Annotated in this window: 100 protein-coding genes and 2 pseudogenes (1 of these 102 running past the window's edge); 51 read left to right on the top strand and 51 right to left on the bottom strand. The window is 64.4% G+C overall.

Going from position 1 to position 115,343, the window contains the following annotated elements; genetic code table 11:
• The 5 genes from AC3EC3_RS15585 to AC3EC3_RS15565 all read left to right on the top strand — a co-directional run.
• Positions 1-180 carry the end of an FMN-binding negative transcriptional regulator gene (locus tag AC3EC3_RS15585; protein WP_488490514.1) on the top strand. The gene continues 450 nt to the left of window position 1, outside the view, so only the last 180 of its 630 coding nucleotides appear in the window; the start codon falls outside the window, past its left edge; its stop codon occupies positions 178-180.
• 21 nt (positions 181-201) lie between these two features.
• Positions 202-1,671: a MocR-like pyridoxine biosynthesis transcription factor PdxR gene (pdxR, locus tag AC3EC3_RS15580; protein ID WP_488490513.1), complete on the top strand. Its 1,470-nt coding sequence runs from the start codon at positions 202-204 to the stop codon at positions 1,669-1,671.
• 243 nt (positions 1,672-1,914) lie between these two features.
• Positions 1,915-4,188, top strand: a complete 2,274-nt coding sequence (locus tag AC3EC3_RS15575) for a TonB-dependent receptor (protein ID WP_488490512.1) — start codon at positions 1,915-1,917, stop codon at positions 4,186-4,188.
• A 114-nt stretch (positions 4,189-4,302) separates the two neighbouring features.
• Positions 4,303-6,408, top strand: coding sequence for a S9 family peptidase (locus tag AC3EC3_RS15570; protein ID WP_488490511.1), 2,106 nt, complete (start codon positions 4,303-4,305; stop codon positions 6,406-6,408).
• Entirely contained in the window at positions 6,405-7,361 is a 957-nt protein-coding gene (locus tag AC3EC3_RS15565) for an alpha/beta hydrolase (RefSeq protein WP_488490510.1), read from the top strand. The genes AC3EC3_RS15570 and AC3EC3_RS15565 overlap by 4 nt, the downstream gene beginning before the upstream one ends.
• Before the next feature lie 47 nt (positions 7,362-7,408).
• Here AC3EC3_RS15565 and AC3EC3_RS15560 read toward each other — a convergent pair whose 3' ends face one another.
• Together AC3EC3_RS15560 and AC3EC3_RS15555 are read right to left on the bottom strand one after the other, a co-directional pair.
• Positions 7,409-8,785, bottom strand: a complete 1,377-nt coding sequence (locus AC3EC3_RS15560; protein ID WP_488490509.1) for an amidohydrolase family protein — start codon at positions 8,783-8,785, stop codon at positions 7,409-7,411.
• Positions 8,786-8,833: 48 nt separating this feature from the next.
• The gene (locus AC3EC3_RS15555; protein WP_488490508.1) at positions 8,834-9,685 is read right to left on the bottom strand and encodes a TauD/TfdA dioxygenase family protein; all 852 of its coding nucleotides are present in this window, start codon (positions 9,683-9,685) and stop codon (positions 8,834-8,836) included.
• Between the two features lie 109 nt (positions 9,686-9,794).
• Here AC3EC3_RS15555 and AC3EC3_RS15550 point away from each other — a divergent pair, with 109 nt between their 5' ends.
• On the top strand, positions 9,795-10,976 hold the full coding sequence (locus AC3EC3_RS15550; protein ID WP_488490507.1) for an aromatic ring-hydroxylating oxygenase subunit alpha: 1,182 nt from the start codon (positions 9,795-9,797) through the stop codon (positions 10,974-10,976).
• A 174-nt stretch (positions 10,977-11,150) separates the two neighbouring features.
• On the opposite strand, the gene AC3EC3_RS15545 is transcribed toward AC3EC3_RS15550, so the two are convergent.
• From AC3EC3_RS15545 to AC3EC3_RS15530, 4 genes are read right to left on the bottom strand one after another with little or no spacing between them, the layout of a single operon-like run.
• Positions 11,151-11,900: a ribokinase gene (locus AC3EC3_RS15545; RefSeq protein ID WP_488490506.1), complete on the bottom strand. Its 750-nt coding sequence runs from the start codon at positions 11,898-11,900 to the stop codon at positions 11,151-11,153.
• 16 nt (positions 11,901-11,916) lie between these two features.
• The gene (locus AC3EC3_RS15540; protein ID WP_488490505.1) at positions 11,917-12,765 is read right to left on the bottom strand and encodes a TauD/TfdA dioxygenase family protein; all 849 of its coding nucleotides are present in this window, start codon (positions 12,763-12,765) and stop codon (positions 11,917-11,919) included.
• A complete protein-coding gene (locus AC3EC3_RS15535) occupies positions 12,765-13,574 on the bottom strand; it encodes a nuclear transport factor 2 family protein (protein ID WP_488490504.1) in 810 nt (269 codons plus the stop codon). The genes AC3EC3_RS15540 and AC3EC3_RS15535 overlap by 1 nt, the downstream gene beginning before the upstream one ends.
• A gap of 7 nt (positions 13,575-13,581) precedes the next feature.
• Positions 13,582-14,817 carry an aromatic ring-hydroxylating oxygenase subunit alpha gene (locus tag AC3EC3_RS15530; protein WP_488490503.1) on the bottom strand — a complete coding sequence of 412 codons (1,236 nt, stop codon included), beginning with the start codon at positions 14,815-14,817 and terminating at the stop codon, positions 13,582-13,584.
• 104 nt (positions 14,818-14,921) lie between these two features.
• On the opposite strand from AC3EC3_RS15530, the gene AC3EC3_RS15525 reads away from it, so the two are divergent.
• Positions 14,922-15,230, top strand: coding sequence for a non-heme iron oxygenase ferredoxin subunit (locus AC3EC3_RS15525; protein ID WP_488490502.1), 309 nt, complete (start codon positions 14,922-14,924; stop codon positions 15,228-15,230).
• On the opposite strand, the gene AC3EC3_RS15520 is transcribed toward AC3EC3_RS15525, so the two are convergent.
• The 6 genes from AC3EC3_RS15520 to AC3EC3_RS15495 all read right to left on the bottom strand — a co-directional run bounded on the left by AC3EC3_RS15520 (position 15,209) and on the right by AC3EC3_RS15495 (position 23,178).
• On the bottom strand, positions 15,209-16,483 hold the full coding sequence (locus AC3EC3_RS15520; RefSeq protein WP_488490501.1) for an MFS transporter: 1,275 nt from the start codon (positions 16,481-16,483) through the stop codon (positions 15,209-15,211). The genes AC3EC3_RS15525 and AC3EC3_RS15520 overlap by 22 nt on opposite strands.
• The gene (locus tag AC3EC3_RS15515) at positions 16,476-17,132 is read right to left on the bottom strand and encodes a cysteine hydrolase family protein (protein ID WP_488490500.1); all 657 of its coding nucleotides are present in this window, start codon (positions 17,130-17,132) and stop codon (positions 16,476-16,478) included. The genes AC3EC3_RS15520 and AC3EC3_RS15515 overlap by 8 nt, the downstream gene beginning before the upstream one ends.
• Before the next feature lie 132 nt (positions 17,133-17,264).
• Positions 17,265-19,649 (bottom strand): TonB-dependent receptor, encoded by a 2,385-nt coding sequence (locus AC3EC3_RS15510; protein WP_488490499.1) that lies wholly within the window; start codon positions 19,647-19,649, stop codon positions 17,265-17,267.
• Between the two features lie 414 nt (positions 19,650-20,063).
• Positions 20,064-21,554: an amidase gene (locus AC3EC3_RS15505; RefSeq protein WP_488490564.1), complete on the bottom strand. Its 1,491-nt coding sequence runs from the start codon at positions 21,552-21,554 to the stop codon at positions 20,064-20,066.
• Positions 21,555-21,757: 203 nt separating this feature from the next.
• On the bottom strand, positions 21,758-22,435 hold the full coding sequence (locus AC3EC3_RS15500; RefSeq protein ID WP_488490498.1) for a winged helix DNA-binding protein: 678 nt from the start codon (positions 22,433-22,435) through the stop codon (positions 21,758-21,760).
• A gap of 77 nt (positions 22,436-22,512) precedes the next feature.
• The gene (locus tag AC3EC3_RS15495) at positions 22,513-23,178 is read right to left on the bottom strand and encodes a hypothetical protein (RefSeq protein ID WP_488490497.1); all 666 of its coding nucleotides are present in this window, start codon (positions 23,176-23,178) and stop codon (positions 22,513-22,515) included.
• Between the two features lie 259 nt (positions 23,179-23,437).
• On the opposite strand from AC3EC3_RS15495, the gene AC3EC3_RS15490 reads away from it, so the two are divergent.
• Positions 23,438-25,387: a hypothetical protein gene (locus tag AC3EC3_RS15490; protein WP_488490496.1), complete on the top strand. Its 1,950-nt coding sequence runs from the start codon at positions 23,438-23,440 to the stop codon at positions 25,385-25,387.
• A gap of 22 nt (positions 25,388-25,409) precedes the next feature.
• Here the strand turns inward: AC3EC3_RS15490 and AC3EC3_RS15485 are convergent, their stop codons facing one another.
• Positions 25,410-26,273 (bottom strand): CDP-diacylglycerol diphosphatase, encoded by an 864-nt coding sequence (locus AC3EC3_RS15485; RefSeq protein WP_488490495.1) that lies wholly within the window; start codon positions 26,271-26,273, stop codon positions 25,410-25,412.
• A 421-nt stretch (positions 26,274-26,694) separates the two neighbouring features.
• On the opposite strand from AC3EC3_RS15485, the gene AC3EC3_RS15480 reads away from it, so the two are divergent.
• From AC3EC3_RS15480 to AC3EC3_RS15430, 11 genes are all read left to right on the top strand, one after another.
• Positions 26,695-27,216: a hypothetical protein gene (locus AC3EC3_RS15480; protein ID WP_488490563.1), complete on the top strand. Its 522-nt coding sequence runs from the start codon at positions 26,695-26,697 to the stop codon at positions 27,214-27,216.
• Positions 27,217-27,290: 74 nt separating this feature from the next.
• A complete protein-coding gene (rlmN, locus tag AC3EC3_RS15475) occupies positions 27,291-28,634 on the top strand; it encodes a 23S rRNA (adenine(2503)-C(2))-methyltransferase RlmN (RefSeq protein ID WP_488490494.1) in 1,344 nt (447 codons plus the stop codon).
• A gap of 366 nt (positions 28,635-29,000) precedes the next feature.
• Positions 29,001-29,576 (top strand): hypothetical protein, encoded by a 576-nt coding sequence (locus tag AC3EC3_RS15470; protein ID WP_488490493.1) that lies wholly within the window; start codon positions 29,001-29,003, stop codon positions 29,574-29,576.
• Positions 29,573-31,102 carry a PepSY-associated TM helix domain-containing protein gene (locus tag AC3EC3_RS15465; protein WP_488490492.1) on the top strand — a complete coding sequence of 510 codons (1,530 nt, stop codon included), beginning with the start codon at positions 29,573-29,575 and terminating at the stop codon, positions 31,100-31,102. The genes AC3EC3_RS15470 and AC3EC3_RS15465 overlap by 4 nt, the downstream gene beginning before the upstream one ends.
• A 281-nt stretch (positions 31,103-31,383) precedes the next feature.
• Positions 31,384-32,211, top strand: a complete 828-nt coding sequence (locus AC3EC3_RS15460; RefSeq protein ID WP_488490491.1) for an energy transducer TonB — start codon at positions 31,384-31,386, stop codon at positions 32,209-32,211.
• 28 nt (positions 32,212-32,239) lie between these two features.
• A complete protein-coding gene (locus AC3EC3_RS15455; protein WP_488490490.1) occupies positions 32,240-32,995 on the top strand; it encodes a PepSY-associated TM helix domain-containing protein in 756 nt (251 codons plus the stop codon).
• A 27-nt stretch (positions 32,996-33,022) separates the two neighbouring features.
• Complete coding sequence (locus AC3EC3_RS15450; RefSeq protein ID WP_488490489.1) at positions 33,023-33,532, top strand: DUF2271 domain-containing protein; 510 nt, start codon at positions 33,023-33,025, stop codon at positions 33,530-33,532.
• Positions 33,533-33,543: 11 nt separating this feature from the next.
• Complete coding sequence (locus tag AC3EC3_RS15445) at positions 33,544-34,368, top strand: DUF4198 domain-containing protein (protein WP_488490488.1); 825 nt, start codon at positions 33,544-33,546, stop codon at positions 34,366-34,368.
• 27 nt (positions 34,369-34,395) lie between these two features.
• A complete protein-coding gene (locus tag AC3EC3_RS15440) occupies positions 34,396-35,385 on the top strand; it encodes an FAD:protein FMN transferase (RefSeq protein ID WP_488490487.1) in 990 nt (329 codons plus the stop codon).
• A gap of 55 nt (positions 35,386-35,440) precedes the next feature.
• A complete protein-coding gene (locus AC3EC3_RS15435; RefSeq protein WP_488490486.1) occupies positions 35,441-37,636 on the top strand; it encodes a penicillin acylase family protein in 2,196 nt (731 codons plus the stop codon).
• Positions 37,637-37,693: 57 nt separating this feature from the next.
• A complete protein-coding gene (locus AC3EC3_RS15430) occupies positions 37,694-38,245 on the top strand; it encodes a GreA/GreB family elongation factor (RefSeq protein WP_488490485.1) in 552 nt (183 codons plus the stop codon).
• Between the two features lie 8 nt (positions 38,246-38,253).
• Here the strand turns inward: AC3EC3_RS15430 and AC3EC3_RS15425 are convergent, their stop codons facing one another.
• Positions 38,254-39,954: an FUSC family protein gene (locus tag AC3EC3_RS15425; RefSeq protein WP_488490484.1), complete on the bottom strand. Its 1,701-nt coding sequence runs from the start codon at positions 39,952-39,954 to the stop codon at positions 38,254-38,256.
• A 322-nt stretch (positions 39,955-40,276) separates the two neighbouring features.
• Here AC3EC3_RS15425 and AC3EC3_RS15420 point away from each other — a divergent pair, with 322 nt between their 5' ends.
• Positions 40,277-40,915, top strand: a complete 639-nt coding sequence (locus tag AC3EC3_RS15420; protein WP_488490483.1) for a hypothetical protein — start codon at positions 40,277-40,279, stop codon at positions 40,913-40,915.
• Here the strand turns inward: AC3EC3_RS15420 and AC3EC3_RS15415 are convergent.
• From AC3EC3_RS15415 to AC3EC3_RS15405, 3 genes are all read right to left on the bottom strand, one after another.
• Complete coding sequence (locus AC3EC3_RS15415) at positions 40,912-41,496, bottom strand: DedA family protein (RefSeq protein ID WP_488490482.1); 585 nt, start codon at positions 41,494-41,496, stop codon at positions 40,912-40,914. The genes AC3EC3_RS15420 and AC3EC3_RS15415 overlap by 4 nt on opposite strands.
• A gap of 68 nt (positions 41,497-41,564) precedes the next feature.
• Positions 41,565-43,046 carry a DUF4403 family protein gene (locus AC3EC3_RS15410; protein WP_488490481.1) on the bottom strand — a complete coding sequence of 494 codons (1,482 nt, stop codon included), beginning with the start codon at positions 43,044-43,046 and terminating at the stop codon, positions 41,565-41,567.
• 389 nt (positions 43,047-43,435) lie between these two features.
• On the bottom strand, positions 43,436-43,645 hold the full coding sequence (locus AC3EC3_RS15405; protein WP_488490480.1) for a hypothetical protein: 210 nt from the start codon (positions 43,643-43,645) through the stop codon (positions 43,436-43,438).
• Between the two features lie 149 nt (positions 43,646-43,794).
• On the opposite strand from AC3EC3_RS15405, the gene AC3EC3_RS15400 reads away from it, so the two are divergent.
• A complete protein-coding gene (locus AC3EC3_RS15400; RefSeq protein ID WP_488490479.1) occupies positions 43,795-44,460 on the top strand; it encodes a DUF1345 domain-containing protein in 666 nt (221 codons plus the stop codon).
• Between the two features lie 45 nt (positions 44,461-44,505).
• On the opposite strand, the gene AC3EC3_RS15395 is transcribed toward AC3EC3_RS15400, so the two are convergent.
• Both AC3EC3_RS15395 and AC3EC3_RS15390 read right to left on the bottom strand, forming a co-directional pair.
• Positions 44,506-44,847, bottom strand: a complete 342-nt coding sequence (locus tag AC3EC3_RS15395) for a DUF2322 family protein (protein ID WP_488490478.1) — start codon at positions 44,845-44,847, stop codon at positions 44,506-44,508.
• A gap of 79 nt (positions 44,848-44,926) precedes the next feature.
• Positions 44,927-47,320 (bottom strand): bifunctional diguanylate cyclase/phosphodiesterase, encoded by a 2,394-nt coding sequence (locus tag AC3EC3_RS15390; protein ID WP_488490477.1) that lies wholly within the window; start codon positions 47,318-47,320, stop codon positions 44,927-44,929.
• 144 nt (positions 47,321-47,464) lie between these two features.
• Between AC3EC3_RS15390 and AC3EC3_RS15385 the strand changes: the two genes are divergently transcribed.
• Positions 47,465-48,874 carry a M1 family aminopeptidase gene (locus AC3EC3_RS15385; protein WP_488490476.1) on the top strand — a complete coding sequence of 470 codons (1,410 nt, stop codon included), beginning with the start codon at positions 47,465-47,467 and terminating at the stop codon, positions 48,872-48,874.
• 87 nt (positions 48,875-48,961) lie between these two features.
• A complete protein-coding gene (locus AC3EC3_RS15380) occupies positions 48,962-49,819 on the top strand; it encodes a class I SAM-dependent methyltransferase (RefSeq protein WP_488490475.1) in 858 nt (285 codons plus the stop codon).
• Positions 49,820-49,847: 28 nt separating this feature from the next.
• Here AC3EC3_RS15380 and AC3EC3_RS15375 read toward each other — a convergent pair whose 3' ends face one another.
• Positions 49,848-50,426: a TetR/AcrR family transcriptional regulator gene (locus tag AC3EC3_RS15375; protein WP_488490474.1), complete on the bottom strand. Its 579-nt coding sequence runs from the start codon at positions 50,424-50,426 to the stop codon at positions 49,848-49,850.
• Between the two features lie 97 nt (positions 50,427-50,523).
• Between AC3EC3_RS15375 and AC3EC3_RS15370 the strand changes: the two genes are divergently transcribed.
• The 4 genes from AC3EC3_RS15370 (at position 50,524) to AC3EC3_RS15355 (ending at position 57,806) form a co-directional block, all read left to right on the top strand.
• Entirely contained in the window at positions 50,524-51,729 is a 1,206-nt protein-coding gene (locus AC3EC3_RS15370) for an efflux RND transporter periplasmic adaptor subunit (protein ID WP_488490473.1), read from the top strand.
• 7 nt (positions 51,730-51,736) lie between these two features.
• Positions 51,737-54,913: an efflux RND transporter permease subunit gene (locus AC3EC3_RS15365; protein ID WP_488490562.1), complete on the top strand. Its 3,177-nt coding sequence runs from the start codon at positions 51,737-51,739 to the stop codon at positions 54,911-54,913.
• 1 nt (position 54,914) lies between these two features.
• Entirely contained in the window at positions 54,915-56,369 is a 1,455-nt protein-coding gene (locus tag AC3EC3_RS15360) for an efflux transporter outer membrane subunit (RefSeq protein WP_488490472.1), read from the top strand.
• A gap of 117 nt (positions 56,370-56,486) precedes the next feature.
• Positions 56,487-57,806, top strand: a complete 1,320-nt coding sequence (locus AC3EC3_RS15355) for an Hsp70 family protein (RefSeq protein ID WP_488490471.1) — start codon at positions 56,487-56,489, stop codon at positions 57,804-57,806.
• 20 nt (positions 57,807-57,826) lie between these two features.
• On the opposite strand, the gene AC3EC3_RS15350 is transcribed toward AC3EC3_RS15355, so the two are convergent.
• The 8 genes from AC3EC3_RS15350 to AC3EC3_RS15315 all read right to left on the bottom strand — a co-directional run bounded on the left by AC3EC3_RS15350 (position 57,827) and on the right by AC3EC3_RS15315 (position 68,259).
• Positions 57,827-58,717, bottom strand: a complete 891-nt coding sequence (locus tag AC3EC3_RS15350; protein WP_488490470.1) for a pirin family protein — start codon at positions 58,715-58,717, stop codon at positions 57,827-57,829.
• Positions 58,714-59,418 carry an OmpA family protein gene (locus AC3EC3_RS15345; RefSeq protein WP_488490469.1) on the bottom strand — a complete coding sequence of 235 codons (705 nt, stop codon included), beginning with the start codon at positions 59,416-59,418 and terminating at the stop codon, positions 58,714-58,716. Before AC3EC3_RS15345 ends, AC3EC3_RS15350 begins: the two co-directional genes overlap by 4 nt.
• Complete coding sequence (locus AC3EC3_RS15340; RefSeq protein ID WP_260929702.1) at positions 59,415-61,253, bottom strand: cation:proton antiporter; 1,839 nt, start codon at positions 61,251-61,253, stop codon at positions 59,415-59,417. The genes AC3EC3_RS15345 and AC3EC3_RS15340 overlap by 4 nt, the downstream gene beginning before the upstream one ends.
• A 110-nt stretch (positions 61,254-61,363) precedes the next feature.
• Entirely contained in the window at positions 61,364-63,133 is a 1,770-nt protein-coding gene (locus AC3EC3_RS15335) for an SLC13 family permease (RefSeq protein ID WP_488490468.1), read from the bottom strand.
• Positions 63,134-63,201: 68 nt separating this feature from the next.
• Positions 63,202-63,768, bottom strand: a complete 567-nt coding sequence (gene pnuC / locus AC3EC3_RS15330; RefSeq protein ID WP_488490467.1) for a nicotinamide riboside transporter PnuC — start codon at positions 63,766-63,768, stop codon at positions 63,202-63,204.
• Positions 63,765-64,928, bottom strand: coding sequence for a phosphotransferase enzyme family protein (locus AC3EC3_RS15325; RefSeq protein WP_488490466.1), 1,164 nt, complete (start codon positions 64,926-64,928; stop codon positions 63,765-63,767). Before AC3EC3_RS15325 ends, pnuC begins: the two co-directional genes overlap by 4 nt.
• A gap of 8 nt (positions 64,929-64,936) precedes the next feature.
• Positions 64,937-67,267 (bottom strand): TonB-dependent receptor, encoded by a 2,331-nt coding sequence (locus tag AC3EC3_RS15320; protein ID WP_488490561.1) that lies wholly within the window; start codon positions 67,265-67,267, stop codon positions 64,937-64,939.
• Positions 67,268-67,380: 113 nt separating this feature from the next.
• Positions 67,381-68,259: a helix-turn-helix domain-containing protein gene (locus tag AC3EC3_RS15315; RefSeq protein ID WP_488490465.1), complete on the bottom strand. Its 879-nt coding sequence runs from the start codon at positions 68,257-68,259 to the stop codon at positions 67,381-67,383.
• Positions 68,260-68,373: 114 nt separating this feature from the next.
• Here AC3EC3_RS15315 and pobA point away from each other — a divergent pair, with 114 nt between their 5' ends.
• A complete protein-coding gene (gene pobA, locus AC3EC3_RS15310) occupies positions 68,374-69,543 on the top strand; it encodes a 4-hydroxybenzoate 3-monooxygenase (protein WP_488490464.1) in 1,170 nt (389 codons plus the stop codon).
• 58 nt (positions 69,544-69,601) lie between these two features.
• Here pobA and AC3EC3_RS15305 read toward each other — a convergent pair whose 3' ends face one another.
• The 6 genes and pseudogenes from AC3EC3_RS15305 to AC3EC3_RS15280 form a co-directional block, all read right to left on the bottom strand.
• The gene (locus tag AC3EC3_RS15305; protein ID WP_488490463.1) at positions 69,602-71,326 is read right to left on the bottom strand and encodes a tannase/feruloyl esterase family alpha/beta hydrolase; all 1,725 of its coding nucleotides are present in this window, start codon (positions 71,324-71,326) and stop codon (positions 69,602-69,604) included.
• Positions 71,327-71,516: 190 nt separating this feature from the next.
• Complete coding sequence (locus AC3EC3_RS15300) at positions 71,517-72,890, bottom strand: class II 3-deoxy-7-phosphoheptulonate synthase (protein ID WP_488490462.1); 1,374 nt, start codon at positions 72,888-72,890, stop codon at positions 71,517-71,519.
• Between the two features lie 200 nt (positions 72,891-73,090).
• A complete protein-coding gene (locus AC3EC3_RS15295; RefSeq protein ID WP_488490461.1) occupies positions 73,091-75,994 on the bottom strand; it encodes a M16 family metallopeptidase in 2,904 nt (967 codons plus the stop codon).
• A gap of 221 nt (positions 75,995-76,215) precedes the next feature.
• Positions 76,216-76,611: pseudogene (locus AC3EC3_RS15290) on the bottom strand (transposase); the annotation flags it as partial.
• Between the two features lie 249 nt (positions 76,612-76,860).
• The gene (locus AC3EC3_RS15285) at positions 76,861-77,631 is read right to left on the bottom strand and encodes an enoyl-CoA hydratase/isomerase family protein (RefSeq protein WP_488490460.1); all 771 of its coding nucleotides are present in this window, start codon (positions 77,629-77,631) and stop codon (positions 76,861-76,863) included.
• A gap of 96 nt (positions 77,632-77,727) precedes the next feature.
• Entirely contained in the window at positions 77,728-78,624 is an 897-nt protein-coding gene (locus AC3EC3_RS15280) for a LysR family transcriptional regulator (RefSeq protein ID WP_488490459.1), read from the bottom strand.
• 54 nt (positions 78,625-78,678) lie between these two features.
• Between AC3EC3_RS15280 and AC3EC3_RS15275 the strand changes: the two genes are divergently transcribed.
• From AC3EC3_RS15275 to AC3EC3_RS15250, 6 genes are all read left to right on the top strand, one after another.
• Positions 78,679-78,912: a hypothetical protein gene (locus AC3EC3_RS15275; protein ID WP_488490458.1), complete on the top strand. Its 234-nt coding sequence runs from the start codon at positions 78,679-78,681 to the stop codon at positions 78,910-78,912.
• Positions 78,909-79,529, top strand: coding sequence for a glutathione S-transferase family protein (locus tag AC3EC3_RS15270; RefSeq protein WP_488490457.1), 621 nt, complete (start codon positions 78,909-78,911; stop codon positions 79,527-79,529). The genes AC3EC3_RS15275 and AC3EC3_RS15270 overlap by 4 nt, the downstream gene beginning before the upstream one ends.
• A 27-nt stretch (positions 79,530-79,556) precedes the next feature.
• Positions 79,557-80,669 (top strand): alkene reductase, encoded by a 1,113-nt coding sequence (locus tag AC3EC3_RS15265; protein WP_488490456.1) that lies wholly within the window; start codon positions 79,557-79,559, stop codon positions 80,667-80,669.
• An 84-nt stretch (positions 80,670-80,753) separates the two neighbouring features.
• Positions 80,754-81,428: a peroxiredoxin-like family protein gene (locus AC3EC3_RS15260; RefSeq protein ID WP_488490455.1), complete on the top strand. Its 675-nt coding sequence runs from the start codon at positions 80,754-80,756 to the stop codon at positions 81,426-81,428.
• Positions 81,429-81,494: 66 nt separating this feature from the next.
• A complete protein-coding gene (locus AC3EC3_RS15255) occupies positions 81,495-82,211 on the top strand; it encodes an SDR family oxidoreductase (RefSeq protein ID WP_488490454.1) in 717 nt (238 codons plus the stop codon).
• A gap of 54 nt (positions 82,212-82,265) precedes the next feature.
• Entirely contained in the window at positions 82,266-83,036 is a 771-nt protein-coding gene (locus AC3EC3_RS15250) for an alpha/beta fold hydrolase (protein ID WP_488490453.1), read from the top strand.
• A gap of 527 nt (positions 83,037-83,563) precedes the next feature.
• Here AC3EC3_RS15250 and AC3EC3_RS15245 read toward each other — a convergent pair.
• The 5 genes from AC3EC3_RS15245 to AC3EC3_RS15225 form a co-directional block, all read right to left on the bottom strand.
• Positions 83,564-85,132, bottom strand: coding sequence for an ArnT family glycosyltransferase (locus tag AC3EC3_RS15245; protein ID WP_488490452.1), 1,569 nt, complete (start codon positions 85,130-85,132; stop codon positions 83,564-83,566).
• Entirely contained in the window at positions 85,125-86,105 is a 981-nt protein-coding gene (locus AC3EC3_RS15240; protein ID WP_488490560.1) for a GlxA family transcriptional regulator, read from the bottom strand. The genes AC3EC3_RS15245 and AC3EC3_RS15240 overlap by 8 nt, the downstream gene beginning before the upstream one ends.
• A 217-nt stretch (positions 86,106-86,322) precedes the next feature.
• On the bottom strand, positions 86,323-86,517 hold the full coding sequence (locus AC3EC3_RS15235) for a hypothetical protein (protein ID WP_488490451.1): 195 nt from the start codon (positions 86,515-86,517) through the stop codon (positions 86,323-86,325).
• Between the two features lie 72 nt (positions 86,518-86,589).
• Positions 86,590-86,958, bottom strand: coding sequence for a tyrosine-type recombinase/integrase (locus AC3EC3_RS15230; RefSeq protein WP_488490450.1), 369 nt, complete (start codon positions 86,956-86,958; stop codon positions 86,590-86,592).
• 558 nt (positions 86,959-87,516) lie between these two features.
• Positions 87,517-88,527, bottom strand: a complete 1,011-nt coding sequence (locus AC3EC3_RS15225) for a zinc-binding alcohol dehydrogenase family protein (protein ID WP_488490449.1) — start codon at positions 88,525-88,527, stop codon at positions 87,517-87,519.
• A gap of 144 nt (positions 88,528-88,671) precedes the next feature.
• On the opposite strand from AC3EC3_RS15225, the pseudogene AC3EC3_RS15220 reads away from it, so the two are divergent.
• Positions 88,672-88,986 (top strand): annotated as a pseudogene (locus AC3EC3_RS15220) (winged helix-turn-helix transcriptional regulator).
• 69 nt (positions 88,987-89,055) lie between these two features.
• Positions 89,056-89,946, top strand: a complete 891-nt coding sequence (locus AC3EC3_RS15215; RefSeq protein ID WP_488490448.1) for a flavin reductase family protein — start codon at positions 89,056-89,058, stop codon at positions 89,944-89,946.
• Positions 89,947-90,020: 74 nt separating this feature from the next.
• Here AC3EC3_RS15215 and alkB read toward each other — a convergent pair whose 3' ends face one another.
• The 4 genes from alkB to AC3EC3_RS15195 all read right to left on the bottom strand — a co-directional run bounded on the left by alkB (position 90,021) and on the right by AC3EC3_RS15195 (position 93,309).
• Positions 90,021-90,680: a DNA oxidative demethylase AlkB gene (gene alkB / locus AC3EC3_RS15210; protein WP_488490447.1), complete on the bottom strand. Its 660-nt coding sequence runs from the start codon at positions 90,678-90,680 to the stop codon at positions 90,021-90,023.
• Complete coding sequence (locus AC3EC3_RS15205) at positions 90,667-91,332, bottom strand: 2OG-Fe(II) oxygenase (protein WP_488490559.1); 666 nt, start codon at positions 91,330-91,332, stop codon at positions 90,667-90,669. The genes alkB and AC3EC3_RS15205 overlap by 14 nt, the downstream gene beginning before the upstream one ends.
• 23 nt (positions 91,333-91,355) lie before the next feature.
• Positions 91,356-92,426, bottom strand: coding sequence for a bifunctional DNA-binding transcriptional regulator/O6-methylguanine-DNA methyltransferase Ada (gene ada / locus AC3EC3_RS15200; RefSeq protein WP_488490446.1), 1,071 nt, complete (start codon positions 92,424-92,426; stop codon positions 91,356-91,358).
• Positions 92,427-92,550: 124 nt separating this feature from the next.
• The gene (locus tag AC3EC3_RS15195; protein ID WP_488490445.1) at positions 92,551-93,309 is read right to left on the bottom strand and encodes a sulfite exporter TauE/SafE family protein; all 759 of its coding nucleotides are present in this window, start codon (positions 93,307-93,309) and stop codon (positions 92,551-92,553) included.
• Between the two features lie 73 nt (positions 93,310-93,382).
• Between AC3EC3_RS15195 and AC3EC3_RS15190 the strand changes: the two genes are divergently transcribed.
• Positions 93,383-94,258 carry a LysR family transcriptional regulator gene (locus AC3EC3_RS15190; protein ID WP_488490444.1) on the top strand — a complete coding sequence of 292 codons (876 nt, stop codon included), beginning with the start codon at positions 93,383-93,385 and terminating at the stop codon, positions 94,256-94,258.
• Positions 94,259-94,322: 64 nt separating this feature from the next.
• Here AC3EC3_RS15190 and AC3EC3_RS15185 read toward each other — a convergent pair whose 3' ends face one another.
• Complete coding sequence (locus AC3EC3_RS15185) at positions 94,323-95,219, bottom strand: LysR family transcriptional regulator (protein ID WP_488490443.1); 897 nt, start codon at positions 95,217-95,219, stop codon at positions 94,323-94,325.
• A gap of 77 nt (positions 95,220-95,296) precedes the next feature.
• On the opposite strand from AC3EC3_RS15185, the gene AC3EC3_RS15180 reads away from it, so the two are divergent.
• From AC3EC3_RS15180 to AC3EC3_RS15170, 3 genes are read left to right on the top strand one after another with little or no spacing between them, the layout of a single operon-like run.
• Positions 95,297-96,484, top strand: a complete 1,188-nt coding sequence (locus AC3EC3_RS15180) for an MFS transporter (RefSeq protein WP_488490442.1) — start codon at positions 95,297-95,299, stop codon at positions 96,482-96,484.
• The gene (locus tag AC3EC3_RS15175; RefSeq protein WP_488490441.1) at positions 96,481-97,644 is read left to right on the top strand and encodes an SGNH/GDSL hydrolase family protein; all 1,164 of its coding nucleotides are present in this window, start codon (positions 96,481-96,483) and stop codon (positions 97,642-97,644) included. The genes AC3EC3_RS15180 and AC3EC3_RS15175 overlap by 4 nt, the downstream gene beginning before the upstream one ends.
• A 13-nt stretch (positions 97,645-97,657) precedes the next feature.
• Positions 97,658-98,695, top strand: a complete 1,038-nt coding sequence (locus AC3EC3_RS15170) for an aldo/keto reductase (RefSeq protein WP_488490440.1) — start codon at positions 97,658-97,660, stop codon at positions 98,693-98,695.
• A gap of 109 nt (positions 98,696-98,804) precedes the next feature.
• Here AC3EC3_RS15170 and AC3EC3_RS15165 read toward each other — a convergent pair whose 3' ends face one another.
• Positions 98,805-99,683 (bottom strand): LysR family transcriptional regulator, encoded by an 879-nt coding sequence (locus AC3EC3_RS15165; protein WP_488490439.1) that lies wholly within the window; start codon positions 99,681-99,683, stop codon positions 98,805-98,807.
• Between the two features lie 96 nt (positions 99,684-99,779).
• On the opposite strand from AC3EC3_RS15165, the gene AC3EC3_RS15160 reads away from it, so the two are divergent.
• Complete coding sequence (locus tag AC3EC3_RS15160) at positions 99,780-100,247, top strand: cupin domain-containing protein (RefSeq protein ID WP_488490438.1); 468 nt, start codon at positions 99,780-99,782, stop codon at positions 100,245-100,247.
• An 82-nt stretch (positions 100,248-100,329) separates the two neighbouring features.
• Here the strand turns inward: AC3EC3_RS15160 and AC3EC3_RS15155 are convergent, their stop codons facing one another.
• Complete coding sequence (locus tag AC3EC3_RS15155) at positions 100,330-101,226, bottom strand: LysR family transcriptional regulator (protein ID WP_488490437.1); 897 nt, start codon at positions 101,224-101,226, stop codon at positions 100,330-100,332.
• Between the two features lie 125 nt (positions 101,227-101,351).
• Between AC3EC3_RS15155 and attM the strand changes: the two genes are divergently transcribed.
• From attM to AC3EC3_RS15135, 4 genes are all read left to right on the top strand, one after another.
• Positions 101,352-102,146, top strand: coding sequence for an AttM family quorum-quenching N-acyl homoserine lactonase (attM, locus tag AC3EC3_RS15150; RefSeq protein WP_488490436.1), 795 nt, complete (start codon positions 101,352-101,354; stop codon positions 102,144-102,146).
• A 445-nt stretch (positions 102,147-102,591) separates the two neighbouring features.
• The gene (locus AC3EC3_RS15145; RefSeq protein WP_488490435.1) at positions 102,592-103,086 is read left to right on the top strand and encodes a hypothetical protein; all 495 of its coding nucleotides are present in this window, start codon (positions 102,592-102,594) and stop codon (positions 103,084-103,086) included.
• The gene (locus AC3EC3_RS15140) at positions 103,083-105,011 is read left to right on the top strand and encodes a hypothetical protein (protein ID WP_488490434.1); all 1,929 of its coding nucleotides are present in this window, start codon (positions 103,083-103,085) and stop codon (positions 105,009-105,011) included. Before AC3EC3_RS15145 ends, AC3EC3_RS15140 begins: the two co-directional genes overlap by 4 nt.
• 22 nt (positions 105,012-105,033) lie before the next feature.
• Positions 105,034-106,941 (top strand): hypothetical protein, encoded by a 1,908-nt coding sequence (locus AC3EC3_RS15135; RefSeq protein ID WP_488490433.1) that lies wholly within the window; start codon positions 105,034-105,036, stop codon positions 106,939-106,941.
• A 123-nt stretch (positions 106,942-107,064) separates the two neighbouring features.
• On the opposite strand, the gene AC3EC3_RS15130 is transcribed toward AC3EC3_RS15135, so the two are convergent.
• Positions 107,065-107,874 (bottom strand): AraC family transcriptional regulator, encoded by an 810-nt coding sequence (locus tag AC3EC3_RS15130; RefSeq protein WP_488490432.1) that lies wholly within the window; start codon positions 107,872-107,874, stop codon positions 107,065-107,067.
• A 76-nt stretch (positions 107,875-107,950) separates the two neighbouring features.
• Between AC3EC3_RS15130 and AC3EC3_RS15125 the strand changes: the two genes are divergently transcribed.
• From AC3EC3_RS15125 to AC3EC3_RS15115, 3 genes are read left to right on the top strand one after another with little or no spacing between them, the layout of a single operon-like run.
• The gene (locus tag AC3EC3_RS15125; protein WP_488490431.1) at positions 107,951-108,718 is read left to right on the top strand and encodes a class I SAM-dependent methyltransferase; all 768 of its coding nucleotides are present in this window, start codon (positions 107,951-107,953) and stop codon (positions 108,716-108,718) included.
• Positions 108,715-109,254 (top strand): GNAT family N-acetyltransferase, encoded by a 540-nt coding sequence (locus tag AC3EC3_RS15120; protein ID WP_488490430.1) that lies wholly within the window; start codon positions 108,715-108,717, stop codon positions 109,252-109,254. The genes AC3EC3_RS15125 and AC3EC3_RS15120 overlap by 4 nt, the downstream gene beginning before the upstream one ends.
• A gap of 26 nt (positions 109,255-109,280) precedes the next feature.
• Positions 109,281-109,730, top strand: coding sequence for a tautomerase family protein (locus tag AC3EC3_RS15115; protein ID WP_488490429.1), 450 nt, complete (start codon positions 109,281-109,283; stop codon positions 109,728-109,730).
• A 129-nt stretch (positions 109,731-109,859) separates the two neighbouring features.
• Here AC3EC3_RS15115 and AC3EC3_RS15110 read toward each other — a convergent pair whose 3' ends face one another.
• Complete coding sequence (locus AC3EC3_RS15110) at positions 109,860-110,375, bottom strand: GNAT family N-acetyltransferase (RefSeq protein WP_488490428.1); 516 nt, start codon at positions 110,373-110,375, stop codon at positions 109,860-109,862.
• Between the two features lie 230 nt (positions 110,376-110,605).
• Here AC3EC3_RS15110 and AC3EC3_RS15105 point away from each other — a divergent pair, with 230 nt between their 5' ends.
• The 3 genes from AC3EC3_RS15105 (at position 110,606) to maiA (ending at position 112,892) form a co-directional block, all read left to right on the top strand.
• Positions 110,606-111,376: a glutathione S-transferase family protein gene (locus tag AC3EC3_RS15105; RefSeq protein ID WP_488490427.1), complete on the top strand. Its 771-nt coding sequence runs from the start codon at positions 110,606-110,608 to the stop codon at positions 111,374-111,376.
• A 197-nt stretch (positions 111,377-111,573) separates the two neighbouring features.
• Entirely contained in the window at positions 111,574-112,176 is a 603-nt protein-coding gene (locus tag AC3EC3_RS15100; RefSeq protein ID WP_488490426.1) for a glutathione binding-like protein, read from the top strand.
• A gap of 47 nt (positions 112,177-112,223) precedes the next feature.
• The gene (gene maiA / locus AC3EC3_RS15095; RefSeq protein ID WP_488490425.1) at positions 112,224-112,892 is read left to right on the top strand and encodes a maleylacetoacetate isomerase; all 669 of its coding nucleotides are present in this window, start codon (positions 112,224-112,226) and stop codon (positions 112,890-112,892) included.
• Positions 112,893-113,163: 271 nt separating this feature from the next.
• Here maiA and AC3EC3_RS15090 read toward each other — a convergent pair.
• The 3 genes from AC3EC3_RS15090 to AC3EC3_RS15080 form a co-directional block, all read right to left on the bottom strand.
• Positions 113,164-114,305, bottom strand: a protein-coding gene (locus AC3EC3_RS15090; RefSeq protein WP_488490424.1) for an IS3 family transposase whose coding sequence is annotated in 2 segments (ribosomal slippage) — positions 113,164-114,062 and positions 114,062-114,305 — 1,143 coding nt in all. Because the reading frame shifts where the segments join, the coding sequence is not laid out codon by codon here.
• Positions 114,306-114,357: 52 nt separating this feature from the next.
• Positions 114,358-114,495: a GFA family protein gene (locus AC3EC3_RS15085; protein WP_488490423.1), complete on the bottom strand. Its 138-nt coding sequence runs from the start codon at positions 114,493-114,495 to the stop codon at positions 114,358-114,360.
• 69 nt (positions 114,496-114,564) lie between these two features.
• Positions 114,565-115,343, bottom strand: a 779-nt coding sequence (locus AC3EC3_RS15080; RefSeq protein WP_488490422.1) for a Rossmann-fold NAD(P)-binding domain-containing protein, incomplete at its 5' end; no start/stop codon positions are given.

The raw sequence follows: 115,343 nt of genomic DNA, 5'->3' as shown, positions 1-115,343 counted from the left end.
CGCGTCACCGGGCTGACCGGCCGCTTCAAGCTGGGGCAGGACGAGGATGATCGGGTTTTCTCCGCGATCCTGCGCAATCACCCGGATACCGCGCTGACCGACTGGATGCGGCGCTTTGCCTCAGGCCGGGAATCAGGCGCCGTGCCGCCGGATGGCACTGGCCCCTTGCCAAGGCCATGACATTGGCCTCAGGGTAGACCAATGCTGCGCCCCTGGAAAATCACGCTGGGCCGGATCGATCCTGCTCGTTCGACCCCGCTCTATCTCCAGATCGCCCATGCGATCGTCCACGAGATCGAGCGCGGCCGCCTTGCTGCGGAAACCTTCCTTCCCAGCAGTCGGCAACTCGCGGATATTCTGGGCGTCAACCGCAAGACCGTGGTCCTCGCTTACGAAGACCTGATCGCGCAAGGGTGGCTGGAATCGCGGGGTACGCGCGGCACGGTAGTCGCCCGCGAGATGGCCGGGCTGCGGCGTCCGGAACAGCCTCCCGTCGCGCAGGCTGGCCCGGTCCGCCCCGACTACTTCGTCCACCAGCCGCCTGCCCGCCCGCTCGCCATGCCGAGCGCGGGCGGCATCAAGATCAACGAAGGCTCGCCGGACGGACGCCTGTTCTCCACCGACGTTCTGGCCCGGGCGCTGCGCAGCGCGGTCCTGCGCGGCACGCGCGACAACGGGTTGCTCTATCGCGACCCGCGCGGATCGCCGCGTCTGCGCGAGGAAATCGCGACGATGCTGCGGGGCGAGCGGGGCCTCAATGTCGAGGCCGAGAACATCTGCATCACGCGCGGCAGCCAGAACGCGATATTCCTTGCCGCGCAGGCGCTGCTTTCACCGGGCGATACGGTGATCGTCGAGGAACTGACCTACGAGCCTGCCGTCGCGGCCTTCACCGCGCTGGGCGCCCGCGTCGTGGGCGTTCCGCTGACCGAGCATGGCATCGACACCCACGCGGTCGAAGCCGCCTGCCGCGCACACCGGGTCCGCGCGATCTTCCTGACGCCCCATCACCAGTTCCCGACGACGATCGCACTGCGCCCAGAAGGTCGCCTGCGCCTGCTGGAACTGGCCCGGCAGTTCCGCTTCGCGGTGATCGAGGACGACTACGACCACGAGTTCCATTTCGAGACCCAGCCGCTGCTGCCGATGGCCAGCTACGCACTGGACCGCGTGATCTATGTCGGATCGCTGTCCAAGCTGCTGCTGCCAGCGCTCCGGGTGGGCTACGTCGCCGCGCCGGCATCGGTCATCGATGCCATCGCCCATGGGGTGTCGCTGACCGACGGCATGGGCAACAGCCTGATCGAGGAAGCGGTCGTCGAACTGATCAGCGACGGTGAACTGCGCCGTCATGCAAGGCGCGCCACGCAGATCTATGCGGAACGCCGCCTCGCCTTTGCCGACCTGCTGCGGTCCGAACTGGGCGGCCATGTCGATTTTCGCGTGCCCGACGGCGGCCTCGCCTTCTGGCTGCGCTTTCCCGATGGCCACCTGCTGGACCGGATCGAGGCCAATGCGGCCATGCACAAGCTGACGCTGGCACCATCGGCATCGTTCATCGCCCGGCCCGGCGCCGAGCGTGGCCTGCGCATTGGCTTCGGCAGTTTCACGCCCCCCGAAGCGCAAGCCGCCGTAGAAGCGCTCGCACGGGCCGGAGGGTTGGGGCACTGAACCGGGCAAGCGGGTCCAGTCATTAGATCAGAACAGCCAATGCTGGACCACTTGGCCCCCTTGGCATTGTCAGACTGGATGTTTTTACCAGACCAACTTCCTAGGAACCTGCCACTACCGAAACTGACGTCGGCAAGACCGGCAGCAGCAGCCCGCAAGAGGCATCAGGGGGAATACAGGGTTCAACATGGGGGGAAGACCGGCGCCCGCGCGTCGGCACCCGCTCGCTATCAGGGGTGGTCAATGATCAGTCGTTATCTCAACAGCACGGGCCTTGCCGGGCATGCCGCGCTCAGCCTCGCGTTTCTGGCAGGCGCGCTTACCGCGACATCGGCCTCGGCGCAGACAGCCAGCGATAATGCGGGGACCAAGGCCGCAGCCGATGCGCAGGATCCCAATGCCATCGTCGTTACCGCTACCAAGCGAAACGAGACGATCCAGTCGGTTCCGCTGGCGATCAGCGCGGTCACGCAGGCACAGTTCCTGAAGTCCGGCGCGCAGAGCCTTTCGGACTACATCACCCGCCTGCCCGGCGTGCAGTTCAACGACTACCAGCCCGGCATCTCCGAAGTGGTGATCCGCGGCATTTCGACCACGACCTACCACGATCAGGGACAGCCGACCGTCGGTTACTACCTGAACCAGATCCCGCTGACCGAGCCCGGCTTCCCGATCGCGCTGCCGGATGTGGATACCTTCGACCTTGAGCGCGTCGAGGTTCTGCGCGGTCCGCAGGGCACGCTGTTCGGCGCCTCGACGCTGGGCGGTCTGGTGAACTACGTCGTCAACACCGCCGATGCGTCCAAGTACGATGCCGCCGCCGAGGGCCTGATCGGCACCACCAAGCATAACAACGGCAACGTGAACTACGCAATCAAGGGCATGATCAACATTCCTGTGATCAAGGACACGCTGGCCGTGCGCCTGATGGCGTTCCAGCGCTACGATTCGGGCTACATCGACAACGTGGACGCGGGCGTGAAGGCCGCCAACGATCTGACCACGCGCGGCTATCGCGGCTCGGTGGTGTTCACCCCGGCGCCCGACACCAAGATCAGCTACCTGATCATGCATCAGGAAACCTCGCTGGCAGACCAGACTTATGCCAATGCCGGATCGCTGTCGAAGACCGGCATCTACACGCTGGAGCCGCAGCACACCAACATCCAGATCCACAGCCTGCGTCTGGATCAGGGGCTGGGCGACTTCGCGGACCTGACCGTGATCGGCGCGCTCGACAAGAAGTCGAACGATTACGTCTATTCTTACGCCGCCGCGCTGCCTCTGGCAGACACGACGCACGCCGTTGGCAATGCCAAGGGCCTCATCCGCTCGATCGAGGCGCGTCTTACCTCAAAGGGTAACGGCCCGCTCAGCTGGATCATCGGCACGTCCTACATGGTCTCCAAGCGCCATACCAACGACTACGAATACCAGGCCGGTGCCGAGGACTTCGTCGATGCGAACCCGGATCTGTACGATGGCATCTCGGGTTCGGTGATCGCACCGGGCGACCAGATCTATGGCTACTACACCACGCAGACGGCCAAGGATTTCGGCATCTTCGGCGAAGTGACCTATGCCTTCCTGCCCAGCCTCAAGCTGACGCTGGGCGGACGCTACTACAACACCAGCATCAACGCCGGTGTCACCAATGCGCCGGGCACAACCTATGCCGATGTCGATGCCGGATATGCGACCTACACCGCAACATCGTCCAGCTTCAGCGTCAACCAGAAGGAAGACGGCTTCACCCCCAAAGTGACGCTGAGCTACCGCCCCGACCAGCACCTCATGGTCTATGCCACCTATTCGCAGGGCTTCCGCGTCGGCGGTGCGAACCCGAACGCGGCGATCCTCACCACGCTGCCGCGCTCCTATGGCAGCGACAAGGTCTACAACTACGAACTGGGTGCGCGCGGGACGCTGCTGGGCGGACGCCTGACCACGGACCTCACCCTGTTCCGGATGGACTGGAAGAACATGCAGGTGCGCGAGTTCTACACCAGCTCGCCCTACTACTCCTATGTGATCAATGCCGGCGGCGCACGCAGTCAGGGTGTCGAGTTCGCCGCCTCGCTGCAGGCATTGCCTCAGCTGGCACTGAGCACCTCGGTTACCTATGACGATGCCAAGGTGACGACTTTCGTGCCTTACGACTTCGCCGCCAACGGCCTTGGCGGCTATGCGGCAGGCACGCGCCTTCCGGGCTCCTCGCCGTGGATGGTGGCGAACACCGTCACGGTCACGCCGATGGGTGTCAAGGGACCGCTGCGGATCGAACTGGCCCACCGATACGAATCGAAAGCGCCGACCACCTTCGACGAACTGTACTATCGCGGCGGCTTCAACCAGTTCGACCTGCGCGCTGCCTACCAGTTCCCGGCAGGCTTCACGTTGACGGCGTTTGCCAATAACATCTTCAACAAATACGCTATTCTCGACGAGCCTTTCGCGCCTTATGCCTCCATCCTGCGCCCGCGCACGATCGGGCTGCGGCTCGACTGGTCGATGTAACCCCGGATGCCGGGTGACGTGTCTTGCGTCCCCCGGCATCAGCGTCATCCGGCGCCCTCGATAGTCGATATCCGGGGCGTTTTACGCCCACCGCGACAGGAAATACCCGACACCATGTTCCCGCGCTCCGTCCTTTCGCTCGCGCTGTGCAGCGCGGCTCTCACGCTGGCGGCTGTTCCGGCACTGGCTGACACCGCACCATCGGATGCCACGGCCAGCCCTGTACCCGTTGCCAGCGGCGGACCGATCATGCCTGCCGACATCATGGACCTGTCCGACATGCGGCAGGTGGCCATGTCGCCCGACGGGCGCACCGTGCTCTTCACCGTCACCCAGCAGATGGCGACATTCAATTCGCCGCACCAGACGATATGGCAGGTGCCGAGCGACGGCAGCGCCAGACCGTCGCGGCTGGCCGTCAGCGCGGGCGTGAACCGCGATCCCAAATGGTCCCCCGATGGTCGCTGGATCGCCTTTGCCTCGAACCGGGCCAACCCGCTGACCGGCAAGAACGACAACCGTTTCACGTTCACGACCAACGTTCCCGGCACCCGCGCTGCCACTGGCGAAGGCGCCGATACGCTGCAGGTCTGGATCATGCCGTCAGGCGGAGGAGAAGCCATTCCGCTCACCGCCATGAAAGCGGGCGTCGGCGATTTCGCCTTCTCTCCCGACGGCAGGAGCCTGGCCTTCATCGCCACCGATCCCGATACGCCTGCGCAGGAAAGCGACCGCGCAGCCGGTCGCGACGAAATCGTACTCGACAAGGACGGGGCCTTCGGGCGCCTGTGGATTCTCGACCTTGCCACCCATGCCGCGCGCCGCGTGTCCCCCGCCGATGCCAATGTTACCGGGTTTGCGTGGTCGCCCAAGGGCGACCGCATCGCGCTTCGGGTGATCGACCATACGGACATCAATACCTATTTCTATCATGGGCACATCGCACTGCTCGATCCGGCCAGCGGCAAACTGGGCCCTGCGCTGATCGAAAATTCGGCAGGACCGATCCTGTGGTCGCCCGATGGCGGCAAGATCCTGTCTGCCATCATTCACCCGCCGCAGTTCATCGGCCTTGGCCTGCGTGTCCACGACCTTGCCACGGGGCAAACCACGGCACTCGCCGAGGACTATCCGGGCCTGTTCGAAAATCTCGTCTGGGCGCCCGACAGCCGCTCGATCCTCGCCAACGTCTTCGTCAACACCCGCTCGCGACTGGTCCGCATCGGGCTGGGCGGCAAGGTCTCCTCGCTGCTCGATCTCGACGGTGAAGCCTTCGACATGGCAGCCGGTCCCGACGGCAAGCGCATCGCGCTGGCCATGACCAGTCCCGATCGTCCCGCCGACGTCTGGAGCGTGGCGGACATCACCGCTACGCACCCCGCAGCGCGCCCGATCAGCGAGGTCAATCCGCAGGTCGCGAACTGGAAGAAGCCACAGGTCCGCGAGATTTCCTGGCCCAGCAGCCGCGATGGCCGGACCATCTACGGCGTGCTCGTCACCCCGCCAGGCTACCACGAAGGCATGCCGCTGCCGACGGTCGTCCAGATCCACGGCGGCCCGGAATGGGCGTGGTGGAGCGGCTGGATGGGCAGTTGGCACGAATGGGCGGCCATGCTGGCCACGCATGGCTACGCCGTGCTTCTGCCCAATATCCGGGGATCGGACGGACAGGGCACGGCCTTTGCGCGCGCGGTCGGCAACGACTGGGGCGGAGCCGACTATCAGGATCTGCTCGACGGGCTCGACATGCTGGAGAAGCAGCACATCGCCGATCCTGCCCGGCTCGGCATCGGTGGCTGGAGCTATGGCGGCTTCATGTCGGCATGGGCCGTCACCCATTCCGACCGCTTCAAGGCCGCAGTGATCGGGGCAGCCCCGGTCGATATGAGCATCATGGCGCGCGCCACCGACACGCCCGATTTCACCACCGGCTACTTCGGCGAACCGCAGGCGAACCTTGCCAGCCTCGATGCGCATTCCTCGCTGCGTCTGCTGGACAAGGTGCACACGCCGGTCCTCATCATGGACGGAGCTGCCGATACCCGCGTGCCGCCCACGATGGCGCTGGCCTTCTACCGGGGCCTGCGCCTGCAGGGGAAGCCCGCCGAGATGGTACTCTATCCGCGTGAACCGCACTGGATGCACGAGCCTGCGCATCAACTCGATGTACAGCAGCGCGTACTGGCCTTCTTCGACGCGCATCTTAGATCAGGCCAGTGAGCGGCTTGCTCGATCCCGAGATCGCCGCTTTCGTCGATCGCCTGCAGGCCGACTGGGCGCGCTTTCCCCCGCTCGAAGAGATGAGCCTCGACGACGCTCGCGCGGCGGCGGAAATCGTACGCGCGCCGCTGCGGCAGGGCGGGCCGGAAATGGCCGAGACGCGCGAGATCAGGCTCGACCTCGCGCCCGGTCCCTTGCGCGTCAGGCTTTACCGCCCCGCCGGGATCGCCGACGAAAACACGCCCGTGCTGGTCTACCTGCACGGCGGCGGTTTCGTCTATTTCAGCATCGACACCCACGACCGGCTGATGCGCGAATATGCCCAAAGCGCAGGCTGCGCGGTGCTGGGCGTCGACTATCCGCTGGCACCCGAGCATCGCTATCCGGTCGCGCTCGACCGGCTCGAAGCGCTGATCGACTGGCTGGGCGATCATGCCGGCGACCTCGGCCTCGATCCCGCGCGGATCGCGCTGGGTGGCGATTCCGCCGGAGCCAATCTCGCGCTGGCCGCACTGCTGCGCCTTCGGGCCCGCAGCCAGGCGCACCGCATCCGCGCGCTCGTCGCCAACTACCCCGCGTTCGGCCCCGAAGTGTCCGACGCGGCCGAGGCGGCATTCGGCGGTCCCGGCGCTGTCCTGAACCGGCAGGAGATGGCCTACTACTTCCAGCAGTACACCGGGACCGGGGCGACGCTTGCCGATCCGGCCGCCTGCCCCTTGCAGGAGACCGAGCTGGCCGGACTTCCGCCAGTCCTGCTGATCGCCGCAGAGTGCGACGTGCTGTGCGAGCAGGCCGAAACCATGGCCGCACGCATGGACGCGGCCGGAACGCCTGCCTCCTTGCGCATCTATCCGGGCACTACCCATAGCTTCCTGGAAGCCATGGCCAGCGCTGCCGTCGCACGATGCGCCATCGCCGATACCGCGATATGGCTGAAAGCGCGATGGGCTTGATCCTGTAGCGCGGCCCCGGGGACGTTCGAACCCGAAACGGTAGCCCGTCAGGGCACCGGCACGACGTGGGATCGAGCAGCACCATGCCGACGGCGAATGTCGTCCGCCAGTGCCTGCCCCTCGTCATAAAGAGACGCCTCGTTCAGCAGCGTGCAGGCGAAGCCGTTCACGACACGACGTCCATCAACCCACACCGAGTGAACACCGCGCCCGTCGGCCGACCAGACCAGCTGGTTGACCGGGTCATTGACCGGCTGCCATTCCGGTCGACGTATATCGTGCGCGACGATATCCGCCTTCATTCCGGGAACCAGCGCGCCCACCTCGCCTGCAAGCCCGGCTGCCTTTGCCCCGCCCAGCGTCGCCATGGCCAGCACATCCTGCGCAGGAAACAGGCTGCGATCCTCTCGGGCATCCTTGAACAGCCCGGCCATCAGCGTCATCACCCGCATCATGTCGTGATTGTCCGCCCCGTCGGTGCCCAGTGCGATGTTCACACCTGCCTTTGCCATCTCGGGAAACAGGCCATGGCGCGTGGTGCCATAGCCGCAGCGGATCGCCGCTCCGGGGCAATGGGTGACGCTGGCACCACTGGCAGCGACCAGCGCGACCTCGTCACTGTCCAGATGAACCATATGCACGAGGTTGACCGCCGGCGACAGGACACCCAGTTGCGCCAGATGCGCGACGGGCCTGCGTCCACTATGCGCGAGATACCAGGCCGCATCGTCGCCAACAGGGCTCATATGTGCGCAGATTCCGGTACGCGTTTTCTGCGCCATGGCCGCTGTAGCCTGCCACAGGGCATCGGTCGCGGTCATGTGACCGATCAGGTTGGGCCAGGCCGCGATACGCCGACCATCGTCGGGATAGCGGGCGAGATCGGCGGCAAGGGCACCGACAGTCGCGTCGGTCAGCGCCGAACCATCTTCACCCGGCTCCCAGACGCGATCCTCGCTCCAGCGCCCCACCCTCGCGCGAATGCCGCTCGGCGCGATCGCCTCCACCACCTCGTCCAGTGCCAGGATCGTTCCGGCCTCCAGAAACGTCGTCGTACCGGTACGCAACATCGCTGCCACCGCCAGCTGTGCGCCAATCGCCTGTTCGCGCGCGGTCATGCTCTTGTAGAGCGGGAGCACCCACTCGCCAAGCTCCTCCTCGAACGCAAGCGCCTCGGGAATCATCCCGCGGATCAGCGTCTCGGTGATATGGACATGGCCATTTACTAAGCCCGGCGTCAGCACGAAACCGCGCCCGTCGATCACCTCTCTGGCGGCGATTCCTGAAAGGTCAGCCAGTGCCCCGACCGCCACGATGCGGCCGCCAGAAAAAGCGATTGCTCCATTGCGGATGACGCGGCGCTCGTCATCCAGCGTGATGATCGTCGCCCCTGCGATCAGGGTATCGGCCTGTCCCGGCATCATCAGGCGATCAGCGCAGCAACAGAAGGCACAGACATGCGGATACCCGCGTTATACAGGCACCTCCCCCTTGACCTGAATGCGAAAGCCCGAACGGACTTGCGGGAAGTAGTCCCAGATCGCCATGTGCTGGCCGCAGCGGTTGTCCCAGATCGCGATGGCATGTGGACTCCAGGTAAAGCGGCACTGGAACATCGGGTTCTGTGCATGGTCGTAGAGAAACGAGAGCAACGCCTCGCTCTCGCGCACGGGCAGACCCTCGATCCGGGTGGTGTAGCCGCGATTGACATAAAGCGCCTTGCGCCCCGTGACCGGATGCGTGCGCGCGATCGGATGCGAGGTGCAAGGCAGTTCCATTTCCCTGGGCACGATACCGCCGAAGGCCTTGGCGCCGTCATGTACGGCGCGAAGGCCGTCGAGCATCGCCTTCATGCGCTCCGACAGCGCATCCCAGGCTGCGTACATGTTCGAGAACACGGTATCGCCGCCCACCGGCGGGATCGTGTGGAGATAGAGCAGCGAGCCCATTGGCGGTGCGGGGTCGCAGCTCATGTCCGAATGCCAGTCTTCGCCTGCGACATATTTGGAAGTCTCGTCGGCGTGCATCTTGGTGATCTCGTCGAAACCGGGCACCCGCCAGGGCTTGGTGCTGGGCGCGACGTGTGCTTCGCCGAAGACGGCGGCAAGGCGACGATGCGCCGCGAAATCGAGCGGCTGATCGCGCAGAAAGATCGCGAGGTGATCGGCCAGTGCCATGCGCAATTCGTCCGCCACGTCTTCCCCGAAAGGCTGGGTCAGATCGACGCCGCCTACATAGGCACCGATGGTGGGGTTGAGCGGCTGTACATCGAGCAGCCGGTACTTGCCGGTAGAATCAGTCCTGTCCTGAACCGCGATTGTCATCGCTGTCTCCTTGTCTGTCTGCCGGATGATTGCACCGAATTTTTGTTGATGCAATTTGTAATGCATATATCATTGCACTTTACATGTAATGTCAGGATCGGAGTGCACCATGACCGCCTCTTTCCCCGAAGCCGCGCTGCGCGCCGCCGATGCCGCGATCCGGAACGACATCGGCGACTCTTTCGGTCTTCCCGGCGCATTCTACGGCCTCGATTTCTTCGCGCTTGAGCGTGAGCGCCTTTTTCCTTCGAGCTGGTGCGCGGTGACCAATGCCAGCCTGCTGCCCGAGCCCGGAGATATGATGCCAGTGGACCTTGCCGGTTGGCCGATCCTGCTGACCCACGGCAAGGACGGCGAGATCCGCGCATTCCACAATATCTGCCGCCATCGCGGGATCAAGCTGGTGCAGGACTGCACCCATGCCGCGCGACTGACCTGCCCCTGGCACGCCTGGACCTATTCGCTGGAGGGCGACCTGCTGGCGATGCCCGAGATCGGCGGCGAGAAGATCAATCAGGCGCCAGGTTTCGACAAGGCAACGCTGGGCCTCAAACCGATCCGCGTGGGTCGTTGGCTCGATCTGGTGTTCGTCAATATCGACGGCACCGCGCCGCCCTTCGCCGAATGGATCGCCCCGCTGGAAGCGCTGCTGACAGACTACGACCTTTCCCGCCTGCGCCATGCGGAGCGGTTGCAGGACACCTATCGGGCGAACTGGAAGATCGCGATGGAAGCGGGGATCGAGGACTATCACCTGCCGTTCGGCCATCCGCAACTGGAAGCGCACCTGTTCCGCAACACCACCGCCTGCGTCCACCGCCCGGTCTATACCGGCGGCTATGTCGACGTGCGCGCCGCCCATACCAAGGATGCCGACGCCCGCGCCTGGACCGCACGCCTGCCCGACCTGAAGACGCATGACGGCAAGCCGCTGCCGCTGCTCTATTCGCTCACCCTGTTCCCCACCGCGACGGTGCTGGTCACTGCCGACCACGTGATGCTGGGCACGCTGCTGCCCGACGGACCAGAGCGCACGCGGATGGACATCAGCCTCTATTACGATGGCGAAGCTGCGAGCGACCCCGCGCTCGCCGAGGCACGACAGGGCAATCTCGACATGTGGCTGGGCGTCATCCCGCAGGACAAGCCGTTCATGGAAGCCGCCCAGGCGACCGTCGCCACCCGCGATCTGGCCGGGATCGCCACGCGGCTGTCCCCCTATTGGGAAGGCGGCGTCCACGGGTTCCAGCAGATGGTCGTCGATGCGGTCGGTCCCGGCGCGCCCGAATGAAGCCTCATCGTAACGACACAACAACCCTGATGATTGCAACCATATAGGTTATTAACAATGGCAATCCGCCTGTCCTGACGCGCAGCCAACATACGGCGCGCTGAACTTCCCCCGGCGTAAGTTCGCACGCACCTGCAGAGGAATCCGATCAACCGCATCCTGCGCACCAGTTCGTCAGCCGACGGGCAAATCTCCAAGCAGCGCCTCGATGGCAGTCCGCTCCGGCATCGGACGCCCCTCGCCCGCCAGCATCGAGATCGCTGCATTGGCAAACCGCAGTGCAGCTTCCGGGCCAATTCCCTGATCGACACAAGCCGCCACCACGCCGCAAAAGCAGGCCGCCGATGGAATTGCAGACTGGCCTTGTGACGCAGCCGCGGCAAAGGCGGCGGACTGCATCCACCTGTCCGCCCAGATAGCAATCGCGCCTTCGGCTTCCAGCATGATCACCGCCGCCTGATTGGGACGGGTCAACACCTCGCGCACGACCAGCAGTTCCTCGACCGAGCGAGGCTCTTGCCCAAGCTCGAAGAAAGCGGCGAAATCGCGGCGTGTGAAGATCAGCATGTCGGACAGGGCAAACAGGGCGGCCGCATCGGCGCGATCCGCTTCCGAAGTCATTGGCCCTGCGTACAGGATCTTGCGCAAGGCCACCGCCTCAGGGCTGGCGAAGAGTGCTGCAATTCGTTCGGCACCGCTGTCCAGCGAGGCCAGCACGACGCGCACCTCGGCCTGCACCTCGTCCGTAGAAATCAACGCGACATCCGCAGCGGCGAGCGCGCTTGCGCCGACCTCCCCCGCCGTTTCTCCGGCGAACAGCGTGGCCGATCCGAAGCGGGCCGAGGCCAGCGCCTGCGCCACGCCATGTCCTGCACCATGTTCCGAAGCGCCCACGCCGCGCGGCCCCAGAACCAGCACGCTCATGTGATCGCCTCCCGCATCAGTAGGGCCGGTCGCCCTTCACCCACATGCGATGCATCTCGCGGATGTAGCGGGTGTCGTCGAACAGGGTGCCGGTGTGCAGCGTACAGCGATTGTCCCACACCAGTACGTCGCCCACCTGCCACTTGTGCCGGTAGACGAAGCGTTCCTGGGTCACCCATTCGATCAGTTCGTCGATCACCGGTTCGCTGTCGGCGGTGGACCAGCCCACGAAGCCCGGCGTCAGGCTGGAAACCCACAGCGCCTTGCGGCCATCGGCGGGGTGGGTGCGGACCAGCGGATGGACGACATCGGGATTGGCGCGCAACACTTCGGGCGGAACCGCCTTGCGCCCTTCAGTGCGGGCATTGACCAGATATTCGAAGCTGTGGATCTGCTTGAGGCGCGACAATTCCTCCTGCCGCTCGGGCGACAGCGCGGCATAGGCCGCCACCTGATCGGCCAGCAGGGTGTCGCTGCCTTCGGGCGGCACGATGATCGCATGCAGCATCGTGCACATCGTCGGCTCGGCGGTGTAATTCAGATCGGTGTGCCAGCCGATACCGTCGTTGTGTGCGCCGACCGGGCGCCCGTCTTCCACCCGGTTCGACAGCACGTAAATGTCGGGGTGATCGGGCAGCGTGAAATCCTGAAGGGTGTGCCCTTCCAAAGGCCCGAAAGCCCTGGCGAAGCGCTCGAAGGCGGCGGGCCCCATCTCCTGCCCGCGCAGCACGATCGCGCCGGTGCGATGAAACTCGGCGACCACCGCCGCCAGCGTCGCGGTATCCGCCGTGGCCAGATCGACGCCGGCGATCTCGCTGCCGAAGCCGGGTTTGAGAGGCGCGGTATGCAGCGTCAGAGTGGTCATCACGCGTCTCCCGGACCGGTCTTGCCCAGCAGCGACCAGTCGTATTTGAGATTGAGGTGCGAACCGTCGCAGAACGGTTTGGTCTTGGAATAACCGCAGCCGCAGATCGCCTGAAGGCCCGGCTCGTCCACCGTGAACGGCGTGACCTTGCGCCCCGCATCCACGGCTTCCGTCCCGGTGACAAGGCCCGAGCCTTCGCGGCCGCCCTGTCGCCACAGATACGTCTCGCCAGGTTTGAGATCGACGAAATAGGGCTGGCTCGCCGTCCCGTCCGGCCAGCGCTTCTTCACCCAGCCTTCGGAGTAGGGGCTGGCCATGTTCAGCTTCAGTTCGATCGCGCTGAACAGCCATTTGCCGCCCTCCTTACGGAAGCGGAAGTCGTATGTGCCGCCGATCCAGTAGGCCTCGGCATCGCCGCTGTGTTCGTTGGGCAATGTCGCCGCTTCCCACAGATAGCAGAACCCAGTCGCTTCCTCGCCCGCCCCATCGCCTGATGCATCAAAGGTGATCTGCACCGAGATCATGTTGTGGAGCGACCACCAGATCTTCTCGCCCGCCACCGCCTTGAGCCCCAGCGCGCAACCATCGCCGCCGCCGTGGAACGTGCCAAAGCCCTTGCAGGTCCATGTCGCATCGTCGGTGAACAGCGGACGCAGCAGCACCGGATCGTTACCGACATCGCACGAACGCGCATAAGTCGTAACCAGATCGGTGATTTCATCCTTGGCGGACAGCCTTGCAACCTCACTGCGCAAAGCCGCGAGTTCTGCTGCCAAATCCGCAAGACCGGGCATGGTATCCGTGCTCATCGCGCGATCACTCCGCCGCTTCGGCATGCGGGACGAGGCTGGCGGCATAGCGCTTGTATCGCTTGACCAGCCAGTTGTTCATCTGCGCCAGCGTCTTCTCGTTGGGCGACCAGCGGGTACGCGGCGCGACGCGGGATTTCAGGCCCTTGTGGGTCTTGATGTTGGCCACCGTGTCCTGCTCGTTGAATACGGCCACGCCATCGATCGTGCCCTTGAGCAGCAGATCGGCGGTGGGGATCGAAAGGTTGTCCCAGCTGGTCAGCACACCCACGCGCAAGGTGATGTCGCCCGCAGCCTGCGGCAGGATGACGTAATAGAACACCACATCCGCCTGCGCCCCCAGGAACAGGTTGGGCATCACCCCTGCGAACACCACGCGGCTGCGTTCCTCCTCGGTCAGGTCGGGCAACGCCGGGAACAGCGCCTTGCCGGCAATGTTGAAGCCACCGTCGATATGGGTGAACTGCACCTCACGGTAGATCGCGGCATCGTCCTGATCGTTCCACTCGGTGAAGCGCACATTGCTGGACGGCGCGAAATCGTGAATGCCGGTATGCAGGTAATGCGTGTGATAGGGCTCCAGCGCGTTCTCCTGCATAAACTTCCAGTTCCACGGATTTCCCGCCCACTCGACCGGTTTGATCGAGGCAAGCTCTTCCATCTTGTGGTTTTCGAGCAGCTTGCTCAGCCCCTGCAGACGCGGCGCCAGTGCCTCGGCCTCGCCATCGAAGTTGACGAAGATGAAGCCGTTCCAGATCGTCGAGCGGAATGTGGGAAGACAGGCGGTGCGCTTGAGATCCTCGAACGGCAAGGTGCCGTCCATCTCGGGCGCAGCGGTCAACGTGCCTTCCAGATCGTAGGACCAGCCATGGAAGGGGCAGGTAAAGCTGCGGGTATTGCCGCTCGCCTCGCCCAACAGATGCCCGCGATGACGACACACCGATGAGAGCACGCGCACTTCGCTATCCTTGCCGCGTACCACCAGCAGCGGCTCGCCGACGATTTCCAGCGTGAAGTAGTCTCCCACATCGGGAATCGCGCCCACATGGCCTACCGCCACCCATTCGCGGTCATAGACGGCGCGCTTCTCGAACTCGAACCAGCTTTCCGAGGTGTAGCATTCGGGCGGCAGGCTCATCGCCTGGGATACGTCGCCCTGGCTGGCATCGAGCTGCTCCAGCAGCGAGATCACTTCGTCATCCAGCACCATATCGGGAAGTGCGGCTCGTTTCACTTGCGCCATGTCCTGTACCCCAAATCCAAGAATGCATTTTTCAATGCATATTGCATTGCTTTCTACACTATCATAGCCACACCGCAATCGACAAAATTGATCGGCCAGCGCACATGATCTTTCTCTGCAAGACTTCCGATGTCCCCACCGGCAAGGCCAAACGCATCGCCCGTGGCCGCAAACCCGCAGTGGCCGTGTTCGAGCTCGACGGCACATTTCATGCCACGGCAGACCAGTGCACCCACGGCACGGCCCTGCTCTCACGTGGGAGAATCGAGAATGGACGGATCATCTGTCCGCTGCACTTCGGCAGCTTCGATCTCATCACCGGCACAGCTGCCAGCCTCCCCTGCGAAGAACCGCTCGCCGTCTACGCGGTCGAGATACAGGGTGACGACATCTATGCCGACGTTCCCGAATAACGCTCCGCGCGCGGGAAAGCAGGCAGTAGCAGCACGATCACCAACGCCAGCGCCATCAGCCCCGCCACGGCGTAAAGCCCCGGCGCATAAAACCCGAAGCGATCATAGGCACCGTTAAGCAAAAGGGGCGAAATCGCGTTGCTCACCATCGCACCGGCATAGGCGATCCCGGCAATCGCCCCCATTTCGCGCAAGCCGAAATAGCGTGCGAGCAGATAAGGCAGCACGCTGAACTCCGTGCCCAGACCGATGCCCGTCAACGCCGCGCCAACGAGCGCGGGAATAACGGAATGGGCGTGGGCCAGAAGGATCAGGCCGCAGATGGCACCGGCATAGAACAACGCCACTCGTCGCGGTCGCCCCGCACCGTCAAGCATATGCCCGGCCAGCGGCTCCAGCCCGACGCATACCAGCGCGAACACGGTGACGATCCCGGTGGCTGCTGTCGCCGATATACCCTGCGTCGTCAGTACCGTCACGGTGTTGGCAAAGGCCCCGGTCAGCGCGCCCCCGCCGATCGGCACGGCGGCAAAGATCGCCCAGAACAACGGACTGCGCATGGCCTCCCCAAAGCGCGCACCGGCAAGGGTTGCAGGTTCCTCGTCCGCACCATTCGCAACGGGCGGCGAGCGCAGGGTCATCGACAGGATCGGCAATCCTGCCAGCAGCATTGTCCCGCCGATGGCGGCGAAACTCAGCCGCCAGCCAAGCTCCACTGCCATCAGTCCCGTGAGACCCGGCATGATCATCCCACCAAGACCATTGCCAATGCCGCCGACCAGCCCCAGCCAGAAACCGCGACGCTCGCGAAACCACTCCGATACGAGTTTTGCCAGAACCATCGTGCTGGCCAGCGTGCCGACAATGCCTGCCAGCGCAAACAGGGCATAGAACATCGGCCCCCAGGCTGGGGCTGCCGACACCGCAAGCAGGGTCAACCCAAGTGCAGCAAAGCCAGTCAGCAAAGTGCGGCGGGTGCCGAAGCGGTCGGCAATCCATCCGGCAATCGGACACATAGCGGCCTGCGCCAGCGAAAGCGTGGTAAAGGCAACCGCCACGGAGGTACGGCTCCAGTGCAAGTCCTGCGCGATCGGCACGAGCAACACTCCCAGCGGGATGGCGACTTGCGACGTGACGCCCAGAAAATTGCCCAGTGTCGCACCGAACAGCAATCCGGTGCGTCCCGCGCCAGAATCGCGGTCCTCGCGTGGGGAGCGCACGGACTGATGATCGACCATGGCAGCGTTAGACATCCACGTTCTCCTCAGAAGCGGCGAGGCAGGCCGCAAAGTTCGCGCTGTCGCTGATCAGCGCGGCATGGCGCCCCAGAGCGGCCAGCGCCGCGTCGTGATCGGCGACACGGCCTGCGGCGCAGGCATCGGCCAGAACGATCACATCGTAATCTCGAAGGAAGGCGGCACGAGCGGTGGAATCGACGCAGCAGTCCGTGCTGACGCCGCAGATCACGACAACCTGTACGCCCTGACGACGAAGCCAGGCATCAAGCGCGGTCTCGAGGAATGCGTCGTAGCGCGTCTTGACGATTTCATGCTCGCCAGGCGACGGCGATACCCCCCAGTAGTCCGCACCATGCGTACCGACGCGGCACAATGCCGCTCCGCCGGACCGCCCCTGCCGATCCAGATGCCGCAACATCGCGGGAGAATCCGTCTCCGGAGAGGTCTCAAGACGCACGAAACATATCGGCATGCCAACGCTGCGCGCCACATGCAGATTGCGCTGCATCGCCGCGATCGCCTGCGGCATGGCAGTGACGTCTGCGCCCGCATTGGCGCAAAATCCATGCGGTGCAACGAAGTCAACCTGCACATCGATCACCAGCAAGGCGCAACGTCGAGGATCCAGCGCGGGCAGCGGAGAAACCGGCGGGTCAGATGTCATATATCAACGCCTCCTGTTGCAGATCCTGATGGAAGCCCCGCAATCGGCAGTCCGCAAAAACAGGAACGGCCGCCGCATTCCTGCGGCGGCCGTTCAGCTTTCCGGTATCGAGAGGCACCCGGAAAACTATTGTCAGAACTTGAAGCCGATTGTCGCGATGAACTGCCGCGGCGCGATGTAGGTATTGAAAGTCTGGTGCGTCACACCGTAAGGATCAGTGAAGCGCGACGAAATACCATTTACGTTGAAGAGGTTGGTCACAGTAGCCGATACCCACAGCCCCGTGTCCTTCAGGGCATAGCGAGCGAACAGGTTGACAGTCTGGTAGCTCGGAGTCTTGATTTCACCGAATACATCGGAGTTGTACTTGCCCCGGTAGGTGTACTGCGCGCGCAGCAGCAATTGTCCTGGCCCGACATCGCCGTTCCATTCGGCCGACCCGCTACCGGTAACAGTCGGCATCGTCGGCACATCGTTGCCCTTGATATCCTGATATGCCCCGAGGCGGGTCAGATAGGCAGCATAGTAGTTACTGTAAAAGCCGGAAGTACCGCCATAGCCCGCAGCGGTCTGCGCAGCGCTGGACGCAATGCCGCTCAACGCCTCGTAGTTGTCCGAGAACGTGCCATGCTCAAGGGCAATGTTGCCATTCAGGGTCAGGTGCGGCGTGACCGCATAGTTCGCCTCGAACTCGGCGCCATAGATATGCGCCATCGGCACATTGCTGATACCATAGGCGAACAGCACCGGATCATCGTTAATGAACTGCATGTTCTTGTAGAGATAGTAGAACGCCGAAGCATTGAGCGTCAGCTTGTTGCCGAAAAAGCGGTTCTTCGAGCCGATTTCGAAGCTGTCGACCACTTCGTCCTTGATCGTACCCTGCACACCGTAGGCATTGCCAAGCGTCACGTAGGAACCATTAACAGCCGCATTGTTGTTGATGCCGCCCGGCTTGTAGCCACGGGTGTAGCTGACGTAGACCATGTTTTCCGGCGTGATCTGGTAATCCAGCGCAGCCTTCCACGTCATCCTTCCGCCACCGTGCGTCACTGTGGGCGCGGGCTGGAGATAGGCACCGGAGGTCTGGTCGGTAGCACCGCCATTAAGGGTGTCGCTCATGCCGCTGTACTTGTCATGGTTGTAGCGCACACCGGCGGTGAACGAGAGCAGGTCCGTCAGCTTGTAAGTACCCTGACCGTAGAAAGCATAAGATTCGCGCGTAACCTGCGAATTCTCGCCATAGTAAACCGTCTGGACGGCAGGATCGTCCCACGCGGTATCGGCTGGCAGCGGCGTTGCCTGCGGATTGTAGACGGCGCTATCCGGATTGCCGCTGAATTCGTTGATGTAGGTCTTGTTGACCGAGTGCAGATAGACACCACCCAGAATCCACTTGAAGGGGCCCTTGGTGTCGGAGGCGATATTGTACTCCTGGGTCCAGGAGGTCGCCTTCTGCTGCCACAAGCCGATATGATCGTAGGTGGCGCCGCCGCTCGCAGCCCCCGCATCCGCGAGATAAAGCTCCTCGTCCAGACCGTCCCCGTCCCACGACTGGTTGGACTTCAGCTTCTGGTAGCTGGTCGTCGACGTGAACGTGACGCCGGGCATGTTGTACTTGATCACGCCGTAATAGAGCTGCGTGCGAACATAATTCCGACCGGGATAGTCCTGCGTCACTTCACGGGCATCGGGATCGGGATCAAGGATGTTCTTCTGTTCCGGCGCGTGATCGTCACCGCGATACTGGATCGTGCTCAGCAGGACGCTGACGTCATTGGTCGGCGTCCACTTGATCGAGGCCTTGCCCGTCAGGTGGTTGGCATTGCTCAGAGAATAGTTTGAGTTGCCCGGCACCTGCGTTGCATGGGCATAACCGTCATGCTTCTCGTAGGACACGGCGCCGCGCACCGCCAGCGTGTCCGTGATCGGCACGTTGAGCATCGCGTCGGACTTGATGTAGTTGTAGTTGCCGTAGCCGACATCGGCTGAACCGGAAACCGCATCCGTCGTCGGCTGGTTCGACACCACGTTAATCGTACCGCCCGTGGACCCCTGACCGTACATCGTACCTTGGGGGCCGCGCAGAACCTCGACCTGGCCAACATCGATGAACGCGGCGTTCGCAGCGATCGAATTGAAAATGTAGACGCCATCGATGTGGTAGGACACGCCGGATTGGGTCTGCGGATTCTCCGGTGTGCCAAGACCGATGCCGCGGATGGCGATATTGCGCTCGCCAGCATTGGAACTCGCCACCACCAGCCCCGGAACCTGGCCGTTCAGGCCACCGATTTCGGTGATATTGTTCTTGGCCAGCGTGTCCGCGCTGACGGCCGTGACCGACAGCGTTGCCTTTTGCAGCGTGGTATGTGTGCGCTCGGCCGAAACGATGATCTCTCCGGCAGGCGCAGAAGATGCGGCGGCACCGGCTGCCGACGTTGCGGCGTCAGTCGTCGTGTCCGCGTCGCTGGCATATGCCGCCACCGGCAGGCCTGCTGCCAGAAGGGCCAGCATGGAAACACCCGTGGATGCCAGAATTCGAGCTCTCGTGATCACATCAATCCCCATCGTTCAGGCACGCTGCTGTGATGCGCGCGCATCCACCACCTTTGCTTCAGCGTCATCCCCGTCAGGCGCGCCGCGCCATACCCAAGTTGCAACGTCTTGTCCCAGAGCCGTAACCGGTCTGACCGCGTGCCTTGCATCAGTCCCTGATCTTTTACTTTTTTCACAATGCGATTCGCATGGTGTTTTCAACTTCAATATGCATTTTCATCGCGTACGGGAAAGCGAAAAACGTCTGCCTCACTTACCTCGCACCACGGAGGTTTCACGATTCAGCGCGGCAGCGCACGCGGTTTCTGCTGACGTGCGTCGTCAATCAAGAAACGGGACTGCCGACGCTAAGAATCCATCGAGAGGTGGCGTTCAGGAATGCTTGAGCACCAGTTCAGGCCATAGATGCGCCCAGGGACGCGCTCGCTCGAAGGCCGCGGAGGCACCTAACACGGCGCCATCTGCAAGATGCCGCCCCACGATCTGCAAACCCACCGGCAGGCCCGCAGCGGTGAAACCTGCCGGTACACTGGCCGCAGGCTGACCGCTCCAGTTGAAGGGGTAGGTAAACGGCGACGCGTTTGCCCGTTCAACAGGCACACCCCCTATAGCATCGGGATTGAAATGCGCCGCATCGAAGGGCGGAGACGATACCGTGGGGGTCAGCAGCAGATCATACTGCTGCATGAAGCTGGCCAACTGGTTGCAAACGCGCTGACGCCCCATCCCCGCATCCGTGAACTCTTCCGCACTCCACTGACGCTCCAGCATCATGACGAGGCCCGGCAGTTGGATCAGACCGGCCTCCAGAAGAGCCCGCATCCCGCGCAGATCACTGTCGCGCATGATGATCGTGAGAAAAAGGTCGAACATATCCTTGAACGGTGGCGTATCTTCCACAAGTTCGGCGCCCAGCTCGCTGGCCAGTGCCTGCGCCGCATCCCGCGTGATCGCGACGACCTCGGGGTCCACCACGGAAAACCCGAAATCGGGAGTATAGGCGATACGCAACTTTCCGAGCGATCGACGCGGCGCTCCAAGCCAGTCGACATCGCCCGCAGGCAGGGAGTGCCAGTCACGTCCATCCGGCCCCGCAATCACCGACATCAGCAATGCCGCATCCTCTACCGTCCGGGTCAGCGGTCCGATATGCTCAACGCTTTCCCAACTGCTGATCCCCGGATGGCGCGGATCGCGACAGCCCGGCCATGCCGGCACCCGGCCGAACGAAGGCTTGAAACCGAATAGCCCGCAATAGCTTGCCGGACCACGGATCGAACCCCCGCCATCGCTGCCGATCGTCAGCGAGCCGATGCCCGCCGCCACGGCCGCTGCGCTTCCTGCACTGGAGCCGCCCGGCGTTTTTGTTATATCCCATGGGTTTACTGTTGTGGGAAATACGGCGTTCTTACCGGCACCGGCATAGCCGAACTCCGGCGTATTCGTCTTGCCGATCACGATAGCCCCCGCTTTGCGCACACGTTCGACGCACACGTCGTCAGCATCCGGTACAAAGCCCGCGTAGGCCCGCGAACCGCTTACCGTCGGCATGTCGGCGGTACAGATCAGATCCTTGATCGAAATCGGCACGCCATGCAGCGCCCCCAGCGGCTCGCCCCGCCGGACAGCGTCCTCGGCAGCCAGCGCCGCTGCACGCGCGCGAGGGATATCGAGATGGCAAAACGCATGCAGTACGGGTTCGAGCGCCTCGGCGCGCACGAGCACCGCCTCCATGACTTCGACCGGCGAGACGGCACGCGTGCGGATCAGGTCCGCCTGACTGGCAGCAGACAGCAACGACAGATCGCCGGAACTGGCCTCGGCGACAGAGAGACGATCGGTCAAGTGCAACTCCTCCAGCATGATCAAGTCGGCAGATCGCATGTCGCTATGCACGACGGATTGCGGCCATGCCGGGCCCTGACGGCATTCTCGGGGGAATATTACGCCTGCGTCAATATGAATTTACTGAAGATTCAAACTTGCATTTTGCACGGCATATTCACACACATCCATGAAGCCCCGACACCCCCCCGGAGGCCCGTGTTCCATACAGACGTAATCACTCACCCCGCCTTGCGAGCCTTGACAGGCCCCGCCTTGCTTGCCGCCCTCGGCTTGCGCATGATCTTGGGAGTTCCGGCCTGCGCGGAAGCACCTTCACGGGAATCGCCGGCGCGGTCGCTCGGGCGATCGCCCTGCAGCACCCGCATGACGGAAATGGATCTCGTTCCCTGCTCGTAGAAACCGCAAATGCGCCACATCGTCTTGATGGCCGCCGCGAGTTCGCCTTCACTCTGGAGGCTCGACCCCAGGGCATCGAGCAGAACCTCTTTACGGACCTTGGCGTACCTGTCGGTAATTTCCATCCCTCGCGCCGTCACCTGATAGGTGGTCTGACGCAGCGGTCCGGCTCCTTTTTCGATCAGGCCTGCCTTTTCGAGCTTCCGCAATCCATAAAGGATATTCGAACTGTCATCGCGATTGAGATAGCGCCCGATGTCGGCCGCGCTCTTGGGCTCTTCGTTCATACGGATCAGTTGCAGCACCGACACATCCGACTGCGCCAGATATTCGCCGCTGACAAACTCGTGGACCGCAGACGACCAACGCGAGAATGCTTCAGAGATATGGTGAAGCGCAAACTCGAACTCATGAAACTCAACGGCAGCCTCATCCGGAGAGAGGTGCGAATGCAGAAGGGCATCGCGCTCACGCGCTTCAAGGTTATCCGCACCTGCCATTTTTCAATCCTTCACCCGCATTGTACCATGCAAATTCAATTTCCAATCAGCAGGACTAGGCGCAAACGCGTGCCAGTTCAATGCTGCGGAGAGTCATCGTGATGACGCGCGCGGCAGGCCCCGCCTATCTGCGCAAGGCGCCTCGCAGCAAGCCATTCGCGCTCGCCCAAAAAGGCGCGGTCTGCGCAAATACGATTGCCGCATCGCCCGGCGGCACTCGACACCGTATTGATGAACTTCTGCAGGTCCACCGCCGGGGCATTCGATACGAAGATGACGTCGTGATCCTGAATGATGATCAACAGCGGTACATCGACCTGGCTGGCCAGACAGGCCTCCAGCAGCCGGCCAATGTTCTTCTTGGGTTCGATCGAGCCCCAGAACAACAGGTAATCCTTGTACCCAAGGTTGGCGCATCCTTCCACCTCACGGGCCACCTGTTCATCAGGCTTGTCACGCAGCGAGGCAGGGATATCGACCGATTGGTAGGTATTGGTGATGCGCTCGGGCGCAATGCCCGCCACCTCCACGAGATTGCGCTTGAAGCATTCCGACACCGTAACGAAATGATCGGCGGTGCGCCTCGGCGAACTGGCCGACAGGCTGGAGAGCGGCGCAGGCGAGGCGCTCACAATCCGGCCTTGCTGATGGCGCTGCTGCCTGAACGATCGGGACGTCAGACGAATATAACCAGACGACACCTGATCGCGCTCCTGCCGATTACGCACCTGCGCGCGCCGCAATCCCGCGCCTCCATCGCGAACGGCCCGGCCCTTTGCCTTCAGGCTATACCCTTGCGAACCGTTTCGGGGTGGCCTTCCCTGCCTCCGTCAAGATGATGGCCTGTCTCCGTCAGGCGTGGGATGTCACAGGCGAGTGAAGGCTGATACGGCGATGCTCCATATCTCCGTTCGCAAGCCCGTTCCTTTCCTCGCGGCCTTTCGTCTCATATTGTCGGCCGATCCGCGCAATGGGCTTCGGACGCGCAACTAGGACTTCGTATTGACCCCTCCCTTCGGCCTCGCTGCCCTGTTCCGCAATATCGGCCTCGGCCTGGGTCTGAGCGCCTTGAGCGGGCTGCCCGCTCAGGCCCAGCAGATCGAAGATGCGCCGATGACGCCGCAGGCACGGGCTTTCCTGCGGGAGGTCGCCGACGGTGCGGGCCCCAGCCACGTCATCGCCATGGGGCAATATATCCTGGTGGTCGATCCCTGGAACCGCGAGATCCGCCGCTATGAAGCCGAGGCGCTCGACCGACCGCCAGCCATCTGCCTCATGCCCGACAGCTTCGAGCCGGGGCGAACCGTCTATACCGCCACTGGCGCCCGCCTGATCGCCGAGCCCTATGGCCCCGACGAAAAAGGCGGATACGATCTGCGCGAGCGACGCGCGATGACGATCACCCGGGCCGACGTCGCCGCGATGCAGATCGTCGGCCCCTGCCGCTTCGCCATGGGGCCCGTGCGCCCTCGCGCGGATACGCCCCCCGCCATCCGGTCCGGCAAGGTCTCCACCCCCGACGCCTTCTGGCCACTGCCCGGCGGACACCGCGCACATGTGCCTGCGCACGATGGGCACGAGGTTTTCGCCGTTCGCTTCGTCGGGCAGCTTGGGCTGGGCCGCACGTTGCTGTGGTGGAGCGAGATCACGCGACCGGGGTCTCAAGGCGAGGCCGTTGCTGCCACGGATGGACGCCTGATGGTTACGCAATACGTCGGGGTATTCGCACCCGATGGCGGCACCCCGACACGGACCGTGCGCATCGATGTCGCCGACGTGCCCGCCCTGCGCCCCGACCGCTCGATCCCGGTCACGACGCTGCTCAAAAAGCCGGGGCTGGACTATATAGCCGGTGCCATCGGCCCGCGCGGCGATGCGATCTGGATCGCCACGGCGGACCATAGCGCACCCGGGCGCGGCCACTTCGAGTTGCAACGCTACGACCTCGCCGACCTGGGGGACGCCAGCCAGGGCCGCATCGCGCTGGTGGATGGCCATCATGCCACCGATCCGCTCGATGTCGATCGCAACGATCCCGCCCCCGGCAACGCCCCCGAAGAGGCCGACGTCGCCGCACCGCACGCCACCCCCGTCGTCGGCTACGACAAGGCCCGCAAGACGCTCGAAGCGCAGATCGCGTTTCGCTGGCACTATCCCGAAGGTGCCGACAGCCGCCCCTGCGAAGGCCGCAGCAAGTGCCGCATCGGCGCCGACGCCAGCGGTGCGCTCGGCACTGGCCCCGATTTCCCGGTCCTTGTGCGCGATGGCCCCAATCCCGATGGCGGGGCGCATTGGGTACGCCCGCGGCAACTGGTCGGCGTCCTGCCCGGCGCACAGGTTCGGTCCGTGCCCTATTCGATCGGCGGGCAGGATCTCGTCGACAGCTTTGCGAAGCGTCTTGCCGGTTATGCCCCGGGCGCAACGGGAACGCCGCCGCCCATCGGCCATATCGGCGAAGGGCTCGAATGGCGGCAGCCGGAAAGCGCCGTCGGCTGGAAGGAGAACACCGCAAACTACCCACTCGGCATAGACTGCTCGGCGCTGGTCGCGCGGGTGTTCAACCTTCGCATCCGCTCGACCGGGGCCATGGTCCGCCCGCGCACGGTGAAGGCACGCGACGGGGGCACCTATGCCGTGCCGACCGGCCCCGATCATGCCTGCCCCAGCCCGGTGCGCACCATCAACGACCTGCGCCCCGGCGACATCCTGCTGCGCGACGGGCATGTGGTGATCTTCAACGGCTTCACCACCGTCGCGCGCGCGACGAACCGCTCACGCGCAATGACGGTGTTCGAGGCGACGTCGCGTTGCGGCGCGGTTTGCGAAAGTACCTACGATCCGACCTATTTCGCCGGGTGGTGGATGCTGCGGCTGGACACCGACGGCACCGGCGCCAACTGCCCCGAGTGGCTGGAAGACCGGATGCCCCGGACCGGGCGCGAGCGTCGATAGAACCTCGCAAGGACGCCCCCGGTCAGTTCGAACCTGCCCTCGCCTCCGCACCCTTCTCATCCGCCCCCTTCTCATCCGCCGCGCCCGCCACACCGCACTGGTGATCGAGCAGGATTTCCGACGCACCCCGGTTGCCGTGGTCAGGCTCCGCCCGCGCGGCGAGCAGCAGGAAACCGGGGCGCCCTGCAAAGTCCGCACCGGTCAGCAACACCGTCCAGGCCTTCATCTCGCCTTGCGGGACATGAAAGCCGGCGCGGACCAGCTCGAAGGGGTTCGCCGCTACGGCCTCATCGCCGCCGACACGCCGGATATAGAAGCTGCGCCCTTCGAGGCTCACCTTCCTGTGCGACCAGCTATCGCCCACGGCAGGGACGAGATCGTGCAGCGCATCGCGCACGTCCCGGCGCATGCAGTCCACATGGAGATGCAGCAAGTCCTGACTGCGGCCATATTGCGAGTTCACCGCGATCCCGATCTCGTCTCGCTGCAACGCCCGCCCCACTCTCGCTTCCACAAGATGGCGCGCCTTCCAGGCAGGCGTGAAATAGTTCGCTGCGCCCGGTCCCGTTACGCGCGGATCCTCGATCCCGGAGATCAGGATCGTCGGCATGACCAGATACTGGGCGATGCCGGCGCGATCCTTCAACACCGCATAACCGCGAGTGCGTCCTTCGGCGAGCGAGACAACCGCACAAGGCGCCGGATCGCCCGCACGAAGCTGCCCCGGAACGCATTTCTGATCGACGATGCGCCACAGGGCCTGCCCGTTGGCATGGACCGGCGGCAGCGGGAGCGACGCGACCGGCCTGACCGGCGCGTTCGTGCAACCCGCCACAAGCACTGCCAGCGCGCCCCAGACCAACTGCCAATTGCCTTGACTGTTCACAGCTTCCCGATCTCCTGACGACAATGCTGCCCCATGCCTCAGACGGGCTTGTGTCGGCAAGGCATGCGCTCCCGAAAGACAAGACGTAGGGGGCGGGCGGCCCGTGTCAGGCGCTACGAAGCGAGGATGCGCAAACAGCAAGCGCTATCGTCCTGTCGTAAGCCGAAGTCACCGGCTGGATGCCCCCTGAACCAAGTCCAAGGCGACGGCAGGCATGGGTGGGATGCGGTCGTTCTCATAATGCCGTCATCCCAGCGAAAGCTGGGATCGCTGGCAAAGTAGCGCCTTGCTCACAACGATCCCAGCCTTCGCTGGGATGACGAGGGGAATTTAACGTCCGTTATGGGGCGTTTGCAGCCATTCGAATTTATCGGCGCCGCCTAGGCAAGCCGCGCCGGGGCCCGCTATAGCCGCGGGTATGATGCCGCCCCGTGCCCTGCCCTGCCTGCACCGCCGCCTGATGCTGCTGCTTGCCGCCGCCCTAACACTCGTTGCGGCGCCCGCACTCGCGCGGGAGAGCCTTGGTCTCTATGCGCAATGGGGCGCCTTTCGCGATCCGGTCGTGCCGCGTTGCTATGCCATCGCCATGGCCCAACCAAGCGAGCGAGCGCGCGACACCCAGCCTTATGCCACCGTGGCGACATGGCCCCGGCGCGGCATTCGCAACGAAGTCCACATCCGCCTTTCGCGCAATATCGCCTCGGGCGCGCCCATCACCCTGCGCCTTGGCGATCAGCGCTTCACCCTGACCGGCGGCGGGGCCGATGCCTGGGCCCCGAGCCCGAGCGACAACGCCGCGATCCTTGCCGCCATGCGTTCGGCCCCGACGATGACCGCCTCCAGCCGCGACACGAAAGGCCTTCCCTTCGCCGACACGTGGCAACTGGCGGGCGGGGCCTCGGCGATGGACGCAGCGCTGCTGGGCTGCGCAGACTTGCGCTAGGGTTCGACCCTGGAACCTCTGCGCTTCCGCCATCTTCCGTTTTGCGCGGGAATCGGCTATGGCCGCGCGCAATCATGACAGACACGACCACTCTCGAAGGGGCCGGCCGGACCGCCGCCCCGCTTTCGGCGCAAATGCCCATTCCCGGCCACATCGATCCGGTTCCGGTGCCGCGCCCCACGCTGGTAGACGGCGTAACCCCGCGCGAGGACGGGCGCATCGACGTGCTCGGCCTGCCCAAGAAGCGCATCGCCGAACTGTTCGAGGCGGCAGGGCTGGACGCCAAGGCGGCCAAGCTGCGCGGCAAGCAGGTCTATCACTGGCTCTACCATCGCGGCGTCACCGATTTCGAGGCGATGACCGACATCGCCAAGACGATGCGCCCCTGGCTGGCCGAGCGCTTCGTGATCGGCCGTCCCGAGATCGTCGAGGCCCAGCACTCGACCGACGGCACCCGCAAGTGGCTGCTGCGCACGGCGGACGGCCACGATTTCGAGATGGTGTTCATCCCCGACGCCGATCGCGGCACGCTGTGCGTGTCCTCGCAGGTCGGCTGCACGCTCAACTGCCGCTTCTGCCACACCGGCACCATGCGCCTCGTGCGCAACCTGACCGTGGGCGAGATCGTCGGACAGGTGATGCTCGCGCGCGATTCGCTGGGCGAATGGCCCCGGACCGCCGCCGAGGCCGCCAGCAAGACGATGGCCGGGCTCGATCAGGACGAGGACGAGAACGGCGAGTATCAGGGCGACTACCACGCCAGCGGGCGCCTGCTCACCAACATCGTGATGATGGGCATGGGCGAGCCGCTCTACAATTTCGACAATGTGCGCGATGCGCTCAAGCTGGTGATGGACGGCGAGGGCCTTGCCCTCTCGCGGCGCCGCATCACGCTCTCCACCTCGGGCGTGATCCCGCAGATGGAGCGTTGCGGGCAGGAGATCGGCGTCAACCTCGCGGTCTCGCTCCACGCCGTGACCAAGGACGTGCGCGACGAGATCGTGCCGATCAACAAGAAGTACGGCATCGAGGACTTGCTCGCCGCCTGTGCCTCGTACCACGGCGCCAGCAATGCCCGCCGCATCACCTTCGAATACGTGATGCTCAAGGACAAGAACGACAGCGACGAGGACGCGCGCGAACTGGTCCGTCTGCTCAAGCACTACAAGCTGCCCGCCAAGGTCAACCTGATCCCCTTCAACCCCTGGCCGGGCGCGGCTTACGAATGCTCGACGCCCGAGCGGATCAGGGCCTTCTCGAACATCGTGTTCGAGGCGGGGATTTCCGCCCCGGTACGCACTCCGCGCGGGCGCGACATCGATGCGGCCTGCGGCCAGCTCAAGACCGCAGCCGAAAAGCGCAGCCGCGCCGAGATGGACCGTCTCTATGCCGAGAAGGATGCCGCCCTGGCGGTATGATCCTCGGTCCGCGACTGGACAGGAATACATAAAAAGGGCGGGGCTTCCGGTGGGAAGGTCCGCCCTTTGCCTGTCCGGGCAATGCCGAGGCGCGGTCGGGGGCGCTCTGTCGGTCTCCCCCCCCTTTAGGTGCGCCTTTCCCCCCTTTAGGCCCCTCTTTGCCCCGGTTTATGTCTGGTTCAATTCTGCTGTGTTCGTGGGCCGGGCATCGCCTTCCCAACCCATTGACTCGCCCCTTCCGCCCCCGTAGATCGCACCCATAATGCAAATCAGTTGCAAGGTTTTCGAGGCTCGATCGCCCTCGGACAATGGGTGCGAAGAGGTTATCGTGGCGTCAAATTCGGCTTTCAAGGCAGAGGCTTGCAGGTGATCGCGCTACCGCTTCTGGCCAGTGCGGCGGGGCCGGTACTACTGCGCTATGGTTGGCAGCGGGAACGCTGGCCGGTACTGCTGGGCTGGCTGATACTGGCTTGCGCAGCAGTCGCCCTTCTCGAAATGGCCGGCGCGCGCGGACTGACGCTCGGCATCACCGCCGCGATGACCAGCGCAGCCGTGATCGTGTGTTGGGCAGGCTGGCAGAGCCCAGCCCCCAAAGTGCGCGCACCCCGGAAAAAGCGCGACCTTGCAGCGCCTTCCGCCCCCCCGCCACCGCCTCCGAAGGCCCCGATGGACTGGCGCAGCCTTGGTCGCCGCATCGCGGTCTTCCTGCTCTGCGGTCCCGTCGCTCTGGCCGCCTGCGCCTTCGCCGCCTGGGCGCTCCAGCGCATGGCATGGCATGGCGGCTGGCGTGAGGCGAACTCCAGCGCGCTGGCGCTGTTCGGCCTGCCGCTGCTGTGGGTCTGCGTGATGAGCTGGCAGATGATCGCTCCCGGATTTAAAGGCAAAATCATACCCTTGGTGGCAACGACCTTAATTGGAGGCGTCCTGTGTCTGGCGGCGTGAAGCATCCTGACTTCAAGGGAATCGATGCCCCCGGAACCGGCTTCGTCCGGCGCGCGCTGGGCGGTCATACCGCGATCGGGCTGGTTGCCTGCGCCTTGCTCTATCTTGTCTGCCTCACCGGCATGCTCGCGGTGTTCGGCGACCGCTGGGAGCGCTGGGAGCAGCCGCAAGCCCCTGAAATGCAGGCGATGTCACCCCAGGCTGTGCAGCGCGCAGTAAACTCGGCCATGCGCAACGAGACTACGCCTCCCGCGTATATCGCCCTGCAAATGCCCAACCCGGCAAACCCGCGCACAACGCTAACCGGAAGCGGTTCGCCGCATTACGTCACCCCGGCAGGTGATCTTGCAGGCGAACAAGCCGATCCGTGGACCAGCTTCATGCTGGATATGCACTATTATCTCAATCTTCCCGGCACCTGGGGCATCATGCTGACCGGCGCATTAGGTGCGATGATGGCTGCCGCATCCCTGACCGGCGTACTCGCCCACCCGCGCATTTTGCGCGACGCTTTCCGTTTCCGTGCAAAAGGACGCGAGGACGGCGCGGCGATGACGCAACTTGCACAGGCCGATCTGCACAACCGCATGGGCACCTGGCTCCTGCCGTTCATCATGGCGCTGGCGATCACCGGTGCAATGCTCGGCCTTGGCCAGATCGTGTTCCAGTCGATCGCAACGGAGCGCTACGGCGGCCAGATCGCCAAAAGCTATGCCTCGCTTTACGGCTCACCAGCCGTGCCCGATGCGACCAAAGCCTCCTGGCCGCGTGTCGATGTGGCAATGGGCTGGCTTGCCCGAAACCGGCCGCAAAACACACTGAACTACATCACCATCGAAGCGCCCGGCACCAAAGGCCAGCGCATCGCGCTGCTGACCTTGAACGACAGAAACCTGTCTTATGGTGACACCTACCGCTTCGACGGAACGGGGCACTATACCGACAATGTGGGTATTTCTGACGGCCCGAAAGGCCAGCAGGCGCTATCCTCGATCTACAAGATCCACTTCGGCACCTTCGGCGGCGTGCCAGTACTGACCGCGTGGTTCCTGTTCGGGCTTGCCCTGTGCGCGATCGTCGTGACAGGCACCAACATCTGGCTGACCAAGCGCGCCCGGCGCGGGCACCCCGTGCCGCGCATCGAGGCCATGTGGGCCATCGTTGCCTGGGGTAGCCCGATCCTGTTGATCGCCACCTATTGGCTGCGCCTTATCGCAGGCGACATCGCCCCGCTGGCGATAGCCTTCTGGTCCGCGCTGGTGTTCGCCATGGTGGTGGCCGCGATCCGCCCGGTTGCCCGGCTTGGTGCCTATCTCCGCACGGCACTCGCCGCAGCGATGATTCCCACTGGACTTGGCCATGCTCTGCTGAGCGGCCAATGGCCGGGCAGTTCGGCAACTATCGACCTTTGCCTGATCGGCGGAGGCCTGATTCTGGCTGTTCCTGCACTTCGCCACTGGGCTAAACGCACAGGCTCTGCATCCCCTGCGCCGCTCGATGCGGCTGGACGCGCGCTGGGCGCGTGAAAGACCGCCACTGTAGCGTGGGCTTGAAGTGGCGCCGCCTTGATGGATAGCGATTCTCGATCTTGCGATTGACGCATTTTGTCATGAATAAACGTCATTCGCGTATCGTATTCGAGCGACGACATCGTGAAATTCATGTAAATTATTGATTTTGAACACTTTAGTTAAGTGTAGCAAACCCCTTACAAACTTTTGTTGCTCTTGCCTCGCAGCACCATTGCTGATACCGGCTAATGCGACTGCCTCGCATTAGAGTCAGGGGCAACAGGAGCACGATCGCAATGGAAGCGAGCCTTTATAACGGGGCTTATGGCGCGCGCGATGACATCGATGCGAGCGGCAAGTCACAGGGTTTGCGCCGGATCATGTTCGAGGATTCAGCGACAGAGCCATCCATGAGCAATGCTGGTCGTGCTGCGGATCTGGCTACAGCGTCCGTGTCCGCCAACACCGGTTATCACGGCGCGACACTCAACTGGCGCGCGCTCGGCATCGCTGCCGCCGTCCATGTCGCGGCCTTCATCGTGCTCGTGACGATCGGCGTGGTCGGGCCAGCCGCGGCCCATCACAAGAAACTGACGACGTTCGACATCACCTCGCCGCCGCCTCCACCGCCGTCGCCCACCAAACAGGTGCCCGACCAGACCGAGCCGCAGCTGATCCAGACACCTGAAGTGAAGACGCAGGTCGTCGCGATCAAGCCGATGATCGAGCTGCCCAGCACGGCGCCCGCGCTTTCCGTTACGCCACCGGCTCCGCCCGCACCGCCGGTCGCCGTCGTGGCGGCCCCACCGGCACCGCCGGCGCCTCCCGCCCCGCCAGCCCCGATCACGCCACCGGACTTCTCCGCTGCCCAGCTGGGCAATGCCGGGCCCAAATACCCTTACGAGGCACGCCACAGCCACCATCAGGGCACTGTGCTGCTCAAGGTTCTGGTGACGGCGGGCGGCAAGGCCGGGCAGGTCAAGATCAGCCATTCGAGCGGCTTCGACGAACTCGATCAGGCCGCAATCAAGGCGGTTTCCGCCTGGCGCTTCGCCCCTGCCAAGCAGGCGGGCAAGCCCGTCGATGCCTGGGTGATCGTGCCCGTCGGCTTCTCGCTCGCCTGACCTGAACCGAACAACCACGATGCATGACATGACCACTTCAGACAGTGCGGGCCGTACCGCGCACCCCATCGCCGCGCCTGCCGCGGCAATTACCAACGCCGCGCCTGCCACTGCAACCTCCAGCGCCGCAGCAACCACCGGCGGCGCCGCGCCGGGCCGCCGCAAGGGAGGCTGGACGCGCGGCTTCTGGCTGCGCCAGCTGCACACTTGGCACTGGGTCAGCTCGGCGCTGTCGCTGATGGCGCTGTTCCTGTTCGTCGCCACCGGCTTCACCCTGAACCACGCGGGCGATATCCTCGCCAAGCCCAAGGTCGTCGACGGCTCCGGCCAGCTCGCCCCCGCGTTCATCGCGCTGCTCGCCAAAGGTCCCGGCGATGGCGCCAAGGTTCCCGTGCCCATCGCCGTGCGCGACGAGCTGGCGCGCCAGAGCAAGATGTCGATCCCGGCGGACACGGCAGCGGAATGGTCTTCGGACGAGGTCTACCTCGCCATGCCGCGCCCCGGCGGCGATGCCTGGATCAGCGTCGAGCGCGGCGACGGCGCGATCAGTTGGGAGACCACCGATCAGGGCTGGATCGCCTACTTCAACGATCTTCACAAGGGCCGCAACGCCGGTTGGGTCTGGCACTGGTTCATCGACGGGTTCGTGATTTCCGCGCTGGTCTTCGTGGGCACCGGCTTTGCCCTGCTGTGGATGCACGGCCGACACCGCCCCTCGACCTGGCCACTGACCGGCCTGGGTCTGCTGATCCCCTTCATCCTCGCCCTGTTCTTCATTCACTGAGTTCGTCATTCACTAGGGAGCACACGCATGCGCAAGACTTCGCTGCTGGTACTGACCGGCGCTGCGACCACTATCGCCGCACCGGCCATGGCCGACACCATCGACCTCACGGTCACTCTCCCGCGCCCGAGCGTGGCCGAGTACCACCGCCCCTACGTGGCGATCTGGCTCGAAGGCGCGACCGGCCAGCCATTCAAGACGCTCGCCGTGTGGTACGACAGCGACAACCGCGAAGGCCATGGCACCAAGTGGCTTTCCGACATGCGCACCTGGTGGCGCAAGGGCGGTCGCAGCGCGCAGATCGACGGCATTTCCGGCGCCACCCGCGCGCCCGGCCCGCAGAAGCTGACCATTCCCGCCGCTGCCCTGCGCGGCCTGCCGGGTGGCCAGTACAAGCTGACGGTCGAGGCCGCGCGCGAATCCGGCGGGCGTGAGAGCGTCACCGTTCCCGTCACGCTGGGCGGCAAGCGCCCTGCCACCGCCTCGGCCAAGGGCGCGACCGAAATCGGCACCGTCACTGCATCCGTGAAGCCCTGAAAGGACACTTTGTGAACACTCGTCTCCGTTCCACCCTGCTCGCGGTCCCCGCGCTTCTTGCCCTTGCCGCGCCCGCCACGGCTTTTGCGCATAGCCAGTGGCTGCTGCCCTCCGAAACCACGTTCTCGGGCGACGAAGCCTGGGTTTCGATTGACGCCGCCGTCTCCAGCGAACTGTTCATCTCGAACTTCCATTCGCTCGATCCGCAGAACTTCACGGCCACCGGTCCCGATGGCCAGAGCGTTCCCATCGAGAACGCCGTCAAGGGTCAGGTCCGCTCGATGTTCGAGGTTCACCTGACCAAGCCCGGCACTTATCGCATCGGTTCGACCAGCACCGGCGTGTTCGGCGGCTACACCCTGAACGGCGAGAAGAAGCGCCTGCCGCGCGGCGTCACGGCCGACAAGATCGCCTCGCTGATCCCGCAGGGTGCAACCGACGTGCAGCTGCGCGAGAACCAGTCCACCAACCAGGTCTTCGTGACGCTGGGCGTGCCCGACAATGCCGTGTTCAAGCCCACCGGCAAGGGTCTTGAGATGGTCCCCGTCACCCATCCTGACGACCTTGTCGCCAACGAGCCGGGCGTGTTCACGTTCCTCGTCGATGGCCAGCCCGCAGCGGGCCTGAAGGTCTCCGTCACCAAGGACGACCGCTGGGCTGCCTCGCCGATCAAGCAGGACATCACCACCGATGCCAAGGGACAGGCCAAGGTCACATGGTCGGGGCCGGGCATGTACTGGATGGAAGCGCGCGCCAGCGACAACAAGGTCTCGATCCCCGGCGCGACCGATCGCGGCCTGAGCTACGTCGCAACGCTCGAAGTGCAGGCGCCGTAAGCCAGCCTTGCATAGAGCCAACCGACGATGACCGACGAAGACGCCCGCCTCGCCATCCCGCCGCTCGATGCGGCACGGATCGCCAGACCCTTGCGCGGCGGCAGGGTCTTCGACTTCGGCGGACGGACCATGGGAACCACATGGTCCGTCCGCATGGTCGCGCTGGATGTCAGCGCGATCCCTTCGCTGCGTTCCGCTGTGCAGGCGGCGCTGGACGCCGTGGTCGCGCAAATGAGCCAGTGGGAGCCCTCCTCCGACCTCTCGCAGTTCAATCGCGCCGGCGCGGGCACGCAGCATCAAGTTCCCCAGGGCTTCGCCTCCGTTCTGACCGAAGCGATCGCCATCGCCGACATGACCGAAGGCGCGTTCGATCCCGCACTGGGCGCCGCCAGCGAGGCGTGGGGCTTCGGCGCCTCGGCGCCCTCGGTGCTGCCGGAGACGGCATTGGCACCGCGCGCCCGGCCATCGATCGACTTCGATCCGGAAACCCGCGTGCTACGGCAGCCCGGCGGGCTTCAGCTCGATTTCAGTGCCATCGCCAAGGGCTTTGGCGTCGATGAGGCCGCGCGCGTGCTCGGCGAGGCGGGTGTGACCTCCTGCCTTGTCGAAGTGGGGGGCGAGTTGCGCGGCACCGGTGTGCGGCCCGACCTGCAACCCTGGTGGGTGGCGCTCGAAGACCCGCCGGGCGGCCTGTTCCTGCCGCTGCATATCGCGCTGCCCGACGGGGCCGTGGCCACCAGCGCGGATTATCGGCGCTATCACGATCTGGGCGAAGTGCGGCTCGGCCACACGCTCGATCCGCAAACCGGCGCGCCGGTTCGGCAGGGCGCGGAATCGGTCAGCGTCCTCGCCCCCACCGCCATGCGCGCCGATGCCCTTGCCACCGCGCTGATGGTGATGGGTGCCGATGCCCCGCTGTTCGCCGCCCATCACGGCATCGCAGCGCGCATCATCCTGCTCGAAGACAATATGCTGCGCGAATACCTCTCCCCTGCGCTGAAGGCGATGCTGAGCTAAGCGTCGGCGTTCCCCGCTTGCCAGCTTCGGCCTTGCCCGATAGCCCTTGCAAACGATGATCGCACGCCGCTTCACCCGCCCGCTCCTGCTCGCCGCCTCCGCGATGGTATGCAGCCTCACCTCTCCCGCCTCCGCCGCATCGGGAGAGCAGGCGCGCTGGCAGGCGCAAGCCGCGCGCGTCACCATCACCCGTGACGACTGGGGCATCGCCCACGTCCATGGGCGCAGCGATGCCGATGCCGTGTTCGGGGCGATCTATGCGCAGGCCGAGGACGACTTCCCCCGGATCGAGGCCAACTATCTCACCGCGCTGGGCCGCACGGCGGAAGCCGAAGGCGAGACGGCGATCTGGCAGGATCTGCGCCAGCGGCTCTATGTCGATCCTGCGCAGTTGCAGGCGCAATACCGTCAGAGCCCGGCGTGGCTGCGCGCGCTGATGGACAGCTGGGCGGACGGGCTCAATTACTACCTCGCGACCCACCCGAACGTGCATCCTCGGGTGCTGACGCATTTCGAGCCCTGGATGGCGCTGTCCTTCACCGAAGGCAGCATCGGCGGCGATATCGAGCGGATCTCGCTCACCCAGCTTCAGAGCTTCTACGAAAAGCGCCCGATCGCGCTGACCGCGCTGGAAACAGGCGCCGTGAAGCGCGAGCCGAGCGGCTCGAACGGCATCGCCATCGCGCCGAAGAACACGGCTGACGGCCACGCGCTGCTGCTCATCAACCCGCACACCAGCTTCTATTTCCGTTCCGAACTGCAGATGACCAGCGATGCCGGGCTGAACGCCTACGGCGCCAGCACCTGGGGCCAGTTCTTCATCTATCAGGGCTTCAACCCGAAGATCGGCTGGATGCACACCTCTTCGGGCATCGACAATATCGACGAGTTCGAGGAGACTATCGAGCACAAGGGCAGCAAGCTGTTCTACCGCTACGGCTCCGAACTGCGCCCGATCGCCCAGAGCACCGTCACGCTGTCCTATCGCAAGGTCGATGGCACGATGGCCCGGCGCACCTTCCCGGTCTATCGCACGCGCCACGGCCCCATCGTCGCCGAGCGGGGCGGCAAGTGGGTGGCCGAGGCCCTGATGTGGAAGCCGATCCCCGCGCTCGAACAGAGCTGGCTGCGCACCCGTGCCGACGATCTGGCAAGCTATCTCAAGATCGCGGACCTCAAGGCTAATTCCTCGAACGACACGATCTTCGCCGATGCCAAGGGCGAGATCGCCTATCTTCACCCCCAGTTCGTACCCGTGCGTGACGACGCGTTCGACTATCGCGATCCGGTGGACGGCGCGAACCCCGCCACCGACTGGAAAGGCCTGACCCCGCTGGACGCGCTGCCCAAGGCCATCGATCCCGCCGTCGGCTGGGTCCACAACACCAACGACTGGCCGTGGGATGCAGCAGGCCCGGACAGCCCGAAGGCGGCGGACTTTCCGCGCTACATGGATCAGGCAGGCGCCAACTATCGCGGCGTCCACGCCGACGAAGTGCTCATGGGCAAGCATGATTTCACACCGCAGCGCCTGATCGCCGCCGCCTTCGACAGCCACCTGCCCGCCTTCGCGATGCTGATGCCGCAACTGATCGCCGACTACGACGCGCTGGCCGCCAGCGACCCGAAGAAAGCCGCGCTGGCCGAGCCCATCGAACGCCTGCGCCGCTGGGATCAGCGATGGGGCTATGCCTCGCAGGAAACCACGCTGGCGGTGTTCTGGGGCGATACGCTGGGCGATGCCTTGCGCGCCAAGGCCCGCGCCGCGCGCATGCAGCTGCCGGACTACATCGCGAAGGAAACGACAGCCGAAGTGCGCCTTGCCGCGCTTCAGGCCACCGTCGAACGGCTCACCAGAGATTTCGGGACATGGAAAGTCGCATGGGGAGGCGTCAACCGCTTCCAGCGGCTCGACGACGCCATCGCGCCGCATTTCGACGATGCGAAACCCAGCCTGCCGGTGCCGTTTGTCTCCTCGGTCTGGGGCTCGCTCGCCTCGTTCGGCGCGAAGACGTACCCGAACACCCGGAAATACTACGGCACCAGCGGCAACAGCTTCGTCGCGGTTGTCGAATTCGGCCCGAAAGTCCGCGCGTGGGCGGTGACGGCAGGCGGCGAGAGCGGCGATCCGGCCTCGCCCCACTTCGACGACGAGGCCCAGCTATACGCCGAAGGCAAGCTGCGGCCTGTCTATTTCTGGCCCGAAGACCTCGCCGGGCATGTCGAAAAGGTCTATCGTCCGGGTCTTTGATCCAAGGCTCTCCATCAAGGCGAGCATTACGAACGAGTACCTGATGAGTATCGCAGCATGAGCGTCGCGTTTCGGCGCGATGGCGATGAGGAGCACCTCGAACCCACGTTCGAGATCCCGATCCCGCCCGGCCCCAACCTTGTCACCGCCTATGGACTGACGCTGATAGAAGCGCGGTTGAATGCGCTTGAAACAGCCTTGAAAGCCCTTGAGAACGAGGCCGGGATCAAGGCCGCGCGTCGCGAGCACCGCTACTGGAGCACGCGGCAGGCCTCGGCCCGCGTCATGCCCCAACCGGACCTGTCCTGCGTCGCCTTCGGCTGCCGGGTGACGTTCGCGCTGAAAGGCCGGACGCGCACCATCGCCATCGTCGGGCATGACGAGGCCGATCCGGCGTCAGGCAGGCTGGCCTTCTCCGCCCCGCTGCCGCGCGCGATGATGGAAGCCGAGATCGGCGAGCGTGTGGACTTCGGCGGTCAGGCGGAGGCGATCGAAATTCTGGAGATCCTGCCGCTTGGAGCGGTTTCCGATCCAGCCGCACTGGATCAACCGCCCCAAGCTTCTGATTTACCGCATGTTCCGAGTCATCAGGTGATTCCACCTGATTAGAAAATGCTCTAACCGGTAACTTTATCATGCCAGCGCGCAGCGGCCTTCCCGGCGAGGCGACGTGCTTCGGCAAGGCCTTGCGCCTCCTGCGTGGAAATCGCGGCGCCGAATATATGCCCCGGCATGTGCGCGGCCATTTCCGCCTCGATGGAGGCGAGCCCTGCCGCGCGACGCGCCGAGGTGACTTTCGCCGGATCTCCGGTCTCGATGGCTTCGAGATAGGCCCGATTCGCCGCCACCGCCTCCGCGATGCGCGATGCCAGCGACGGCCCACCGCGAGGCGAGAACACCAGCACGGAGGCAATCGCCGCGACACTGCCGACCACATTGTCCAGAATGCGCATTCCGGCGAGCCCTTCGGCGGGATGCAGCGTGTGCATGACCAGCACGAAGATCACGCTCAGGAAGGCCACAAAGATCGTGTAGTTCACGCTGCGCAGCGCGATCGTCGCCAGTGTTCCGCCAAGGACCAGCCCGGCCACGACCGCAGGCGCCTCCAGCCACGGAAGCAGCAGCGAGGCGACGGCACCGCCCGCCACCGATCCAAGGATGCGCTCCACCCCGCGCGCCACGCTCATACGGCGGACCGGGTGCAGCACCACGATCACCGCCATCGCCGCCCAATAGGGATAGCCGAGCCCCAGCGCATGCGCCGTTGCCGTGACGATCGCCACGACAGCGGCAATTCGCAGGGCATGAAGGACCGTGCGTTTCAGGCGATGCCCGTCAGCAGCAGGCGTTGGCACTAGCGATTCAGATGCCGTCGCAGCGCCACGCCCCCCGGTCATGGCCTCCAGCGCCGAATCGATGGCACGGAAGGCACCGGCCTCACTTGCCGAGCCATGCTGCACGGTGACGGCTTCCTGCGGCTGGACCGCACCGCCACGCCGCAACTGCCGCGCGATACCGGCGAGACGGCCGCCAATATCCCGGAGCCCCAACCATACCGCTGGATCCCCGGAACGCCGGTGATCCAGCGCCAGCAGGGCATGAAACACTTCATCGGCCGATACCAGCGCCCGCCGCACGATCATCGCCCAGAGGCCCTGCACGTTCGCGACCTGCATTTCCGCGCGCTCGATGGCTGCGCGCACCGCGCGGCGGTGCTGGCTGTACTGTACGGCCTGCTGGTGTGCTTCACCTACCTCGCCAGAGGCGATGTCAAACGCCATGTCGGAAAGCCGGGCGAACACCGCCGAGACCGCCTGCCGTGCCGGACGACTGACATCGCCCCGCCACAAGCCCTCGATCACCACCATCGCCCAGAGGCTTCCGCCGAGGAACATGTCGCCAAGCATTGCCGCGTCGATCGCATGGTGCGGATACCCACCCGCGACCACGGCGACCACCGCCAGCAGTGTCGCCACCAACCCAGCCGCAGGGCGATAGTAGGGCAGCAATCCACAAAGGAAGACGAGCAGCGGCCCCGCCACAATCGCACACACCATTCCCAGCCCCGCAAGCCACGAAGCCAGAAACGCGACGACTGCGCCCGGCAAGGCAAAAAGCGCGGAAAGCCCGATACGGCGCTTCAGCGGCCCGCCGCTGTCGGCAAGACAAGTCCAGAAGGCCGCGAAAATCGCCCAGCCAAGCTCGCTGCGCCCCGTGGCAAGCAGCAGCATCAGAGGCAAAGCCACGACGAAAGCGGCGCGCGCGCCGTCTTCCCAGTTCACCAGTTCAGGTGAAAGCCCGATGGCATGCAGTTCCATCCAGCGCGACAGACCACGCCCTTTATGTGCAAGGCTCGACCCGGAACGATCACCCACGACGAAGATATCTCATAAATAGCGGCACATGCATGGCCCAGGGAACGCGGATGGCAGCCTCACAGCTTTGAGGAGTGCCGACGAGCGGCAGCAAAGAGGCTCTGCCATATCGACAGCCCCTGCCGCAACATGCCGTGACGTTATCTGTTCGTTGTCATGGCACGACACCATTCAGCCCTCGGAAAGCGATCCACGCGCAGGGCGCTGGCGTAGTCCGGCGACATAGGCCATTCTGCCGAGGCTACGCCAAGGAGCGCGCAAGACGATGAGTGCAGGAACCGGCAACGATACGGCGAGCCGTCGCCGCTGGATCACCTTCGGCGAGATCGTCGCGGTGATCGCGCTGGTAATCTCGGGGCTGACCCTGTGGAACAACTGGAGCCAGCGCAGCGACGATGAAGCCGACAAGGCAGCCGTCGCGGAACAGGCCTCCACCCGCGCGGGCACGCTGGTCCTGAGCGCTTCGGGCGCCGGCAGCGATCGGCTGACCCTGCGCCCGGTGTCCGCCGATCAGGCGGTGCAGAGCCAGGAAATCGCCTTCCCCTCCGCGCTCGACCTCACCCCCGCCAGCACCACCGGCGAGCCGCGCATCGAGGCATCGTGGTTCGAAAGCGCGCTCAAGCAGGCGCGTGACAAGGCAGGCCTCCCCGACGACAGCCGCGGCGACGAGCGCCTGCCGGTGGTCATCACCACGCAGTACATGGTCGATGGCAAGCCGTTCGAAAACGTCTCGCTCTATGACGTGGGCTATACGATCACCGGGCGCTGGTTCGCCGGACACAGTCTGAAACTGCGCGGCCTTTCCTTCGTGGGTTCGACCACCACCGCCAAGGCGCTGCCGCGCCTCGATGCTCGCTGGAAGACGATGCTGGCATCGCAGGGCGAGAAAAAGAAGGAGGCTTAGGCTTCCCTGCGTTCACGTCGGCGCTTGCGCCAGCGCATCGCCAGCGTGCCGAGGCCTGCGAGCGCCGCGACGCCGAGCAGGATCGGCACGACCGAGCGCAGCCGCCCGAAGGCCGCCTGTATCGCCTGCCCGAAGCAATAGCCGAGCCCCACGAAGATCGCGCCCCACACCAGCGCGGCAATCAGGTTCACCAGCAGGAACGTGCGCGCGCGGATCTTGGTCGTGCCGATCGCTAGCGGACTGACCGTGCGCAGACCAGTGAGGAAACGAAAGCCGAACACGAAGCGCAAGGGGTAACGCTCGAACACCGAGAGCGCCTTGGCGAAGACCGCCTTCTCCTGCATGCGCTGCACGAACGGGTGGTGGCGAAAGCAGCGGCCGAGCAGGAAGAAGCCCTGATCGACCACGAACGATCCCAGCGAAGCCGCCAGCAGCGCGGGGCCGAGCGAGAGCGTGCCCCGGTGGGCCAGAATGCCGCCCATCACCGCTGCCGTTTCACCCTCGATACCGGACCCGAGGAACACGGCGGGCAATCCGTAAGTCGCGATGATCTGGTCGATGGAAATGCGAAATCCTTTCAAATCGTCTGGCCGATGTCCCCTAGGGTCAGGGCCCTAGCGCGACACGCCTGAACGACACCCGATCAGCGTCACTTCGCCACCGTGACCGATGCTTCGCCCGTGGCGCGTACCGGCAGGTAGAGCCCCTGCCCCGAGGCCGCGATCGTGCCGGTCTGGGTTGCAGTGATACGCGAGCGGATCAGCAGATCCCCTTCGCGCTTTTCGGCAATGGCCTTGCCGATCTTGCCCAGCAGCTGGTCGTAATCGTGCTCGAAGTTCTGCGTCAGTCCCGCCGCGATCGTGGCGTTGAGGCCACTGGCATTGGCGAGCCGCAGGATAAGATCGCCGCCGGTCATGTCGGTGGTCCCGGTAACGGCGAGGTTCTCGAAGCCCACTTTTCGCGAATTGGGCGCATTCACCGGTTTGCCCGCCAGCCACACGGTGCCGCGCGTACCGCCCAGCCGTCCGGCAGCATCGTGGGCCTCGAACGTCACGCCCACCGCGATCCGCGCCTGCGTGGTGCCGTAGATCGTGACTTTGGTGAATTTCGCCATCACGTCTCCCACGCCGGGCACCGTGAACGGGCGGGCGGAACGCTTGACCAGCGCCTTCATCAGCACCGGTTCCAGTTCGTGGTAGTCGGCGATCACGGGAATGAAGAACGAAAGCTGCCCCGCCTGCCCCTCCAGCGCCTTGACCTGCGGCAGCGGCGTCGGCTGCGGGTCGGCGGGCTTGTTGCCCACGAAAGTCTCGGTCACGGCCTTGAGGCCCAGGTTCATCACCAGCCGGTTGCCGCGCACCTCATAACCGCCGTATTCCAGCGCCTTGGGCGTCACGCGCATCCATACCGGCGGATTTTCGCGATTGAGGGAGAGCGTGGTGAATGCGCCCGCCCATGCCTTGCCCACCTGATCGCGCAACGCCAGCTTGCCGAGTTGGCCCGGCAGTTCACGCTCCAGTTTGGCGATCACCGGGGCGAGCTTCTGATTGGCCTGCTCGGTGAAGTCGATCCGCTGGCCGAGGAAGTCCATGTGCGGCGAATTGGTCCAGTCGTAGCGGATGTTCACCGTGCCGCGCGGCGTCCAGTCGGGCGCGAGCGAAAGGGCGATCTCGGCGCGCGCGGTGGCATCCGCCGTCGCCGTTTCCTGACTGAGCACCCCGCCGATGTCCTGTGCATGCACCACCGCATGGATCGGCATCGTCAGCACGATGGTATGGCCGGCCCCCGAGAGCGTCATGCCGCCGCGCTTGACCTCGCCGACGATATCGCACTTCAGCTTGGGGGTTTTCAACTTGGCGATGCCGAGGTCGACCTCTTTCGCCTTCACACAAGTCTGGTCGGGCTTTTCGATGGTGTAGAGCGTGCGCGGCACCTGCGCTTCCAGTGTCGCCGCCAGCGCTGTCAGATCCGCCTGCACCGGCACCGCGATGGTCGAAGGCTGGGCCTCGATATCGAAGCGGTCCTGTGCCCTGGGAGGCGCGCCCTCGTTGTGCCGCGTCTGGCATCCCGCCAGCAGCGCCAGCACACCTGTCACGACAACCAGACGCCCGATATCACGCGATTTCTGCATGCTAGGGTCAGGCCCCCTTACTCGCACCGTCGAGGCGCACGAATGGCGAACATATCGGGCCAAATCGCCCGCCGGGAAGGCTGGTTGCCTTTCCAAGGGCGATTTGGTTCGAGATGGAAGCCATTCGGGCGTCCCGCAGGGATTTGACCAAAATGGCCCGGCACTTCGTCGGAAAATCTTGAAATATCGGCATATTACTGCGCCTTCCCTCCTTGTGCTGAGCCATTTTGCTTCAAACCTCGACGATGCGAGTAAGGGGGCCTGACCCTAGATCAACCCTCACGCCCTATCCACGGCCCGCACCGTGGGGGAGTAAGCGCCGGGCGCCCGGATCGGTTCCAGAGTACCGGAAAGGCCCCGCATTTACGCAAGGGGCCTTTCCGATCCGATCAGCACTTGGTGAACTTGCCCTTGTTCGGACCCGAAGCCACACGGCACTTGCCGTCCTTGCCCTTCACCACGTTCTTGGCGACCGTCTTCTTCATGACGGGCGGGCATTTGACGAACTTGCCCTTGGCATCCTTGCACGGCGCGGCGAGCGTCGGCGTGGCAGCGATCATGCCGGCCAGAGCCACAGCGGTCATCAGCTTGCGAATCATTGTCACTTCTCCTGTTTGGCGCCCCAAGCACGTCATAGCCCCCTCGCGCCTTTCACCAAAGTGAACACAAGCTTTCCCGAAAAATGGTGCGCCTGCATGGCTGCCAGATTTCGCAAGACCGCGTCGCACGGCCCGCTATAGTGCGGGCAATGGCTCTTCATCTTGGCAATCGTCTGGCGCCCGTGCGCTTTCTCGTGTTCGCGGCTTTGCTGGCAGGCGGCATTCCTGCGCTCGCCCCGCTACTGGGCTGGCGCCATGCGATGATGGCCGGCTTCGATGTGGCCTCTGCGGTGTTCCTGCTGTCCAGCTGGCCGCTGCTGCAATGCACCGAGGCCGACCGGATGCGCCGCTTCGCGCGGGAGAACGACGCCAACCGTACCCTGTTGCTGGCCGTGACCGGCGCGGTCTCGCTGGTGGTGCTGATCGCGGTGTTTTCCGAGCTGCAAGACAAGGGCACCCTGCGGGCCGCCGCGATGGCGCTGGTGATCGTCACGCTGGCGCTGGCGTGGATGTTCTCGAACATGGTCTACGCGCTGCACTACGCGCACCTGTTCTATATCCGCATCGACACCAACGGCGACGGCAAGGGGGACGAGGACTGCCGGGGCCTCGACTTTCCCGGCACGCATGAGCCGACATACTGGGATTTCGTCTACTTCAGCTTCACACTGGGGATGACGTTCCAGACCTCGGACGTGGCGATGACCTCCACCCCGGTCCGGCGCGTCGCCACGATCCACTGCCTCGCCGCCTTCGTGTTCAACCTGGGCGTGCTGGCCTTCACGATCAACGTGCTGGGCGGCGGGGGAAGCTGACCGTCCGGCCGGGCCGCGACCCTGCGCGCCCCGGCTTCACCCGATTTACGCCGCTGCGACCGTCTTCACGGCCAGCGCCTCGCCCCCTGCGGCAATCGCCAGCAGGCGGTCGATGTTGGGATGGGCGCCGGGGCGCGCCTGCGCATCGGGCACATGCTCGGCGAAGACCAGCAGGCCATGCGCCGCCGCCTGCGCGTCCACGGCGTCAAAGGCCTGCGCAAGATAGTTATAGACCGCGAGCGAGCCTTGCTGGCCGGGCTGGTTGGCAATGCTCGCCACGACACTGCCATCCACCGCGACCAGATCGATCCGGTCCAGACCGGCAATGGACGGCAATGCCTGAAGGTTGTCCTTGAAGCTCGCGCCCGGTTCGATCGTGGTCAACATGAAAAAGAGTCCTGAAATTGCCTGTCTCGCCGCGCTCATACAGCTTCGGCGATCGGGGGCAATTCCACAAACGCCGCTTTCAGGCCGCCTTGCCCTCGCTGCTGTCGGCAAAAGTTTCCTCGGGAAACTCGACCGGCTGCCCATAGAGGAAGCCCTGCGCGTGCAGGCAGCCCTCGTCGAGCACCTGCTGGCGCTGCGCCTCGGTCTCGATCCCCTCGGCCACCACCGGCATCGACAGGCTGCGCCCGATCCCCACGATCGCCCGCACGATCGAGCGCGCCGCCTCGTCGCTGGCCATGTTGGCAACGAAGCTGCGGTCGATCTTGATCTTGTCGAACGGGAAGCTCTGGAGGTTGCTGAGCGAGGAGTAACCCGTGCCGAAATCATCCATGACGATCCGCACGCCGTGCCGCTTGAGCGCCAGCAGCACCCGCAGCGTCTCGTCCCGGTTTTTCATCAGCGCGGTCTCGGTCACTTCCAGTTCGAGCCGCTCGGGCGGCAGGCCCGCAGAGCGCAGCGCGGCCAGCACCGTGTGCTCGAAATTGGCGACCTGCAACTGCACCGGCGAGACGTTGACCGCCAGACGCAGCGGCTCGGCCCAGCGCGCGGCATCGCGGCAGGCCCGGCGGAGCACCCATTCGCCAATGGTGATGATCGCCCCGGTCTCCTCGGCCATCGGCACGAAGACTTCCGGCTCCACCGAGCCTCGTTCCGGATGATCCCAGCGCAGCAGCGCCTCATATCCAGTCGGATTGCCTTCGCGCGTGGTGACGAGCGGCTGATAGGCGAGATAGAGCTGCCCTTCCGCAAGCGCTGAACGCAGATCGCTTTCCAGCTGACGGCGAGCCCGCGCGGCGATATCCATCTCCTTGTCGAAGAAGGCCGCCGTGCCCTTGCCCGAAGTCTTCGCGCGATACAGCGCGATATCGGCGGCGTGGCGCAGCGCGGCGGCATCCTGCCCGTCGTGGGGCGACATGGCGACACCGATGCTGACACCCACCGCCATCGGATCATGCGCGGGATCCATCTCGGTACGGAAGGTTTCGAGAATCCGCGCGGACAGCGCACGCGCACCATCCGGTTGGTCCGAAAGGGTCTGGAGAATGACGAACTCGTCACCGCCAATACGCGCGACAGTGTCGCTCTTGCGAACCGAGCGACGCAACATGTCGGCTACCGCACGCAGTACCCGGTCGCCCTCGGCATGGCCAAAAATGTCGTTCACCGCCTTGAACCGATCAAGATCGAGCGCAAGCAACGCGACGGCCTCACCGGTGCGCTCCGCCCGGCGCAGCGCGCGATCAAGCTGTTCCTGGAACATGACGCGATTGGGCAGATCGGTCAGCCCGTCATGGCGTGCGAGATACTCGATCTGGCGGCGTGCCGCCTTGGCCTCGGTCAGATCACGCACCGCGAGCACGGTGGCGGGGCGCCCACGATATTCAATTTCACGTGCGGAAATCTCGAAACTGCGAGGTTCAGGCTCAAGGCCAATCAGGGTTTCGTCAAGTTCGATCGCCGGCGCGGCTTCCTCGTCACGCGGATGTGCCTCGACCGGCTTGTCGCGGTGATGGCCCACTTCCATCCCATCAGCCGCTGCAAGCAGCGTCTCGATATCGCGCCCAACGAAGCCCTCTGCCTTGCCCGGCTCTCCCATGATCGCTGCAAACTGCGCATTCGCCTCGAGGATCTTGCCCCCCCGCAGGATCACAAGCCCTTCCATCGTGGCGGCAGCAAAGCCGCGCAGATCGGTGAGGTAGCGATCCAGCAGCGTGGAGGCGACAGTCAGCAGCACGATCACCATGGTCGTCCCCACGACCGCCGCGATCAGCCAGTCGCGTGAGCCACCATCGGCCACGCGTGGCAAGGTCGGATCATAGATCAGGCTTGTCGCCGACATCGCCGTGAAGTGGAGCGCACAGATCGACAGCAGCGAAGCAAGGCTGGCACCGACCATGCGGGACGCTCCGCGCAAGCGGACGAAGCTGAGAAAAGCGGTGCTGAACAACACGATGGCGACCACCGCCGCGATCGCGACCGCGGTCCAGTCATAAACGATACGTCCCTGCGTCTGCACGGCTGCCATACCGATGAAGTGCATCGCCCCCACTGCGACCGTCGCAGCCGTACCGGCAGCGAGCCAACCGGGAACGGAACGCGTCTCGGTCGAACGCAGGGCAGCCCAGAAGCCGGCCACGGCAACCGCCGCAGAGACCACGGTCGTCGCCGGATCGTAATCCACAGGCAGCGCCCCATGATAGGCGAGCATGCCGACGAAGTGCGTCGCCCAGACGCCCAGCCCTCCGGCAAGGCCTCCAAGGGCGAGCCACGAAGCACGCCGCTCCGGCCCGCACTCCTGCGCGCGACCGAGAGCCAGAAAGAAGGCCAGGCTGGCAACGATCCAGACCATGGCAGCAAGGATCACCACATGGTGATCGTGTTGAGTCCAGACGCAATCGAACACTTGAAACATTCAAGTTCCCCGAATCAGAATTGGTGCGCCCGTTTTTGCTAGAATGGTGCAGATAGCTTAACGAAGCCTCAAGGGAATGCCCATGGGGGAAAGCCCGAAAATTACTTTACAGCGCTCCATTTTCAGTAATTTACATACTATTAGATGCCCCAAGCTATCTGGCAAAAGGAAAAACTAGCGATGATCCGCCTATGGCGAAGGTGTATCCTCCTGATAGGGGGCGCAATGTTGTGCCTGCCGTTCGGCCTTCGGGCGGCTGCCATTGATAACGTCAGCGACAACGGAGCCGGATACGACGTGCTTGCACAGCGGCTGGCCATCGCACCGGACATCGCCAGAAAATCCCTTCTCGCACGGCAGATCGTCACACTTCGCCTGACACGAAACGCTGTTCACGAACTGGCGTTCAGCAACAACGCGCTCACGATCGACAGGGCGACGATAGACGGGACGCCGGTCGTGCCCTTTCATCGCGGCGACGCGCTCGTATTTCCTTTCCCTGCCGGCAAGCCATTCAGGAACGGCCAGCGCATAACCCTGCAGCTAGCCTACCACGGCGCGCCGGCACGCGGCTTTGTCGGCACGGGCGAGATGCTCTACACCAGTTACTTCGCCTGCGATTGGATGATCTGCGCGCAAAACGCGTTCGGCGACAAGGCCTCGCTCACGCTCGACTTGCAGGTCCCTCGGGGAATGGACGCAGTGGCAGTGGGCCGCGAACTGCACGCAAGAAAGCAGGTGGACGGCAGCACGATCAGACGCTGGCAGACGCCACCCTATTCGGCCTATCTCTACGGCTTCGCCATCGGCCATTTCACACGAGTAGAAGAGCGCGCTGGCACTGCACGGCTGACCTACCTGGGCATTGGCACAGATGCCGCGACACTGCGCCACCGCTTCATCGAGACCGGCGCCATCGCAGCATTCTTCGCCCACAAGGCTGGCATCGCACTGCCTGCCGGACACTACACACAATTGCTCGTTCCCGGCGACGAGGCTCAGGAGGCCGCGACCTATTCGGTCGTCGGGACCGAGTCCGTGCCCCCAACCGCCGGAAATCCAGCTCAGGACTGGGCCATCCCTCATGAACTGGCGCACCAGTGGTGGGGAAATCTCGTAACCTGCACCAGCCTTCGCGAGTTCTGGCTTAACGAGGGCATTACCACCTTCATGACCGCCGCATGGAAGGAGCACCGTTTCGGCCATGCGGCCTACGAGGCCGAACTCGACCTCGCCCGTAAGCGACTTGACCGTGCGCGCGCCGCCGGGTTCGACAAGCCACTGGCATGGGACGGGACATATCCCAACCTCGGCACCCGTCGCGCAGTGCAGTACAGCAAGGGCGCATTATTCATGGATGAACTGCGTCATTCGCTGGGCGAGCCGGCATTCTGGGCAGGCCTACGCCACTATACGCAGGCACATGCGGGACGAACCGCCACCAGTCACGACCTGCAATCAGCGATGGAAGCATCCAGCGGCCGCGACCTGACAGCCATGTTCGAGGAATGGGTGTTCGGACAAGACGGCGCAGTCTCGCCTCATGCATCATGACGATTCCTGCATGGGAGCTGTCAAACAGGCGTTGCCATCCGCTTCTTGTTATTTATATTGCGACGCAATCGCATATACGGAGTAAGCATGGCTCAGCAGAATGCCTATCAGGCCTACGATTGGAACGGCCGCAGTGGTCAGCGCTGGGTAGACCACCAGCAACGGCTCGATACCATGCTGGCACCATTCGGTGAGGCCGCGCTGGCCGCCGCCTGGCCGCGCAAGGGAGAGCATGTGCTGGATGTCGGCTGTGGCGCCGGCACCTCAACGCTGGCCTTGGCCCAGCGGGTCGGACCTTCCGGGCAAGTGCTGGGCGTCGACATCTCCGCACCGCTGATCCGCCGGGCCCGCGAGCGGATGCAGGCGGGTTCGTCCGTCACGTTCAGCATTTGCGATGCTGGCAGCGCAGGTCTTCGCCACGCCGCGTTCGACTTGCTGTTCTCCCGGTTCGGCGTGATGTTCTTTGCCGATCCGACCTTCGCCTTCGCCCATATGCGCCGCGCCCTGAAGCCCGGTGGACGCATGGCTTTCGTCTGCTGGCGCGGCGCTCAGGAAAACGACTGGGTCCGTCTGCCGCTCGATGCCATTGCCAACATCGTACCGACACCTGCCGCCCCGCCGAGCCAGTACACCCCAGGTCCATTTGCATTTGCCGATCGCGCCTGGATCGCACGCATGCTGACGCAGGCCGGATATAGCCGGATCGACGTGACCCCCTGCGATTTCACCTTTCCCTTCGGCCAAGGCCTCTCGCGTCAGGAAGCCCTGGACGATGCCATGCGCATGGCCTCCGCCGTCGGCCCGCTGGCACGGGCGCTGGCCGAGCAGGATCCGGACATCCGCGCGCGAGCTTCGGATGCCGTGCGCACGGCATTCGCCGCCAAACCGGGCGAGCGTTCGGTTCTGATCGATGGCGCTGCGTGGATCGTGACGGCCCGAGCCTGACGAGCATGGGCCGAAAGATGTACCTTCGTTAGCCGCGCAACATCGCCACCATCATGTCCGCCGCGAAATCGGCGGTTTCCTCGGGGCCAAGGCGTGGGCGACAGAGCGCGCGGTTGCCCAGGCCGAACAGCAGGCCCATCAGCACTTCCTCCGCAGCGGCAAGGCGACCCGGCTCCATTTCGCCCGCCGCCGCGCGGATCAGCGCGCTCAGCGCACCGCGATAGCGATCGCAGAACTGGCCGATCTCGTCACCGGTCTTCGGATTGCGAAAGCCTTCGGCGAGTATCTCGAAAGTCAGCGCCTGCTGCTCATGCGCGAGCGCTTCGGCGGCGAGACGGCGCAGCGCCTCACGCGCCGTAATGCGCCCGGCTTCCAGATCGGCGCGGATCAGGCCGAATCGCACCAGCTTTGCCTCGGTATCTTCATGAATGATCGCCAGGATCATCTCGCTCTTGCTGGCGAAGAGACGATAGATCTGGCCGACGCTTACCCCGGCGCGCTCCGACAGTTCGGACATGGCGGTCTGGTGAAAACCGCGCTGCTCGAACAGCATACGTGCGGCCGCAACGACTTTCTCACGCCCTCCGTCCGTCGATCTCTTGGTCATCAGTCCTACTTTTCTCTTGTGCGTCGACTCGCACCGCGCCTATGGCACGAATTACATGAATGAACGCTCATTCCATTTCTAGGCGGTATTGCGACAAATGGCCAACCTTCTGCGTTTCCCCCCCATCGCGGGCCTGACCACGCTGGCGCTCTCGGGCGCGCTGCTCTCCAGTTGCGGTGGCGGCCAGAAGGCCGCTGCTCCGCCGCCGCCCGAAGTGGGCGTGGTCACGCTGAAGCCGGAACCGGTGACGCTCTCCACCGAGTTGCCCGGTCGCATCCTGGCAGTGGAAAGCTCCGAGGTGCGCCCGCAGGTCAGCGGCATCATCCGCCAGCGCCTGTTCACCGAAGGCGCGATGGTGAAGCAGGGGCAGGTGCTCTACAAGATTGACGATGCGCCCTATCGCGCCGCCCTCGCCTCGGCGCTGGGCACGCTGGCGATGGCGCAGGCGCAGATCCGCTCCACGAAGCTGCAAGCCGAGCGCTATCACCGCCTGCTCGCGGTGAAGGGCGTGGCACAGCAGGACGTCGACAATGCCGATGCCGCCGCGCAGGAAGCGCAGGCGACCGTCGCAGCGCGCAAGGCCGATGTCGAAGCCGCGCGCGTGAACCTCAACTACACCTCGATCCGCGCGCCGATCTCGGGCCGCATCGGTCGGTCGCTGGTGACGGTGGGCGCGCTGGCACAGACCGGCCAGACCACGGCGCTCACCACCATCCAGTCGATGGGCAACGTCTATGTCGACGTGACCCAGCCTGCCGCCGACCTTCTCAACCTGCGCGATGCGATCCACGGCGGCGCCGTGACGCGTGACACCCCCGATGCCGCGCGCGTCCAGTTGATCCTGCCCAACGGCAAGGTCTATCCGATCGAGGGCAAGCTGGAATTCTCGGACGTGACGGTGGACCAGTCCTCCGGCTCGGTGACCGTGCGCGCCACTTTCCCGAACCCGGACGGCACGCTGCTTCCGGGCATGTTCGTGCGTGCCAAGCTGGTCGAGGGCGTGCGCCAGCAGGCGATCATGGCCCCGCAGCAGGGCGTGACCCGCGACGAAAAGGGCGATTCGGTCGCGCTGGTTGTCGGACCTGACAACAAGGTCGAACAGCGCAAGCTCGTCACCGACCGCGCCGTGGGCGACAAGTGGGTCGTCACCAGCGGCCTCAAGGCAGGCGACAAGCTGATCGTCGAGGGTCTGCTGATGCTCAAGCCCGGCCAGACGGTCTCGCCCAAGGCCCCGCAGCAGGTGACGGTGGCAGATCAGCAAGACGGCTCCGACACTTCGGGAACGCAGCAGGGCGGGAAGTAAGCCGATGATCTCCCGCTATTTCATTCACAGGCCGATCTTCGCCTGGGTCGTCGCGATCATCCTCATGCTGGCGGGCGGCCTTGCCATCCGCTCGCTGTCGATCGCGCAGTATCCCGAGATCGCCCCGCCCGCGATCGCCATCCAGACGCTGTACCCCGGCGCCGATGCCCAGACGCTCGAAAACACCACCACGCAGGTGATCGAGCAGCAGATGAAGGGCCTCGACCATCTGGAATACATGTCGTCCTCGTCGGACAGCGCCGGCAACCTCACGATCACCCTCACCTTCGCGCAAGGGACCGATCCCGACATCGCGCAAGTGCAGGTGCAGAACAAGCTGACGCAGGCGACGCCGATGCTGCCTTCGGAGATCCAGGCCCAGGGCCTGCGCGTCACCAAGGCGACCAAGAACTTCCTGCTCGTCGTCGCGCTCTATTCCAAGGACGGCAGCCACACGCAGGTCGATCTGGGTGACTATGTCGCCTCCAAGCTGCAGGACCCGCTCAGCCGCATCACCGGCGTGGGCGACAGTCAGGTGCTGGGCGCGCAGTACGCGATGCGCATCTGGGTCGATCCGCTCAAGCTGACCAACCTGTCGCTGACCATGGCCGACGTGACGAGCGCCATTCAGGCCCAGAATGCGCAGGTTTCCGCAGGCCAGATCGGCTCGCTGCCAGCGCCCAAGGGGCAGGCGCTCAACGCCATCATCACCGCGCAGACGCGCCTGACCTCGGCCGAGCAGTTCCGCAAGATCATCCTGCGCAGCGGCACCGACGGGTCAGTCGTCCATCTGGGCGATGTCGCCCGCGTCGAGCTGGGCTCGGAGAACTACAGCTTCCTTGCCCGCTATAACGGCCACCCGGCCTCGGGCTTCGCGATCAAGCTGGCGCCGGGCGCCAACGCGCTCCAGACCGTGGCCGACGTGAAGGCCGAAGTCGCCAAGCTCTCACGCGATTTCCCGCCTGACGTCACCGTCGCATACCCGCTCGACAACTCCACCTTCGTTCGCCTCTCGGTGGAAGAAGTGGTCCACACGCTGGTCGAGGCGGTGGTGCTGGTGTTCCTCGTCATGTTCCTGTTCCTCCAGAACTGGCGTGCGACGATCATTCCCACCATCGCGGTGCCCGTGGTGCTGCTGGGCAGCTTCGCGGTGCTCCAGCTGGCCGGGTTCACGATCAACACCCTCACCCTGTTCGGCATGGTCTTGGCGATCGGCCTGCTGGTCGACGACGCCATCGTCGTGGTCGAGAACGTCGAGCGCCTGATCCAGGAGGAGCATCTTTCGCCCAAGGAAGCCGCGCTCAAGTCGATGGAGGAAATCTCCGGCGCGCTGATCGGCATCGGTCTGGTGCTGTCGGCGGTGTTCCTGCCGATGGCCTTCTTCGGCGGGTCGACCGGCGTGATCTATCGCCAGTTCTCGATCACCATCGTCTCCTCGATGGCGCTGTCGGTGCTGGTCGCGCTGGTGCTGACGCCCGCGCTGTGCGCCACGATCCTGAAGCCCCACAAGGAAGCCCACGGCGAGGACCGCCCCAAGGGCATCTTCGGCCGCTTCTTCGCCTGGTTCAACGACACCTTCGACCGCACGCGCGATCGCTACGGCAAGGGCGTTGAACGCGTCGAGCGCAGCTGGGGCCGCACGCTGGTGGTCTACGCACTGGTGCTCGTCGGCGTCGGCTTCATCTTCTGGCGCCTGCCCGGCGGCTTCCTGCCTGCCGAGGATCAGGGCCTGATGTTCAGCCAGGTCACGCTGCCGGTCGGCAGCTCGATCGAGGAAACGCAGCGCACGCTCGATCGCATGAGCGACCATTACCTCAAGGACGAGGGCAAGAACGTCGCCTCGGTCTTCACCGTCGCAGGCTACGGCTTCGTCGGTCAGGGCCAGAACGTCGGCATTGCCTTCGTGCGCATGAAGGACTGGTCGGAACGCGGTGGCAAGGACAACAAGGTCGATGCCATCGCCGCGCGCGCCAACGCCGCCTTTGCCAAGATCCGCACCGGCATGGCCATCGCCTTCAACCCACCCGCCGTGCTCGAACTCGGCAACGCGGACGGCTTCGACTTCGAGTTGAAGGACGAGGAAAACCTTGGCCACGAAAAGCTGATCGCCGCGCGCAACCAGCTGCTCGGCATGGCCGCGAAAGACCCGCGCCTTGCCATGGTGCGCACCAACGGTCTGGAAGACACGCCGCAGCTCAAGCTCGATGTCGATCAGGAGAAGGCAGGCTCGCTCGGCCTCAGCCTTGGCGACGTGAACACCACGCTCAGCGCGGCGTTCGGCGGCAGCTACGTCAATGACTTCATCGACCGTGGCCGCGTGAAGAAAGTCTATGTCCAGGCCGACGACACCTTCCGCACCTCGCCCGAATCCATCGGCGACCTCTATGTCCGCGCCACCAACGGCACGATGGCGCCGTTCTCCTCGTTCTCGACCTCGCACTGGATCACAGGCCCGGCGAAGCTGGAGCGCTATAACGGCGTGCCTTCGATCGAACTGATGGGAGGCCCCTCGCCGGGCCATTCCACAGGACAGGCAATGCAGGCGATGACCGAGCTGGCGGCCAAGTTGCCAGCAGGGATCAGCTTCGAGTGGACCGGCCTCAGCTATGAGCAGCAGCTCTCGGCAGGGCAGGCTCCCGCGCTCTATGCGCTCTCGCTGCTGATCGTGTTCCTGTGCCTTGCCGCGCTCTACGAAAGCTGGTCGGTGCCGATCGCGGTGCTGCTGGTGGTGCCGTTGGGTGTGCTGGGCGCGGTGGGTGCCGCGTGGCTGTTCGGGCTCAACAACGACATCTACCTGCAGGTGGGCCTGATCACCACGGTCGGCGTCTCGGCGAAGAACGCGATCCTCATCGTCGAGTTCGCGGAAGAGAAGATGCGCGAGGGGCTCAGCGCGGGCGAAGCGGCACTGGAAGCCGCCAAGCTGCGCCTGCGCCCGATCCTGATGACCAGCTTCGCGTTCATCTTCGGCGTGCTGCCGTTGGCGATCTCGTCCGGCGCGGGCGCGGGCGGACAGAATGCCATCGGTACGGCAGTGGTGGGCGGCATGCTTTCCGCAACGGTGCTGGCGATCTTCTTCGTCCCCACCTTCTTCCGTCTGGTGAAGCAGCTGTTCAAGCAGGACAACGTGGGCGGCCATACGCCCTCTCATACCGGCCCCTCTACCACCAACGGGCAGGAGGCCTGACATGCGCAAACACCTCGTTCTCGCCTCTGCTCTCGCAGGCGCCGCGCTGCTCTCGGGCTGCAACATGGCGCCCAAGTATGTCCGCCCCGCCGCTCCCGTGCCCGAGACCACGCCGCAGGGCGCGGCCTACGGCCCGGAGCAGAGCGGATCGGTGCAGCCCGCAGACCTTGCCTGGCATGACTTCTTCACCGACGAGCGGCTGCGTCAGCTGATCGCGCTGTCGTTGCAGAACAACCGCGACCTGCGCATCTCGCTCGCCAACGTCGAGCAGGCGCGCGCACAGTTCAAGGTCCAGCGCGCGGACCTGTTCCCGACGCTGGGCGCCAATGGCCCCGCCACCTACCAGCGCACGCCAGCCGGGCTCGGCGGTGTGGCAGGGGGGACCGGCACGGGAACCGGCGCCGGTGCGGCTGCGGGAAGCTCGACCCGCGCCGACATCTATCAGGCCAACGTCGGCGTCTCCGCCTGGGAAATCGACCTGTTCGGCCGGGTCCGCAACCTGACGCAGGCCGCACAGGAGAGCTACTTCGCCAGTCAGGCGAACCGCGATGCCGCGCAGGTCACGCTGATCTCGCAGCTCGCTACCGGCTGGCTGACGATGGCCGCCGATCAGGACCGCCTGAACATCGCGCGCGAGACGATGAAGGCGTTCGGCCAGACGCTCGACATCACGAAAAGCCGCGCCAAGGAAGGGATCGCCTCGGATCTCGAAATCAAGCAGGCGCAGACGACATACGATCAGGCCCGCAGCGATCTCGCCTCGGCAACGACCGCCGTGGCGCAGGACCAGAACCTCCTGAACCTGCTGGCGGGCACCACCGTTCCCGCCGCGATGCTGCCCGATGGCCTCGGCACCGACGACGCGACGATCGCCAATCTGCCCGCGAACCTGCCCTCCGACGTGCTGCTGCGCCGCCCGGACATCGTTTCGGCCGAGTATCAGCTGCGTGCAGCCAACGCCAATATCGGCGCGGCCCGCGCCGCGTTCTTCCCGAAGATCTCGCTGACCGCCGCCTTCGGCACGCTCAGCCTCGGCCTCTCCAACCTGTTCGGCAACGGCAGCGACTACTGGTCGGTCGCGCCGACCGCCAGCGTGCCGATCTTCGATTTCGGGCGCAATCAGGGCAACCTGCGCTATGCCCGCGCGACCTATGACGCGATGGTGGCGACCTACGAGAAGTCGGTGCAGACGGGCTTTCGCGAAGTCGCCGATGCCCTCGCCCGGCGCGGCACCATCGACGAGCAGCTGAAGGCGCAGGTCTCGCTGGAGGATGCCTCGAAGGGCGCCTACCAGATCGCGCAGGCCCGCTACGACGAAGGCGTCGATCCGTTCCTGACCACGCTGGATTCGCAGCGTTCGTGGTATACCGCGCAAGTCAGCCTCGTCTCGACGCGGCTGGAACGGCAGAGCAACGCGGTCGAACTTTACCGCGCGCTGGGTGGCGGCTTGAAGTAAGGGGAAACTCCGGGCACGGTGGGGCTCGGGTTCGAACGGCAGGGGGTTGCGGGCGGCAGGGTGCCCTGCCATAGCGCCGCCCCCTTCCCGGACCCTCGCCCAAGGAGCCTCCCCACCGTGCCGACCACTCCCGCATCCGACCTGATCCACGCGGTCGGCATCGACTTCGGCACCACCAATTCGGTCGTCGCGGGAACCACGGGCGCGGAAGCCGCCGAACTCGTCTCGTTCGCGGCACCACAGAACAGCACTGCACAAGTGTTCCGCTCGGCGCTGTGCTTCTGGCAGGACGAGGACATGCGCGGCGCGCTGGCGCATGAGGCGGGGCCTTGGGCGATCGCCGAATTTCTCGACTTCCCGCAAGGCTCGCGCTTTATCCAGTCGTTCAAGTCGGTCGCCGCGAACCCGGCGTTCGAAAGCGCCAACCTGTTTGAAAAGCGCCTGCGTTTCGAGGATATGGGGCAGGTCTTCCTGCGCCACCTGATCGCGCGCGGCGGGAAGGCGCTGGCCGATCTGCCCGAGCGGGTGATCGTCGGGCGCCCGGTGCGCTATGTCGGCGCGCGGCCCGACGCGGCACTGGCGAAGACGCGCTACGACGCCATGTTCGCGATGCTGGGGCGGCAGGTCCACTACGTCTACGAACCGCTCGGCGCCGCCTACAGCTTCGCACAACGGCTGAACGAGCCGGCAACGCTGCTGGTGGCGGACTTCGGCGGCGGCACCAGCGACTTTTCGGTGGTGCGGATCGAGGCGCCGGGTGCGGCGCAGCGCTGCACGCCGCTGGGCTCTGCCGGTATCGGCATCGCCGGGGACCGCTTCGATTTCCGCATCATGGACCATCTGGTGCTGCCGCTGCTCGGCAAGGGCGGGACCTATCGCTCGTTCGACAAGGTGCTGGAAATTCCGCCCGGCCACTTCACGGATTTCGGCGACTGGTCGCGCCTTGCCATGATGCGCAACCGCCGCACGATGGAGGAACTCGCCCGCCTGCACCGCGCCGCCACCGATCCCGCCGCCATCGCCCGGATGATCGCGGTGGTCGAGCACGAACTGGGCCACGGGCTTTACGAGGCGGTCGGGCGCCTCAAGCGCACGCTATCCTCGAACGAGGAAGGCACGCTGACCTTCCACGAGGACGGCATCGAGCTGGAAGAGCGCGTCACCCGCGCCGATTTCGAGGGCTGGATCGCACCCGACCTTACCCGCATCGACGAGACGGTGGGCGAAGCGCTCGCCAGCGCCGGGCTGGACGCGAGCGGCATCGACCACGTGTTCCTGACCGGCGGTTCCTCGCTGATCCCCGCCGTGCGCGCGCTGTTCGAGGCGCGTTTCGGCGCCTCGCGGATTGCCACCGGCGACGAGCTGACTTCGATTGCCCACGGCCTCGCGCTGATCGGGCAGGCAGACGATCTCAGCGAATGGATCGCCCCGGACTGATCTTCGTCAGGCGCGATCCGTCAGCCCATCTGCGGGATCGCGCCGAACTTGCCCGCTTGATAATCGTGGATCGCCTGGACGATTTCCTCCCGCGTGTTCATCACGAAAGGCCCGTGGCTGGCCACCGGCTCACCGATCGGATCGGCATGGCCGAAGACGAGCCGCACCGCGCCGCTCGGCGCGCGGACGTGGACGCATTCCGCCTCCCCATCCAGTTCGATCAGGTGCGCTTCCTTGCCCTGCGTACCGCCGACCTCGGGCGCACCCGAGACAACGTAGAGGAACACCGTGCGTCCCCTGGGCGAGGGCAGCACGGCATGGCCGCCCGCTTCCAGCGTGACCGTGCTCATCATCACATCGGTCAGCGAGCGATAGGCGCCCTCCTGCCCGGCGAACGTGCCCGAAATCAGGTCCAGCGATCCGCCCGAACCATGCTCGCCCTCCAGCGCGATGGCGGGAATGTCGGCACGCTGAAGCCCGGTATAGCTCGGCTGCGTCATCTTGAGGCGCGCGGGCAGGTTGACCCAGAGCTGGAGGATTTCCAGCGGGCCGCCCGTTCGCTTGAACGAGGCAGGCGAAATTTCGGCGTGGACGAGCCCCGACCCGGCAGTCATCCACTGCACCCCGCCCGCCGCGATCACGCTTTCGTGCCCGCCGCTGTCGAGATGCGCCATCTCTCCGGTCAGGATGAAGCTGACCGTCTCGAAACCGCGATGCGGGTGCGGGCCGAACGGCAGACCCCGGTTGGGCGCCGGATAGACCTGCGGCCCATGGTGGTTGAGGAACAGGAACGGATCGAGCAACGGCAGCCCCGGCCCCGGCAGCGGACGGCGGGTGGTCAAATCGGCAATGTCGTCGCGCAGCGCCGGGTGCTGACGCAGGACGCGGCGCGAGGTCAGGGTATTGCTCATTGTTTCACCGAACGTTTGGTGGGGGCGGGACTGGGCGCAGGCGTCGGAGACGGCGTAGGCGAGGCAGCCGCATCGGAAGCCGCATCCGAAGAAGGCGGCGCGGGCAGATCGATCTCGATCTCCACGCGGCGGTTGCGGGCGCGGCCTTCGGGATTGTCGCTGCCGTCCTCGTTGGCGTTCGGCGCGATCGGGCGCGTCTCGCCCAGCGCGATCACGCTGATGCGATCCCTGGGCACGCCCTTGGAGACCATATAGGCCCGCACCGCCTCGGCGCGCTTGCGCGAGGACACCTTGTTGTCCCCGTCCGAGCCATGCGAGTCCGTGGAGCCGCGCAGGATGATCGGCCCGCCAAGGCCCGCAGCCGGGCTCGCCAGTGCACTGTCGACCAGCGCCTTTCCGGCATCATCAAGTTTCAGGCCCGACGCGCCGAACGGCACGATGATATGCGCGGGCTCGATCTTCGGTGCCTCGGTCGCGCCGCCTTCGGGCAGTACGTCCGGGCGCAGGATCGACTTCGGGCTATCGTCTGCGGCTGCCGAGGGTTGATCGCCGATGGCGTCGCTGTCGTCCGAGGCGCTGGCAGAGGGCTGCGCATCGCTCTGCGCGGCATTGTCGTGACAGCCTGCGGTTGCCAGCGCCAGCGCGCCCAGTACGGACAATCCCCGTGCGGCCAGGCAGGGTGTGGTGATCGTGCGGCTCATTGTGCGGCCTCCTTTTCCGTCTTGCTCTCCTGCTTCGTGCGTCGCGGCTTGCCGCCGGGCGGGACGTAGGAGAGGATCGTGTCACCAGCCTGCGGCGTGGGCCGCGAGGCGTGGGTGAAGAAACGCAGCGTTCCGTTCTTGCGCAGCAACAGGAGCATGTCCGTACCGTCGGGCAAATCGGCCTGCGCCGTTTCGAAATCGAACTGTTCGGAAATGCGCGTCTTGCGGAAGGACCAGCCTTCGCGCTCGCGCCGGAAGATGTCCTCCACGCCGTGGCCCGCCGCGAACAGCGCGCGCCCGCGCAGCGATTCAGGCAGCGCGCGATGGTCTTCCTCGTCGCTGGCATCGCCGAGCTGATAGACGTTGTCGCGGCCCATCTCGGGAGCGAACTCGTTGCAGATCAGCGCATTGTACGCCTCGTTGTTGCTGACTGCCGCCAGCGCCAGAAACTGCCCGAGATCGAGCCGCTCATGCGTGGCTTCGGACAGGATCTCGCCATGATAGGTCGGGATGCCCGCCTGCCGGGCGCTGGCAAGGCGCTGCCAGCTGGTGTCGCACAGCGTGACCGGCACTTCCATCTGCGTCAGCTGCTCGGCCAGCGAGTAGCTCCACGGCGTCGCACCCACCACCAGCAGGCCGCGACGCGGCGCGCCGGTGACTTTCAGCAACCGCGCGACGGTCTTGATCGAGAAGCCGTGGAACAGGATCGTCGCCACCACGACCGAGAACGACAGCGTGATCAGGATCGTGCCGTCGCCATAGCCGATGTTGGCCAGCCGCAGCGCGAACAGGCCCGAGATCGCGACGGCCACGATACCGCGCGGTGCGATCCACGCGACCAACAAGCGCTCGTTCCACGGGATCTTGCTGAACGCGAGGCTGAGCAGCACCGCGGCAGGGCGCACGATGAACAGCAGCGAGAGCAGGAAGGCGAGGAAGCGCCACTCGAACTGGCGCAGCACATCGAAGTTGAGCGAGGCGGACAGCAGCACGAACACGCCCGAGATCAGCAGGACGGTGACGTTCTCCTTGAACGGGCGAATATCCCGCAAGGAGGTCAGGCGCATGTTGGCCAGCGCCACGCCCATCACCGTCACGGTCAGCAGGCCGGTCTCCTGCTGGATCAGGTTCGAGAGCACGAAGACGCCGATTACCGTCACCAGCAGCACCGGGGCTTTCAGATACTCAGGCACATGACCGCGCGGAAAAGCCCAGCCCACCGCGCGCGCGGCGGCATAGCCGATCACGCAGGCGAGGATCGCCGCACCGATCAGCGAGATCACCACACTCAGCAAAGTGCCGCCCGCATCCGCGCGGCGCAGATATTCGTAGGTGACGACGCCCAGCAGCGCGCCCATCGGATCGTTGACGATGGCTTCCCACTTGAGGATCGCGGCAGGGCGCGAGGCGACATTACTCTGGCGCAGCAATGGCAGCACCACGGTCGGCCCGGTCACCACGAGAATGCCGGCGAACAGGATCGCCACCGGCCAGACCAGCCCCGCGACATAGTAGCACGCCAGCGCGCCGAGGCCCCAGCCGATGGGCACGCCCAGCACCAGCAGGCGCTGCACGGCCGTTCCGGTGTTGCGCAACTCGCGGAAATTGAGGCTGAGGCCGCCCTCGAAGAGGATCAGCGCCACGGCGATGGAGATCACCGGCTCCAGCAGTTCGCCGAAGGTGTGCGAGGGGACGATCAGCCCCGTCACCGGCCCGGCGATGATTCCCGCCAGCAGCATCAGCGCGATGGCGGGCCAGCCGGTGCGCCAGGCGATCCACTGCGCCCCGATGCCCAGCGCGCCGATCAGCGCGATCACGATGGCCTGTTGTTCGATCACGTCTTCATCCTGTCATCGATTGAAAGGTCGAGAGAAAGCGGCCCGGAAACGGACGGCAGGAATGGCACAGCCTAGGCGGCAGAGGCACAAACGTCCAGCGCAACCCATCAATGCAGCGGCCATACCGCGATGGCGAGCGGCGTTCCCAGCACCAGCACCAGCAGCGAGAGCGGCGCGCCCAGCCTTGCGTAGTCCCCGAAACGATAGCCCCCTGGCCCCATCACCAGCGTGTTGCACTGGTGGCCGATGGGCGTGAGGAAATCGCAGCCCGCCCCCATCGCCGTCGCCATCAGGAACGCATCGGGGCGGTAGCCAAGGTCGTGCGCAAAGACGGCCGCGATGGGCGCCATCACCAGTACCGTCGCCGCGTTGTTGAGGAACGGCGTCACCGCCATCGAGGCGAGCAGCACCAGCGCCACCGCCCCCCACGGCGGCAGATGCGCCGCGAGATGCGCAAGCTGCGTCGCCATCACGTCGGACGCGCCGGTGCTCTGGAGTGTTTCGCTGACCGGGATCAACGCCCCCAGCATGATCAGGATCGGCCATTCGATAGCTTCATAGGCATCCTCCGCCGGAAGCGCGCCGGTGATCAGCACCAGCCCCGCGCCCGCGAAGAAGGCGACCGCCACCGGCACCAGCCCGGTCGCCGTGGCCGCCATGGCGACGCCGAGGATTGCGAGCGCCAGCCAGCCCTTGCGCTCGCGCCCCAGCGAGATCGTGCGTTCGGCCAGCGGCAGCACGCCCAGCTGGCGCAGGCGGCCGGGCATCGCATCAAGCACGCCCTGCAGGACGATCACGTCGCCCGCCTGCATGGCAACGCCGGTAGGCTTGTTGCGCAGCCGCTCGCCCTCGCGCGCGATGGCGATCAGGCGCAGGCCCATGCGCTCCTTCAGCATCAGCCGTGCGGCGGTGGAGCCGACCAGTACCGAGCCCGCCGTCACCACCGCCTCGATCACGCCCACTTCGTCCGCCCCCGGTGCGTCATCCTCGTCGTCGGGATCGTGGAGCGCCATGCCCGAACCGGCGATGGCGCGTTCGAGGGCATCGGGATCGCCGACAAGGATCAGCACATCGTCCTCGGCAATCGGCATCTGCGGGTGGACTTCGGCGCGCTGGCCCCGGCGCAGCACCGCCGTCACCTCGATCTCGTTCTCGTGGTCCTCGACGAACTGCGCGATGGTGGTGCCGATGGCGGCAGAGCCCTCCTGCACGGTCGCCTCGGTGGTATAGGCCGAGATGTTGAGCGCCTCGCCCATGGTCGCCGCCGCCTGCCGCTCGGGCAGCATGCGGTTGCCGAAACGCAGGAAAATGAGCCCGATCACCAGCAGGCCAAGGCCGGTCGGCAGATAGTCGAACATGCGAAAAGGCTGCCCGGTCATCTCCTCACGCACGCGGCTGACGATGATGTTGGGCGAGGTGCCGACCAGCGTGGTCAGCCCGCCCAGCAGCGAGGCGAAGGCCATCGGCATGAAGAAGCGCGAAGGGTTGGTCTTGCTGCGCTTGGCCAGCTGCGAGGCGGCGGGCATCAGCATCGCCAGCGCGCCGATGTTCTTGATGAGGCCTGAGGCGACACCGACCGTCGCGGTCAGAGCGAACAGTTGCGAGCCGGGGCGTCGCAGACGATGCGCGAAGCGGTCCAGCGCCCGCTCGATCAGACCGGAGCGCTGCACGGCGGCGGACAGCACCAGCGCCGAGCCGACGATGATGACGATATCGTCCGAAAAGCCGGAGAACGCCTTGGCGGGCGGCACGAGGCCGAGCGCAATCCCGGCAAGCAGCGCGATGATCGCGGTCACATCGAAGCGGAACCGCCCCCACACGAACAGCGCCATCATGCCGCAAAGGAGGCCCACCGAGAGCCACTGCTGTAAAGTCATCGCACCCCGAAAACCAAACTGCCCGTCGGAGTACAATGCGCGAGCGCGCGGTTTGTTCTAGGCTGGCCTCAGGCCGAAACGCTCCGTATCGCGCGGGTCCAGCGGCGATAGCCGAGCACGGCGAGCGCGACGAACAGCGCATAGAGCCCGGCGGTCAACAGCAGGCCCTTGAAGGCGAACATGCCCACGTAGATCACGTCCACCGCGATCCACAAAAGCCAGCTTTCGCGGTGCCGCCGCGCGGTCCACACTTGCGCGACAAGGCTGAAGCTGGAGAGCGAGGCATCCATCCACGGCAGCGCCGCATCGGTGTAGCGGCTGGTCAGCGTGCCGATGGCCACCGCCCCCAGGGCGCCGATGAGAAGGCCGAGCGCGGCCTTGCTCCACGCCAGCGGGGCGACGATCACCGCTCCGCTATCGTCGCGTCCACGTGCCCAGTCGAACCAGCCATAGAGGATCGCGAGGCCGAACAGCGCCTGCAGCACCATGTCGGCATAGAGCTTCACCTGAAAGAACAGCACGAAGTACAGCGCGCAGGCGAGGAAATTGACCGGCCAGCACAGCATTGCCCGCCGCGCGGTCAGCCAGATGCCGAGCGCGCTGACGACAACCCCCGCGATTTCCAGAGGCGTCATGCGGCCTGTCCTTCCCCGGCACCTTCGCCGGAAACCACGCTCAATAGCGCCCGGCCTTCCTCGCTCTCGAACCAGTCCGCGTGGCCGATCAGATAACCCTGCCAGGCGAGCATCGCACTGTCCGCATCATTGAGCACGCCTGCGAAATAGTCGGCTTCGGACAGCGCGAACTCGAAATGCACCAGCGGCAGCAACGCGACGAGCGTGCGGCGATCCTCACCAGAAAGCGGCCGCACCGCGTGATAGCCTTCGATCAGCGCCAGCGTTGCGGGAAAGTCCGCCAGCGGCGCACCCTCGCCGATCCGCAGCCACGCGATCACGCAGCGCTCCAGCGCGGTCGCCAGATCGTGGAGCGCACAGGTCCGGTCCGCCAGCCCGAAATCGAACACGGCAGCCACTTCGCCCGCCTCGTCCCACATCAGGTTCGAGGGGTGCCAGTCGTTATGCGTCCACAACTCTGGCTGCGCGGACAGGCGCTCCGCCAACCCCTCGCTCCATGTGGCGAGCAGCCGCGCGAAAGTCTCGCGCCACGGCTTGTCGGCAAGGAACCTCGCCAGCGCGGGCCGTGCGGCGATATAGGCCTCGACTTGCGCCAGCGGATCGGCGGCAGGCAGGATCGTGAAGCTGGAGACCAGCGGACGCACATCCCGCGCCGGGGCATCGAAGCTCTCGGCGGCATCGTGCAGCCGCGCCAGCGCCGCACCTGCCGCACGGGCATGGGCGGGCGAGAGGAACGGCGTCCACGACTGCCGCTCGCGATAGAGATCCACCCCGCCGACCCGGCCATGGAGTTCATAGATCCAGTCACCGGAGACCACCGTACCGCTGCCGTTGTCCGCCGTCAGAACCTCGGGCACCGGCACGCCCTGTTCGCGCAGGTGCGCGATGAAAGCATGCTCCTCAGCCAGCCCCGCCGCGTCGCGCAGCGACAGATGGTGGCGCTTGAGGAAGAACGTGCCCTGCTCAGAGACGACCAAGGCTCCCGCCGAGAACGGACGGGGCGAGTGCCATTCGATCCCTTCAAGCGCCCCCGCTGCCGGGAATCGCGCCACGACCTCAGCCGCCTCTTCCACCGAGATCGGCGCCCAGGTCGGCGCCTCCAGCCCGGTGCCCATGCCGTGGACGCGGTGGTCGGCGTGTCGAGGATCGGTGTCGGCCATCCGCGTCGTCAGAACCCCCGCGTCAGCGTGACCATCACCGCTCGGCCGCTGGCGATGTAGTACGCAGGCGCCGAACCCTCGATCACGGTGCCGTTGCGGCCCAAGGTACCCTGCGCATTGGTGGTGATCGACTGCACACCGGACAGCGCATGGGCGTTGAACAGGTTCATGCCGTTAACGCGCAGATCGGTGCGCTTGCCGTCGATCAGTCCGGCCAGATGCATGCCTATCCCGGCATCGACATTGGCGAAACCGGGAATGCGCTCGTCGTTCATGAAGGTCGCATACTGCGCAGCGACATATTTCACGCCGAGCGTGCCGAAGAACAGGCCCCCGTCATAACGCCCGCCAAAGCCCAGCTGGTAGTGCGGGCTGGCGACCGCATCCTTGCCCTTGGTCGGCAGATAGTCATCGCCCACCGGCAGATCGTCGTCGTTCTTCGCGCGCAGCCATTCGCCCGAGGCATAGAGGCTGACGGCATCGTTCAGGCGATAGTCGATCTCGCCGTCGATACCCCACGAAGTCTGGCGCCCGGCATTGACCGTGGCGTTGACGAGTGCGCCGTCGGAATCGACCACGGTCGAGACCTGCCGGTTGCGGAAGTGGTAGTGGAAGCCGGTCAGCGTGATCGCCATGCGGCTGCCCGAATAGCGCCAGCCCAACTCCTCGGACACCGAATACTCGTTCTTCAGTCCGTTCACGCCCTGCGAGGTGACTTCGCCGCCGTCGTAGCTGTCGTAAAGCGAGAACTCGTCCGGCGCGCGGAAATGCGTGGTCACGTTCGCGAAGAACTGGTTATGATCGTCCAGCTTGTAGCGCACCGCCGCCTGCGGCAGCGCGGCGAAGCTGTCGGCATGCACCGTGGTCTGATCGCCGGGCAGGTAGTTGCGGCCATGGCGCAGGAAATCGACGCCCTTGAAGCCCACGTCGATCGTCAGGCGCGGATTGACCGTGATCGTATCGGCAACGAAGAAGCCCTTGGTGACTGTCGTTGTCTTGATGTTTTCGTAGGCCAGCAGACGGCCATCAGCGGTGCGGATTGCATCTTTCGTATGGCCCCAGATCGCGGTCGGCGTGCCATCGGCGTTGAGCGCGGTATAGGTCTGGAGCACGCGATCAGTGCCGTAATCGCCCCAGAGCCCGGCGGTGATCTTGTGCCGTCCGGTGGTCCAGGTCAGGCTGACGACTTCGCCTGCACGCAGCTGCTTGCCGGTGTAGTTGCCCAGCACGTTCGCCGTGCCGTCGACCGCATTGGCCAGCGTGATCGGCGCCAGCGCCTCGGTGCCGAGGTAGTTGCCCTCCTCGCTCAACTGGGTGCCATAGGGCGAGTTGCCGTAGCCGAACTGGAGATAGCTGGCGCTGTCCAGATCGAGGTTGTCCGCCAGTTTCAGGTGAACCGGCGCAGAGAGGTACAAGTTACGGAACGGCGCGCGGTAGAGCCGCCAGTAATTCAGATTGCCGCCGTCCGCCGCGTCATAGCTGGCGTCGTAGCCCTGATGGCGGCCATAGGCCTTCCAGTCCGCCAGCGTCGGGCCGGGATAGACCGACGAATCCGCCTCGTTGAACGACACCGCCAGCGCGGCGCGATTGCCCTCACCCCATTCGTTCAGCAGCTTGAAGTCGAGATGGCGGCGCTTGTCCACGCCCGCGCCGCGCCAGTTATCGGCGCGCGTGTCGGAGTACGACACGAACGCGCGCAGGCCGGTGTTGCCGATGGTGCCGGTATCGAAGCGCGCGAAGATGCGGCGCTGATCGTACGAGCCAAGCGACAGGTCGAGCAGCCCCCCCATCGTCTTTTCCGGGTCCGCCAGCGCAACCGAGAGCAGGCCGCCCGCGCCGTTCACCACAGGGGCGCTGAGATCGACGGAACCGGGGCTGAGCGCGACAGAGCGCAGGTTCTCGGTATCGGCGAACTGCGAGGGGTAGGCGTAATAATAGCCGATGTCGTTCTGCGGCGCGCCTTCCATCAGCACGCCGATCTCGTCCTGCCCGAGACCACGCATGGTGATGCCCGAACTGGTCGAGAGGCCATAGGGATCGCTCGATGCGACATTCGCGCCGGGCAACAGGCTGACCATCTGGAAGGCGTTCAGCGTCGGCGGCTGGAGCTTGAGGAAGTCTGCGGTCACTTCGCTGATCGCCGCCGCGCTGTCCTGAGCGGGCATCATCCCGTCGCTATCGGCATGCCCGGTGACGTGGATGACCGACTTGTCCTTCGCGTCATCGCCTGCATCTGCCTCCGCATGCGCGTTTGCGCCGATCACCAATCCGGCGGAGGCAGCCGCGGACAGAAGTAATCGGACATGGAAAGCAGGGCGGCCAACGGACGGACGGAACATCATGGTCTCAGGTCAACGCCAGGCTCGCACCGCCCGGCCGGAAACCATCGCCGTTAGGCCGCTCTCTCTCGAAGGTAAAGCAGATAGGGCTACATTATCATTATTGAATGTCATTAGCGTTTATTATCATATTGCCCGAATACTGTAGGATGCCGATCGCGGCTTGGGCGCTGCCCCGTCATCCGCATGTAGAAACGCGAAAAATAAGACACGTCGGCAAATCCCAGCGTATCGGCGATCTGCGCCACACTGGCATTGGAATAGCGCAGCAGCCGACGCGCTTCCGCCGCCCGACGGCGGTTGACCAGTTCGATGGGCCGCAACCCTGTCCGGGCGACCGTCAACCGGGTGAGCGTGCGCGTGGTCACGCCCATTTCGCCAGCGAAGAACGCGAGATCGCGACTGTCGCGATAGTGCCTCTCGACCAGATCGTGGAACTGCACCATCCGCGGCTCTATGTCATAGCCTGCCCCAGCACGGGCCGCACGCTGGACTGCATGGAGCAGCGCCGCCACGAGAGCGTGAAACAGGGCATCGGGCTCGCGCCAGTCTCCGGTAAGATCGAGCAGTTCGTCGGTCAGACGCTCCACCCGCGCGGCCTCGTCCGGCGCCATTGCGCCGTAGCCACCGTGCTCGAGCATCGCCGCCAGCGTCGGCGCCCGCGCGACGCCTTCATAATCGGCGGCCAGCGTCAGGATCACACCATGGGTCTGCGGGCGAAACTGAAAGCCATGGACGATCCCCGCGCGAACCGCCACGAAGGCCGGCGCGGGAAGACCGACGCGTTCGTCACCAAGGCTTACCTCCACCTCCCCTTGCTGGACGATCAGCACCTGCACGAAGCTGCGATGGCGATGCGTGCCGATTTCCCAGTCGTGCAGCGAAGACCGGGCCGCGATCGTCTCGATATGCGCAAAGCCCGGCGTCTCGACCGGCTGCTCCTCGCCATAGAGCGCATAGACAGGCACGGAAGCAACGCGATGCAAGATCATGTTTGTCTCGAAAGTACCAATCTTTGTCCTGCCGGACCCTTCCTCAAACCGCCCCGAATGTCAAACTTCACACCAACACCAAGGCCCGTTCGACGGGCGCACGGGAGAGTTTGCATGAAGCGTCAAGTCGCCATCATCGGCGCAGGGCCTGCGGGCTTGTTGCTAGGTCATTTGCTCAAGAGCGAAGGGATCGACTGCATCGTCCTAGAACGCCAGAGCCCCGATTACGTCCTCTCGCGCATCCGCGCCGGCGTGCTCGAACAGGGTACGGTGGCGATGATGGAACGCCTCGGGCTCGATGCCCGGATGAAGGCCGAAGGCCTGCCCCACGACGGTTTCAACCTCGCTGACGGCGAGCGCCTGATCCGCATCGACATCAGGGCACTGACCGGCAAGCAGGTCATGGTCTACGGTCAGACCGAAATGACCCGCGACCTGATGGAGGCGCGCGAGGAACGCGGCCTCGAAGTCATCTATCAGGCGAGCGATGTCGCGCTGCACGATATCGAGAGCGACACGCCCAGCGTGACCTATACCAGGGACGGCACCGAGCACCGCATCGAGGCCCGCATCGTCGTCGGCTGCGATGGCTTCCACGGCCCCTCGCGCCAGGCGATCCCCGCCTCGGTCGCGCGCCATTTCGAGCGGGTCTATCCCTTCGGCTGGCTCGGCATCCTGTCCGACGTGCCGCCGTGCAATCACGAGCTGATCTATGCCAACCACGAACGCGGCTTCGCGCTCGCCTCGCAGCGCAGCCACACGCGCAGCCGCTACTATGTGGACGTACCGCTGACCGAGAAGGTCGAGGACTGGAGCGACGATCGCATCTGGGACGAACTGGCGATCCGCCTCGGCCCCGATGCCGCCGCGCACATCACGCGCGGGCCCGCGCTGGAAAAGTCGATCGCCCCCTTACGCTCCTACGTGTTCGAACCGATGCGCCACGGCAGCCTGTTGCTCTGCGGCGATGCTGCGCACATCGTTCCCCCGACGGGCGCCAAGGGCCTGAACCTCGCCGCCAGCGACGTGCATTACGCCGCCGAAGCCCTGATCGCCTTCTTCGGCAGGAACGATGTAGAGGCCGTGATCGGTTATTCGGAAAAGGCGCTGGCCCGCGTATGGAAATCGGAGCGGTTCAGTTGGTCGCTCACCCGCCTGATGCACCGCTTCCCCGAGGACGGCCCGTTCGAGCGGCGGATGCAACTGGCCGAATTGGATTACATCGCCTCCAGCGAGGCCGCCCAGCGCTCCATCGCCGAGAATTACGTCGGCCTGCCGGTCTGACCGGAGAGCGTGCAACAACGAGACCCGGCGATGCTCTCGCCGGGCCTAGCGCATAAAGTCACTTTCCAGTGAAAGTGAACGGCGCAAACAGGTCGCTACCCGGCCAGGGCTGCAACGCAACGACTTGCGCCGCAGCGCCCTTCTCCCAGTTCACCGCTTTGGTGTAGTCACCCGTGCCCTTGTATTTCGCGACGAAAGGATAGGGATAGACCGGGCGGGTCATGGCCGGTAGCGCTGCTGTGTCCAGCTTGGCCATCGGCGGCGGGCCCTGTCGGGTGCCTCCTTTGCTGCCTCCAGTAGTCGGTTGACCGAACGAACTCTCCGTCGCCGTAGTCGATGTCAGGATCGCATCGGGCGCATGACCTCCCTCGACCCAGGCCATCATCGCCGACAGCAGATCGAGCGCGGATGGGCCCTGTCCACCGCCGCAATGGGCAACACCGGGAAGCAGATAAAGGCGCTCAAATCCGTTCACGCGATCACGGCCCATCGCCTTTTCGATCGCCTGCTGGTACGAAACCGTGTTCGCGGGCGAAATATGCGGATCGCCAAGGCCATGCCACAGGATCAGCTTGCCGCCACGCGCCGCGAAGGCGTTGAGGTTCGCATTGGTGGCATCGAACAGCGTGTGGCGCACTCGCAGGGCATCGAGCGTGGCGGTATCGAAAGTCCAATCCGCCATCGTCGCCGTGGTGCGCGGCGGAACGAAAGCGATGTCCTTCCAGACCGGCGGCACAATCATCGTGCTCATCATCATGCCGCCATCGCTGTCCGGCACATAGATGCCCTGCCAGTTGAGTTCCGAACCATAGAGCGGCTGCCCGGCGGTCAGCGGCGCACCCGTTTTGGGATCGCGGGGCCCCTCATAGAACTTGCGCACCACATCGATTTCGGCTGCGGTCAGACAGGCGTTGCCAGACTGTCCGGTCTTGCAGGCCAGAACCGCGGGGTCGAACCGGCACCCGGCAGGAACGGCGACGATGCTGTCCGTCACGCCGTCGTTGCCGTCGCACGCCGCGAGCACTGCCGCATGCAACGCCGGCAGTTTGGCGGAGAGCAGGATGTTATGGCCTGTCGCATCGCGGTTCACGGTGGCCATCCAGCCATGGTACAGCGTGTTCTGCACCTGGAACAGCATGGCAGGGGCACCGGCGATCACGCCATCGAAATCGTCCGGGAAACGCTGCGCTTCCATCAACGCCTCGCGCCCGCCGTCGGAGCAGCCGTTAAAATAGGCGAATTTCTGGGCGCGCCCATAGAACTTGCGGATCAGCAGCTTGGCGGCCTGGCCGGTGATATGCTCTGCCCGATAAGCGAAATCGGCACGCTGCTGGTCATCGAGGCCCCATTCGCCGCTCTGCCCGGTATGCCCCATGTCGGTCGCCGCCATAACGAAACCGCCATCGTTCAGCACCTTGCAGCCGCTCGATGCGCCGGAACGCAGGGTGATGTCTCCGCAAAGCCCTCCGCAGCCGACCTGCAGATAGCGCTGCGACCAGGTCTTGGTTGGCAGCAGAACCTCGAAACTCACCTTGGGGGCCAGCGTGCCTTTGACGTCGCACACTTCGATGCCGTCGCTCTTGCCGAGCGTTGCCGAGATCACGCTGCTGCCCGCACCGCCAATCGCGGTCAGGTCGGTTGCTGACAAGGCTGCACACGATACCGCCGGCCTGACGACCGCGAGCGACTGCCCGGCCGATGCGTTTCTGGCCTGCACCGCACCTGACGTCAGCGCGAATGCCGCGATCAGTGTCGCGAACCACATTGCTATGCGAAGCCGCATGACATTTCTCCCTCCTGCTGATGATGCCTTGCGCCCTTATCGAGCACGGTCATCCGCGAACAAGAGTGCATCTGTTCGCTTTGCGTATCGACATGTTTCAGCATGTATCCGCGAGGGCCGGGGACTGCACGAAAAAGCGCGGCGGAATCTCTCCCGCCGCGCTTGTCTCGGTTTGCTTGTGATCAGGCGATCAAGCTGCTTCGCGGCGGCCTTCCGACATTTCGAGATTGAGCAGGTCTGCCATCTCGAACGCCAGTTCGATCGACTGGGCTCCGTTGAGGCGCGGATCGCAGTGCGTGTGGTAGCGGTCCTTCAGCGCCTCGTCGGTGATGGCGATGGCACCGCCGGTGCATTCGGTCACGTCCTGCCCCGTCATCTCGACATGGACGCCGCCCGCATGCGTGCCCTCGGCGCGGTGTACCGCGAAGAAGCCGCGCACTTCGGAGAGGATACGGTCGAACGGACGGGTCTTGAAGCCACTGTCGGACTTGATGACGTTGCCGTGCATCGGATCGCACGACCACACCACCGGGTGCCCTTCGGCTTTCACCGCGCGCACCAGCTTGGGCAGGCCTGCCTCGACCTTATCGTGGCCGAAGCGTGCAATCAGCGTCATGCGACCGGGCTCGCGCGCCGGGTTCAGCGTGTCGAGCATGCGGATCAGTGCGTCGGGCTCAAGGCTGGGTCCGCACTTCATGCCGATGGGATTGCCGACGCCGCGCAGGAACTCGACATGGGCCGAGCCTTCGAAGCGCGTGCGATCGCCGATCCACAGCATGTGGGCCGAGCAATCGTACCAGTCGCCGGTCAGCGAATCGCGACGGGTCAGTGCCTGCTCGTAGGGCAGCAGCAGCGCTTCATGGCTGGTATAGAAATTGGTGCCCTGAAGCTGCGGCACGGTCGACGGGTTCACCCCGCAGGCCGCCATGAAGTCCAGCGCCTCGCCGATGCGATCCGCCATCTGCGAGAAGCGCTCACCCCAGGGGCTGCGATTGATGTGCTCCAGCGTCCACTGATGGACCTGACGCAGATTCGCATAGCCACCGCTGGCGAAAGCGCGCAGCAGGTTGAGCGTCGATGCCGACTGTGCATAGGCCTTGACCATGCGCTCGGGATCGTTGCGGCGCGTCTCCGCATCGAACTCCACGCCGTTGATGATGTCGCCGAGGTAGCTGGGCAGTTCGACACCGCCGATCGTCTCGGTCGGCGCCGAGCGCGGCTTGGCGAACTGACCTGCCATGCGGCCGACCTTCACCACCGGCTGCTTGCCTGCGAAGGTCAGCACCACGGCCATCTGCAACAGCACGCGGAAGGTGTCGCGGATGTTGTCGGGATGGAATTCGGCGAAACTCTCGGCGCAATCGCCACCCTGCAGCAGGAAACCGCGACCCGCCGCCACTTCGGCCAGATCCTTCTTCAGTTCGCGCGCCTCGCCAGCAAAGACCAGCGGCGGAAACTTCGCAAGCGTGGCCTCTACCGCGCCAAGCTGTTCCACATCGCCATATACCGGGAGGTGGCGGGCTTCCTTCGCCTTCCAGCCATCCGGGGTCCAATTGCTAGCCACGTCGTTTACTCCATGTTGGCGCGCGATTTCTCCCTGCCGGCCAGATTTGGACTCTGCCGACGATCACGCAAGGGGCGCCCTTTACCGCTTTCGGTAATTTTTGCAAAGATCGAAAGCCCGATCGGCATATTCGATTACGTCGATCAGGCCCAGCGATTCCCCAGGCTGGCGGACACCGGGCGCTAAACCAGCGCCGTGCTTCATTTTTTCTTCGTCACGGCCTTGGGGTCAGGCAGCACTTCCAGCCGCCAGCTCTTGCCCTTGCCGAGATATTTGGCTGCCAGTGCCTGCATCGCCTGCGGGGTCGTCTGCGTATAATCGGGCAGAATCGTGCGCACGGCCGCGATCCGCTTGGGATCCCATGTTGCGCCCTCCAGCTGGTCCATGAAAAACGCCGTGCTCGAAGCGGCGCGCGTCACCTGCTGACGCAGCGGCTCGATCACCCGCGCGAGTTCATCCGCCGTCGGCGGATTGTCGATCAGGTTCTGGGCGATGTCGTCCGCCGTCTGGAAGAACAGCGGCACCTTGTCGGGCTCGATCTGTGCAACTGCCGTTATCGCCCCGCCTGCCTTCTCGTCGATCGGCCAGCTGGAGAACACATAGGGCGAATAGGCCGCGCCCAGCTTCTCGCGCATGGCGTCCATCAGGCGGTTGGAGAACAGCTGCGTGAGGATCTCCAGCTGGCGCGACTGCGCGATGTCGTCAGATCCGCCGCCGGTCGCCCACGAGATCACCGCCGCCGCCTGATCGGCATCGCCGTGGTGGCCGACGCGGATCGGCTGGGTCGAGGGCGAAGGCACGCCCACCGGCACGACGGCCTGCGCATCGGTGGTGGTACGCGGCTTCAGCGCGCCGAAAGTCTTGGTCAGCGCGGCAATAGCGGCGGCCTGATCGAAGTCGCCGTAGATCTGCACTTCGACCGGACCGCTGGCGAGCTGGCGGCTCCACACGCGCTGAAAATCGGCCATGTCGGTCTTGTCGATCTGCGCGGGCGTGGGCGTTGCATAGCGCAGGTCCTGCCCGTGCTGATAGTAATTCAGATCGCGGTTGAGAATGCCCTGCGGCGAGCTGGCGAAAGTATCGTACTGGATCTTCGCGGCGGCCTTTGCCCGCTCAAACGGGCCCTTGTCCCAGCGCGGCATGTCGAGCTTGGCGGCGAACAGATAGAGCTGATCGGCGAGGTCGGACGGGCGCGTCTCTGCCTGGAACTGGAACGAGCCGTCGTCGATATCGAAATCGAAGCCCAGCTTGCGTCCGGTGGAGATGCGGTCGAGGTCGTTCTGGTTCAGCGTCGCCTCGCCAGCGCCCACCAGCGCCATGTCGCCCAGCGCCAGATAGGTCGCATCCTTGGGCGCCACCGCGCCGTAGCCGCCACCGAAACGAACCTTCACCATGACCCGGCCCGGCTCTTCCTTGGCCGGCCAGAGCAGCGCCTTGACGCCGTTCGCGAAAGTCAGCTGCTGGATGCCGAGCAATCCGATAGGCGCCACCGCCGTCGGCGCTGCCGGCGCGCCAATGGCTGGCATGTTGGCGAAGGACACGGGCTTCATGTCCTCACGCACGCTTTCGTCCGGCTTTACCGGTGCCGCAAGCGCTGCGTGAAGCTGTGCATCGGTGGCAACGCCGGGTTTCTGCACCGTGAACATCGCGCGCGTCACCGTGCCGCTGAAGATCTGGCGCGTGTGCTCCAGGATGGCGTCCGGCGTGAACAGCGGCTTGGAGCTGCGGAAGATGTTCAGCACATCCTTGGGCGCGGCGACGGTCTCGTGAATATCGAGTGCGTTCACGAGATCGTCGGCCAGCTTGCCGCCGGGCAGGATCGCCTGCTGCTCAACCGGCACCTGGAACGAGACGTCGAGTTCGGCGACCTCGCGGTCGATCTCCTCCTGCGTCGGCGGACGGGTCATCGCATCGGCGATCACCGCGCGCACATCGTGCAGAGCGCCCTTCCAGTCGTCGCCCAGCGGCGTCACCGAGACGAAAGTGGAATTGGCCGACCGCGCGACATTCTCCTGATCGACCGAAGCGGTCAGGAAGCTCCCGCCTGCCCGCGCCCTGGTTTCCAGACGACGGTTGATGATCGCCTGCGCCAGCTGGTCGATCATCAGGCCCTGGTTGTACTTGATGGTATCGTTCACCTGATGCCAGGGTCGCAGCACGGCATACATCAGCGAAGGCGGCAGATCGGACTCGACCATCACCTTCGTCGCGCCCACAGGGTTCTTCGGATCGCTGCCCGCAGGCGCCACCGGCTCGCCGAAGCTGGGCTGCGACGTGACCTTGCCGGGCACCTGCCAGTCGCCGAACCACTTCTTCACATAGGCTTCCAGCGCGGGCACCGGCGCGTCGCCTGCAACGATCACCGTCACCGTCTGCGGGCGATACCAGCGCGTGTAGAAGGCCCGGACCGAGGCGGGCGTCGCCGCCTGCAAAGAGCCCAGCGTGCCGATCGGATCGCGGTCCGACAGCGGCTGGCCGTCATAGAGCGTCTTCTGCATCGCCTGCTGCACCCGCCGCGAGGCACCGCCGTTGTCGCGCATCTCGGAGAGCACGATCGGCAGGTCCTTCTTCAGGTCGAGCGCCGAAAGCGTGGGCGCCGTCACCATCCCCGATACCAGCTTGAACACGGTATCCAGCGAGGTCGGCGTCGCATTGGGCACGTCGAGCTTGAACACCGTCTGTGTCGTGGTCGTCTCGGCATTGGTATCGGTGCCGAACGAGGCGCCAAGCCGCTGGAACGTCGCGATCGCGGTGCCCTCAGGGATATACTTGGACTCCCGGAACAGCATGTGTTCGAGCAGGTGCGAATAACCGCGCTCGTCATCGGTCTCGTAGAGCGAACCCACGTCCACCCTGACGCGGATCGAGACTTGCCCCGGCGGCACCCCGTTGTGCCGCACGGCATAGCGCAGACCGTTTGACAGCTCACCGAAGTTCCAGTCCGGATCGGGCGGCACATCGCTGTTCTTGTAAAGCCAGGGCTTGGGCGCTGCAGCCGCGTTCACGGCGGGCGCAACCGTCTGCGCGAACACCGGAACCGCGGCGGTCTGGGACAGGAGAAGCAGGCAGGCGAACGAGCGGGCAGCGCGCGGGGTCGTTGTCATATGTCAGGGTATAGGGGGCCTCGGCATTAAGGGCCAGTGAATAGCGCCGCGCGCAAGTGCGCCGGGGCGACCCTGTCAAAGGGGCAAGGTTGACACAGTTGACAAGGTTCAGGGCAAAAGTGTCAACTTCCGGACGCAATCCACGGTTTCTCAGCACAAGCCTCTGATTTTTCTTGTCGCCACTGGCGTCTTTTGGACGGACCATGCTTGCGCCTCCACTATTCCCCGTCCCCAACCGCCTTGATGCCCGTGCTGTCGATCAGCAGGTGCAACGGCCCCGAACTGGGCTGAGAACTGGGCTGACAGGGGATCTCGACAAGCAGGGTCTTCTGCCTTCCGGTCAAGGTGCTGAAATCCGGCACCGGCCAATCAAGCCCGACCATCTCGAGAAGACTGATGACCATGCCGGTGGTCTTGCGCGAGGGAAGCTTGAACACCCCCTTCAGCGTCAGGCATGCCTGGATCGCGGCGTCCGAGAAGACGGGCTGGCGCCCGCGCTTGCCGGTGGGCGCGGACAGCCACTGCATCCCGGGATCAAACCAGACCTGAAGTGCCAGCGCTGCGTTGCAGGCCTTCCAGTTCGTCATGCGGTAGCATGCGCGAGGCGGTTTGCTCACCCGCCCATTAACCGACCGGATTCAGGAACGGAATCCTGCCGTCATTTGCGCAACAAAGCCTATCGCAGAGCCAAAAATCACTCAAATTTGTCGATGTGCACTGCGATGGGGATGTAAGACAAAGTGCGAGACAATCGCCCGAAAAAACCACCTAAGTTAGTGATTTTACAAAGGTGGTGAATGGTGCAGTCCAGCGGCAACCAGTCTCCTGCAAAAATTCCCTAGGTGTTTATTCCGCAGGGGAATGGATCAGGTGACGGCGCCCATCGAGCGGGCGACTTGCGCGGCGCTGATGCCTTCGAGAGCGAGGCCGTAGCCCGTGCCTTCGTCGATGAGCCGGCGCAAGCGCTGGGTCAGGGCGATGCGGGTATAGCGGCTGGTCAGCGGCGGCAGCGCGGCAAGGCTGTCGGCGATCTCGTGTGCCCGGGCGAGCAGGCCGTTCGCGGGGATGATCTCGTTCACCACGCCCCAGTCCTTTGCGGTTTGTGCGTCCAGTTCCTGGCGCGTCAACAGGAAGTAGCGGCCGCGGATAGAGCCGATCACCTCGGGCCAGAGCAGATGCACGCCGTCGCCCGGAACGATGCCGAACTCGAAATGGGGCTTGTCCTGGAACACCGTCTCGGGCGTTGCGAGGATAACGTCGGTCAGCAGCGCATATTCGCTGTGCAGGCGCACCGGGCCGTTCAGCGCGGTGATCATCGGCACCTCGATGTCGAGGATGTTCGAGAGCACCTTGCGCCCTTCGCGCAGGATCTTGTCGTAACCGGTCGGACTGAAGAAATCGAAGCCTTCGGGGCTGATCGTGTCCATGAAGGCATCGCCGCTGCCGGTGAGGATCACGACGCGGTTGTCGCGATCCTCACCAATGGCGTGGAACAGGTCGACGAATTCCTCGTGGGCATGGCCGTCGAAGATCAGCTTGCCGCCATGGCTGTGCAGCGCGACTTCGAGGACGCCGTTGTCCTTTCGGGTGAGCCGGGCATGGGGAAAGGCATCGCGATAGGTTTCGAAGCGGGACATGGGAAACTCCTGGGTTGCGGCCGCACCGATCGGTCGGCGTGCCACCCAGCTAGCCCATCCCCACGCGCCCCGGACGACGCGGCAAAGCGATAGCGCTTATACTTGCGGGGAATGCCCCGTGGCCATCGCCTGCTGCACGAAATCGGCAAAGGCGCGTGCCTTGGCGCTGGCCATGCGGCCGGTTGGGAACACCGCCCAGAGATCAAGCAGGGGAAGCGACCAGTCCTGGAGCAGGCGCACCACCGCGCCGCTTTCCAGCTCCGGCGTGAACATCCAGTCCGAGGCGATGGTCAGCCCCATGTCCGCCAGCACCGCCGCGCGCAGACCTTCCGCGGCGCTAAGGCGGACCTTGCCGCTGACGGATACCGAGACTTCCGCGCCCCCGCGCGTGAAGCTCCAGCTGTTGGAAAGCTGGCTGTAAACGACGGTCTCATGTTCGGCGAGCTGCGCGGGGCTGGTGGGCGTTCCTGCGCGCGCGAGATAGCCCGGCGTCGCCAGTACCGAGCGCGTGCCCGTCGCCAGCTTGCGCGCGACGGCCGAGGAATCGGGCAGCGCTCCCATTCGCAGCGAGACGTCCACCCCTTCCGCGACAAGATCGATCACACGATCATCGAGAATCACATCGACGGCAAGGTCCGGGTGCATGGCGAGGAAGCGCGGCAGCAGCGGCACGATATGAATGCGCGCGAAGGTGGTCGCGGCGGAAACGCGCAAGGTTCCGGCAAGCCCCGACCCTGCGCCGCGCGCGGCAAGATCGGCCTCGTCCGCTTCGGCTATGGCCGCTCGGGCCCGCTCGTAGAAGCGCACGCCGGCTTCGGTCGGCGTCAGGCCGTGGGTAGAGCGGATCAGCAGGCTGACCTGCAAGCGGTCCTCCAGCGCGGCGATGGTCTTGGACACGGCGGGCTGGCCGACATTAAGCTGGCGCGCGGCGGCGGAGAACGAGCCGGTGTCCACCACGCGCACGAAGGTCGTCATCGCCTGAAAGCGATCCACTGCAGCACTCCCATTCCTACTTGGAATGAAGCTTATTACCCCGGCACGGCTGCCATGTCCAGCAGGACGGAGGCAATTGTGCTGCACCGCTTCGGACTGCCCGGAGCGGTTTCCACGCACGGGGCCGCTGCCATGCTCGCCTGCCTTTCCCGCCTCCACCGCATTCCGTCGCTGTTCGATGGCCTGATGGTGTTCCTCGACACGGGCAATGCCGCGGGCGCGCTGATGGTGGCCGCCGCTCCCGTTCTCCAGCGCTTCCACGCTGCCCGCAAAGGACACCGCCCATGATCGACGTCTATGCTTTCGCCACGCCCAACAGCGTCAAAGTTCCCATCGCGCTCGAGGAGCTTGGCCTCGGTTACACGCTGCACCCCGTCAACGTTCGCAAGGGCGAGCAAAAGGCCGAGACCTTCGTCGCGCTCAACGCCAATGGTAAGGTGCCGGTCCTGGTCGAGGACAGCTTCGTGCTTACCGAAAGCGCCGCGATTCTCGTCCATCTGGCCGAGACGACCGGAAAACTGATCCCAAGCGATCCGCAAGGCCGCGCCCGCGTGTTCGAGCAGTTGTTCTTCCACGCCTCCGCCCTGAGCCCCGCCTTCGGGCAGGCCGGCTTCTTCCTGCGCTTCGCCCCAGAGCCGCAGCCGATCGCGATCGAGCGCTTCTCCAGCGAAGCCCGCCGCACGCTGGGCCTGCTCGACGCGGTTCTGGAACAGCGCGCGTTCGTGGCAGGCGATAGCTTCAGCATCGCCGACATCGCACATTTCGGATGGCTGTGGCGCCGCGCCTTCCCCGGCATCGACTTCGACCAGAGCCCGAATGTGGCTCGCTGGTACGCCGAAATCGAGATGCGCCCTGCCGTGCAGCGCGCCATCGCCCGCCTCGAAGCCCTCGTTCCGCAGGATTGAGCCTGCGCCCTTCCCAGGAGACTTCCCATGCCGAAACTGTTCACGCCCTTCCATGCGGGCGCGCTGGAGCTCGGCCATCGTGTCGTGATGGCTCCGCTGACCCGTATGCGCTCCGCCCCCGGCGATCTGCCGAGCGACCTCATGGTCGACTACTACACCCAACGCGCGAGTGAAGGCGGGCTGATCGTCTCGGAAGCGACGCCGGTAATGCGTGAGGGCTATGGCTATGCCGGCGCGCCCGGTATCTATGACGATGCGCAGATCGCTGGCTGGCGCCGGGTAACGGATGCCGTCCATGCGAAGGGCGGGCGGATCGTCATGCAGCTGTGGCACGTGGGCCGACAGTCGCACGTCTCGTTGCAGCCAGGCGGCCTTGCCCCAGTCGCGCCCTCTGCCATCCGGGCCGATGGACATGCCTATGGTCCCGACGGCGAGGTGCCGTTCTCGATGCCGCGTGCGCTCGACCGGGACGAGATCCCCGACATCGTAGCCCGTTTCGGCGAAGGCGCGGCCCGCGCCAGGGCAGCCGGGTTCGATGGCGTGGAAATCCACGGCGCCAATGGCTACCTGCCCGACCAGTTCCTGCAGGACGGCACCAACCACCGTACCGACGACTATGGCGGCCCCATCGAGAACCGCGCGCGCTTCCTCCTCGAAGTGACACAAGCCGCGATCGACGCGTTCGGAACGGAGCGCGTAGGCGTGCGGCTCAGCCCCAGCGGCAGCTACGGCGCGATGCACGACAGCAACCCGGCCGCGACCTTCGGCTATACCGCAAGCCGGCTCGATGCCCTGGGCATCGCCTATCTCCATGTCGTCGAACCGCGCATCCGGGGCACCGAGCTGATCGCTAAGGCCGAGCCGGTTGCCGCAAGGCACCTTCGCGCGGCGTTCGGCGGCACGATCATCGCGGCAGGCGGCTTCGATGGCGCCAGTGCCGAGGCGATCCTGGCGACGGGCGATGCCGATGCCGTCGCCTTCGGCCGCGCATTCATCGCCAATCCCGACCTGCCCGCAAGGCTGCGCGAGGGCGCGCCGCTCAACGCCTACGACCGCGCCACCTTCTACGGCGGCGATGCTCGTGGATACACCGACTATCCGTTCCATCGGCAAGTGCTCGAACATTCCCCTGCGGAATGACGCCTAGTCCACCGGCGCGGCTGCCGATGCCGCACGCGGTGGCGCAATCCTTCTCGTACCACTTCAACAGGAAAGACCCCAACCATGACCCTTCAAGCCAAGCTCGATGCCTTCAAGGCCGATTTCGAAGCCGGTAAGCCGCCCTACAACGTGCCGCCCGCAGTCATCACGACGATGCACCGCGCCACCGCCGAACTGATCGCCTCGGGCGCCGCGACCCGCGCGCTCAAGGCGGGCGACAAGGCCCCGGCCTTCACGCTCAGCGATCCCGAGGGCAACCCGGTCTCTTCTGCCGCGCTTCTGGCGAAGGGCCCGCTGGTCGTCAGCTTCTATCGCGGGGTGTGGTGCCCCTACTGCAACATGGAACTGCAGGCGCTGGAAGCCGCGTCGCCCGCCTTCGCCGAACTGGGCGCCAGCGTCGTCGCGATCTCGCCGCAGACCGCGCCCAACAGCCGCAAGTCGATGCGCCAGAACGAACTCTCGTTCCCGATCCTGTCGGACACGCACAACGATGTCGCCGCCAGCTTCGGCCTGCGCTTCGAGCTGCCCGACTATCTGATCGAACTCTACAAGGGCCTGAAGAACGATCTGCCCAGCTTCAACGGCGATCCCAGCTGGACCCTGCCGATGCCAGCGCGCTTCGTGATCGGGCAGGACGGCACGATCCTCTATGCCGAGGTCAACCCCGACTACACCCGCCGCCCCGAGCCCGAGGACATGCTCCCCGCGCTGCGCAAGGCGAGCACCATCACGGCCTGAGCCCGCGACCTTTTGCCCCGGACGCGCCCGCATCCGGGGCATTCCTCCCCGATCAGGAGACAGCGCATGTCCCGCACCTTCCTAGTCACCGGCGCCAGCAAGGGCATCGGCCTTGCCCTCTCGCACCGCCTCGCCGATGCCGGGCATCATGTCGTAGGCATCGCGCGCCACGCCATGGACGTCTTTCCCGGCACGCTCGTCCGTCTCGACCTTGGCAATACGGAGGCCACGAACAACGCTCTGCGTGATCTGGCGGCCGTCCATGCCTTCGATGGCGTGGTCAACAATGTCGGCCTCGTCCTGCCACAGACGCTGGGTGAAGTGGAGCTTTCCGCGCTGGACGACGTGCTGCGCGTCCATCTGCACCCGGCGGTGCAGGCCGTGCAGACGCTGCTGCCTGGCATGCGTGAGCGGAGGTGGGGCCGCGTGGTCAACGTGTCCAGCCTGACCGTGCTCGGCGCGCCCGAGCGCACCGCCTATGCGGCAGCCAAGGCCGCGCTCGTCAGCTTCACCCGCAGCTGGGCGCTCGAACTGGCGACGAGCGGCATCACCGTCAACGCCGTCGCCCCGGGGCCGACCGAGACCGAGTTGTTCCGCGCCAACAACCAACCCGGCTCGCCCGGAGAGAAGCGCTACCTCGCCGGTGTCCCTATGGGGCGCTTCGGCACGCCCGACGAGATCGCTGCCGGCATCGCCTTCCTGATGAGCGAAGAGGCCGCGTTTATCACCGGGCAGACCCTGTTCGTCGATGGCGGGGCCTCCATCGGCAAGGCGCTGTGGTGAACACAGCGGCGTAGGTCCGCTCCCTCACTCACCCTCGAAACCACGAGATTACCCATGATCGACAGACGCACGTTTTCCGCTACCCTCGCAGCAGGCTCGCTTGGTGCGCGGACCTCAAGCGCCGTGCAGGCATCACCCACTGCAGCCACAGGAGCCCGCAACGTTGTGCTCGTACACGGCCTCTTCGCGGATGGCTCTTGCTGGAGCGAGGTAATCGCCCGGCTCCAGGCGGCGGGCCTCAATGCCACCGCCGTGCAGAACCCGCTGACCGATTTGCCGTCTGCGATAGCGGCGGCAAGGCGCATTCTCGACCGGCAGGACGGGCCGACCGTGTTCGTAGGCCGCTCCTTCTCGGGTGTCCTCGTGTCCGAACTGGGCGAGCATCTCAAAGTGTCCGCGCTGGTCTATGTCGCCGCGCGTGCTCCCGACGCCGGTGAGGACTACGCCGCGCTGGCCAAGTGCTTCCCCACGCCGCCCGCCTCCGACGGCATCGTGTTCGATGGCGATGAGGGACGGCTCAGCGAAGACGCATTCCTGCGTGATTTCGCCGGCGACATCCCCTCCGCCCGCGCCCGCGTACTCTATGCCGTCCAGCAGCCGTTCGACAAAACCTTGACCGCGGCGCGCACCACGCGTGCCGCCTGGCGGGCGCGACCTTCCTTCTATGCCGTGTCCAAGCAAGACCGCACGATCAACCCGGACCTTGAGCGTTTCATGGCCAGGCGCATGGGCGCGGGGACGATCGAAGTGGATGCCTCTCACCTCTCGATGATCTCGCACCCCGACGAGATCGCGAAGCTGATCCTGCGAGCAGCGGCGGCATGAGGACCGGCGGGGGCAGGCTGGGTGAGTTTTCCGGTGCTTGCCCCGCTCTCAGGCTTAGAACTTCTCCTCGACGATCCGTTCACTCAGCGCCCATAGCGCCTCGGCGCGCTGCGAGTAGCGGGCATAGGGGCGAACACCGCCAAGGCCCTCGCCGTCGGTTATGCAAGCACTTCCCAGTTCAGCCGGGAATACGCCCGCCCATTCGGCACGCCGCCCTCACGCGACTTTTTCGCGCAGACTCGCCATGTTTAACGGCGCGGCGGAACGCGGAATCAACAGTCGTGCCCGGACACCGGCGAGCCGAGCCTTTTTCGAAATGACAGCTGTCGGCTGAAGCAGCCATAGGAACTGCCTTCATGAATGGCGCGTTTGTCCCAGGCCCGGCGCTCCGTCCAAGCAGAACTGCCCCGTCCCGGTCGTTCCGGTCGAACTCCAACGTCCCGGATTACGCAAACTCAGCAATAAGGCACCGATTAAGCGCCAGCGGCATTTCGTATCCTTGAGCAAACCGCATTTCCATTCGAGCTTCACGTTCCCCATTTTTTCAGCGAGGGCCAAAGCTTGGGCAGCTCGGAGTTCAGGCCACGGCAGACGAATATGTCGAAATGCTCATCGCGCCGTGACAACGGCGTGCCGGCCCGTCCTGCGACGATGACCTCCCGAAAATGCTCCCGGTCGCCCGAGCCGTCGCTGCCCAGCACGATAACGCTCGAGCCGGTGTAGCCGCGAGGCCCCCACAGCCAGTAGCTGACATTGTTGCTGATGGCGCGCGGCAGACCATATTTCGGGCCATAGAAATCAATAGCCCCGGCTTCGCTATAATCGTTTGCGAAGATTGCCGTGGTCTTCCGTTCCTTGGACGGCAGACCGTGGTAGATGCGCGCGGTCTCTGCCACCATCTCCTTCCAGCCTAGCTCTGCAGAAAATTGCAGAGGCAATGGACCGGTCTCTGCCCTCTCGAATACAACCGGTCGGAAACCGCCGAAGGCACGCTGATAGGCGATGAAATTCTCGATCGAGAGTATCGGTAGCACGAACGGCGCGAGAGCGAGGCCCGAGATCAGGACCGCACCTGCATAGGCACCGCGCAACCATTGCCGGTTACTGCTCCATTTCTCGAAGGCCACGCCCCCGGCCGCGAACAGCATCGGATAGGCGGGTGTGACGTAATAGTTCTTCGCCTTAAGAATGAGCAGGACGAGAAAAATCGTCAGGAACGCCCAGCCGAGGAAACGAACGGGCCGGGCGTCCTTGGCGAGGAACAGCCATGCGAGCCCGCCCAGCCAAAGCGGCGCCGATAGCGGGTTCATGATCATGATCTGATCCGCAACGAAGGCGAGCGGCGGACGCATGAGTTGCATGGCCGTGCCACGGGTGTTGTGTTCGAATTCCAGGAACGGGAAATGATGCGCGATCAGCCAGACCAGATTCGGCAGAAGGGCCAGCGTTCCAGCGGCTACGCCGCCGACCAGCCACCAGCTCTTGAACAGTCGACGATGCGGCGTGAGCACCAGCCCCACGGCAAGCCCCGCCATGGGAAGGAGCATGGTATATTTGTTTTCCATGCCGATGCCGCAGACCAGCCCGATCGCGAGCCAAAGCCTTGGCTCCTGCGTCCTGGCCATTCGCATCGTGAGCCAGACCGCCGCCATCCACAGCAGCGGCTCAAAGGCGTTCATGGTCAGCCAATGATGGAGCATCAGGTAGATCGGGGCGCAAGCCACGGCCAGGGCGGCGACGCTTTGGGCGAAGGTTCCGCCGCCCATTTCCCGGGTGATCCTGCCCGTGAGCCATACGAGCAAGCCTCCCGCTATCGCCGGCAGGAAGCGCAGGCTGAAGAGCGAAGTCCCGAACAGATGGACGGCACCCCATGTGACGACAGCGATGAGGGGCGGAAAGTCCACATAGCCCGCCTGCAGATGCTGGGCACAGGCCAGATAATAGAGTTCGTCGCTGAAGATCCCGTAGCGCCCGGCGGTAGCAAACTGCAGCGCAAACTTGGCGACGGCGAGGAGGAGAACGACATCGACGCGGGGTAGATCGCCCAGAACACCGCTCTTGTCCACCGCCACACGCAGGCTTGACGGTTCAGGCATCTTCGTTCCCCCGAAAGGTAGAAAATCGACGGCGATATTCGGTTGGCGCCACACCGAATTTTCGCGCGAAGGCGCGTGTGAAGGCGTCCGTACTGGCGAAGCCGACCGCATGGGCAATCTGCTCGATCGGCGCTGATGCCTCACCGAGGCGCGCACGGGCCGCGTCGAGACGGAGAGTTTCGATATGCTGGGCGGGGGGTGCGCCGAAAGCCTCTGCGAAGCGCCGACTGAACTGTCTGGAACTCAGATTGACCCGTGCGGCGAGGCTTTCCACGGACAGACGCTCGTGCAAGTTCGCCGCGATCCAGTCTCCCAGGCCATCGAAATGCCCGACCGCCCGTGTCTGGAAGCGCAGCGGCTCGGAATATTGCTGCTGTCCGCCGGAGCGCCTGACATAGACGACCAGATCGCGGGCCACGGCAACCGCCAGTCCTGCTCCATAATCGGCTTCAATCAAAGCCAGCGTCAGATCGATCCCCGCCGTGACGCCGGCTGCGGTGTAGATTTGCCCCTGCTCGATGAAGAGCGAATCCGGTTCGACCCTGATATTCGGAAACCGGGTGGCGACATCGGCAGCAAATTTCCAATGCGTGGTTGCTCGGAGGCCATCGAGCAGGCCGGTCGGCGCCAATCCGTAGATGCCGGTGCATATCGAGACGATCCGGCGCGCCTTGCTCGCCTGCGACAGGATGGCTGCGGCAACGGCCTCGGCCATGCCAGGTATACGCAGGCCCATTCCCCCCGGAATCATCAACGTGTCGATGTCCTCAATCTCGTCCAGGCGAGCATCCGACATGAGGCGAAGCCCGGTCTCGCTTTTGATCATGCCGCCATCGAGACTGGCCACAACGATGTCATAGGCCTCTTGTCGGAGAGCATTTGCCGAAGCCAACGCGTCGAGCGGCGCGGTCGCATCAAGGGTCTGTACCCCATCGTAAACGAGAATGACGACTTTCTTCGTAGACCTGAGCATTGGGAACCAGCCTTTCGAGGCTACGGAAATACCCGACCATCGATGATGGCTGCCATGACATCCATCCGACAATTTCGGACATAAGCCGGGCATATGCCCCCCGTTCGGATGATCCGTCCGCTACCTGCGAGGCGCCCTTCCAAGCCTCATGAAAGGAACGGCAGCTATGCCATGATAATCGTTCAAACTGCCTTGGCAGCTTTACTCCCAGCCTTGCCTATAAGCGGATGCCGCGCTTTGCCATTTCGGCCTGTGCGATGCCGGACAGCGGCGAACTGGACCTTACGAAGATATCGGCCAGATCGAGCAGATCCTCATCGCCCAGCGCCTGGATGGACGCCTTGATCTCAGCCAGTTGCTTGATCGCGCGCGAGGCGGGCGTGGCGCGCCACTTTGTCCGGGTTCTGTCCATGGGAGTGCGTATCACGCGTTCACGCCCTGCACCATCACGGCTTCCTCCAGGCCCCGACAACCCTGGTCGCCTCTAATCATCCATCACGTACGTGGCCCATGCCTCGAGCATGCGGCGACGGGGCGAGAGGTAGAGCGCCGCATTGTACGCGCCGCGCACCTCGTCGCGCTCGACATGGGCAAGCGCCATCTCGATCCAGTCGAAGCGATAGTGCTCCGCCTCATTGGCCCAGGTCGAGGCGAGACTGCGGAAGCCATGGACCGTCTGGCGGCCACGATAGCCCATGCGGTAGCAGGCATAGATCATGGTGTTCTGCGAGAGCGGCTGCTGCGGCTTGTCACCGGCGAAGACGAAGCGGCGATTGCTGAACTGCCGGACCTCCCTCAGCAGCGCCACCACCGGCGCGCTGAGCGGCACCAGATGATCGCGCGCCATCTTCATGCGCGTGGCGGGGCCCTACTCGCCACTTCCGCGATCGACAGTATCTCAGGACTTCTGTCTGTGTTTTCCAGCAGCAGCCTCTTGGCAGGCATGCTGATTGCCCCCACGGCCATTTTGGGTGCATTTACCAGGCAGCGGCACCGAGCAAAGCGATTGCAAGGGATCGCCCGACAACAGCGATGCTCACAGCCATGAGTGGGGGATAGCCCATGGCTGCCCCCCCCAAAAAAAATAAAATACAAAAAAACCGCCTTCGGATTGTCCGAGGCGGCGTGTGTGTATTCAGTTGGTTGCGGGGGCACGCAACCATCTCAACTTGCTCTTCCGTGCGGCGGCCTAACGATGGCGTCGGATCGCAAGCCGTGCTCCACCATCGCCCTTCTATTGCCGATTCCGAACTTGGCGAGCGGATCGATCGATCGCTATCCAAACTCAGCCACCTCAACCCTGGCGCCCAACGCCTGGCCAGGCGGAGCCACAGAAGTCATGGCGGGTCACGATCACGATCGAGGCATCCGCCAATAACGTCTCCATCACCGTGATGGCAGCGCGTTCAGGTCAGAAACCTTCGATGACGATCTTCCCCTTGGCTGCGCCGCTTTCAATCAGCGCATGCACCCGCTTCAGATTAGCGGCATTGATCGGCGAGAAACGCTCGCTCAGCGTCGTGCGGATCCTGCCCTCGTCGACCAGTCCGGCCATGGCGTTCAGGATCTTGCCCTGCTCGGCCATATCCGCCGTTTCGTAAAGCGAGCGGGTGAACATCAGTTCGAGATGAATCGAGACGGCCTTGCGCTTGAACAGCATGAGGTCGAACCCCTCGTCGTCGATCAGGCCGAAACGGCCTTGCGGCGCGATCAGTTCGGCAATGTCCGGGGCATGGTGGTGGCTGTGCGTCGTGGAGAACACGAAGGCCGGGGCGCCTGTGCCGAGTTCCGCGATCTGGGCCGCCATCGGCCTCGAATGGTCGATGACATGATGCGCGCCGAGCGCGCGCGCCCACTCCTGTGTTTCCGGCCGTGAGGCCGTGGCGATGACGGTCAGGCCGGTGCGCTGGCGTGCGATCTGGATGGCGATCGAACCCACGCCGCCCGCGCCGCCGACGATCAGCAGCACCGGCGCAGCGCCGGGCACGGGGCGGGTCACGTCGAGGCGGTCGAACAAAGCCTCCCAGGCGGTCAGCGTAGTGAGCGGCAGCGCCGCCGCCTCCCCCCAGTCCAGCGAGGCCGGCTTGCGCCCGACGATCCTCTCGTCGACCAGATGGAATTCGGCATTGGTTCCGGGCCGTGCGATCGAACCGGCGTAGAACACCTCGTCGCCAGGCTGGAACAGCGTCACCTCGGAGCCGACCGCGCTGACGATACCCGCCGCGTCCCAGCCCAAAACCTTCCAGTCGTCACCCTGCGGTGCCGTGCTCGCGCGGACCTTGTAGTCGACGGGATTCACCGAGACGGCCTTGATCTCGACAAGGAGGTCGCGTCCGGTCGGGACAGGCCGGGGCAGTTCGATGTCGACGAGCGAAGTGGCGGCGGCGATCGGCCCGGGCGTCTTGTATCCGATGGCTTTCATGATGTGTCTCCGGCTTGATGCCAGCACATCTAATGCGTACACTCAGATCACGTAATAGGCACAAGATTCTGCCATAGTGTCGTAAAGGATACTACCTTGGGAAAGCCCCGCCATTCCAGCTTCGCCTGCGCGCCCGGCTGTGCCGTGGAAGCCGCGATCAGCCTGATCGACGGCAAATGGAAAGGCGTGATTCTCTTCCATCTCCTGGAAGGAACCTGCCGCTTCAACGCGCTACGTCGTAATATTCCCGGCGCGACGCAGCGGACGCTGACCAACCAGTAGCGCGAACTGGAAGCCGATGGCCTCATCATCCGCAAGATCTACGCCGAGGTCCCTCCCAAAGTGGAATACAGCATCTCCGATCTCGGGCGCAGCCTGACGCCGGTGCTTCAGGCCCTCAAGCAATGGGGCGGCGCCAATATTGAGCTTTTTGCCAAGCCTTCCACGATAGCTGCCTGAAGCAGGCCTTCGCCGCAAACCCGGTCGACAAGCTCGCGATGGCGCGCTTCGACCGATAACGTATTCCTTATGGCCGCCATGATGGCCGACGTCACGCCACAGGCGGCTTACACGCCGGAAGACATGGCCGCCGACGGCGAGATCCTTGAGCTTGAGCGCGCGCCTGCCCTTGCCCGCCAGATCCAATTCCAGCGCAAGAAGCGGAGTTCGCGATTCCTTGACAGGCCTCATGAACGGGGTCGTTGCCAATCAAGGAATTGCCCCATGATCCCGCCGCACGTCACGATCGAGCCCTCGATCCTCTATCTCGGAACGCCCGTCGTCCTCATCAGCACGCTCAATGAGGACGGCACGGCCAATCTGGCGCCCATGTCGTCAGCCTGGTGGCTTGGCTGGCGCTGCATGCTGGGCCTCCAGACCGCGTCGCAGACTCCGCAGAACATGATGCGCACCGGCGAGTGCGTGCTGAATCTGACGACGGTGGAGCAGGTCGACGCGGTGAACAGGCTGGCCCGCCTGACGGGCACCGCGGATATTCCGGACCTCAAGCAGCGGCTCGGCTACAGGCATGAATCGCGCAAGTTCGAGGTGGCCGGCCTGACCCCGATCCCGTCCGATACGGTCGCCGCTCCGCGCGTCTTGGAGTGCCCGATCCAGTTGGAAGCCGTGCTGGCCGATCGCCATGACATGATGGCAGACGATCCCCAGGTCGCCGGGCTGATCTCGGCCTTCGAGGTCCGCATCACGCGGGTCCACGTTCACCCGGACCTGATCATGGATGGCCACCCGAACCGGATCGACCCGGACAAGTGGCAGCCGCTGATCATGAACTTCCAGAAACTCTATGGTGTGTCCAACGTGGAAGCGGCAGCGTCCCGCCTGGCCGAGATCGACGAGGCCAAATATCGTATGCCCGACGTCGATCGCGCCCGGGAAGAGGTTCTGGCCGCAACCGCCTGAACCAAGTTTTGCCAGAGATCGCCCCCCCGCGCCATCACAGCCAGATAGCGCGGGGGGAGGGCCGGAGAAAAACATCATCGGGCCAGCCTGAAGGTCAGATTGTACCGCAACCCTCCCGCCGGGCTGTCACCTCCCCGCAGCGTATCGACGCCGTGAAACATCAGGCGGGCGGGGCCACCCCATACGACGACATCGCCATGAAACAGCCGGACGCGCATGGGCTTCTGCGCCCGGTTCGCGCCGCCCCACAGGAAGTTCGCGGACAGGCCCAGCGACACCGAGACGATCGGCGCCCCAAAATCGCTTTCGTTGCGATCCTGATGGAGAGAGAGCCGCGATCCCGGTTCATAGCGATTCATCAGGCAGGAATCGGGCTCGAAGCCGGGATAGCCGGCGATCTCGGCTGCCCGCCCGGCGACCGACCGGAAGCACTCCGGCATCGCAGGCCAGGGCCGGCCTGTCGCCGGGTCGATAGGGGCGTAGCGATATCCCCGCCGGTCCGTCACCCAGCCGAGGCTGCCGCAGTTCGTCATCGCGACCGACATCGGCCATCCCCCCGGCGTGATCATCTTTCTGAACGGCGCGCCGGCCTCGATGCGGCGGATCTCCGAGAGAAGGTCGTCCGCCTCCGGAGTGGCGAAACCGCCAAGCAGCATCGCGCCCGGCTGCAACGGCATGGCAGCGCGGTGGTCCCCGAACAGGTCGGCTGGAACCATGTGATCAGCTTGCGTCATGGAAAATGATCCCGAGCGTGTGACGACGCCCCGATCGCAGCGCGCTGACGCCGTGCCGCAGCATGACCCGATAATCGCCTTTGGCACCGCGATGGGGCCGGCTGTTCACAGCGAACACGACTGCGTCGCCCTTCGTGAGCGGCACGACCGCCGGGCGCGACTGCATGCGCGGCCTCTGCTCGGTGAGCACGAATTCTCCGCCCGCGAAATCCTGATTCGGCTCGGACAGGAGGATCGCCACCTGAAGCGGAAACACATGCTCGCCGTAGAGATCTTGGTGGAGACAGTTATAGTCGCCCGGACCGTATTGGAGCAGCAGCGGCGTCGGACGCCGCTGCCCCGCCGCATGGCACCGCTCCAGGAATTCCGCGTGGGTCGCAGGGAAGCGCACATCGATCCCCATGCGCTCGTGCCAACCGTTCGCGACAGGCGCGAGCCGGGGGTAGAGATCCGTCCGAAGCCTCTGCACGAGGTCCGGCAAGGGGTAGGAAAAATAGCGATACTCGCCCCTTCCAAAGCCATGCCGCGCCATCACGACATGGCTGCGGAACGCTGCTGTATCGCCGTACATGCCGGCGACGCCGTCACACTGCCCATCCGTCAGGAGCCTGGGCAGCAACGCCCAGCCCTGACGGTCGAGGTCGTGTCCCATGGCGGCCCAGTCGACAGCCGCGATCACTTGGCCTGCTCCTTGGCCAGCAACTCGCGCTTGCGCTCCACACCCCAGGCATAGCCAGAAAGCGCGCCGTCGCTGCGCACCACGCGGTGGCAAGGAATGGCGACCGCCAGCCTGTTGGCGGCGCAGGCGCCCGCCACCGCGCGCGTTGCCGTCGGCGCTCCGATCCGCTCGGCAATGTCGGTATATGACGCGATGCTGCCGACGGGGATGTCGCGCAGGGCCTGCCAAACCCGCTGCTGGAAGGCGGTGCCGCGCACATCGAGAGGAAGGTCAAGGCCGGTCTGCGGCGCCTCTACGAGCCCGACCACGCGGGCGACGACTGCCTTATACCCGGCGTCGGCACCGATCAGGGTCGCGTTCGGGAAGCGATCCTGAAGATCGCGGGCCAGCCTGTCGGGATCATCGCCGAGAAGGATCGCCGCGATGCCCCTGGCGCTCGATGCCACCAGGATCGCGCCCAAGGTGGTCTCACCGATCGCGAAGCGGATCTCTTCCGCGACTCCGCCCTTGCGCAGCTTCGACGGCGTCATGCCGAGCATCGCGTTGGAGGCCTCGTAGAAGCGACCGCTCGAACTGAAACCAGCATCGTAGATCGCGTCCGTCACGCTGCCGCCCGCGGCCAGCGCCTCCCGGACGCGCCGCGCACGCCAGGCGTCCGCATAGGCCTTTGGGGTCAGGCCCGTCTGCGCCTTGAAGATCCGGTGGAAGTAGCCTGGGCTCAATCCGAGTGCCTCGGCGAGATCGGCAAGGGACGGCGCCGCCTCGCTTCCCTCGATCAGCCGGCACGCGCGGGTGGCGATGTCCGCATGGAGAATTTCGGCGGGTGGTTCGTCAGGCTTGCATCGCCTGCACGGCCTGAACCCTGTCCGCTGCGCGCTGTCGAGCGTGTCGTGGATCGTCACGTTCCTGGGGTTGCAGCCACGGGACGGGCAGGACGGTCGGCAGTAGATGCCGGTCGTGTTCACGCTGTACCAGAATGCGCCGTCGGCGGTCTTGTCGCGGGCCACGATCCGTGCCCAGCGCGGGTCGGAGAGCGTCGCCTCGGCTTGGCTGTCGCGAATGTCCATGGAATGCGTCCTTAAGCGTCTATACCACAGAGTTATCTCCCCAATGGCAACCGGACACTCCGCTCCTTGCTCTCTAATCGAATCCCGTTCTCTCTCGAACTGATCGCCACGACCGTAGCGCGCTTCAGTTCGCCAGCAGATAGGCCTTGGCAAAGAAATGCGCGGTCACCACGAAAGTCAGGAGCAGCGTGACGAACCGGACCATTCTCTCCGGCAGATGCCGCCCTGCCCAGGCCCCCAGGATTCCGCCCAACAACGCGCCTGCCCCCAGCAGCAGAGCCGCCTGCCATGCGACCGACCGGGCAGCCACGAAAACCAGCACGGCGGCACTGTTGGCGGCTGTCACCATCAGCGTGCGCGGCCCCTGCAGCGCGGCCATATCGACCTCATCCAGCAGCCCCCACACGGCCAGCATCATCAACCCGACCGCCCCGCCGAAATAGCCGCCGTACATGCCCAGCACGCATTGCAGAGCAAGCACGCCCCCCTTCCCGACCCGAACATGGCGCCTGAGCCACGGTCCGACCTGCCGTCCGAAGGCCATCGCCAGGCTCGCGAGAAGGAGCAGCCAGGGCAGCACATGGTCGAACACCGTCCCCGGCGTAAGCAACAGCAACAGCGCCCCCGCCAAGCCTCCGAGCAAGGTCGCAACCAACGCCGGCCGCAAGGGCACTCCGCAGACATCGCCAAGCCTGTCGCGATAGACATAGACGCTGGACGCGCCGCCAGGCCAGAGCGCCACAGTACTCGTTGCATTCGCCATGACCGAAGGCATACCGCCGGCGATCAGCGCAGGAAGGGTTACGAAGCTCCCGCCTCCGGCCATGGCGTTCATCGCTCCGCCGACTATGCCGGTACCGAACAAGAGATAGCCGGGGTCCATGCCCCAGACATGGCTCAGGCGATCAGACTGGACAATGCGGATGATTTGATGGCAGCCTTCGCCTGAAACGAAGATGCATATCGACCTGACCGACCTGCGCCTTTTCGCCAACACCGTCGAGCAAGGCTCGATCACCGCTGGCGCGCGCGTGTCGAACCTCGCGCTTGCCTCGGCCAGCGCGCGGATTTCGGCCATGGAGCAAAGACTTGGCGTCGCTTTGCTCGAACGGGAAAGGCGCGGCGTCCGGCCCACAGCCGCCGGGCGCAGGCTGCTCGACCATGCCAGAGCCATCCTCGCCCGCAGCGATCTGTTGCGCGATGATCTGAGCGCCTATGCCGGAGGCCTGCGCGGTACGGTCAGGTTGCTGGCGAACAGCGCGGCGATGATCGAGTTGGTGCCCTCGGCGCTGCGTCGGTTTCTGGCCACGCATCCCGCTATCGACATTGCATTGGAGGAGCGGACCAGCACCGACATCGCACTGATGCTGGCCGAGGGGCGCGGCGATCTGGGCATTGCGGCCAGCACCGCCGATCTCTCGGCGCTCGATACAAGGGTTCTCGCAGAGGACAGGCTCGTCGCGATCCTGCCCGAGCGACATCCGCGCGCAGCAACAGATGCGATTGCCTTCGCCGATCTGCTCGGTGACAGTTTCGTCGGCCTCGCTCACGGCGCGCTTCACGATCATCTGCGTGCGCAGGCGGCACGCCTGGGCAGGCAGATGGACTTCCGCGTCCGCGTTGCCGGCTTCGACAATGTGCTCGCCCTGGTCGCGGCCGGCGCAGGCGTTGCCGTGGCGCCAGAGGTCGCGGCACGGCGCTGGCCGAAGGAATCCTGTGCGATCGTGCCGCTGGCCGATCCCTGGGCTCGACGCCAGCTTGTCGTTTGCGCGCAATCCCTGGATGCGCTGAACCGGCGCTCGCGCCTGTTGCTGGATGCGCTGCTGGGATAGCCGGTGACCACCCGAGGACATGCATCCACCCTGCATCAATGTCTTGGCGTCCCTCGACGGGCAGCTATCGGATACCGCGATCGACCCGGCCATGATCCGTCAGGTAATCGAGAAAGACGCGCACCCGCGCAGGAAGCTGGGCGGAACGGCCGACATAGACCACGTGGAAGGGTTCGCTGCTGCCCGCATCATCGCCTATGGCAAGCGGGATCAGGCGCCCTGCGGCGATATCCGGCCTTATGGTGAAACCCGCAAGGCGCGCTGGCGCGACGCCAGCGAGCGCGAGGCGGCGGATACCTTCACCATCACTGACACGGATGCGCTCGGGTGCGCCCCCATGCGGCACCAGCCAATCATCGATGCTGCGGCTGTAGGCGAAGCCGAGGCGGTCATGAGCGAGCAGACTGGCCATCGTAACGGGGGCGCCGTGACGGGCGATCCAGGCCGGTGCCGCGACCGGCACCAACGGCGTCTCGCCGAGCGAGCGGGCCGTCAGTGACGATGACGGCAAGGCGCCAGCACGGATCGCAACGTCGCTGCCCTCCTTGACCAGATCGGCCACCGCGTCGGTCTGGATGATGTCGATGGCGATGTCGGGGTAACTCGCGAGGAAATCCGGAAGGATGTCGGCGAGCACATGCGCCACATAGCTCGCCGAGCTGTTGACGCGGATGCGCCCGGCGGGAAGCGCCGCGCCTGCCGCCTCGCGCTCGGCGGCCTCGATCTCCGCCAGGATCGCCACGGCGCGGGCGTGAAACAGCGCCCCCTCGGGGGTCAGCGCAATGTGCCGGGTAGATCGGCGTAGCAGCTTCGTGCCGAGCCGCGCCTCCAGCCGACTGATAAGCTTGCTCACCGCCGAGGAAGACAGGCCGACAAGGCGGGCGGCGGGCGCGAAGCCGCCGGCCTCCACCACGCGCACGAAGATGGCCATCTCACCGGCCCGGTTCGGTTCCTGACGCATTACCAATCTTCATTTCATCAATGCTTTTCCTGATCACTCTCTAATTCATTATTTGTGGCTCTGCCATATCCGCGGCCATGAGCACTCAATTTCCTACACTCCCGCTCGCGCTGCTGGCGCTAACGGTCGGCGCTTTCGGCATCGGCGTGACCGAGTTCATGCCCATGGGGCTACTGATTCCGATCGGCACCGATCTGCATGTGTCGACCAGCGCCGCGGGGTTGCTGATCTCGGGTTACGCCCTCGGCGTGGTCATTGGCGCACCGATCCTGACCGTCGCCACCGCGCGCTGGCCGCACAAGTGGGTTTTGCTGGCGATGATGGCGATTTTCACCATCGGCAACGCCGCCTGCGCGCTGGCCCCGAGCTACGCGCTGATGATGGCGGCGCGCATCATCACGGGCTTCGCGCATGGCACCTTCTTCGGCGTGGGCTCGGTCGTGGCGACGCGCCTCGTAACTCCAAAGCGGCGTGCGTCGGCGATCGCGATCATGTTCACCGGCCTCACCGTCGCCAACGTGCTGGGTGTGCCGATGGGCACGTGGATCGGGCTGCATGTCGGCTGGCGCGCGACGTTCTGGGCGGTCACTCTGGTCGGAGCGCTGGCCTTGGCAGTGATCGGGAGGGCGGTTCCTCTCGACGGGTACGACGACGCACCGAACAACTGGCGCGCCGACGTGGCCGCCCTGTCTCGCCGCCCCGTCCTGCTCGGGCTGGCCACGACGGTTCTGGGTTATGCCGGTGTCTTCGCGATCTTCACCTACATCGCGCCGCTGCTCATCCACCTCTCGGGCTATGGCGAGGCGAGCATCTCACCGATCCTGCTGCTGTTCGGCGCCGGGCTGGTGGTGGGCAACATGGCGGGCGGTCGCTGGGCCGACCGGGCGCTGGTGCCGGCGATCTTCGCGACGCTCCTGCTTCTGCTGGTTGTCATGCTCGTCGCTGGCCCCCTCCTTTCCGGCAAGGTCGGCGCCCTCACCATGGTCACGGCGCTGGGCTTCGCGGCTTTCTCGACCGTGGCGCCGCTCCAGAGCTGGGTGTTGCGCAATGCCGATGGTGCCGGCGAGAGCCTCGCCTCGAGCCTCAACATCGCCGCCTTCAACCTTGGCAATGCGATCGGTGCGTGGGCGGGTGGTGTCGCGCTCGACCGCCTGGGCCTCGGGGCTATCAGTTGGGTCGCGGCGATCTTTCCCGCCGCCGCGCTCGTCCTGGCGCTGTTTGCAACGCGGACACCCGCCGTCGCCAGGCCGGAGCGGATCGCATGACCCGCTGGGTGCCCGCCTGGACGGCCAGCCCCCAGCCGGTCTGGTCGAGCGACTTCTTTTTCTCGGCCGATCTCCCGACCGACCTTGCCGACGCGACGATCCGGCAAGTCGTGCGACTGGGCTATGGCGGAGCCAGAGTCCGTCTGCTGCTGAGCAATCGTTATGGAACGAGCGCCGTCCATCTGGCTGGCGTCAGCATCGCACGGACGCTGGGTGGCGCGCTGATCGATCCAAGCAGTGGGCGATCGCTGTCCTTCGCCGGGAAGCCCGAGGTCGATATCCCACCCGGCGCGATCATCGCAAGCGATGCCGTCGACCTCTCCGTCGTGGCGGGAGAAAATTGGGCGATATCGATCCACCTTCGCCACCCGCCCGACATCGGCGACTTCCACTGGGATGGGCGCCGCACCGGCTATATCCTTGCTGGCGATCAATGCACCACCGCTGCCCCTCTGGTGCGCTCGACCACCGAGCGGCGTCTGTTCCTCGCCGCCATTCTGGTCGAGGCGGCCGCCCCGGCATCGGCGGTGGTGCTGTTCGGCGATTCGATCACCGATGGTGCCGGCGCCCGCGTCAATGCGGAGGAGCGCTGGCCCGACTTTCTGGCGATGCGGGCTGCACCACAGCAAATTGCGATCGCCAATGCCGGAATATCCGGCGCGCGCCTGCTCGGCGACCGGATGGGTGCCAATGCGCTGGCGCGGTTCGATCATGACGTGATCGCCCAGCCCGGCGTCCGCGCCGTCATCGTCCTGCTCGGCATCAATGACATCGCCTGGCCCGGCACGGTGTTCGCACCGGACGAACCGGCGATGACGCTCGACCGCATGGTGACCGGCTATCGCGCACTGATCGAGCGGGCGCGGGCGGCCAATCTGCGCGTGATCGGCGCTACCCTGACGCCCTTTGCCGAGGCGCTGCCGGATACGCCGATGGCCGGCACTTATTGGAGCCCAGCGAAGGATGCGCTGCGCCGGCAAGTCAACGACTGGATACGAAGCGCCAGCGTCTTCGATGCGATCCTCGATGTCGACCGGCTGCTCGAGGATCCCGACCGTCCCGGCCACTTGCTGCCGCGCTTCGACAGCGGCGACCACCTCCACCCCGGCGGCGAGGGCCATCGCGCCATGGCCGAGGCCGTCGATCTGGCCCATCTCTGAAAAGGACATCATCATGGACTATCGCTATCTGGGTGCCTCCGGCCTCAAGGTTTCGGTGCTGAGCTTCGGCGCGGGCACATTCGGCGGCAGCGGGCCGCTGTTCGGCGCCTGGGGCACCACCGAGGGCGCCGAAGCGCGCCGAATGGTCGACATCTGCATCGAGGCCGGCATCAATCTGTTCGACACCGCCGACGTCTATTCCAACGGGGCCTCGGAAACGGTGCTGGGCGCGGCGATCAAGGGGCGCCGCCACGACATCCTCCTCTCCACCAAGATGAGCCTGCCGATGGGCGACGGGCCGAATGACGCAGGGTCGTCCCGCGCGCGCATCATCCGCTGCGTGGACGAGGCGCTGAAACGTCTGGGCACCGATTATATCGATCTGCTGCAACTCCACGCCTTCGACGCACATACCCCGGTCGAGGAGGTGGTGGGCACGCTTGACCAGCTCGTGACGGCGGGCAAGCTGCGCTATACCGGTGTCTCGAACTTCTCGGGCTGGCAGGTGATGAAGTCGCTCGCCGTCGCCGACCGCCATGGCTGGACCCGCTATGTCGCGCATCAGGTCTATTATTCGCTGCTTGGTCGTGATTACGAGTGGGAACTGATGCCGCTGGCGGCCGACCAAGGCCTCGGCGCGCTGGTCTGGAGCCCGCTGGGCTGGGGGCGCCTGACCGGCAAGATCAGGCGCGACACGGGCATTCCGGCTGGCAGCCGCCTCCACGACACCGCTTCGTTCGGACCGCCTGTCGATGACGAGCATCTCTACCGCGTCGTCGATGCAATTGAGGTGGTTGCCGCCGAAACGGGCAAGACGGTGCCACAGGTGACGCTCAACTGGCTCCTCCAGCGCCCGACCGTATCATCAGTCATCATCGGCGCGCGCAACGAGGAGCAGTTGCGCCAGAACCTCGGCGCTGTCGGCTGGTCTCTCACCCAAGAGCAGATCGCATCGCTCGACGCCGCCAGCCTCGTCTCGGCGCCATACCCCTACTTCCCTTACCGGCGCCAAGAGGGCTTTGCTCGCCTTGATCCGCCGATGTGCCGATGACCGCTATCATTGGAATCGAGCCGCTCAGGCGAGCCAAGTCGAACACCGTGTCAGGCGCAGTCGCGTGAGACTGATACTGCCAGACATAGCATGACAGATGCTTCACCCACTATTCAACGGACGACGGGTTGAAGGTCGCCGCCATATGGTCGGCGAAGGCCCTGACCCGCGGCACCATGTCGGCACGCGTCGGAAAGGCCATGACGAGCCGCGTGCGTTCGCGGATCGTGGTCGCCAGAACGGTCTTGGCCTCCCCCGACGACAGCATATCCGCGACCAGGCCTGTCGGGAGGAGCCCCACGCCAAAACCAGCGCGGATCAGATCTCGAGCCATCGCGTGGCTGTCGACCACGATGGCCGGAGGTGGAAGAGACTGGCCTCCCAGAATATTCCGTTCGAGATAAAGGCGCAAACGGCGCTGTGGCGACACAAAGGCGCTCAAACCTTCGAGTGTGGATGGCTCGCCATGCTGCGCGATCCATGATTCATGCGCGCAAAAACACCATTCGACATCGGTCAGCCGCCTCTCGACCGTTTCAATACCCCCACTGCCGATCCGGATTGCGACGTCGATATTCTCGGCGACCAGATCAAGCATGGCATTGGAAAACATGACCTCGAACCGAACATCGGGATGGTTGCGGGCGAAGGCTGCCACGGCTTCGGCCAAAGGCTGTGTCGGGAAATCGGCGGGCGCAGTCATCCTGATGAGGCCGCCCAGAACGCCCGTCGGCCGGCGCAAGGTATCGACGGCTTCCGAAAGCACCGCGATAGCAGGCGCAGCCTGATCATAAAGGCGGCGGCCCTCATCAGTAAGGGTAACGACGCGCGTCGAACGCTTGAGCACCCGCACCCCCAGGGAGGCTTCCAGTGATTGAACCTGCAAGCTGATCGTGGAACGCGGCACGCTCAGGCGGCGCGCCGCCGCCGCAAAACCTCCGGCGCGGACGACCTCGACGAAAGCATGCAGTGGATCGAGCTTGATCATTGTCCAGAATACCGGATTGTGTTGCCAGTATTGGACGGATAATCTCTCTATACCTTTGATGCTACCTCTCCTGTGAAGAGCAAGGAGAGAGCATTCATGATACCGGAGCAGAGCACCCCATCCGCAAGCGGCAAGCTAGCCATCAACGGCACAGCCGCCTTTTCCGGCATCGAGGCGAACATTCTCCTTGGCGGTGAGGCAACTCCGATGACCGTCATGGACATGCACGTCGCGCCCGGCCAGGGCGCGCCGGCGCACATCAGCTTCGAGGAGGACAAGGTCTTCCACATCGCGCAAGGCGCGTTTGTCTTCCTCATCGGCGATGACCGGATCGAAGCCTCTGCAGGAGACCACCTCTTCGTTGAGCGTGGGACCATCCACGGCTTTGCCGCTCTGGGCGATTCGCCAGCACGAATGACCCTGGTCTCGACGCCCTCCGGTCACGATGCCTTTTTCACCGCGATGAGTGATCTGCCGGTGCCGCATGATCCTGATCGGGTCGCAGCCGTCTGCCATCGTTACCGGCAGGCGATCATCGGGCCTATGATTGCGCCAGAGCAATAGATCGGACCGCAAACGTCAGGAAGTGACCCGTGCGTTGTGGAGCCGGAGCAACCTCATGCTGCCGGCCCCACATATGTTCAGGTCAGCCTCCGAGGATACGCATCGCCTGTTTCTCCAACGCGGAAAGAACTGCCTTGATGCGCGGCGCCACCGATCGGCCAGCCGCATAAAGCGCATGAAGGTCAAATCCGGGGACCGTGAAGTCCGGCAAAAGCTGTTTGAGGCGGCCCAACGCCAGATCATCGGCGCAAACAGGCCTTTGCAGCACGCCGATAGCGCCCCCGCCGAGCAGAACCGCGTGGAGAGGCCGCCAGTGGCCAAAGGTGAGTGCAACGTCGAGCGACGCGGTCACCGTTCGGCCGTCCTGAGACAGCAAAGCAAGCTTGTCACCGCCGAAGAGGCCGGACACGCGGGCAAAGGCATGATGGGCGAGGTCTGCCGGCCCGCTTGGCGTACCATGCCGCTCCAGATACTCCGGTGCCGCGACCAGCATGCGGTTTACATGGCCAAGGCGGCGCACGACGAAGCTGCCCTGGCCTGGGTCGCCAAGGCGTAGCGAGATATCCACGCCCTCCGTCACCGGATCGACAATCCGGTCATTCAGGACGAGGTCGATTCGCAGCGCCGGATGGTCTTCGCGCAGGCGCAGCAGGACCGGTGTCAACAACGTTTCACCAAGACTATGCGGCGCGGCGATGCGGATCGTTCCTCTCAACGCGCTGCCGGTCTGGGTCACGGCTAACGCGTCGTCTGCGGCTTCGATGACCAACTTTGCCCGCTCGTAAAATGCGGCGCCTGTGTCGGTCGTCGAGAGTGCCCGGGTGCTGCGTCGTAACAGGCGTGTGCCCAGTTCGCCCTCAAGGCGTTCGATCCGCTCGCTGACCGCCGGCTGGCCGATACCAAGGTCTCGCGCCGCCGCCGACATGCTGCCGCGCTCCACCACCCTTACGAAAAGCCGCATGGCTGCCAGATGATCCATGCACCTTATCTATCGGACTGGCCGATGAATGAAAGCGGATCATGCGCCTTCCGATCGGATATATTTCGAGAGACAACGGCTGGGCCGCTTCGCTGCGGCATCATTCCAACCCTGCGGAGAGATCGATGGTCGATGATGTTCGCCTCTACATGTTCCAGTCGGGGAGCCAGTGCTGCAAGCTGCACCACATCAAGATGAACCAGGGCAATGACGCCAATGTCGAGATTCCCGTTCCCTGGTTCCTGCTGACTCACCCGAAAGGTCACGTCGTCATCGACGGAGGGCTCGCCGTGGAAGGGCTCGCCGATCCGCGTGGCTGGTGGGGTGCCGCGATCGATGCCTATCGGCCCGTCATGACGAAGGACCAAGGCTGCCTGGCGCAACTCGCGGCGCTGGGGATCACGCCGGAGCAGGTTCGTTTCGTTGCTTTGTCCCACCTCCATTCCGATCATAGCGGCGCGGTCGGCCGGTTCCCGAACGCGACGCATGTCGTCCAGCGGCGAGAATATGAATATGCCTTCACGCCGGACTGGTTCGCGGCTGCCGCTTATGTCCGCCGGGATTTCGACCGGCCCAGGCTCGCCTGGCACTTCCTCGATGGCGAGGCCACCGACGGGTATGACCTTTACGGCGATGGCGTGCTGCGCATGATCTTCACGCCCGGCCATACGGTCGGCCACCAGTCATTCCTCGTCACATTGCCCGAAACGGGGGCGATCTTGCTGACTGGCGATGCCGTCTACACGCAAGACCATTGGGAGGAACGGGCTCTACCGGGTTTCATGGCCTCGACAGTTGACGTGGTGCGCTCGGTGCAGAAACTGCGTGTGCTGGCGCAGCGCGAAGGCGCGCTGGTCGTCGCCGGCCACGATCCCGAAGCTTGGCCGCAATTCAGGCACGCGCCGCATTTTTATGCCTGACGCCGACTGGCTTCGACCAAATTAAGGCGTCCGGGCGCACCTCATCGAACGTCAACAACTGCAGTTCAAAGGGCGATGGATCACGACCGCACGGAGCCTGGGGCAAAGCTAGTCGCCAGCAAGCATATGCGTCATCGCGGCAGCGCCAGCGGCACGTCTATTCCCCTGCGAAAAGCGGGTCTTTTCCACATTTGAATCATTCAGGGGTTTTCAATTACGTTAGTTGGTTACATCACCGTCATGACGGTGATGGAATGTCCTGGGGAGCCAAGAACAGGGGCCTCGTGTAGTGTCTGAAGTATCGGGGGCGTCGGATCGGCAGAGTGCGGTTAGGTTGCTCGCATGCATTGACGCAGCGGGGACTACGGCGGACGCGGAGCAATGGGGCGAGGATATCGTTGCTTCGCTCCACGCGCAGTCACGGCTACAGGCGCTCGACTTCTGGATGCGCAACCCGGACTATCTTGCGAACGAGCTTCTGACCGTCTTCGAGGAAACGGGGGACGCTTTACTCATCCAACTAGCGCAGCGTATATTTGAGGATCGTGAGCCTGATCTGCGGCGCCTGCCGATGATCCGCTATCATTTCGGGGCCTTCGAGCCACTCGATAATGCGCTGTCGATCCTGGTCGCGGCAGGCCTCCTGAAGATCAAGCGGCAGGGATCCCCCAGCCAAGTGCGCGAGCATATCTATCTGCTGACCAGTAAGGGGCGCGCCGCGATGGCGTCGCTGGCTGCGGCCGCGCCGGAACTGGCCTGGTACCGCGATCGCGCGACGATCGTTACTCGCATTGCCGGCGACAAGGGCGGTAAGGCGCTGAAGGACCGGCAATATCTCCAAGCTGAATATGCCGGGACCGAGCTCAACCATATTATCGCGCCAATCACCGAGCGCGTGCGCAAAAGACTGGACTCCATTCTGGAAAGGGCCGGACGATGACGGCAAGCTGGCTCGAGACTGTGGCAGAAAAGGCGGGCATGAGCCCGGCAGAGGCCGAAATAGCGCTTCGCAGGCGGGGCATCATTGCGGACCGTCCGATGCGCCCGGCGCGGACGCTGACTATCACGGCCATCGCATTCAAGGGCGAGAAGGGCGGCAAGGCGCAGGGTGCGATCGATTTCTGCTGGGAAGGCTTGAAGCCAGGCATCTGGGCTGTCACGAGTGAGAAGAATTTCGCTGGCAAGTCGAGCGTCATCGAGATCATCCTGTGGTGCCTGCGTGGTACGCCCAAGAACCTTCAGGGCGATGTGCGGAAGTGGCTGAACTGGGTCGCCCTAGACTTTCTTGTCGACGCACAGCCCTATCGCATCGAGTTCGCGGTCGAGGCTGGTGTTCCGACCGGAACGCTGATGCTCATTCGGCCGGGCGGCACGCCCACCATCGTCGATCACTTCTCGTCAGATGAGGGCTTTGCGGCCGCCATGTCGCAATTCATGATGAACACGCTCGACCTCGATCCCATCCCTGCAATGCAGGGCAAGGAAGGCGACAAGATGGCCGTCGAACATGGTTGGACGGCATTATCTGGCGGACTCTATTTTGGCGGCGATCACAAGCTGCTACTGGGCGATGTCCAGATGGGCGGACTGCCCGCCCGTATGCTGCAGATGTATGTCGGGCTTCCCTGGGCGCTGACGGTGATGCAGGCGCGCACCGTCAAGAAAGAGGTCGAGCAGGAACAAGAGCAAAGCAACAAGGCCGCGACCAAGGCAGCTGCGGATGCGGCAAAGGCACGAACACGCCTCGAGACCGATCTCGCGGCCGCGCAAAAAACGCTGGCGGGGCTGAGTTCCACCCAAGCAACGGCGGAAGAGCTTGAGCGCCTGGCAGGTGAGGTGGCGCGGCTTTCCGCAATCGCGATCGACCAAGCGACGCGCCACGCCGCAGCCCAGGCCGAGTTCAACGCGCTGAAGGTCGTTGCCGACACCGACGAGCGGGCTCTGCGTAATTTGCGCGAGAATATCGTCGCCGAGCAATTCTTCAACGGGCTCGAGCCGGTCTGCTGCCCTCGCTGCGAGGCGAAGGTGTCGGGCGAGCGCATGAAACGGGAGAGCGTCGACCTCAACTGCTCGCTGTGCGCCGAGCATATTCCGGTCGAAACGATGGAGGGAGTGAGCGAGACCATAGAGGAGAGCGAACGACGGGCGCAAGCTTCTAGTGCCGCCGTCAAGCGCGCCGTCGCGCATGCGGCTTCGCTGCGCCGGATTGCCGATGACGCGAGCAAAGCGGTCGATGCTGCGCGCAAGGCGCTGGAGAAAGCCGCGGCGGGCACAACCTTTCAGCAGCGGCGGGACGCGGAGCTCTCCGTCGCGCGCCTTGAGGGAGCGCTCAAGGAACGCCAGACCGACGGGGCCCCTCCCTCGCCTTCCGCCGATCTTGCGCTCGTACGGGCTGCTACCAAGGAAGCTGAGACAGCCTATGACGAGAGTCGCGGCGACATATTGCAACGGCTGAGCGAGGAAATCCTGTCTTTGGCACAGCGCTTGGGCGTCAGAATGCTCGAGGCTGTAAAACTCGGATCGAACGCAACGCTGGCCCTGACCAAGGGCGGTGAGAGCACCAGTTTCAGCAAGGTCACCGCGGGCGAACGGCTGCGGTTGCGGCTCGCGACAGCGGTCGCCTTGCTGCGCATCGGCCAAGAGCGCGGCCTCGGACGCCATCCGGGGCTGTTGATCATCGACTCGCCGGGCGCCGAGGAGGTCAGCGATATTGATCTGGCCGCGCTGCTGGGTGAGTTGAAGACGATCGCGAAAGATACGCCGGGCCTTCAGATTCTTGTCGCGAGCGCCAACCCTCCGGCGATCGTCAAGCAACTCGGCAAGGACTGGTGTCGGATCGCGGAGAAGGATGCCTATCTGTGGTGATCGCGGACGTGAGCGCTGCGAAATGACGGTCATGGACGCGATATCCAGCTGCCTTGCGCACGGAGAGATCGTGACGTTGGAGCACATCGGAGGTGCCGATCGCCTCGAAGCTGAGCGGGATGCACTTTTGCAAGCTCCCTTTCTCGACGTGCTAGTGGCGATGACGGTTACGGCGCCAGAGGCCGACCAGACAATACTCGATGCCTTGTTGACCGATGGCTTCGCAGCAGCGGCCTCTCCCACAGTCTTGCGCGACGCGGCCCATCTGCTGATCGAGGCCCCGCAACTGCGGAGCCGCCTCGCACGAGCACTGACGCCGATACTCGTTGCCAAGGTCGCCGATCGGTCCGATCCCCGGACCGACCTTATGGCGGCCTATGCCCTCGAAGCACTGTTCCGCCTGGCGCTAACCGACGCCGTGAACCGGCACCGACTGCTCACGCTTCTCACGGAAATTGACGGAACGCCGAGCGAACTGTTCGCAGCTCATGCAGCAAAGCTGCTAGGCGCAGCTTTCACACAATGGGGCGGCGACGATCTCATCCAAGCGCTCGAGCGGCTGCTCCCGGCAGCTGAAGCCGAAGCCGCGTTCGAGCTAGGACTGATCACGCTGGGTGACGGCCTCGAGCAGACGTCCATGCCCGACATCCTCAGTCGGCTTGAAGCAGCGCAGCTGCGGTTTAGGCAAGCAGCCCGAGCCGGCGAGGACCGCGCCGATGCCGTCGCCTATGACGCGATCATCGAGATCATCCGCGGCTTCTGGAGCGAGACAGGCGCGACCAATCTGCATGCGACGCTCTCCCGGCTGGAGCAGACCATTGCCGATCGGCAGGCTCTTCTGCAGGTAGGATCCCTGCCGCCGTGGCTCGCGCCACGGGCGGATCGCGAGATCACCTGGGTCCGACTAGCCCGGCGCGCGCGGCGAGCAGTCGACGATCTCTCACGCCCCAGTTGGCTGAACGCTGCCGCGACACTCAACTCGGTGCTGGCAGTCTATGACGCGGAGCGGACCGTAAAGGTCGGGCCCGGTTTGTCGCTGCTTATGCGACCGCGCATCGAGGCAGCCTTTGTCCGCGAGCGAGGACTCGCCGAGCATCTCGACCAGTTGTTGCTTGAGCCGGAAGTCTATGGGATTGAAGCCGGCCTTGCAGCGCAACTTCGTACCGGTGTCCAGCGACACAGCGAGGAGACAGAAGCCTCGCGAAAAGTTGAGGAGAACGCTTCGTATCCCCTGCTCACGAGCGTTCTCCATGGCCTCCCGGGGGCTGACCAGTTGCCTAAGACCGCCGCCGCAGCGCTTGAATCCGCTCTTGGCCAGCAGGCGAAGCAGGCGGAGCGATTCACCAACCCAGTCATAAATCAGCTCTTTCGCGAACTCACCGCTGCAGTTGCATCGTGCGCGGACTATCAGGGGGAAACGAAAGATGGCTTTGACAACTTGCTGGCTCAGATACTTATGTTCTGTGCGGACCGGCAGGACACCGGACGCAAGCAACTTGGCCCACGGACCGATTACCTACGGACCGATGACGCGAAGGAGGGCGATCTCCAGTCTGACTTGAGGCAGTTTGTCAAAGGCAATCTCACCACCGCAGAGGTGCTGACCGAGGTTGATGGTATCGCGACCGGCCGCAGCGATCTTTATGTTGGGTTTGGGGGCGTGCGGTTCATCGCGGAACTCAAACGTCATTTCGGCTCGGTCGACCAGGAAGTGGCAAAAACCTATTTTGGACAGGCTGGCTCTTATCAAGCTACCAACGTGCGTCTCGGCTTTCTGGGCATCCTCGAGCTTGTCGACCGTCCGGGCCCACCTCCTGCGCTCGCGGAATGCCTCTGGCATACCGATTATATTCCGGCATACTCCACACTGGCGCGGCACATCATCGTGTTCCGTGTGCCAGGCATGCTGAAAACTCCATCCTCCCTTTAACTACACCCTAAGCGTCGCTTTCAAAGCAATTCCAGCAAGAGCGGACCGATCCAAAGTCCCACTCCAAACCATTCCTGGTCGACGAGAGGATAGCTGCCAGCCCCGCCCAGCAGCATCCCGCTTTCAGTGATGATGCTGCCTGAACTGGGCAGGCGCTTCGCCCACCAGCGCTGTGAAGGCCTTTGCGAAAGCGCTCATGGAGCTATAGCCGACATCCGCGGCGACGCCCGTGACGCGATGACCGTCAACCAAGAGGGACATCGCCTTTAGCATCCGCGCCTGGGTCAGCCAGGCCTGCCAGCCCAACCCAACCTCCTTCACAAAAGACCGTCGGAACGTCCGCTCTGACAGCAGCGCCGCGCCGGCGGCGGCGCTCAACGTCGCGGTGCCGGGATTGGCCATCGCATAGTCCATGGCGCGCCGGATAGCTGGATGGGCCGAACTGGGCAGGAAAAGAGGAAGTTCGCTTTCCAGCCATCGGGCGCATAGCAGTGAAAGAGCGGTCAAGAAGCTCGCCGCCAGTGGATCGGAATCTGTCGCGCCCTTTTTCCAACGGGTAGCAAACAGGATCATCTCGCGCATCAGGGGATCAGCGATCAGGATGCGCACCCGACCCGTGCTGTCCGCCACCGTATCCGGCGAGAAGAAGATCGACGCGGCCTCCTTGCCAGTCTGGAGGCTGCGATGGCGGATACCGGCTGGTATCCAGCCCGCTCGAGCCTTGGGGACGACATAGCGCCCAGCCTCGGTTTCGATCAGCGCAGTGCCGTCGGCCGCATAAAGCAATTGATGATAGGAGTGGACATGCCAGTCATAAAGGTGATCTGGCATCGCATCGAGAAACGAAAATCCGATACCCGCCGGACTATCGAGGCCATGCGACCGGATCGCATCTTCCGTTTCTTCACCTGTCAACGCACGCATGGCCGTCATTCGCTCAAAATTGGCCTCCAGACGTTAGCCGGCCAGATCCGCTTAGGCTAGGACGAAGGCGAAGGAGGAGCGCAAAATGAGTTACACCGCGCATCAGAAAAAGATCGTCGACCAGTTCACCCGTTGGGCGAAGCCCTTTGCGGAACTGCCGCTGCACGCAGAAGCCGAAGCGATGGCGACGACGCTTGCTGCGTGCATTCCCGATCACGCGGGCAAGGTGCTCGACGTCGCCTGCGGGCCGGGCATCCTCGCCTGCGCGCTGGCCGAAAGATCGGATCATGTGACGGGGATCGATCTCACCCCCGCCATGATCGAGCAGGCGCGGATCCGCCAGAATGCTTCAGCTCTCACGAATCTGGACTGGCATGTCGGCGACGCGACTGCCCTCCCCTTCGCGGATGCCTCATTCGATGTCGTGACCACCCGCTACAGCTTCCATCACATGCCCGATCCCGCCGCAGTCCTCGCTGAAATGAAGCGGGTCTGTCGGCCGGATGGCCGCATCGTTGTGATCGATGCGACCCCCTCCGCCGCGACGCAAGCCGCCTATGATGCCATGGAGACGCTGCGCGATCCGTCGCACACCAGCGCACTGACGCTCAGCCAGTTGCGGGCACTCGGCCTTGCAACCGGCCTCCGGGAACTGCTGATCGAAAGCTATCAACTGGCAGCCCGTCTCCAGACGCTGTCGGACGCGAAGAACATGGCCGCGCTGGAAGCGATGTTCGATGCCGACATCGCAAGCAGACACGACTGGATCGGTGTCGGGGCGTGGCGCGATGTCGATGGCATCGGCTTCCGCTTCCCGATTTCGATCGTCGCATGGACGCCGGCCGCAGCGTGAGCCTCCGGATCCATACGCGCTGGGCGACTGCGGAAGATCTGCCGGAGATCGGCCGCCTGACCACCCTGGCCATCGAGACATTGCAGGCAGCATTCCTGACGCCCGCCCAGATCGCGGCCAGCCATGCCATCATGGGCGTCGATACGCAGCTTGTCGCAGACGGGACCTATCTGCTGGCCGAGCGCGCTGGCGTGCTCATCGGCTGCGGCGGATGGAGCCGCCGCGCCACCCTCTACGGCGGCGACCATAGCGGAGAGCTCCGTGATGCCACCCTGCTCGATCCGGCCGTAGATCCGGCAAAGATCCGCGCGATGTACACCCATCCCGATCATGCCCGGCAGGGCGTGGGGCGCGTCATCCTCGATGGCTGTGAGGCCGCCGCAAGGGACGCAGGTTTCGCGGCCGTCGAACTTATGGCAACGGCCAGTGGGCAGCCATTCTATGGCGCCTGCGGCTATCAGGCCATTGCTGACGCCGATACAGAGGTGGCAGGTGTCATAATTCCCCTGGTAAGAATGCGTAAGCCCCTTCGGTAGGATCAGCCAATCGCCCAGGCATCCAGTTGGCCTACCCCGCCACAGCGCGCGCTTATCTCGACGTCATCAGAGAATGGAGTTTCTACATTCCCCTTGTCCGGATCGATCTCGACAAATCCGCCCCTGCAGAACGCGCCGGTATCGTGGGCGATGTCATCTATGATGCCATGCGCGCCGTCGCCGGTGTTCCCGAGGACGACAAGTTCCAGATCATCACGCGACGCGAATCCGGCGAGATCGTCTACCCGGCGAACGGCTATCTCGGCGTCCAATACAGCCCTGACCTCATGATCATCCAGATCACCTGGAACCTTGGCCGGTCGATCGAGGTGAAGAAGCAGTTGTATCGCATGATCGCCGAAGGCATCGCAGCAAAGGCTGGCATCAGCCAGCAGGACGTCTTCATCAATATCGTCGAGGTCGTGAAGGAGAACTGGTCCTTCGGCAACGGCGAGATGCAGTATGCCAAGGCCTGACGGGTCAATAAAGGCGGCTCGGCATGGGTTTGGCGCGCCACCACTGCGGCGCCACCCCTGTGGGGTTCCACAAACTGGCCATCGCGCGAGGCCAACACTGCCTGAACGACGGATTGAAGATGGCCGCCGTCAGGTTTCCGGGCTTGAACTTGTGTCCAGCACCAAGGTCATGAAGGCAAGATCGAGCCACTTGCCAAATTTCATACCGACCTGCCGCAGCACGCCTGCATTCTCAAACCCCAGCTTTGCGTGAAGGCGGATCGAGGCGGCGTTCTGTGCCTCGATACCGGCCACCATGACGTGCTTGCCGATTGCCCGTGCCCGCTCGATCAGGGCGGCCATCATCTGCTCGCCAATGCCGGCGCCGCGCTGATCGGCGCGGACATAGATCGAATGCTCGACGGTGTGGCGATAACCGTCCCACGCGCGCCAGTCTCCAAACGAGGCGTAGCCGACCACTGTGCCAGCCGCGTCGACCGCCACCAGGACAGGATAGCCCTGCTTCGCACGATCGGCGAGCCAGGCAAGCCGATTGGCCGGCTCGATCAGTGTGTCGTTCCAGATCGCCGTCGTGTTGGCGACGGCATCGTTATAAATGGCAGTGATCGCCTCGGCATCGGCCGGAACTGCATCGCGGATAGTCATGCTGGAAATCGTCCATCACCGCGGGGAGAAATTTTTGATCATGAGAAGCTTCAGCCTAAACCAGATGACCGACCTTCAGAAGCTTACCCTGTTGCAATCCTGGGATAACTTCCAGGGCATTGTCAGCATCGCGACCAGTCCATACTGTCGATAGAAGCGCTTCCGCTTTGCCGGGCGGCAAACACCGCTTTCCAATTTGCAGATAGTCGCAGGCACGCAACATCTTACTGATGGTGCGAAGCTTTTACCCCCGCTGGCCAAACCACATCAGCGGCGAACTGAAAGGTTTGGCAATGGGCATCACCCTCTATGAACTGGCCGGGAAAAACCCGGATCTCCGCTTCAGCCCTTATTGCTGGAAGACCCGCATGGCCCTGGCCCACAAGGGACTAGAAGCCGACCGCCAGCCATGGCGGTTCATGGACAAGGATGCCATCGCGTTTTCCGGTCAGGGCCGCGTGCCCGTGCTTGTCGATGACGGCGCCCCGATCCACGATTCCTGGGCAATAGCGCTCCATCTCGAGAAGCGCTATTCGAGCCGAGCATCCCTGTTCCCCGGTGAAGGAGCCGTGGGCCTCTCGCATTTCGTCAATGCCTGGGCGGACAGAGCGCTGTTGCCGGTGATCGCCCGCATCATCCTGCCGGACATCTACAACTGCCTGGCTCCGACGGACAGGAATTACTTTCACAGCACGCGGGAGGTGAAATTAGGGAAGCCGTTCGACGAGCTCGCGAAGGAGCGCGCATCGAATCTCGAAATACTTCGCAAAGAGCTCGAGCCGTTACGTGACGTGCTCAGGGCCCGTCAATTCGTCTCCGGTGAAACGCCCGCTTATGCGGATTACTGCATTTTCGGGATGTTTATGTGGTCACGATGTACAAGCTCGGTTGAGCTGCTCGCATCAGACGATCCTGTCTTCCTTTGGCGGGAGAAATTGCTGGACGCTTTCGACGGCCTTGGACGCACAGCACCATCGGCAGAGTCTGAAGCCGAGGAGTGATGTGCCTCTCGTTGCAACGAAGCCGGTTCGTCACGCGACATCCGACAGGACGACAGTTCCGTCTTCGCAATACGGCTGAATGCCAGTCGCGCTCCAGAGGCTTGCGGAGGCGCATAATCCCTTTGCCAAACACCAATTATTGCCAAAAACCCGCACGAGCTATCGTCCCAAAGACAACATCGGGAAGGACGACAGGCATGAAACTTTATTATGCGACCGGAGCATGTTCCCTGGCATCGATCATCGCTGCCGAGGATGCGAAGATTCCTCTCGGGCTGACAAGGGTCGATATCAAATCCTCCCCGCACCTTGCGGAAGACGGCACGGATTTTCAGGCCATCAATCCGAAGGGCTATGTGCCAGCGCTCGAACTCAATGATGGAACGATCCTCACCGAGGGTGTCGCCATCCTCCAATTTCTGAATGATTATCGAGCGAGCCCAGTGCCCGTGAACGACGTTATGAGCCGATATCGCCTGCTCGAATGGCTCACATTCATCGCCACGGAACTCCATAAAAGCTTCAGTCCATGGCTCTTTCACCCCGAATACGGACAGCAGGCGGCCGAGGTTGCGCGCTCGAGAATAGCCGGTCGCTTCAGTTTTCTGGACCGGAGCCTGAAAGGCAGCGACTTCCTGCTGGGCCCGGACTTCTGCGTGGCGGATGCCTATTGCTTCTCCATCGCGCGCTGGGCTCCCGGTAAGGGCATTGATCTGAGCGCCTGGCCGACGCTCGCGACCTATCTGGCCAGAGTTGAGGCCCTCCCTGCGGTGCGGGAAGCTCTGCTCCGGCATGGCTGAACTCGCGCCCATGTCCCCAAGCCATCACGACATCTGGAGCCAATGGAATGACGATGCAGCTTTATGGGTTCTGGCGCTCCAATGCCGCCTTTCGGGTCCGGGTCGCGCTCGCATTGAAGGGCCTTGCCTATGAGGAAATCGACGTCGATCTTCTCTCCGGCGATCAATTTCTTCCTGGCTATGACGAGGTGAATGCCGAGCGTGTTGTCCCGACCCTTGTCCACGAGGGGCGGCGGTTTTCCCAGTCCATGGCGATCATCGAATATCTCGACGATGTGCATCCGGCGCCTCGTTTACTGCCTGTCGATCCGATAGAGCGTGCATATGCACGGTCCCTTGCCCTGGTGTCGGCGGCGGACGCCCACTCGCTGACCGTTCCGCGTGTTCGCAGCTATCTTGCCGGGACGATCGGCGCGGCCCCCGCCGCGATCGAAACCTGGTGCCGACACTGGACCGCTGAAGGGCTGGCGGCCTATGAAAGACTTCTCTCGCGCCGGCCTGCCGCCCCCTTCGCATTGGGTGAGGAGCCGACCATCGCGGACATTTCCATTACGGGCCAGATCGCCCTGGCAGACGTCTACCGGATGGACCTCGCCGACTTCCCCCTTGTGGCGGCTCTGGGCAAGCGCTGCTTCGACAAGCCCGCTTTCGCGCAGGCGCATCCTTTCCGGCAGCCGGGATACCCCGGCAATCCGTCATCAATCATTGCTTCCTAGGATTTTTAGTCGGCTGCCATGAATGCGAACGCGTGGGATGGCATCGAGATCAAGCGCGTCGATACAGCGCGCATTGACGGACCATCCCTCGAACCGGAACGCGCCTGCCACCACTTCCTCATGTGTGGGCATGCTCGGCCGTCGAAACGGCAAGATGCCACAGTTCGGGCAGAAATAGTCAGCGCCGGTCCCCGTTCCCCAACGATAAACGGTAAGGCCTTCAAGTGGACTGAGGAAACGGATCGCTTCCGAATGAGTAGCCCCTAGTTTTCTAGACGCCTTCTGCTTTCAAAATCTGCTGCCGTTCGAACTGGGCGGGTGACAGCATCCCGTTTCTGACCTGCTTGCGCACCGGGTTGTAGAACATCTCGATGTAATCGAACACGTCCTGCCGGGCTTCCTCGCGTGTTTTGTAGGTCCGGCGCCGGATGCGCTCCCGCTTGAGCGAGGAGAAGAAGCTCTCGGCGACAGCGTTGTCATGGCAGTTGCCGCGCCGGCTCATTGAATGCTCAAGATTGTGAGCCCGGATGAAGGCAGCCCAGTCCATGCTGGTGAACTGCGAGCCCTGATCCGAATGGATCAGCACCCGCTGCTTCGGCTTGCGCCGCCATACCGCCATGTGCAGCGCTTGCAGCACCGCATCGGTGGTCTGCCTGCTCTGCATCGACCAGCCCACCACGCGGCGGGAATAGAGATCAATCACAACGGCCAGATAAGCAAAGCCCTCTAGGGTGCGGATGTAGGTGATGTCGGTCACCCAGGCCCTGTCGGGGGCAGCGACGTCGAACTGCCGGTCCAGAGTATTGTCGACCGCCAGGGATGGCTTGCCGCCATAGCTCCCCGGCCGACGCTTGTAGCCGATCTGCGCCTTGATACCTGCCAGCCTGGTCAACCGGGCAACACGGTTCGGGCAGCAGGTCTCGCCCTGATCCAGCAGGTCGTCGTGCAACTTGCGGTAGCCATAGACTTTGCCGCTGTCGTTCCAGGCTTGCCGGATCAACTTCGTCTGCCGAACATCTTCCCGGGCCCGTTGGCTCAGCGGGTTCTTCTGCCAGGCATAGAAGCCGCTGGGCTGGATGCGCAGGCACCGACACATCGATCGAACCCGGAACTGGTCACGATGCTCGGCAACAAATGCGTATCTCACTTTGCATCCCTGGCGAAATACGCAGTGGCTTTTTTTAGTATATCGCGCTCCTCGGTCACCCGGGCCAGCTCGCGCTTCAACTGGCGGATCTCGGCATCCTTGCTGGCATCGCCAGACACCACCTTCGCCAATTGCCGCTTCCATGCGTACAGCGAATGCTGACTGACGCCGAGCCGTTCAGAAACCTCCGCTACCGGATACCCGCGCTCGGTGATCTGGGCCACCGCATCACGCTTGAACTCATCGCTGAAATTGGGCTTCCCCATCGTCGTCTCCTGTCCTCAAAATTAGGATAGAAGGCGTCCAGAAATCTAGGGGCTACTCAGAAGGAACTCGAAAGATCAACGCGCCTCTGCGTCGGCAAACCGAACAATCGCACTCCCGGAGGTAGTCGACATCAGCCTCGATCTCGAACTTCACGTGGCCACAATGACAAGTTCCGCTATATATCGTCACACATGATCTCCCGAGGCGGGCGTGGCAGTCCGGCACTCTTCCCAATCCAGATCAGGATTGGAAAACCGATCAGATCGCGCCCCGTCGCTGATCCTCACTCAATTTCAAAATCCGCCGGTTGGCGATCGTCCCGGGCTGGACACGCTCCCAGAGCGTCTCCGTGCCCTCCTCCTGGGCGCATTGCTCGTGGCGCCTGATCCAGTCTTCCGCGCTCCGGATCCGTCCGGGGTGGATTTCGTCCAGGAGCGCGTAATCACGGGTGATGATATTGTGCTTCCACTGATTCCAGAAGCCCGTGAAATTTTCGCGGAAACTCATCGTGCTCTTGTCCGCCGGGTCGGCATTATAGCCGGCGGGCTGGGCCGCGATGGTGGGGATCGGCGCGAAATAGCTGTCCAGATCGGTGTCGATATAGCGCGCCGGATGGCCGGTTACCCGCTCGAAAGCAGCGGCCAGATCGGCATAGCGGACATGCTCGATCGCAACCTCCAGATCCATCCCGTTGGCGCGCTCGGGATGGTCGAACAGCCAGCGGACATAATAGGCGCAATCATCGAGCGCGACATGGACCACGGCCCCCTCGCCCAGCGGCACGCGCCATGTCAGGACGCCATCCTCCATCCGCGGCGTTATCGGGGTTCCGGCCGAAAATGCCATTTCGATATAAGGGCTGCGGATTCCGAATTGATGCCGCCCGCCATTCCGAGGAATTCCCGCCCGGGATTCCGATCTGATCCCGCCCACCATTCCGATTAATTTCCGCCCACCTGTGCGGTGGTGTTGAGCCTGATCGTTTGAGGCCATCCTTCTGGGCTGTTCAGCAGTCTGGAGGATGGGATGCCGACGAG

The organism is Novosphingobium sp. BAM6, assembly GCF_057784955.1.
The sequence above is the reverse complement of the archived record's forward strand: the minus strand, read 5'-3'. Positions and strand labels throughout refer to the sequence as shown.

Bases quoted from the DNA above. Each gene is read 5' to 3' on its own strand.
- pdxR (WP_488490513.1), top strand. From the start codon at position 202: ATGCTGCGCCCCTGGAAAATCACGCTGGGCCGGATCGATCCTGCTCGT.
- AC3EC3_RS15575 (WP_488490512.1), top strand. From the start codon at position 1,915: ATGATCAGTCGTTATCTCAACAGCACGGGCCTTGCCGGGCATGCCGCG.
- AC3EC3_RS15570 (WP_488490511.1), top strand. From the start codon at position 4,303: ATGTTCCCGCGCTCCGTCCTTTCGCTCGCGCTGTGCAGCGCGGCTCTC.
- AC3EC3_RS15560 (WP_488490509.1), bottom strand. From the start codon at position 8,785: ATGATGCCGGGACAGGCCGATACCCTGATCGCAGGGGCGACGATCATC.
- AC3EC3_RS15555 (WP_488490508.1), bottom strand. From the start codon at position 9,685: ATGACAATCGCGGTTCAGGACAGGACTGATTCTACCGGCAAGTACCGG.
- AC3EC3_RS15550 (WP_488490507.1), top strand. From the start codon at position 9,795: ATGACCGCCTCTTTCCCCGAAGCCGCGCTGCGCGCCGCCGATGCCGCG.
- AC3EC3_RS15545 (WP_488490506.1), bottom strand. From the start codon at position 11,900: ATGAGCGTGCTGGTTCTGGGGCCGCGCGGCGTGGGCGCTTCGGAACAT.
- AC3EC3_RS15540 (WP_488490505.1), bottom strand. From the start codon at position 12,765: ATGACCACTCTGACGCTGCATACCGCGCCTCTCAAACCCGGCTTCGGC.
- AC3EC3_RS15535 (WP_488490504.1), bottom strand. From the start codon at position 13,574: ATGAGCACGGATACCATGCCCGGTCTTGCGGATTTGGCAGCAGAACTC.
- AC3EC3_RS15530 (WP_488490503.1), bottom strand. From the start codon at position 14,817: ATGGCGCAAGTGAAACGAGCCGCACTTCCCGATATGGTGCTGGATGAC.
- AC3EC3_RS15525 (WP_488490502.1), top strand. From the start codon at position 14,922: ATGATCTTTCTCTGCAAGACTTCCGATGTCCCCACCGGCAAGGCCAAA.
- AC3EC3_RS15520 (WP_488490501.1), bottom strand. From the start codon at position 16,483: ATGTCTAACGCTGCCATGGTCGATCATCAGTCCGTGCGCTCCCCACGC.
- AC3EC3_RS15515 (WP_488490500.1), bottom strand. From the start codon at position 17,132: ATGACATCTGACCCGCCGGTTTCTCCGCTGCCCGCGCTGGATCCTCGA.
- AC3EC3_RS15510 (WP_488490499.1), bottom strand. From the start codon at position 19,649: ATGCTGGCCCTTCTGGCAGCAGGCCTGCCGGTGGCGGCATATGCCAGC.
- AC3EC3_RS15505 (WP_488490564.1), bottom strand. From the start codon at position 21,554: ATGCTGGAGGAGTTGCACTTGACCGATCGTCTCTCTGTCGCCGAGGCC.
- AC3EC3_RS15500 (WP_488490498.1), bottom strand. From the start codon at position 22,435: ATGGCAGGTGCGGATAACCTTGAAGCGCGTGAGCGCGATGCCCTTCTG.
- AC3EC3_RS15480 (WP_488490563.1), top strand. From the start codon at position 26,695: ATGCCGCCCCGTGCCCTGCCCTGCCTGCACCGCCGCCTGATGCTGCTG.
- rlmN (WP_488490494.1), top strand. From the start codon at position 27,291: ATGACAGACACGACCACTCTCGAAGGGGCCGGCCGGACCGCCGCCCCG.
- AC3EC3_RS15460 (WP_488490491.1), top strand. From the start codon at position 31,384: ATGGAAGCGAGCCTTTATAACGGGGCTTATGGCGCGCGCGATGACATC.
- AC3EC3_RS15455 (WP_488490490.1), top strand. From the start codon at position 32,240: ATGACCACTTCAGACAGTGCGGGCCGTACCGCGCACCCCATCGCCGCG.
- AC3EC3_RS15450 (WP_488490489.1), top strand. From the start codon at position 33,023: ATGCGCAAGACTTCGCTGCTGGTACTGACCGGCGCTGCGACCACTATC.
- AC3EC3_RS15440 (WP_488490487.1), top strand. From the start codon at position 34,396: ATGACCGACGAAGACGCCCGCCTCGCCATCCCGCCGCTCGATGCGGCA.
- AC3EC3_RS15435 (WP_488490486.1), top strand. From the start codon at position 35,441: ATGATCGCACGCCGCTTCACCCGCCCGCTCCTGCTCGCCGCCTCCGCG.
- AC3EC3_RS15430 (WP_488490485.1), top strand. From the start codon at position 37,694: ATGAGCGTCGCGTTTCGGCGCGATGGCGATGAGGAGCACCTCGAACCC.
- AC3EC3_RS15425 (WP_488490484.1), bottom strand. From the start codon at position 39,954: ATGGAACTGCATGCCATCGGGCTTTCACCTGAACTGGTGAACTGGGAA.
- AC3EC3_RS15420 (WP_488490483.1), top strand. From the start codon at position 40,277: ATGAGTGCAGGAACCGGCAACGATACGGCGAGCCGTCGCCGCTGGATC.
- AC3EC3_RS15410 (WP_488490481.1), bottom strand. From the start codon at position 43,046: ATGCAGAAATCGCGTGATATCGGGCGTCTGGTTGTCGTGACAGGTGTG.
- AC3EC3_RS15405 (WP_488490480.1), bottom strand. From the start codon at position 43,645: ATGATTCGCAAGCTGATGACCGCTGTGGCTCTGGCCGGCATGATCGCT.
- AC3EC3_RS15400 (WP_488490479.1), top strand. From the start codon at position 43,795: ATGGCTCTTCATCTTGGCAATCGTCTGGCGCCCGTGCGCTTTCTCGTG.
- AC3EC3_RS15395 (WP_488490478.1), bottom strand. From the start codon at position 44,847: ATGTTGACCACGATCGAACCGGGCGCGAGCTTCAAGGACAACCTTCAG.
- AC3EC3_RS15390 (WP_488490477.1), bottom strand. From the start codon at position 47,320: ATGTTTCAAGTGTTCGATTGCGTCTGGACTCAACACGATCACCATGTG.
- AC3EC3_RS15385 (WP_488490476.1), top strand. From the start codon at position 47,465: ATGCCCCAAGCTATCTGGCAAAAGGAAAAACTAGCGATGATCCGCCTA.
- AC3EC3_RS15380 (WP_488490475.1), top strand. From the start codon at position 48,962: ATGGCTCAGCAGAATGCCTATCAGGCCTACGATTGGAACGGCCGCAGT.
- AC3EC3_RS15375 (WP_488490474.1), bottom strand. From the start codon at position 50,426: ATGACCAAGAGATCGACGGACGGAGGGCGTGAGAAAGTCGTTGCGGCC.
- AC3EC3_RS15370 (WP_488490473.1), top strand. From the start codon at position 50,524: ATGGCCAACCTTCTGCGTTTCCCCCCCATCGCGGGCCTGACCACGCTG.
- AC3EC3_RS15360 (WP_488490472.1), top strand. From the start codon at position 54,915: ATGCGCAAACACCTCGTTCTCGCCTCTGCTCTCGCAGGCGCCGCGCTG.
- AC3EC3_RS15350 (WP_488490470.1), bottom strand. From the start codon at position 58,717: ATGAGCAATACCCTGACCTCGCGCCGCGTCCTGCGTCAGCACCCGGCG.
- AC3EC3_RS15345 (WP_488490469.1), bottom strand. From the start codon at position 59,418: ATGAGCCGCACGATCACCACACCCTGCCTGGCCGCACGGGGATTGTCC.
- AC3EC3_RS15335 (WP_488490468.1), bottom strand. From the start codon at position 63,133: ATGACTTTACAGCAGTGGCTCTCGGTGGGCCTCCTTTGCGGCATGATG.
- pnuC (WP_488490467.1), bottom strand. From the start codon at position 63,768: ATGACGCCTCTGGAAATCGCGGGGGTTGTCGTCAGCGCGCTCGGCATC.
- AC3EC3_RS15325 (WP_488490466.1), bottom strand. From the start codon at position 64,928: ATGGCCGACACCGATCCTCGACACGCCGACCACCGCGTCCACGGCATG.
- AC3EC3_RS15320 (WP_488490561.1), bottom strand. From the start codon at position 67,267: ATGTTCCGTCCGTCCGTTGGCCGCCCTGCTTTCCATGTCCGATTACTT.
- AC3EC3_RS15315 (WP_488490465.1), bottom strand. From the start codon at position 68,259: ATGATCTTGCATCGCGTTGCTTCCGTGCCTGTCTATGCGCTCTATGGC.
- pobA (WP_488490464.1), top strand. From the start codon at position 68,374: ATGAAGCGTCAAGTCGCCATCATCGGCGCAGGGCCTGCGGGCTTGTTG.
- AC3EC3_RS15305 (WP_488490463.1), bottom strand. From the start codon at position 71,326: ATGCGGCTTCGCATAGCAATGTGGTTCGCGACACTGATCGCGGCATTC.
- AC3EC3_RS15295 (WP_488490461.1), bottom strand. From the start codon at position 75,994: ATGACAACGACCCCGCGCGCTGCCCGCTCGTTCGCCTGCCTGCTTCTC.
- AC3EC3_RS15285 (WP_488490460.1), bottom strand. From the start codon at position 77,631: ATGTCCCGCTTCGAAACCTATCGCGATGCCTTTCCCCATGCCCGGCTC.
- AC3EC3_RS15275 (WP_488490458.1), top strand. From the start codon at position 78,679: ATGTCCAGCAGGACGGAGGCAATTGTGCTGCACCGCTTCGGACTGCCC.
- AC3EC3_RS15270 (WP_488490457.1), top strand. From the start codon at position 78,909: ATGATCGACGTCTATGCTTTCGCCACGCCCAACAGCGTCAAAGTTCCC.
- AC3EC3_RS15265 (WP_488490456.1), top strand. From the start codon at position 79,557: ATGCCGAAACTGTTCACGCCCTTCCATGCGGGCGCGCTGGAGCTCGGC.
- AC3EC3_RS15260 (WP_488490455.1), top strand. From the start codon at position 80,754: ATGACCCTTCAAGCCAAGCTCGATGCCTTCAAGGCCGATTTCGAAGCC.
- AC3EC3_RS15255 (WP_488490454.1), top strand. From the start codon at position 81,495: ATGTCCCGCACCTTCCTAGTCACCGGCGCCAGCAAGGGCATCGGCCTT.
- AC3EC3_RS15250 (WP_488490453.1), top strand. From the start codon at position 82,266: ATGATCGACAGACGCACGTTTTCCGCTACCCTCGCAGCAGGCTCGCTT.
- AC3EC3_RS15245 (WP_488490452.1), bottom strand. From the start codon at position 85,132: ATGCCTGAACCGTCAAGCCTGCGTGTGGCGGTGGACAAGAGCGGTGTT.
- AC3EC3_RS15240 (WP_488490560.1), bottom strand. From the start codon at position 86,105: ATGCTCAGGTCTACGAAGAAAGTCGTCATTCTCGTTTACGATGGGGTA.
- AC3EC3_RS15235 (WP_488490451.1), bottom strand. From the start codon at position 86,517: ATGGACAGAACCCGGACAAAGTGGCGCGCCACGCCCGCCTCGCGCGCG.
- AC3EC3_RS15230 (WP_488490450.1), bottom strand. From the start codon at position 86,958: ATGAAGATGGCGCGCGATCATCTGGTGCCGCTCAGCGCGCCGGTGGTG.
- AC3EC3_RS15225 (WP_488490449.1), bottom strand. From the start codon at position 88,527: ATGAAAGCCATCGGATACAAGACGCCCGGGCCGATCGCCGCCGCCACT.
- AC3EC3_RS15215 (WP_488490448.1), top strand. From the start codon at position 89,056: ATGGCCGCCATGATGGCCGACGTCACGCCACAGGCGGCTTACACGCCG.
- alkB (WP_488490447.1), bottom strand. From the start codon at position 90,680: ATGACGCAAGCTGATCACATGGTTCCAGCCGACCTGTTCGGGGACCAC.
- AC3EC3_RS15205 (WP_488490559.1), bottom strand. From the start codon at position 91,332: ATGGGACACGACCTCGACCGTCAGGGCTGGGCGTTGCTGCCCAGGCTC.
- ada (WP_488490446.1), bottom strand. From the start codon at position 92,426: ATGGACATTCGCGACAGCCAAGCCGAGGCGACGCTCTCCGACCCGCGC.
- AC3EC3_RS15195 (WP_488490445.1), bottom strand. From the start codon at position 93,309: ATGGACCCCGGCTATCTCTTGTTCGGTACCGGCATAGTCGGCGGAGCG.
- AC3EC3_RS15190 (WP_488490444.1), top strand. From the start codon at position 93,383: ATGCATATCGACCTGACCGACCTGCGCCTTTTCGCCAACACCGTCGAG.
- AC3EC3_RS15185 (WP_488490443.1), bottom strand. From the start codon at position 95,219: ATGCGTCAGGAACCGAACCGGGCCGGTGAGATGGCCATCTTCGTGCGC.
- AC3EC3_RS15180 (WP_488490442.1), top strand. From the start codon at position 95,297: ATGAGCACTCAATTTCCTACACTCCCGCTCGCGCTGCTGGCGCTAACG.
- AC3EC3_RS15175 (WP_488490441.1), top strand. From the start codon at position 96,481: ATGACCCGCTGGGTGCCCGCCTGGACGGCCAGCCCCCAGCCGGTCTGG.
- AC3EC3_RS15170 (WP_488490440.1), top strand. From the start codon at position 97,658: ATGGACTATCGCTATCTGGGTGCCTCCGGCCTCAAGGTTTCGGTGCTG.
- AC3EC3_RS15165 (WP_488490439.1), bottom strand. From the start codon at position 99,683: ATGATCAAGCTCGATCCACTGCATGCTTTCGTCGAGGTCGTCCGCGCC.
- AC3EC3_RS15160 (WP_488490438.1), top strand. From the start codon at position 99,780: ATGATACCGGAGCAGAGCACCCCATCCGCAAGCGGCAAGCTAGCCATC.
- AC3EC3_RS15155 (WP_488490437.1), bottom strand. From the start codon at position 101,226: ATGGATCATCTGGCAGCCATGCGGCTTTTCGTAAGGGTGGTGGAGCGC.
- attM (WP_488490436.1), top strand. From the start codon at position 101,352: ATGGTCGATGATGTTCGCCTCTACATGTTCCAGTCGGGGAGCCAGTGC.
- AC3EC3_RS15145 (WP_488490435.1), top strand. From the start codon at position 102,592: ATGCGCAACCCGGACTATCTTGCGAACGAGCTTCTGACCGTCTTCGAG.
- AC3EC3_RS15140 (WP_488490434.1), top strand. From the start codon at position 103,083: ATGACGGCAAGCTGGCTCGAGACTGTGGCAGAAAAGGCGGGCATGAGC.
- AC3EC3_RS15135 (WP_488490433.1), top strand. From the start codon at position 105,034: ATGACGGTCATGGACGCGATATCCAGCTGCCTTGCGCACGGAGAGATC.
- AC3EC3_RS15130 (WP_488490432.1), bottom strand. From the start codon at position 107,874: ATGACGGCCATGCGTGCGTTGACAGGTGAAGAAACGGAAGATGCGATC.
- AC3EC3_RS15125 (WP_488490431.1), top strand. From the start codon at position 107,951: ATGAGTTACACCGCGCATCAGAAAAAGATCGTCGACCAGTTCACCCGT.
- AC3EC3_RS15110 (WP_488490428.1), bottom strand. From the start codon at position 110,375: ATGACTATCCGCGATGCAGTTCCGGCCGATGCCGAGGCGATCACTGCC.
- AC3EC3_RS15105 (WP_488490427.1), top strand. From the start codon at position 110,606: ATGGTGCGAAGCTTTTACCCCCGCTGGCCAAACCACATCAGCGGCGAA.
- AC3EC3_RS15100 (WP_488490426.1), top strand. From the start codon at position 111,574: ATGAAACTTTATTATGCGACCGGAGCATGTTCCCTGGCATCGATCATC.
- maiA (WP_488490425.1), top strand. From the start codon at position 112,224: ATGACGATGCAGCTTTATGGGTTCTGGCGCTCCAATGCCGCCTTTCGG.